The organism is Bradyrhizobium ganzhouense (assembly GCF_049949285.1).
In the GTDB taxonomy this organism is placed as follows: Bacteria; Pseudomonadota; Alphaproteobacteria; order Rhizobiales; family Xanthobacteraceae; genus Bradyrhizobium; species Bradyrhizobium ganzhouense.
On sequence record NZ_CP181318.1, the window covers coordinates 2,590,615 to 2,704,817 of the forward strand.

At 62.4% G+C, this 114,203-nt stretch carries 105 protein-coding genes and 1 pseudogene (2 of these 106 only partly in view); 66 read left to right on the forward strand and 40 right to left on the reverse strand.

Going from position 1 to position 114,203, the window contains the following annotated elements:
• The 6 genes from ACLFLU_RS11890 to ACLFLU_RS11915 form a co-directional block, all read left to right on the forward strand.
• On the forward strand, positions 1-553 hold the 3' portion of the coding sequence (locus tag ACLFLU_RS11890) for an ABC transporter permease (RefSeq protein WP_426412370.1). 335 nt of this gene lie to the left of the window's left edge; the window shows 553 of its 888 coding nt (coding positions 336-888); the start codon falls outside the window, past its left edge; the stop codon is at positions 551-553.
• Between the two features lies 1 nt (position 554).
• Complete coding sequence (locus ACLFLU_RS11895; RefSeq protein ID WP_426412371.1) at positions 555-1,544, forward strand: ABC transporter ATP-binding protein; 990 nt, start codon at positions 555-557, stop codon at positions 1,542-1,544.
• A 44-nt stretch (positions 1,545-1,588) separates the two neighbouring features.
• Entirely contained in the window at positions 1,589-2,503 is a 915-nt protein-coding gene (locus tag ACLFLU_RS11900) for an ABC transporter ATP-binding protein (protein WP_426413969.1), read from the forward strand.
• Between the two features lie 49 nt (positions 2,504-2,552).
• Entirely contained in the window at positions 2,553-3,896 is a 1,344-nt protein-coding gene (locus tag ACLFLU_RS11905) for an aspartate aminotransferase family protein (protein ID WP_426412372.1), read from the forward strand.
• Positions 3,897-3,996: 100 nt separating this feature from the next.
• Entirely contained in the window at positions 3,997-4,746 is a 750-nt protein-coding gene (locus ACLFLU_RS11910; RefSeq protein ID WP_426412373.1) for a transketolase, read from the forward strand.
• A gap of 3 nt (positions 4,747-4,749) precedes the next feature.
• Positions 4,750-5,751 carry a transketolase family protein gene (locus tag ACLFLU_RS11915; RefSeq protein WP_426412374.1) on the forward strand — a complete coding sequence of 334 codons (1,002 nt, stop codon included), beginning with the start codon at positions 4,750-4,752 and terminating at the stop codon, positions 5,749-5,751.
• 694 nt (positions 5,752-6,445) lie between these two features.
• On the opposite strand, the gene ACLFLU_RS11920 is transcribed toward ACLFLU_RS11915, so the two are convergent.
• The 8 genes from ACLFLU_RS11920 to ACLFLU_RS11955 form a co-directional block, all read right to left on the reverse strand.
• Positions 6,446-7,993: a hypothetical protein gene (locus ACLFLU_RS11920; RefSeq protein ID WP_426412375.1), complete on the reverse strand. Its 1,548-nt coding sequence runs from the start codon at positions 7,991-7,993 to the stop codon at positions 6,446-6,448.
• Between the two features lie 33 nt (positions 7,994-8,026).
• Positions 8,027-9,412 (reverse strand): patatin-like phospholipase family protein, encoded by a 1,386-nt coding sequence (locus tag ACLFLU_RS11925; RefSeq protein ID WP_426413970.1) that lies wholly within the window; start codon positions 9,410-9,412, stop codon positions 8,027-8,029.
• 38 nt (positions 9,413-9,450) lie between these two features.
• Positions 9,451-9,918, reverse strand: a complete 468-nt coding sequence (locus ACLFLU_RS11930) for a DUF992 domain-containing protein (protein ID WP_426412376.1) — start codon at positions 9,916-9,918, stop codon at positions 9,451-9,453.
• A 187-nt stretch (positions 9,919-10,105) separates the two neighbouring features.
• Positions 10,106-10,558, reverse strand: a complete 453-nt coding sequence (locus ACLFLU_RS11935) for a YMGG-like glycine zipper-containing protein (RefSeq protein WP_426412377.1) — start codon at positions 10,556-10,558, stop codon at positions 10,106-10,108.
• Positions 10,459-10,686 carry a DUF308 domain-containing protein gene (locus ACLFLU_RS11940; protein WP_426413971.1) on the reverse strand — a complete coding sequence of 76 codons (228 nt, stop codon included), beginning with the start codon at positions 10,684-10,686 and terminating at the stop codon, positions 10,459-10,461. The genes ACLFLU_RS11935 and ACLFLU_RS11940 overlap by 100 nt, the downstream gene beginning before the upstream one ends.
• Before the next feature lie 213 nt (positions 10,687-10,899).
• Entirely contained in the window at positions 10,900-11,394 is a 495-nt protein-coding gene (locus tag ACLFLU_RS11945) for a DUF992 domain-containing protein (RefSeq protein WP_426412378.1), read from the reverse strand.
• An 18-nt stretch (positions 11,395-11,412) separates the two neighbouring features.
• Positions 11,413-11,976, reverse strand: a complete 564-nt coding sequence (locus ACLFLU_RS11950; protein ID WP_426412379.1) for a hypothetical protein — start codon at positions 11,974-11,976, stop codon at positions 11,413-11,415.
• Between the two features lie 3 nt (positions 11,977-11,979).
• The gene (locus tag ACLFLU_RS11955) at positions 11,980-13,107 is read right to left on the reverse strand and encodes an AI-2E family transporter (RefSeq protein WP_426412380.1); all 1,128 of its coding nucleotides are present in this window, start codon (positions 13,105-13,107) and stop codon (positions 11,980-11,982) included.
• A 781-nt stretch (positions 13,108-13,888) separates the two neighbouring features.
• On the opposite strand from ACLFLU_RS11955, the gene ACLFLU_RS11960 reads away from it, so the two are divergent.
• Together ACLFLU_RS11960 and ACLFLU_RS11965 are read left to right on the forward strand one after the other, a co-directional pair.
• Positions 13,889-14,599 carry a Bax inhibitor-1/YccA family protein gene (locus ACLFLU_RS11960; protein WP_426412381.1) on the forward strand — a complete coding sequence of 237 codons (711 nt, stop codon included), beginning with the start codon at positions 13,889-13,891 and terminating at the stop codon, positions 14,597-14,599.
• Positions 14,600-14,639: 40 nt separating this feature from the next.
• The gene (locus ACLFLU_RS11965; protein WP_426412382.1) at positions 14,640-16,112 is read left to right on the forward strand and encodes an alpha/beta hydrolase; all 1,473 of its coding nucleotides are present in this window, start codon (positions 14,640-14,642) and stop codon (positions 16,110-16,112) included.
• 16 nt (positions 16,113-16,128) lie between these two features.
• Here the strand turns inward: ACLFLU_RS11965 and ACLFLU_RS11970 are convergent, their stop codons facing one another.
• Positions 16,129-16,764, reverse strand: a complete 636-nt coding sequence (locus ACLFLU_RS11970; RefSeq protein WP_426412383.1) for a response regulator — start codon at positions 16,762-16,764, stop codon at positions 16,129-16,131.
• Between the two features lie 499 nt (positions 16,765-17,263).
• On the opposite strand from ACLFLU_RS11970, the gene ACLFLU_RS11975 reads away from it, so the two are divergent.
• Together ACLFLU_RS11975 and ACLFLU_RS11980 are read left to right on the forward strand one after the other, a co-directional pair.
• Entirely contained in the window at positions 17,264-17,782 is a 519-nt protein-coding gene (locus tag ACLFLU_RS11975; RefSeq protein ID WP_426412384.1) for a DUF1269 domain-containing protein, read from the forward strand.
• 30 nt (positions 17,783-17,812) lie between these two features.
• Entirely contained in the window at positions 17,813-17,998 is a 186-nt protein-coding gene (locus ACLFLU_RS11980; RefSeq protein ID WP_426412385.1) for a hypothetical protein, read from the forward strand.
• Between the two features lie 216 nt (positions 17,999-18,214).
• Here the strand turns inward: ACLFLU_RS11980 and ACLFLU_RS11985 are convergent, their stop codons facing one another.
• The 5 genes from ACLFLU_RS11985 to coxB form a co-directional block, all read right to left on the reverse strand.
• Positions 18,215-18,934: a carbonic anhydrase gene (locus tag ACLFLU_RS11985; protein ID WP_426412386.1), complete on the reverse strand. Its 720-nt coding sequence runs from the start codon at positions 18,932-18,934 to the stop codon at positions 18,215-18,217.
• Between the two features lie 95 nt (positions 18,935-19,029).
• Positions 19,030-20,382 (reverse strand): amidohydrolase family protein, encoded by a 1,353-nt coding sequence (locus ACLFLU_RS11990; RefSeq protein WP_426412387.1) that lies wholly within the window; start codon positions 20,380-20,382, stop codon positions 19,030-19,032.
• A 358-nt stretch (positions 20,383-20,740) separates the two neighbouring features.
• On the reverse strand, positions 20,741-20,974 hold the full coding sequence (locus tag ACLFLU_RS11995) for a hypothetical protein (protein WP_426412388.1): 234 nt from the start codon (positions 20,972-20,974) through the stop codon (positions 20,741-20,743).
• 510 nt (positions 20,975-21,484) lie between these two features.
• Entirely contained in the window at positions 21,485-24,025 is a 2,541-nt protein-coding gene (gene ctaD / locus ACLFLU_RS12000) for a cytochrome c oxidase subunit I (RefSeq protein ID WP_426412389.1), read from the reverse strand.
• Entirely contained in the window at positions 24,022-24,594 is a 573-nt protein-coding gene (coxB, locus tag ACLFLU_RS12005) for a cytochrome c oxidase subunit II (protein ID WP_426412390.1), read from the reverse strand. The genes ctaD and coxB overlap by 4 nt, the downstream gene beginning before the upstream one ends.
• Before the next feature lie 198 nt (positions 24,595-24,792).
• Between coxB and ACLFLU_RS12010 the strand changes: the two genes are divergently transcribed.
• Positions 24,793-25,260 carry a DUF2231 domain-containing protein gene (locus ACLFLU_RS12010; RefSeq protein WP_426413972.1) on the forward strand — a complete coding sequence of 156 codons (468 nt, stop codon included), beginning with the start codon at positions 24,793-24,795 and terminating at the stop codon, positions 25,258-25,260.
• On the opposite strand, the gene ACLFLU_RS12015 is transcribed toward ACLFLU_RS12010, so the two are convergent.
• Together ACLFLU_RS12015 and ACLFLU_RS12020 are read right to left on the reverse strand one after the other, a co-directional pair.
• Positions 25,224-25,769: a CopD family protein gene (locus tag ACLFLU_RS12015; RefSeq protein WP_426412391.1), complete on the reverse strand. Its 546-nt coding sequence runs from the start codon at positions 25,767-25,769 to the stop codon at positions 25,224-25,226. The two genes, ACLFLU_RS12010 and ACLFLU_RS12015, sit on opposite strands and share 37 nt — an antisense overlap.
• Entirely contained in the window at positions 25,733-26,455 is a 723-nt protein-coding gene (locus ACLFLU_RS12020) for a cytochrome c oxidase assembly protein (RefSeq protein ID WP_426412392.1), read from the reverse strand. Before ACLFLU_RS12020 ends, ACLFLU_RS12015 begins: the two co-directional genes overlap by 37 nt.
• A 290-nt stretch (positions 26,456-26,745) precedes the next feature.
• Between ACLFLU_RS12020 and ACLFLU_RS12025 the strand changes: the two genes are divergently transcribed.
• Complete coding sequence (locus ACLFLU_RS12025) at positions 26,746-28,068, forward strand: ferredoxin reductase family protein (protein WP_426412393.1); 1,323 nt, start codon at positions 26,746-26,748, stop codon at positions 28,066-28,068.
• Between the two features lie 181 nt (positions 28,069-28,249).
• Here ACLFLU_RS12025 and ACLFLU_RS12030 read toward each other — a convergent pair whose 3' ends face one another.
• The gene (locus ACLFLU_RS12030) at positions 28,250-29,185 is read right to left on the reverse strand and encodes a helix-turn-helix transcriptional regulator (RefSeq protein WP_426412394.1); all 936 of its coding nucleotides are present in this window, start codon (positions 29,183-29,185) and stop codon (positions 28,250-28,252) included.
• Between ACLFLU_RS12030 and ACLFLU_RS12035 the strand changes: the two genes are divergently transcribed.
• A complete protein-coding gene (locus ACLFLU_RS12035; RefSeq protein WP_426412395.1) occupies positions 29,144-29,491 on the forward strand; it encodes a hypothetical protein in 348 nt (115 codons plus the stop codon). The genes ACLFLU_RS12030 and ACLFLU_RS12035 overlap by 42 nt on opposite strands.
• A 272-nt stretch (positions 29,492-29,763) precedes the next feature.
• Here the strand turns inward: ACLFLU_RS12035 and ACLFLU_RS12040 are convergent, their stop codons facing one another.
• The 5 genes from ACLFLU_RS12040 to ACLFLU_RS12060 all read right to left on the reverse strand — a co-directional run bounded on the left by ACLFLU_RS12040 (position 29,764) and on the right by ACLFLU_RS12060 (position 36,756).
• Positions 29,764-30,387 carry a response regulator gene (locus ACLFLU_RS12040; RefSeq protein WP_426412396.1) on the reverse strand — a complete coding sequence of 208 codons (624 nt, stop codon included), beginning with the start codon at positions 30,385-30,387 and terminating at the stop codon, positions 29,764-29,766.
• A 34-nt stretch (positions 30,388-30,421) separates the two neighbouring features.
• On the reverse strand, positions 30,422-31,675 hold the full coding sequence (locus ACLFLU_RS12045) for an ATP-binding protein (protein WP_426412397.1): 1,254 nt from the start codon (positions 31,673-31,675) through the stop codon (positions 30,422-30,424).
• A gap of 737 nt (positions 31,676-32,412) precedes the next feature.
• On the reverse strand, positions 32,413-33,381 hold the full coding sequence (locus ACLFLU_RS12050) for an HlyD family secretion protein (RefSeq protein ID WP_426412398.1): 969 nt from the start codon (positions 33,379-33,381) through the stop codon (positions 32,413-32,415).
• A complete protein-coding gene (locus ACLFLU_RS12055; protein WP_426412399.1) occupies positions 33,368-35,698 on the reverse strand; it encodes an ABC transporter permease in 2,331 nt (776 codons plus the stop codon). Before ACLFLU_RS12055 ends, ACLFLU_RS12050 begins: the two co-directional genes overlap by 14 nt.
• Complete coding sequence (locus ACLFLU_RS12060; RefSeq protein WP_426412400.1) at positions 35,695-36,756, reverse strand: HlyD family secretion protein; 1,062 nt, start codon at positions 36,754-36,756, stop codon at positions 35,695-35,697. Before ACLFLU_RS12060 ends, ACLFLU_RS12055 begins: the two co-directional genes overlap by 4 nt.
• 464 nt (positions 36,757-37,220) lie before the next feature.
• Between ACLFLU_RS12060 and ACLFLU_RS12065 the strand changes: the two genes are divergently transcribed.
• The 6 genes from ACLFLU_RS12065 (at position 37,221) to ACLFLU_RS12090 (ending at position 43,357) form a co-directional block, all read left to right on the forward strand.
• Positions 37,221-38,039, forward strand: a complete 819-nt coding sequence (locus ACLFLU_RS12065; RefSeq protein ID WP_426412401.1) for a 3-hydroxyacyl-CoA dehydrogenase — start codon at positions 37,221-37,223, stop codon at positions 38,037-38,039.
• Between the two features lie 23 nt (positions 38,040-38,062).
• Complete coding sequence (locus tag ACLFLU_RS12070) at positions 38,063-39,013, forward strand: 3-hydroxyacyl-CoA dehydrogenase NAD-binding domain-containing protein (RefSeq protein WP_426412402.1); 951 nt, start codon at positions 38,063-38,065, stop codon at positions 39,011-39,013.
• Between the two features lie 81 nt (positions 39,014-39,094).
• Positions 39,095-40,315 carry an acyl-CoA dehydrogenase family protein gene (locus ACLFLU_RS12075; RefSeq protein WP_426412403.1) on the forward strand — a complete coding sequence of 407 codons (1,221 nt, stop codon included), beginning with the start codon at positions 39,095-39,097 and terminating at the stop codon, positions 40,313-40,315.
• Between the two features lie 55 nt (positions 40,316-40,370).
• Positions 40,371-41,222 carry an enoyl-CoA hydratase-related protein gene (locus tag ACLFLU_RS12080; protein WP_426412404.1) on the forward strand — a complete coding sequence of 284 codons (852 nt, stop codon included), beginning with the start codon at positions 40,371-40,373 and terminating at the stop codon, positions 41,220-41,222.
• A gap of 39 nt (positions 41,223-41,261) precedes the next feature.
• Positions 41,262-42,488 carry a CaiB/BaiF CoA transferase family protein gene (locus ACLFLU_RS12085; protein ID WP_426412405.1) on the forward strand — a complete coding sequence of 409 codons (1,227 nt, stop codon included), beginning with the start codon at positions 41,262-41,264 and terminating at the stop codon, positions 42,486-42,488.
• 83 nt (positions 42,489-42,571) lie between these two features.
• The gene (locus ACLFLU_RS12090; protein WP_426412406.1) at positions 42,572-43,357 is read left to right on the forward strand and encodes an enoyl-CoA hydratase; all 786 of its coding nucleotides are present in this window, start codon (positions 42,572-42,574) and stop codon (positions 43,355-43,357) included.
• A 54-nt stretch (positions 43,358-43,411) separates the two neighbouring features.
• On the opposite strand, the gene ACLFLU_RS12095 is transcribed toward ACLFLU_RS12090, so the two are convergent.
• From ACLFLU_RS12095 to ACLFLU_RS12110, 4 genes are all read right to left on the reverse strand, one after another.
• On the reverse strand, positions 43,412-43,861 hold the full coding sequence (locus tag ACLFLU_RS12095) for a hypothetical protein (protein ID WP_426412407.1): 450 nt from the start codon (positions 43,859-43,861) through the stop codon (positions 43,412-43,414).
• 60 nt (positions 43,862-43,921) lie between these two features.
• A complete protein-coding gene (locus tag ACLFLU_RS12100) occupies positions 43,922-45,253 on the reverse strand; it encodes an NAD(P)/FAD-dependent oxidoreductase (protein ID WP_426412408.1) in 1,332 nt (443 codons plus the stop codon).
• 104 nt (positions 45,254-45,357) lie between these two features.
• Positions 45,358-46,662: a threonine/serine ThrE exporter family protein gene (locus ACLFLU_RS12105; protein WP_426412409.1), complete on the reverse strand. Its 1,305-nt coding sequence runs from the start codon at positions 46,660-46,662 to the stop codon at positions 45,358-45,360.
• On the reverse strand, positions 46,629-46,988 hold the full coding sequence (locus ACLFLU_RS12110; protein WP_426412410.1) for a hypothetical protein: 360 nt from the start codon (positions 46,986-46,988) through the stop codon (positions 46,629-46,631). The genes ACLFLU_RS12105 and ACLFLU_RS12110 overlap by 34 nt, the downstream gene beginning before the upstream one ends.
• A 290-nt stretch (positions 46,989-47,278) precedes the next feature.
• On the opposite strand from ACLFLU_RS12110, the gene ACLFLU_RS12115 reads away from it, so the two are divergent.
• The 11 genes and pseudogenes from ACLFLU_RS12115 to ACLFLU_RS12165 all read left to right on the forward strand — a co-directional run bounded on the left by ACLFLU_RS12115 (position 47,279) and on the right by ACLFLU_RS12165 (position 60,747).
• The gene (locus ACLFLU_RS12115) at positions 47,279-48,283 is read left to right on the forward strand and encodes a heme o synthase (RefSeq protein ID WP_426412411.1); all 1,005 of its coding nucleotides are present in this window, start codon (positions 47,279-47,281) and stop codon (positions 48,281-48,283) included.
• Between the two features lies 1 nt (position 48,284).
• Positions 48,285-49,160 (forward strand): ubiquinol oxidase subunit II, encoded by an 876-nt coding sequence (gene cyoA / locus ACLFLU_RS12120; protein ID WP_426412412.1) that lies wholly within the window; start codon positions 48,285-48,287, stop codon positions 49,158-49,160.
• The gene (cyoB, locus tag ACLFLU_RS12125) at positions 49,157-51,145 is read left to right on the forward strand and encodes a cytochrome o ubiquinol oxidase subunit I (protein ID WP_426412413.1); all 1,989 of its coding nucleotides are present in this window, start codon (positions 49,157-49,159) and stop codon (positions 51,143-51,145) included. Before cyoA ends, cyoB begins: the two co-directional genes overlap by 4 nt.
• A complete protein-coding gene (cyoC, locus tag ACLFLU_RS12130) occupies positions 51,142-51,774 on the forward strand; it encodes a cytochrome o ubiquinol oxidase subunit III (RefSeq protein ID WP_426412414.1) in 633 nt (210 codons plus the stop codon). Before cyoB ends, cyoC begins: the two co-directional genes overlap by 4 nt.
• Complete coding sequence (gene cyoD / locus ACLFLU_RS12135; protein WP_426412415.1) at positions 51,771-52,166, forward strand: cytochrome o ubiquinol oxidase subunit IV; 396 nt, start codon at positions 51,771-51,773, stop codon at positions 52,164-52,166. Before cyoC ends, cyoD begins: the two co-directional genes overlap by 4 nt.
• Before the next feature lie 217 nt (positions 52,167-52,383).
• Positions 52,384-53,184, forward strand: coding sequence for an acetoacetate decarboxylase family protein (locus ACLFLU_RS12140; RefSeq protein ID WP_426412416.1), 801 nt, complete (start codon positions 52,384-52,386; stop codon positions 53,182-53,184).
• Between the two features lie 131 nt (positions 53,185-53,315).
• A complete protein-coding gene (locus ACLFLU_RS12145) occupies positions 53,316-54,116 on the forward strand; it encodes an acetoacetate decarboxylase family protein (RefSeq protein WP_426412417.1) in 801 nt (266 codons plus the stop codon).
• 115 nt (positions 54,117-54,231) lie between these two features.
• A complete protein-coding gene (locus ACLFLU_RS12150) occupies positions 54,232-54,873 on the forward strand; it encodes a helix-turn-helix domain-containing protein (RefSeq protein WP_426412418.1) in 642 nt (213 codons plus the stop codon).
• A gap of 104 nt (positions 54,874-54,977) precedes the next feature.
• Positions 54,978-55,115 (forward strand): annotated as a pseudogene (locus tag ACLFLU_RS12155) (winged helix-turn-helix domain-containing protein); the annotation flags it as partial.
• Between the two features lie 126 nt (positions 55,116-55,241).
• Positions 55,242-57,722: an ATP-binding protein gene (locus tag ACLFLU_RS12160; RefSeq protein ID WP_426413973.1), complete on the forward strand. Its 2,481-nt coding sequence runs from the start codon at positions 55,242-55,244 to the stop codon at positions 57,720-57,722.
• A gap of 118 nt (positions 57,723-57,840) precedes the next feature.
• Positions 57,841-60,747: an ATP-binding protein gene (locus ACLFLU_RS12165; protein WP_426412419.1), complete on the forward strand. Its 2,907-nt coding sequence runs from the start codon at positions 57,841-57,843 to the stop codon at positions 60,745-60,747.
• On the opposite strand, the gene ACLFLU_RS12170 is transcribed toward ACLFLU_RS12165, so the two are convergent.
• On the reverse strand, positions 60,734-63,397 hold the full coding sequence (locus ACLFLU_RS12170; protein WP_426412420.1) for a LuxR C-terminal-related transcriptional regulator: 2,664 nt from the start codon (positions 63,395-63,397) through the stop codon (positions 60,734-60,736). The two genes, ACLFLU_RS12165 and ACLFLU_RS12170, sit on opposite strands and share 14 nt — an antisense overlap.
• 346 nt (positions 63,398-63,743) lie before the next feature.
• Between ACLFLU_RS12170 and ACLFLU_RS12175 the strand changes: the two genes are divergently transcribed.
• The 4 genes from ACLFLU_RS12175 (at position 63,744) to ACLFLU_RS12190 (ending at position 70,466) form a co-directional block, all read left to right on the forward strand.
• Entirely contained in the window at positions 63,744-66,608 is a 2,865-nt protein-coding gene (locus ACLFLU_RS12175; protein ID WP_426412421.1) for an ATP-binding protein, read from the forward strand.
• 115 nt (positions 66,609-66,723) lie between these two features.
• A complete protein-coding gene (locus ACLFLU_RS12180; protein WP_426412422.1) occupies positions 66,724-68,448 on the forward strand; it encodes a thiamine pyrophosphate-dependent enzyme in 1,725 nt (574 codons plus the stop codon).
• A gap of 119 nt (positions 68,449-68,567) precedes the next feature.
• On the forward strand, positions 68,568-69,104 hold the full coding sequence (locus ACLFLU_RS12185) for a hypothetical protein (RefSeq protein ID WP_426412423.1): 537 nt from the start codon (positions 68,568-68,570) through the stop codon (positions 69,102-69,104).
• Between the two features lie 210 nt (positions 69,105-69,314).
• Complete coding sequence (locus tag ACLFLU_RS12190; RefSeq protein WP_426412424.1) at positions 69,315-70,466, forward strand: OpgC domain-containing protein; 1,152 nt, start codon at positions 69,315-69,317, stop codon at positions 70,464-70,466.
• 50 nt (positions 70,467-70,516) lie between these two features.
• Here the strand turns inward: ACLFLU_RS12190 and ACLFLU_RS12195 are convergent, their stop codons facing one another.
• Positions 70,517-71,743, reverse strand: coding sequence for an AraC family transcriptional regulator (locus ACLFLU_RS12195; RefSeq protein ID WP_426412425.1), 1,227 nt, complete (start codon positions 71,741-71,743; stop codon positions 70,517-70,519).
• 240 nt (positions 71,744-71,983) lie between these two features.
• On the opposite strand from ACLFLU_RS12195, the gene ACLFLU_RS12200 reads away from it, so the two are divergent.
• The 7 genes from ACLFLU_RS12200 to ACLFLU_RS12230 all read left to right on the forward strand — a co-directional run bounded on the left by ACLFLU_RS12200 (position 71,984) and on the right by ACLFLU_RS12230 (position 80,103).
• On the forward strand, positions 71,984-73,636 hold the full coding sequence (locus tag ACLFLU_RS12200; RefSeq protein WP_426412426.1) for a fatty acid--CoA ligase: 1,653 nt from the start codon (positions 71,984-71,986) through the stop codon (positions 73,634-73,636).
• A gap of 111 nt (positions 73,637-73,747) precedes the next feature.
• Complete coding sequence (locus tag ACLFLU_RS12205; protein ID WP_426412427.1) at positions 73,748-74,158, forward strand: MaoC family dehydratase; 411 nt, start codon at positions 73,748-73,750, stop codon at positions 74,156-74,158.
• Positions 74,155-75,858 (forward strand): alpha/beta fold hydrolase, encoded by a 1,704-nt coding sequence (locus ACLFLU_RS12210; protein WP_426412428.1) that lies wholly within the window; start codon positions 74,155-74,157, stop codon positions 75,856-75,858. The genes ACLFLU_RS12205 and ACLFLU_RS12210 overlap by 4 nt, the downstream gene beginning before the upstream one ends.
• A gap of 67 nt (positions 75,859-75,925) precedes the next feature.
• A complete protein-coding gene (gene phaZ / locus ACLFLU_RS12215; protein WP_426412429.1) occupies positions 75,926-76,786 on the forward strand; it encodes a poly(3-hydroxyalkanoate) depolymerase in 861 nt (286 codons plus the stop codon).
• A 38-nt stretch (positions 76,787-76,824) separates the two neighbouring features.
• Positions 76,825-77,253: a phasin family protein gene (locus ACLFLU_RS12220; RefSeq protein ID WP_426412430.1), complete on the forward strand. Its 429-nt coding sequence runs from the start codon at positions 76,825-76,827 to the stop codon at positions 77,251-77,253.
• A 30-nt stretch (positions 77,254-77,283) separates the two neighbouring features.
• Positions 77,284-78,501, forward strand: coding sequence for an acyl-CoA dehydrogenase family protein (locus ACLFLU_RS12225; RefSeq protein ID WP_426412431.1), 1,218 nt, complete (start codon positions 77,284-77,286; stop codon positions 78,499-78,501).
• A gap of 57 nt (positions 78,502-78,558) precedes the next feature.
• Positions 78,559-80,103 carry an acetolactate synthase large subunit gene (locus ACLFLU_RS12230; RefSeq protein WP_426412432.1) on the forward strand — a complete coding sequence of 515 codons (1,545 nt, stop codon included), beginning with the start codon at positions 78,559-78,561 and terminating at the stop codon, positions 80,101-80,103.
• Positions 80,104-80,405: 302 nt separating this feature from the next.
• Here the strand turns inward: ACLFLU_RS12230 and ACLFLU_RS12235 are convergent, their stop codons facing one another.
• Positions 80,406-80,558 (reverse strand): hypothetical protein, encoded by a 153-nt coding sequence (locus ACLFLU_RS12235; RefSeq protein ID WP_234681746.1) that lies wholly within the window; start codon positions 80,556-80,558, stop codon positions 80,406-80,408.
• 322 nt (positions 80,559-80,880) lie between these two features.
• Here ACLFLU_RS12235 and ACLFLU_RS12240 point away from each other — a divergent pair, with 322 nt between their 5' ends.
• The 5 genes from ACLFLU_RS12240 (at position 80,881) to ACLFLU_RS12260 (ending at position 85,709) form a co-directional block, all read left to right on the forward strand.
• Entirely contained in the window at positions 80,881-81,840 is a 960-nt protein-coding gene (locus tag ACLFLU_RS12240) for an N-carbamoyl-D-amino-acid hydrolase (RefSeq protein WP_426412433.1), read from the forward strand.
• A 1,162-nt stretch (positions 81,841-83,002) separates the two neighbouring features.
• Entirely contained in the window at positions 83,003-83,557 is a 555-nt protein-coding gene (locus ACLFLU_RS12245; protein WP_426412434.1) for a TetR/AcrR family transcriptional regulator, read from the forward strand.
• Positions 83,558-83,623: 66 nt separating this feature from the next.
• Positions 83,624-84,817: an MFS transporter gene (locus ACLFLU_RS12250; RefSeq protein ID WP_426412435.1), complete on the forward strand. Its 1,194-nt coding sequence runs from the start codon at positions 83,624-83,626 to the stop codon at positions 84,815-84,817.
• Positions 84,818-84,954: 137 nt separating this feature from the next.
• The gene (locus tag ACLFLU_RS12255) at positions 84,955-85,374 is read left to right on the forward strand and encodes a DUF4118 domain-containing protein (protein WP_426412436.1); all 420 of its coding nucleotides are present in this window, start codon (positions 84,955-84,957) and stop codon (positions 85,372-85,374) included.
• Positions 85,375-85,511: 137 nt separating this feature from the next.
• Positions 85,512-85,709: a hypothetical protein gene (locus tag ACLFLU_RS12260; protein ID WP_426412437.1), complete on the forward strand. Its 198-nt coding sequence runs from the start codon at positions 85,512-85,514 to the stop codon at positions 85,707-85,709.
• A gap of 58 nt (positions 85,710-85,767) precedes the next feature.
• Here the strand turns inward: ACLFLU_RS12260 and ACLFLU_RS12265 are convergent, their stop codons facing one another.
• Complete coding sequence (locus ACLFLU_RS12265; RefSeq protein WP_426412438.1) at positions 85,768-86,745, reverse strand: LysR family transcriptional regulator; 978 nt, start codon at positions 86,743-86,745, stop codon at positions 85,768-85,770.
• A 119-nt stretch (positions 86,746-86,864) separates the two neighbouring features.
• Between ACLFLU_RS12265 and ACLFLU_RS12270 the strand changes: the two genes are divergently transcribed.
• The 9 genes from ACLFLU_RS12270 (at position 86,865) to ACLFLU_RS12310 (ending at position 96,090) form a co-directional block, all read left to right on the forward strand.
• Complete coding sequence (locus ACLFLU_RS12270) at positions 86,865-87,902, forward strand: class 1 fructose-bisphosphatase (protein WP_426412439.1); 1,038 nt, start codon at positions 86,865-86,867, stop codon at positions 87,900-87,902.
• A 12-nt stretch (positions 87,903-87,914) separates the two neighbouring features.
• The gene (locus ACLFLU_RS12275) at positions 87,915-88,790 is read left to right on the forward strand and encodes a phosphoribulokinase (RefSeq protein ID WP_426412440.1); all 876 of its coding nucleotides are present in this window, start codon (positions 87,915-87,917) and stop codon (positions 88,788-88,790) included.
• 13 nt (positions 88,791-88,803) lie between these two features.
• Entirely contained in the window at positions 88,804-90,825 is a 2,022-nt protein-coding gene (gene tkt, locus ACLFLU_RS12280) for a transketolase (protein WP_426412441.1), read from the forward strand.
• 14 nt (positions 90,826-90,839) lie between these two features.
• Positions 90,840-91,925 carry a class II fructose-bisphosphate aldolase gene (gene fba, locus ACLFLU_RS12285; RefSeq protein ID WP_426412442.1) on the forward strand — a complete coding sequence of 362 codons (1,086 nt, stop codon included), beginning with the start codon at positions 90,840-90,842 and terminating at the stop codon, positions 91,923-91,925.
• A gap of 31 nt (positions 91,926-91,956) precedes the next feature.
• Complete coding sequence (locus ACLFLU_RS12290) at positions 91,957-93,417, forward strand: form I ribulose bisphosphate carboxylase large subunit (protein WP_426412443.1); 1,461 nt, start codon at positions 91,957-91,959, stop codon at positions 93,415-93,417.
• 11 nt (positions 93,418-93,428) lie between these two features.
• The gene (locus ACLFLU_RS12295) at positions 93,429-93,836 is read left to right on the forward strand and encodes a ribulose bisphosphate carboxylase small subunit (protein WP_426412444.1); all 408 of its coding nucleotides are present in this window, start codon (positions 93,429-93,431) and stop codon (positions 93,834-93,836) included.
• Positions 93,837-93,933: 97 nt separating this feature from the next.
• Entirely contained in the window at positions 93,934-94,866 is a 933-nt protein-coding gene (cbbX, locus tag ACLFLU_RS12300; RefSeq protein WP_426412445.1) for a CbbX protein, read from the forward strand.
• Complete coding sequence (rpe, locus tag ACLFLU_RS12305) at positions 94,863-95,600, forward strand: ribulose-phosphate 3-epimerase (RefSeq protein ID WP_426412446.1); 738 nt, start codon at positions 94,863-94,865, stop codon at positions 95,598-95,600. The genes cbbX and rpe overlap by 4 nt, the downstream gene beginning before the upstream one ends.
• A gap of 277 nt (positions 95,601-95,877) precedes the next feature.
• Entirely contained in the window at positions 95,878-96,090 is a 213-nt protein-coding gene (locus ACLFLU_RS12310) for a hypothetical protein (protein WP_426412447.1), read from the forward strand.
• Positions 96,091-96,111: 21 nt separating this feature from the next.
• Here ACLFLU_RS12310 and ACLFLU_RS12315 read toward each other — a convergent pair whose 3' ends face one another.
• Both ACLFLU_RS12315 and ACLFLU_RS12320 read right to left on the reverse strand, forming a co-directional pair.
• The gene (locus tag ACLFLU_RS12315; RefSeq protein ID WP_426412448.1) at positions 96,112-97,479 is read right to left on the reverse strand and encodes an NAD(P)/FAD-dependent oxidoreductase; all 1,368 of its coding nucleotides are present in this window, start codon (positions 97,477-97,479) and stop codon (positions 96,112-96,114) included.
• A 41-nt stretch (positions 97,480-97,520) separates the two neighbouring features.
• Positions 97,521-98,210, reverse strand: coding sequence for a GntR family transcriptional regulator (locus tag ACLFLU_RS12320; protein ID WP_426412449.1), 690 nt, complete (start codon positions 98,208-98,210; stop codon positions 97,521-97,523).
• A 105-nt stretch (positions 98,211-98,315) separates the two neighbouring features.
• On the opposite strand from ACLFLU_RS12320, the gene ACLFLU_RS12325 reads away from it, so the two are divergent.
• The 3 genes from ACLFLU_RS12325 to ACLFLU_RS12335 all read left to right on the forward strand — a co-directional run bounded on the left by ACLFLU_RS12325 (position 98,316) and on the right by ACLFLU_RS12335 (position 101,517).
• Positions 98,316-99,203, forward strand: a complete 888-nt coding sequence (locus tag ACLFLU_RS12325) for an amino acid ABC transporter substrate-binding protein (RefSeq protein ID WP_426412450.1) — start codon at positions 98,316-98,318, stop codon at positions 99,201-99,203.
• Between the two features lie 130 nt (positions 99,204-99,333).
• The gene (locus ACLFLU_RS12330; protein ID WP_426412451.1) at positions 99,334-100,869 is read left to right on the forward strand and encodes a Do family serine endopeptidase; all 1,536 of its coding nucleotides are present in this window, start codon (positions 99,334-99,336) and stop codon (positions 100,867-100,869) included.
• A gap of 285 nt (positions 100,870-101,154) precedes the next feature.
• A complete protein-coding gene (locus ACLFLU_RS12335) occupies positions 101,155-101,517 on the forward strand; it encodes a hypothetical protein (protein WP_426412452.1) in 363 nt (120 codons plus the stop codon).
• Between the two features lie 12 nt (positions 101,518-101,529).
• Here ACLFLU_RS12335 and ACLFLU_RS12340 read toward each other — a convergent pair whose 3' ends face one another.
• Positions 101,530-101,796 (reverse strand): DUF6496 domain-containing protein, encoded by a 267-nt coding sequence (locus tag ACLFLU_RS12340; protein WP_426412453.1) that lies wholly within the window; start codon positions 101,794-101,796, stop codon positions 101,530-101,532.
• Positions 101,797-101,869: 73 nt separating this feature from the next.
• Positions 101,870-102,064: a DUF3072 domain-containing protein gene (locus ACLFLU_RS12345; RefSeq protein ID WP_426412454.1), complete on the reverse strand. Its 195-nt coding sequence runs from the start codon at positions 102,062-102,064 to the stop codon at positions 101,870-101,872.
• Positions 102,065-102,179: 115 nt separating this feature from the next.
• Between ACLFLU_RS12345 and ACLFLU_RS12350 the strand changes: the two genes are divergently transcribed.
• Together ACLFLU_RS12350 and ACLFLU_RS12355 are read left to right on the forward strand one after the other, a co-directional pair.
• A complete protein-coding gene (locus ACLFLU_RS12350; protein WP_426413974.1) occupies positions 102,180-102,398 on the forward strand; it encodes a hypothetical protein in 219 nt (72 codons plus the stop codon).
• Between the two features lie 35 nt (positions 102,399-102,433).
• Complete coding sequence (locus ACLFLU_RS12355) at positions 102,434-102,634, forward strand: hypothetical protein (protein ID WP_426412455.1); 201 nt, start codon at positions 102,434-102,436, stop codon at positions 102,632-102,634.
• 74 nt (positions 102,635-102,708) lie between these two features.
• Here the strand turns inward: ACLFLU_RS12355 and ACLFLU_RS12360 are convergent, their stop codons facing one another.
• Together ACLFLU_RS12360 and ACLFLU_RS12365 are read right to left on the reverse strand one after the other, a co-directional pair.
• Positions 102,709-102,951 carry a hypothetical protein gene (locus tag ACLFLU_RS12360; protein WP_426412456.1) on the reverse strand — a complete coding sequence of 81 codons (243 nt, stop codon included), beginning with the start codon at positions 102,949-102,951 and terminating at the stop codon, positions 102,709-102,711.
• 97 nt (positions 102,952-103,048) lie between these two features.
• A complete protein-coding gene (locus tag ACLFLU_RS12365) occupies positions 103,049-103,252 on the reverse strand; it encodes a hypothetical protein (RefSeq protein WP_426412457.1) in 204 nt (67 codons plus the stop codon).
• Between the two features lie 178 nt (positions 103,253-103,430).
• Here ACLFLU_RS12365 and ACLFLU_RS12370 point away from each other — a divergent pair, with 178 nt between their 5' ends.
• The gene (locus ACLFLU_RS12370) at positions 103,431-103,682 is read left to right on the forward strand and encodes a hypothetical protein (protein ID WP_426412458.1); all 252 of its coding nucleotides are present in this window, start codon (positions 103,431-103,433) and stop codon (positions 103,680-103,682) included.
• Here the strand turns inward: ACLFLU_RS12370 and ACLFLU_RS12375 are convergent.
• Positions 103,679-105,172, reverse strand: coding sequence for a sensor histidine kinase (locus tag ACLFLU_RS12375; RefSeq protein WP_426412459.1), 1,494 nt, complete (start codon positions 105,170-105,172; stop codon positions 103,679-103,681). The genes ACLFLU_RS12370 and ACLFLU_RS12375 overlap by 4 nt on opposite strands.
• 13 nt (positions 105,173-105,185) lie before the next feature.
• Positions 105,186-111,482 (reverse strand): HAMP domain-containing protein, encoded by a 6,297-nt coding sequence (locus ACLFLU_RS12380; RefSeq protein ID WP_426412460.1) that lies wholly within the window; start codon positions 111,480-111,482, stop codon positions 105,186-105,188.
• A gap of 409 nt (positions 111,483-111,891) precedes the next feature.
• Between ACLFLU_RS12380 and ACLFLU_RS12385 the strand changes: the two genes are divergently transcribed.
• Together ACLFLU_RS12385 and ACLFLU_RS12390 are read left to right on the forward strand one after the other, a co-directional pair.
• Positions 111,892-112,086: a hypothetical protein gene (locus tag ACLFLU_RS12385; RefSeq protein WP_426412461.1), complete on the forward strand. Its 195-nt coding sequence runs from the start codon at positions 111,892-111,894 to the stop codon at positions 112,084-112,086.
• 117 nt (positions 112,087-112,203) lie between these two features.
• Positions 112,204-112,335 carry a hypothetical protein gene (locus tag ACLFLU_RS12390; RefSeq protein WP_426412462.1) on the forward strand — a complete coding sequence of 44 codons (132 nt, stop codon included), beginning with the start codon at positions 112,204-112,206 and terminating at the stop codon, positions 112,333-112,335.
• Between the two features lie 160 nt (positions 112,336-112,495).
• Here ACLFLU_RS12390 and ACLFLU_RS12395 read toward each other — a convergent pair whose 3' ends face one another.
• Entirely contained in the window at positions 112,496-112,756 is a 261-nt protein-coding gene (locus ACLFLU_RS12395; protein WP_426412463.1) for a hypothetical protein, read from the reverse strand.
• 175 nt (positions 112,757-112,931) lie between these two features.
• Between ACLFLU_RS12395 and ACLFLU_RS12400 the strand changes: the two genes are divergently transcribed.
• The 3 genes from ACLFLU_RS12400 (at position 112,932) to ACLFLU_RS12410 (ending at position 113,741) form a co-directional block, all read left to right on the forward strand.
• A complete protein-coding gene (locus ACLFLU_RS12400) occupies positions 112,932-113,090 on the forward strand; it encodes a hypothetical protein (RefSeq protein WP_426412464.1) in 159 nt (52 codons plus the stop codon).
• A 37-nt stretch (positions 113,091-113,127) separates the two neighbouring features.
• A complete protein-coding gene (locus ACLFLU_RS12405) occupies positions 113,128-113,268 on the forward strand; it encodes a hypothetical protein (protein ID WP_426412465.1) in 141 nt (46 codons plus the stop codon).
• Positions 113,269-113,366: 98 nt separating this feature from the next.
• Positions 113,367-113,741, forward strand: a complete 375-nt coding sequence (locus tag ACLFLU_RS12410) for a PRC-barrel domain-containing protein (RefSeq protein WP_426412466.1) — start codon at positions 113,367-113,369, stop codon at positions 113,739-113,741.
• Positions 113,742-113,820: 79 nt separating this feature from the next.
• On the opposite strand, the gene ACLFLU_RS12415 is transcribed toward ACLFLU_RS12410, so the two are convergent.
• Positions 113,821-114,203, reverse strand: partial view of a winged helix-turn-helix transcriptional regulator gene (locus tag ACLFLU_RS12415; RefSeq protein WP_426412467.1) — the 3' portion only. Its footprint extends 82 nt past the window's final position; 383 of the gene's 465 nt are visible here — the last part of the coding sequence; the start codon falls outside the window, past its right edge — the gene reads right to left on this strand; the stop codon is at positions 113,821-113,823.

The following is a 114,203-nucleotide window of genomic DNA, read 5'->3' on the forward strand; positions in this document are numbered from 1 at the left end:
CTTTGGCGTGCTGTCGGGCTATGTACGCGCGATCGATTCCCTGGTCATGCGGATCATGGATGCTCTGCTGGCGTTTCCGCCGATCCTGCTGGCGATCGGGATCAATGCCGCGCTTGGTCCTCAGGTCCACAGTGTCATCATCGCGCTGTCGGTGTCTTATATCCCGCGGACCGCGCGCATTGTACGCGCCTCCGCGCTGGTGGTGCGCGAGCTTGACTACGTACAGGCGGCGCGGATCAGCGGCGCGAGCGGGCTGCGCATCGTGCTGCGCCACATCCTGCCCAACAGCGTCGGGCCACTTCTGGTGCAGCTTACCTTCGTGTTTGCCTACGCCATCCTGGCTGAGGCAGCGCTCAGCTTCCTTGGCATCGGTCCACCGCCGCCAACCCCGAGTTGGGGCAACATCATCGCGGAAGGGCGCGATTACTCGGTCGAAGCGTGGTGGATCATGCTGTTTCCGGGCCTTGGCATCAGCCTCGCCGCACTCGGCATGAACCTCCTGGGAGACGGGCTGCGCGACGTGCTCGACCCGCGGCTGAAGATCGAGGGTTGAGATGCAGCCATCCGACAAGATTCTCTCGATCGAGAACCTCACCGTTCAGTTCCGCAGCGGCGGCCGCTGGATCACCGCCGTGCAGGACGTCAACCTCGACCTGGCCGACCGCGAATGTCTTGGCATCGTCGGCGAGTCCGGCAGCGGCAAGAGCGTGACCGCGCTCACGGTGCTGGGGCTGCATCCACCGAAATCCACGCGCATCGCCTCGGGGCGTATCCGCTATCAGGGGCTCGACCTGTTGACGCTGCCGCCTCGAGCGCTTGGTCGCATCCGAGGCGCCGAGATCGCCATAATCTTTCAGGATCCGATGTCCTCACTCAATCCGGTGCTCACGATCGGCGACCAGATCGGCGAGACCTTGCGCATCCACCAGGGCCTTGGCGCCGATGATGCGCAGAAGAAGGTCGTCGAGCTCCTCGACATGGTGCGTATCCCCGATGCGCGTCGCCGCGTGGCCGAGTATCCGCACCGGCTGTCCGGCGGCATGCGACAGCGCGTGATGATCGCCATGGCAATTGCCTGCCGGCCGAAGATCCTGATTGCCGACGAGCCGACCACCGCACTCGACGTGACCGTGCAGGCGCAGATCCTCAACCTGCTGCGCGAGCTCCGCCAGGAGCTCGGCATGTCGGTGATCCTGATCTCGCATGACATGGGCGTGATCTCGGAATTCACCGACAAGATCGCGGTGATGTATGCCGGCCAGGTGGTGGAAGATGCTGTGGGTGCAGGCCTGTTCGAGCAGCCGATGCATCCCTACACCGATGGGCTCCTGCGTGCGATCCCCGACATCGATTCCGATACCGCGCGATTGGCCACGATCCCGGGTTCGATTCCCGATCCCGGCCGGCCGCCTGAAGGCTGCCGCTTCCATCCTCGCTGTCCCGAGGCGGTGCCGGCCTGCAGGCAAACCGCGCCTGCGATGATCCGCTTGTCGGAGCAGCGACAGACCCGCTGCCCGCCGCGTGCGGCCAGGAGGCCGGCATGACCGCACCGATCGTCGAGGTCACCAACGTCTCCAAGATATTCCCGATGACCAGCGCGCGCGGCCGCAACGCGCAGTCGCTGCACGCCGTCAGCGATGTCAGTTTCACCATTGCAGCCGAGGAGACGCTCGGCCTCGTCGGCGAATCCGGCTCGGGCAAGTCCACCGTCGGGCGCATGCTGGTTGGCGTCTATCCCGCCACCAGCGGGCAAATCCGATTATTCGGCCGCGACATCTGCGGCGACGCCGCCAAGGCCAATCTGAAGGCCGTTCGGCGACGCCTGCAATTCGTGTTTCAGGATCCGCAGGCCGCACTCAACCCGCGCATGGTGGTAGGCGATGCCATTGCTGAACCGCTGGATATCGCTGGGGGCTTCGACCGCCGCCGCCGGCAGGCCCGCATCGACGAGTTGCTCGACATGGTGGGGCTGCCGCGCAGCGCGGTCCGGCGTTATCCGCACGAGTTCTCCGGGGGGCAGCGCCAGCGCATTGTGATCGCCCGCGCGCTTGCGCTGCAGCCGGATTTCATCGTCTGCGACGAGGCAGTGTCCGCGCTCGACGTCTCCATGCAAGCGCAGGTGGTCAACTTGCTGATGGACCTGCAGGCGCAATTCGGCCTCAGTTATCTCTTCATCGCCCATGATCTCGCGGTGGTGCGCACCGTCTCCACGCGCGTTGCTGTGATGTATGCCGGCAGCATTGTCGAGATCGCGCCCAGGCGAGCGCTCTATGAGTCGCCTCGCCACCCCTATACGCGGGCGCTGCTCGATGCGGTGCCGCGCGTCCGCGGCGTGACCAAGCCGCGGGAAATGCTGCAGGGCGAGCCGCCCAGCCTGATCGATCCTCCGACCGGTTGTCGGTTCGCGAGCCGCTGTCCTCTGGTTGAGACACGCTGCCGTGTCGAGGCGCCGCCGGTACGCACCGTCGGGCCGGGGCACCAGGCGGCCTGTCATCTCATCTGACTTCTTCACCGACATGTTCAGTCATTCAAACCAAGGATCCAGCGCGCCCATGACCCCTAGAGCAGCAACCGACAGCGCGGCATCCGCCCATTCTGATCACTCGAGCCATTATCGCGGCGAGGAAGCCGCTCATCTCTGGTCGCTGGCCCCGGGGCACGATTCCATCGTCTGGGAGAGTGCCAGCGGCGCTCGCATCCGCGACGTGGAGGGCCGCGAGTTCATCGACTTCACCTCCGGCGTGCTGGTGGCCAATACCGGCCACTGCCACCCGAAGGTGGTCAAGGCGATCCAGGAGCAGGCCGCTCGGCTGCTGAACTGCTACGACGCGCCGCATCCGCTGCGGGCCGAGGTCGGCAAGCGGTTGCTTCGCTACGCTGGCGGCCGCTTTGATGCGGTAGCGCTGCTTTCGACCGGCGCAGAGGCCATCGACAACGCGGTCAAAATCGCCAAGGCGGCGACGAAGCGGTTCGAGATCGTGTCCTTTGCCGAGTCGTTCCACGGCAAATCCATCAGCACCTCGTCGCTGTCGGGCATGCCCGGCACGCGACGTATCGTCGGCCCCACGGTTCCCGGCTCCATCGTGGTGCCGTTCCCCAACAGCTATCGCCGTCCGTCGCAGTTCGATCCCGAACAATGGGCCGAACTGTGCATGGACATGGCGGAGGAGGTGGTCCGCATCAATTCGATCGGCCAGGTCGCCGCCATCATCGTCGAGCCCTTCCTCGGCGCGGGCGGGGCGCATGTCGCGCCGTCAGCATTCTGGCGGCGGCTGCGTGGCTTTGCTGACAGGCTTGGGGCACTCCTGATCATGGACGAGGTCCAGTCGGCTTTCGGGCGGACCGGCAACTGGTTCGCCTTCCAGGAACATGGTGTCGAGCCCGACCTGCTCGCGGTTGCCAAAGGCATTGCCAGCGGCCTGCCGATGAGCGCGGTGATCGGACGACACGATCTGTTCGATGCACTTCCGGCCGGTGTGTTGAGTTCGACCTATGGCGGCAATCCGTTGGCTTGTGCGTCCTGTCTCGCCACACTGGACGTGATCGAAAGCGAGGGCCTCGTGGCCCGCGCGCGACATCTGACCACCATCTTCCATCAGCGCTTCGCCCGCTGGGTGAAGGAGATTCCCGGCGTCGGCGACGGTCGTGGCATGGGTCTGTCGATGGGCATCGAGTTGGTCGACAACCCGATCGACAAGACGCCCGATCCCGAGCGCGCGCTGAAGGTGGTCGCGGCCGCCGCAGCCCGCGGCGTCATCGTCCTGCCGCCGTCCGGCTCCCAGTCGAACGTGGTGCGGCTCGCGCCGCCGCTGGTGATGACGGACGAGGAAGCGGAGGAGGGGCTGCAGCGGCTCGAAGCGGCGCTGCGCGAAACCGTCTCCAACCGTGTGCAGTGACGGGAGAAAAGCGATGAGCAGAATACCACCGCGAGGGTTGGCCTTGCCCGCAAACGAAGTAGAAGCGAAGGCGAAGCGCCTGCGTCGGCATGTGGTACGCATGGTGGCGCCGCTGCGCGAAGGCTATGCCGGCCAGGGGCTCGGCTGCGCGGACATCCTGGCTGCGCTGTACTTCCACGAGATGGCATACCGGCCCGACGATCTCGCCTGGCCGGACCGCGACCAATTCCTGTTGTCGCCGGCGCACTATGGCGTTGGATTGTTCGCAGCTCTCGCAGAGAGCGGCTGCATGACCATGGCGCAGATGGACGACTATGGCCGCGATGGCAGTCCGATGGAGATCATCGCCTCCGAGCGCCTGCCCGGCGTGGAAGCCACCTGCGGCTCGCTCGGCATGGGTCTCTCCGTGGCCGTGGGCAAGGCATTGACGCTGCGGCGTCGCCGTCGCCCGTCGCGGGTCTATGTGGTGATCGGTGATGGCGAACTGCAGGAGGGACAGACCTGGGAGGCGGCCATGGCGGCGGCGAGCTTCCACCTCGGCAACGTCTGCGCGATCGTCGATGTCAACAACATGCAGGTGGACGGCCGCACCGACCGCGTCATCGACATGGGCGATATCGCGGCGAAATGGGCGGCGTTCGGCTGGCGGGTCGTCACGATCGACGGTAACGCCGTGCCGCAGATTCTCGATGCGCTCGACGCGGCACGCCAGGAACGTGAACGCCCTACCGCGATTATTGCGACCACCGTTCCGGGCCACGGTGTTTCATTCCTCGCCGGCACCTACAGCCATTTCCTCAAACTGCCGCCGGAGGCTGCCGTGCGCGCCCTCGCCGAACTGGAGGCTTGATCAATGTCTACCGTCGCTTCCCGTTCAACCCCGGGCATCACGATCGCCAAGTCGGCGCCGATCTGGCGCAGCGAGACTCCGTTGAAGATGAAGGCCTATGGTCAGGCACTGGTTGCGCTTGCCCAGCGCGATCCGAACGTCGTCTGTCTCGGCGCCGATCTCACCGGACCAACCGAGACCGATCTGTTCCGTGACCAGTTTCCCGAGCGGTTCTTCAATTTCGGCGTCGCCGAGGCCAACTTGATGTGCGCCGCCTCGGGCATGGCGCGCGAGGGCGACGTTCCCTTCGTCAACACCTTCTCGGTGTTCGCAACGCGCCGTTCGCTGGATCAGGTCGTGCTGCAAATCGCCTATCCCAACGCCAATGTGAAGTTGGTCGGATTCATGCCGGGGTTGACGTCTCCCGGTGGCCCGACTCATCAAGCCATTGACGATGTCGCGATCATGCGCGCCGTGCCCAACATGATGGTGGTCGAGCCGGCCGACGGCGATCAGGTGACCGATTTGGTAGAGGCGATCGCCGCCCATCGCGGCCCCGTCTACATGCGTATCAAGCGGGGCGAGATGCCGCTGATCATTCCCGCGGACGTGCCGAAGCTGACGCTTGGCAAGCTGCAGACCATTGTCGAGGGTCGTGATGGCACCATTGTTGCGTCCGGGGTGATGGTCGCTCTCGCGATGGAAGCCGCTGCCGATCTGCGGGTGCAGGGGCTCGATGTCGGAATCGTCAATGCGCACACCGTCAAGCCACTCGACCGTGACGGCATCCTTGGTATTGCCGGGACCGGGAAGCCGCTGCTGGTCGCCGAAAATCATAGCGTGATCGGTGGTCTTGGGTCGGCGGTGGCGGAGGTGCTTGGAGAAGCCGGCATTGCCGTCCCGTTCGCGCGACTCGGCGTGTCCGACGTATTTGCTGAAGGCGGTACGGCCCAGTTCTTGTTCGACAAATACGGTCTCTCGACTGCGGCCATAGTCGATTCCTTTGTCAGACTTGCTCACCGATAAAGTCGCGGGCAGCTCTGCTTGCGGAACGTCGAATGGTCGGGGGCCATAGTCGAGGCGAGGTACGAAAGGGATCACCCGGGTGATGCTGCTTTCGGCCGAGGCATCGTGCGGAGAGGGTTGGCTGACCGATCCTCGTTAGCCTCCCTTTGGCCCGGGCGGCCCCATCGGACCAGCGGGCCCCGATGGACCTGTCGGTCCGGGTGGCCCGGCAGGTCCGGGAAGGCCGCAGTTTTGTATCACCACGTCTCGGGTGTCGGGCCCGGAGGTGACTTTAACGATACACGTCGAGGGAAACTCAGCGCCGATCCACCTAAACCCCCCAGTCGGCGTGCTCTCGACCCTTACCGTCTTGGTTGGGTTGATCTTGATCTCCACGCTGGGCTCGCGCGGGCGTCGGACCCGTCCTACGATGACCAGCTCTCCGCGCGTGATGCTGGCAGTCGTGACGAAGATTTCCGCGGATGCATCGAGCGGCCATGCGGCTATAGAACAGATAGCAGCGACCGCGGCAGTGCTGACTGGTTTCGAAAGCATGACGGACCTCCTCCCGCACTTGATCTAGATCTTCATCACGAAACTACGTCGAGGGCGACAGCGAGCGAGAGTTCGGTGAAGCGCACAGCGCCTGTGAGCAATTGCCTCATCCTTTCGCTCGCCCAGTCATAGGGGTGCGGCACGAGCTCGTGCGGCATTGTCAGGTCCGCCGTAGGAATCCGACTTCATCCCTGACTACAGTCATTGGTCCAACGGGCAATACGTCGGGATTGCTGATATCGAGCTTGAGGAAATCGATATTGCTTTTCCAGACCGTCCGGAGGAGGTCTTCGAAGACGTTGATGGTCAGTTGCTCACCGGGACAACGGCGATAGCCGAAACCGAATGGCGCAAAGCCGGCATAGTCGCAAACCGGCAGCGACTTGCCATCAGCGACACCGAAGACGGTCCCAAAGCCGCTGTTCTGCATCGCGACCTTCCGCCCGTCCTTCACATCGTAGCTCGTCTTCTCGAAGGGGCATCGAGCCATTCCGAGCCGCTGAACCCACGCCTCGTCGATCTGGGCGCTTGTCGGAGCGCTCACATAGCGCGACGGATCGAACTTGGTTGGGTTCTCCCAATGGACGGCATCGAGGCTCGTGGTGGTATGCGGGCTGATGATATAACCGGACCTTTCAAAGGCCGGTGGCGTGGTCTCCTGCAGCGCCGAAATGCTGCCGCTATTAGGCGAAATCGTCCGGAAGAGTTCCATGACGAAGCGCTCGAGGGGAGCGAACGATGAGCCGTCGACGGTGTCGTAATCCATTTGCATGGTCTTCTTGAACCATGCCTGGGTTTCCGGATCTCCGGTCGTCCTGCCCAATTTCAGCATGATGTTGTAAAGCGAATTGCCCCATTGGCTGAACGCAACGAAGTTGTGGAAGCACTCGAAGACAACATCCTTGTGGGCGAAATTGTCGTCGCCGGCGCCATTTTTGAGCCAGTACCAGGCGAATGTCTTTTCCGGATCCGGGATTTTGCCCGTCTCGATATCCGCGAGCCGAGCGTCGATCCAGCTTCGCAGGAAATCGAGGTTCTTCCGAACTGTCATGTAATTCTCGTACACGATTTGCAGGGTCGGATCTCGATAGGCGAGGACAGTGTTGAAGCTCGCACCGATCTGGCGCACCTGCGCCGGGATTGCGTCGCCCTTGATGCCAAGGTGGAGGTCCCAGTAGATGTCCCAGAAGGTGTCGAGATATGACCGCATCAGCGGCTTGCCGGCGTTGCCTGGTCCCAAGAGGCCATCGAAGAACTTTGTGACCTTGTCGCTGTACATCGGACGGTAGAGGTCTGGCGTAAGGGCGGTCATGTAGATTCGCTTGCGTCGGTTCTCGGGGCCGCGCTTGTCCAATCCCTGGAGAAAGACAGTGACGCCGTCCTGGGGAGCGGGCCTCCAGCTTTTGCTAATCAGCCCCCACATATCCGTGGGCAGCGCATTCTCTTTGGTAAGGCTCAAATCGATCATGGGCAGCAAGGACCGCTCTCCCTGGTAGACGCTCACCAGGAAGAACGGGAGAATCGCATTCTCGACGTATTCGGGATCGAATTGTTTTGAGAACTGGGTGCGCAGGCGTGCGGCGGAGGATTCGACGGCCGTCGCCGTCAAAGGCTGAGCAGTCGTGGACGGAGAGTCCGGGAAGGCAGGCTGAATCGACAATCCAGCAGCGGCCGTTGCGCCCCCGGTCAGGAATGTGCGTCTTTTCATCTGGCTGGTCTCCTGTGACGAGAAATGTGGGGTCTAACTGCCGCTTCGAAACGCCCGATAGGCTGGGCTTTCACGCAGCGCGTCGGCACCGCTCTGGGTCAAGAGGTCGATCTGATCGGGCGGCAATACGAACCGTGTCGGGATGGAGTCGAGGACACCGGCGCGCGCAGGACCGAGTCTGTCGAAACCCAGCCGGTCAATGTAGAGAACAAGGTCGCCGCAACGCCAGTTGACGCCGACGCCGAGGCGGCTGCGTTCGGTAGCCGAAAGGCTGCATCGCCAGCGCCGAACCTTGCTGGTCCATTCATTGAGTTGGGAGGAAAAAGCCGCATAGCTTAGCCTCACACTCGCATCGATCGCGGTAGAGGCGACGGCGGCGACCAGCTGGGTGCCGCTCGGCCCCTCGATCTGCTGGGTGAAATCGCCGGAGGCGCCGCGGCCGGCATCGACGACGAGGACCATGATACGGCGGACCTTCACGGCCTGTTGTTCGGACATAGGCTCGTACGGTCGCTGGGCCGCCATCAGTGCAATACTGAATCCGGACAAGCCGAGATTATCGACGAGGCCACCGTCGAGTAGCTTTACGAAGCGCATTGACCCGTCGCGGTAGCGCGCATTGGCCTCAGCAAACGATCGCAGCAGCGGCTGCGCTCGCGGATCATGGCGGGCCCGTTCGAGCAATGGCGGAGATTGTGCGCTGCAGCCGCCTGGAAACGTCTCCAGCACGATTGGCGCGAACGCAAGCGGCACGGCAGCCGACGCTGCCACCGCTTCGGCAACGCGATAGGACCTGATGTCACTGCACAGGGCATCGAAGGAGGTTCGGCCGAACACGAATGGTGTGCGATTGTAAATGTCGGAGGCGTTGATCCAGACCCGCGGCGGTCGGTCTTCGCGGAGGGCGTCAAATCGCGCGCCTTCAAACAGATTGGGATCGAGCCAGTTCGTAAACTGGCTGTCGTTGACACCACCGCCAAAAGCGCGGGCAATATTGCCAAATGAGACTCTGGTTGAGAGACCTTCCTCGGCATTTCGCAGCAGGAAGCGCTCGCGGAAATCATCCAACGCGGCACGCTTCTTGAGCCCGAAATAGGCCGCGGTGACCGCCCCTCCGGAGACGCCGGATACGAAGTCCACCCGGTCGAGGAGCGACTTCGCCTTGCTATTGGATCCGACGCGAGCGTGGTCGAGCTCGGTCAGGACTCCAAATGAGAATGCCGCCGCGCGCATGCCGCCACCCGAGAACGAGAGGGCGAGCAGAACGTCGTCGTCAAAATTTGGGACCTCTCGGCCGAAGCGGCTGTCGGCGAGCGCGTCTCCCAGAGGGATATTGCTGGGTAAATTGTAGACGGCGGCGCATCCCGCAAGCCATACGGGAAGAGCGAGCGCGAACAGTTTTCCGATCCATGTTTCCAACACTCTCACGCGTGTCTCTCCGAAACAGAAGAGCCGATCTACCTGAGCGTTAGACGTGCCACTCCCAGCGCGAGATTGACGCCAAATTGGCCTTCGACCGACAGCGGCTGCAGCGAAATCGTTCGATTGGATCCGCCGATCAGAACATTGGCGCCCAAACCAGGTCCAAACGACGCGTTTCCACTCGCGCCGACATATGTGCCTCGCAGCGCGCCATAGCCGACGTGGGAAGTTGGCGCGAAGACGCCCCAGAATAGCCGCCCGCCGCCGGTCACGCCGACGTCGAGGCCGAGCCGCCCTATAGTGCCGCTATACCTGTACTGGCGCCCGCTGTTTGAGCGAAACACGCATCTTAGAGTTTGCCGCGAGCCGACGATCAGTCCGACCCGTGGGGCGGCATCGCAGGTCAGGCCTCCAGCCCGGGCGGGCTGTACTTGTGCGAGCGCAGGTGTGGTGGTCGCAATTGCAGCCATGCACAGGAGCACGGAAACGTAGATCTTTGACATGCTGAGTCTCCAAGGTCTCAATGCCGACGGTGGCTAAAGAGCCGACCCGGCGGCTTCAATTGCGAGTTTCTTTGCGAACACGCGTTTGGAAAAGCGGGGCCTTCGCCGTCGCACCCTCGGCTCGCGCCAAGACTGTCGCACACGCGGGGCCAGAAGAAGCGGCAACACCTTCGAGGGAAATAGGCCCTTAGCGGCAATACCGGCTCGAAACGGGGTGAGATCTTCCGCTCCGTGAGCGGTACCAGCACTGTCCATGCCGCCAATAATAGCTGTGCCAACTATGCCGGCGAGCTCCGGAAATAGCACCTGCAGTTGCACCTATGGCCGCGCCACGCCGACCACCAATGGCTCCGCCGATGATCGCGCCTGACACCGCGCCTCGTCCGGCCTGCGCAAACGCATCGGTGACAGGCGTAGCTACGGCAACGCCAAGCAAGAACAACAGACCCAGATATTTCTTCATTTTCGCACGTCCCACTGTCGAGGCGTTTCGCCGTCTCTTGTGAAGTGAGCGAACCATACAGCAGGGGACCTGGAGCACTATCCCACAAAACCCTGAACTGACACGGAGGGTATATTGAGATCGGAACCGCATGACGGCTCTAGCCCCTTCGAGCCTTGTCTCCGGCAATGGCCCCATCCTCTGGTCAAGAGCGTATGAGCAATCTCGAATGCGCCGGCAGCGATGGCGGCTATTCCGATCAGCTTGACGCTGACGATGGTCGCAAACGCGACGTCACTGAGCGCGAGAACGCCGGCGGCGATCATCACAATGCCCAGGAGTACGTAGACCCAGATTGGGGGAATGATGGGGGTCACTGTGCCGGTTCTGCCGTCGCAGGCTGTCACGCCATCCTCCCGAGGCCATCCATTCTATCGGCTCGCGAGGGATGGCAGCCTTGAACAAACGGCATCGGCATCAGATGAAACCCTCAGCGACCCGACGGGACTACTCCGGAGTGGCCGGGCGACGCTGGAGCGCTACTCGACCGATCGTCGTCCGCGGGAGTCCAGCGTCAGGTTGGTAACACCTGCGGCGAGGTTCAAGCCGATCGCTCGTTCGATCGACAGTGGCTGGAGCATGATCGTTCGGCGAGACCCGCCGATAAGAACATTGGCACCCAAGCTTGGCCCCAGTGCGACATTCGCGCTGGCGCCAACATAGTTGCCGCGCAATGTGCCGGGACGGATGCGCGCGTTTCTCGCGAAGACGGCCCATGAAAGAGTTCCGGCACTGGTGACACCGAGGTCGAGGCCCAGGCGCCTGATGCGCCCCACATAGGTGTATTGACGCTGCGGGTTTATCGAACGAAACGCGCAGTTCAGCTCCTGCGCAGAACCGAGGACGAGCCCAACCCGCGGGCTGCTCATGCACAGCAAGCTGCCCACCCTGAAAGCCTTGGCATGCGCGGGTAGGGCGTTGGTGCAGACAACTGCCGTTGCGCCGATCATGGCAATGAGCCAATTGAGTTGCATTTTGACCTCCGGGTGACCTTAGGTGCGGGGACGGCGATCCCGGCGCAGCCAGAATGTTATACCGAGACCGACCAGCAAGACGGCGCCGAGCAAGAAGAAGATGATCGATTGTTGCAGCCAGGATATCGCGGGAACCGCGATGCTCATTGCAAGGCCGAGGAAGGCAATTTGGGGCGACAGGAGGCTGACGCCAGCGAGGAATGTGCCAAGCGCTAGGAGCGTAAGAAGTACGAGGCTGATCGCCGGCGTCGGCAGCAATTGCTGGACGCCGGAGAGGAGCATGATGTTCATCGTGACGAGGACAGCGATCCAGTGCAGGGCCTGGGTCCAGATCAGTTGCCATCGAGCCTCCCTGCTGTCGAACTCCGGCCATTTGCTGATGACGCAGACGACGCCGATCGCGAGGGCCAGGAACTCCCAATAGCCAACGAGAGGCTGGTGCGAAGCATTGGTATAGGCGACGCCGGCAATGGCGAGTACCAGCGCAACAACGTAAGGAAGTTGTTGCCATAGAAAAGTCGTCCCCGATGTCGTCGGGGGAGGAGCCGCTGCACTATCGAGGTGGGGGGCACTATTGCTCATGGTTCACCCATTGGCGGTTGTCGTCTGCTGACGCTCTGTCCGATCTCCGAGATAGTCCTCGACGTAGAATCTGATGATCGCGACTCGACCGACCGCGACCAAAGGCATGGCGAGTGCGATTCCCATGACGCCGAACAGTGCGCCCAGAAGAACGATTGCCACCAACGTCCATGCAGGCGGAGTTTCGATCGCCTGGCGCTGGATCAGTGGTCCTATGACATAACCTTCGACCGATTGAATCACGGTGTAAATGACGACAGCCCAGATGAGCAGAGAGGCACCAAGCGGCATTGCAACGAGGGCTATCGGAATTGCGGCGACGATAGGTCCAAGATAAGGAATGAAATTCGACAATCCGGCCTGGAGCCCGAGCACGAATGGACCGGGCAGCCCGATCAGGTAGAGCACGATCCATACACACAACGTCATCAAGGTGATGCGGATCAGTTGTCCGACGAACCATAGCCGCAGGACGTTGCCCATCTCATTCATCGTCGATCTTACGCGGTCGCGATAGGACGGTTTGACGAGGACCACCAGGCTCTCACGATAGCTTGCGGGGTCGAGCGCGAACAGGATGCCGAGGAATCCGATGACGAGCGTGCCGGTCAGAAGAGTCGACGCGCGGCCCAGGACCAGCCGAGCATGACTGAGAAAACGTCCCTGATCGGAGAGCAGCCACTGTGTAAGGTCACGTCCCCATTCGGGACCGAGCAGGTCGACGCCATATGCGAGAAGATGCCTCTGAAGAACATCGATCTGCGCGTCCATCACTTTCAGCAAGTTGCGCGTTTGCTCGGGCAGCTTGCCTGTGCCCCAGACGAAGCCAACGCCCAGCAGGCCGGAGAGAAGCAATAGAACCAACGACAGCCGCCAGGCTCGGTTGAGTGGCAGAATATGTCCCAGGGCTCTCGCGGCGGAATCCAGGAAGGCCGCAAATAGCACGCCCGCAAAGACGATCAGGAGGCTTGACGCCGTTTGCCACATCAGGAGAAGAACAACGCATGTGGCGAGTAGGGTGAGGCCCGTCGCGAGCAAGCTATGTCGCTTGAGAACTCCGTCGGGATCGGGCGAGTGATCGCGATCCGCGCGCTCGTGGAGCTGCTGTTGTCCGATGTCTGAAGCGCTCATTTGGTGGCCACGCCGATCTACAATCAGGATCGGATCTAGGTTCGGACGCGGCGGCTACCATAGTGCGGGTGTGCGCCGCCACGGTGACGCCAGTGGCGATGCTTCGTTGGGTTGGTATTGGTGTTCGGCCTGGCGGATGCACCGGTGTCCTTTGGGGCCGACGCGCCAGTTTCGGTCGATTGTGCCAGCGACGGCGTTGATTGTGCGATCGATATCAGCACTCCGCCAAGGAGGAGAGTACCGCAGATGGTCAAGATCTTCATTGTGGTCTCCAAACAAAGAAACGTGGAACAAAGTGAGTCTCCATCGACATCGCTGCAACGGCGAGCGAGCTGACGCTGACGGCGATCACAAGCAAGCCCTGAATGCCCTCGCTCGCGAGATTACCTACCTTCGCTCGGGCTCGGTCGGAGAGAATAGCACGTCCCAATTGCGCAGAGGCGCGGATGGCCCCAAGGCGAGGCGTCCAAGTGAATCAAACCCGAGCATAGAGCCGGCTATCCCGTTCGCACATCGGGGTTTTCCTGTAGAGGGCCGGGTAGAAAATCGGTAGATCCAGCCTCGCTTGGGTGCCGTCCCGGACGTGCGAGGAGGATCTGCAACGCCGGCTATTGACGAAAAGTGAAGCTGTCCGAACATCGTGTCGTTAGCCGGGTGGAAAAGTCCCTGTCCGGACGAGTAGGGTAATTAGCCTGGACCTGGCTCGGGAATCTTTCCGATGTTCCGATCAGGAGGTGAGGACTAGTCTCTCTATCCTACTCATGGAACGAGGGCGCAAGCGATGACCAACTTTGATCAGCACACGACCGCGTCCGGAGCGGGCGGCGAGCGCATCGCGATCGATGCGGGGCTTCGCGCTTATATGTTGCGGATCTATAACCATATGGCGGCCGGTGTCGGGCTGACCGCCGTTGTCGCGTGGCTAACGTACCAACTCGTCGGGCCCGCGCTTCTACAGAGCCCGGTGATGTGGGTTTTCGTGTTGGCACCCCTGGTATTGGTCTTCTTCCTTAGCTCGCGCATCAACTCGCTATCGGTGCCGACGGCGCGGTGGCTGTTCCTGGTGTACGCGGCCTTGGTTGGCGTCTCGCTCTCGACGATTTTTCACATCTACACCGAGTCCTCGATTGCCCGGGTCTTCTTCATCACCGCTGCGACGTTCGGGGCGCTGAGCTTGTTTGGTTACACGACCAGGCGCGATCTTTCCGCGGCGGGGACCTTTCTGTTCATGGGTTTGGTCGGGCTCATTATCGCCGGTCTGGTCAATCTTTTCCTACGATCCACGGCGCTCGATTGGCTGATCTCGGTCGTGGGTGTCGGTGTGTTTGCCGGGTTGACTGCCTACGATACGCAACGGATCAAGTTGATGTACCAGAGCGGGGACGATGAAACGACGACAGGGCGCAAGGCACAGATTGCAGCGCTATCGCTCTATCTCAATTTCATCAATCTATTCATGATGCTGCTGCGCCTTTCCGGCGGTCGGCGCTAGATGCGCGGCCGATGATGCCACCGCTAGGGCAGATCGGATCATGAAAGCGGGAATCCTGAAATCCGTGAAAATCGCGGGAGTGCTGCTCGGGGTCGCCGCGGCTGTGCTTCTTGGCATCCGCATCTACGATTCGCAGAGAGGTTTGCCGCTCGAGCCGTGGCATACTTACATTCCCACCGAAATGAGTGAGGGTGAGCTAAATTCAGCCAATTGGACGCAATATCTTGCGACGGAAGAGAAGATATTTGAGGACGTCAAGCGTGAGGTGTCTCAGAAGCTTGACCCCGAAGAGCGCGTGCCGGCCAATCGTTACTTCGAGGGCAGTCCTGTTTATCCGGGACACTTCGCGCAAGACTATAACCGCTCATTTGAGCTCGAGCCCAAGGGAAAACCGGTCGGCGTCGTCGTCTTGCTTCATGGCTTGACGGACTCTCCCTACAGCCAGCGCCATATCGCGCGCTTCTACCGGGATCACGGATTTCTGGCGATCGTGCCGAGGCTGCCCGGGCATGGCACTGTCCCGGCGGCCCTGACCAGTGTTGGGTGGGAAGATTGGGTTGCCGCGACCCGGTTGGCCGTGCGCGAGGCGCGCCAGCGCGTGCCGTCAGGGCCGCTGCATTTGGTCGGATTCTCGAATGGTGGCGCGCTGGCGTTGATTTACGCGCTCGATGCACTCAGCGATGAAAAGCTGGCTCGATCAGATCGACTCGTGTTGATCTCGCCGATGGTCGGGATCACGAGCTTTGCCCGCTTCGCGGGCCTTGCCGGCTTGCCGGCGATACTTCCTGCTTTCGCGAAGGCCGCATGGCTCGGCGTCGTGCCGGAATTCAACCCATTCAAATACAATTCATTTCCGGTCAATGGTGCGCGTCAGTCCCACCGCCTTACGCAGGTTCTACAGGAGCGGATCACGCGTTATTCGCGCGATGGCAAGCTCGAGGGGTTGCCGCCGGTCCTGACGTTCCAATCGCTGATCGACTTCACAGTGAGTACGCGGGCAATTGTCAACGCGCTCTACGAACATCTGCCCGCGAATGGGAGCGAGTTGGTCTTGTTTGATGTCAATCGGACGGCGAAGTTCGGTCCGTTGCTGCGAACAAGTGCCGACACCGCCCTGGCTCGCATCGTACCACCCGGCCCGCGACGATACCGGCTATCGGTAATCACCAATGCCAATGACGGCAGCGACAATGTGATCGAGCGAGTGGTAGAGGCCAATGGTACCGCCGAGACGTCGCGCTCTCTGGGCCTTGTGTACCCGCGCGGGTTCTATTCGCTGTCGCACGTTGCCTTGCCATTTCCGACCAGTGATTCGTTGTATGGGACTGAACCGGACAGCTCGGAGAATTTCGGAGAAAACCTTGGTACGTTAGCCCCGCGAGGCGAGCGCAACGTCCTGATCGCCAGCCTTGATACCCTCATGCGGGCGTCTTCCAATCCCTTTTTCCCGTATCTGATCGATCGGGTCGGCGAGGGTATTCCAGCGAACGCGAAAGGAGAACTAGATCAATAGGGGATTATCCATTGTTCTAAGGGCTGACCAGCTTCTTGCGAACAGCGTAGCGGATCAGCTCTGCCGTAGACGACATGCCGAGCTTGCGCATCGCGGCGGCGCGATGCGTCTCAACCGTCTTCACGCTGACCTTCAGGATTGTGCTGATCGACCTGTTGGTGTGGCCCTCCGCAATGAGCTGGACAATTCCCTGCTCGCGAGAGGTCAGCACCCTGTCCGGCTTGTTGCGCTTGCTGACCTGGTAATCGTGGAGAAGCGTTTCCAGCAGGGTGCTGGTGAAGTAAGGTCTGCCATCGAGCAGCGCTTCAATTGCGGAGATCAGGTGTTTTTTGGCGTCTGACTTGAAGAGCAGGCCGCGGACGCCGGCGAGGACAGCTTCGGTCAAGAAGTCCTCATTTTCATGCATTGTCAGAATAAGGACTTCGGTTTGCAGGCCGAGCGCCTTGAGTCGACGGCTGACCTCAAGTCCGTTGATCAGCGGCATCGAATAGTCAGCGATGACGATGTCCGGCCGCAATTCCGATGTCATCGTAACGGCTTCTTCGCCGTTGGTTGCTTCTCCGCTGATGGCCCAGTCGGAGCGCATCTCAACGATGGCTCGGAGCCCAGAACGCACAACCTCATGATCATCCGCGATCAAGATGCGTTTCACAGCGTCGTTCCCGTTTGCGGGCTCTCCCGACCTGTCCGGTCATCATTGGAAGTAACCGGCGGCACAATCATCCGATCATACCCGCCGCGCAAAAAAAAGTTATCCTGCAAAACCCTGATATTCGCTGGCGATCTACCCCAAAGGCAAAAAAAACGAGGTTAGCGGCGCAAGCCGGATGAATTGCGGACGACGTTAAGCGCATTCTCTTTGAACAGCAACCTGGTACAGCCGAGGGGCTTGGACGGGCGTTTTCGCAATGGGGATATCCCTCGGGGCTCGTACACGACGCGCCGGGGCGAGGCTGCTGCAATTTCCCGCCGCTGTAGCTCAGGAAGTATTCCTATGTCCCGGCTCGGGGTTTCTTCCGATAGGGGAGGTGGAAGCGGGATGCTACAATTTTTGCAGATTGGTCGTCTCCTTCAAAACTGGCAGCGGTCGGACGCGATCAATGCGTTCATTCTCGTCAAGCGTTACCAACGGCGATAAATGGGAGTTCTAGATGTCCGATCTGGTCGTGATTGTATATCCGTCTGAAGCAAAGGCAGAGGAAGTCCGCCAGCGTTTGCTGTCCCTGCAGAAAGAGTACCTGATCAGCATCAATGATGCGGTGATCGCGGTTAAGGGGGCGGATGGCAATGTGAAGCTCAACCAGCTGGTCAATACGACTGCGATCGGTGCGGCCCGTGGGAGCTTTTGGGGGTTGCTGATCGGAATGGTTTTCTTGAACCCGTTGATCGGTGTGGCGGTCGGTGCTGCGTCAGGGGCACTCGGGGGAGCATTAGCCGATTTCGGTATCAATGACGCCTTCATGAAGGAGGTTTCCGGAAAGATCGATACCGGGAGTGCAGCCTTGTTCTTGCTGATCAAGAACATGACTGCGGACAAGGTTCTGCGAGAAATCCAGGATGCAGGTGGGGTGGTCCTGAAGACGTCCCTGGACGACACCAAGGAGCAGAAGTTGCGGGATGCGCTCGCCAAGGCAGCAGCAACCCCACCCGAAATGCCGCCGGCTACCTAGGATGAGTTTGCTCAAAAGGGGGAGGCATTGTTGTCGCTGCTTCTGAAAAAGATGGCTGGTGTCGGGCTGTTGGTGATTGGCCTGTTTTTGCTGGCCACGGGGCTGACGTTTTCATACCGCGATTTGACGGTACTGGGGGCGGTGCTTCTGGTGGCGGGCGCAGCCTTGCTCGTTCTCAAAATTGTCCGGCGAAATCGATCCTTGTCGAACACATGACGGATCGTTATTGGCGGCACGGCACTGCTGGTACCGGTCCCGGAGCGGGAGATCCCACCGGGTATCGCATCGATATTGTTGCTGACCAGAACCAGGGCGTTAGCGCGGATGATGCAAGCTGAAATCGACTCGCCGGCGAGCCACCGTTTCAATCGGCATGCGATGCATGCGGATTGAAGGCATTGTTCGGAAACATGCGAACGTCGTGCTGATGACCTACACCATCGCGACTTTGCCAGTAGCCAGGTCATAGACACCGCCAACCACGCGCAACTGGTTCTTCGCAATGAGTCCTGCCAGGATCGGGCTCGCGTTCTCCAGGCGTTTGACGTTGTAGCGGACATTCGCGATTGTCGCCTGCTGGATTAGATCGGCTCCTCCTTTCTTGACCGCTGGTTCAATGCCTGGCTTCATCGCAGTAGCGAGCCCTGCGATATGGCCGGGGAGGTGATTGCCCTTCTGGAGCGCCTCCATGGTGGCTTTCACTGCGCCGCACTCGGTGTGTCCCAGCACCATGATCAGCTTGGTTCCCAGAACCGCCGAGCCGAATTCAAGGCTGCCGAGCCCCTCATTTGTCACGAAGTTGCCGGCGACGCGAACCACGAAGAGATCGCCTGGCCGTTGGTCAAAGGCCAATTCCGGAGCGACACGAGAGTCTGCGCATCCAAGGATCGAAGCGAAAGGGGTCTGCCCGATAGCGGTGTTGGCCCGATTCGCCGAGAAATCACGTTCGTTCGGCTGGTTTGCTGCGTAGCGGGCGTTGCCATCTACCAGCAGCTTTAACGCCGCGTCCGGCGTATCGGCGGCGCGCACCGGCTGAGCCTGAGCCGCAGGCGCAAGGAAAGAGCCGCCTATCAGGGAGATCCCGGCCAACGCCAGGCCGCCTTGCATTAGCCGACGCCGTCCGACGGCTGTGTTCGCACATGCATCACACATACTTCTGCTCCTCCAAGACAAAGCAACTTTTGCCTGTCAAACCGTCAATACGCGTTACGGCTCTGGACCAGAGCCAACGCGGCACCAGCCTGCGATCATTTTGGGACGATATTCTTGTAAATGACCCCGTCTTTCATGATCACGACAAACTTGTTCGCGGGGTCCGCTACGAGACGGATGTCCTCCAGCGGATTGCCGTCGACGAGCAAGACATCCGCCAGCGCTCCCTGTTCGATTACCCCCAACTTGCCCGGATAGGGATTGCGTGGTCCCGAGAGGGCGAGTAGCTCGCCGTTTGTCGAGGTTGCCATGGTCAGTGCTTCGGCCGGCGTGAACCATCGCGTCAGATCTACGATGCCCTGACCCTGATGCTCGGCGAGCGCCTTCGAAAACAGGATGTCGGTGCCGAATGCGGTCTTGATTTTGTACTTCTTGACGAAATTGTAGACTTGATTGGTGCCGTTCACGACCTGCATCATTTGTTGTTGTTGCGCTGGCGGAAGCACGGCAGCGCCGCCCAGGTCCAAGAACGGTTGCGTGCTCAACCAGATGCCTTTCTCGGCCATGAGGCGAGCCGTAGCTTCATCCATCAAGTGGCCGTGCTCGATGACCTTCACGCCTGCAGCTATCGAGCGCTGAATCGAGGCCGACGTGTAGGCATGGGTGGCCACGTAGGTGCCCCAATTTGAGGCCGCTTCGACCGCCGCTTTCAGCTCGGCTTCGGTAAACGTCGTCACGTCGAGCGGGCTAAAGGGTGACGCGACGCCTCCGCCGGCCGTCAGCTTGATTTGCGAGGCGCCCTGCATGAGCTGTTCCCGTGCTCGCTTTCGAACTTCGTCAGGGCTATCCGCAATGATGCTTCCGCCGAGTTCTTCGACACGGCTGAAGGGGCCACCGGGAGACCTGGGCAAATCGGCCATTTCACGGAAATCGCCGTGGCCTCCCGTGATCGTGATGACAGCGCCCGAAGGGTAGATGCGCGGGCCGGGGAGTACTCCCTCGTCGATGGCCCGCTTGAGGGCAAATGAGGGGCCACCCATGTCCCGAATTGTCGTAAAGCCGCGCATGAGCGTAGCGGTCGCTTCTGCGCCTGCGAGAAGGGTGCTGTAGCCCAGATCGCTAGTGAGCAGTTGAGTTGGGGTGGTCCGCACCATCATGGCATGCCAGTGCACGTCGCTGAGGCCTGGCATCAGGACGCGGCCGCCCCCCTGAATGATTTGAGTATCCGCTCGCCGATCCGCCGGGATCTGGTCTGTTGTAATACGCTCAATGATGTTGCCGCGGACCAGCACGTTCGACGGCGCAGAAAGGGATGGGCTCTTCCCGTCAAAGATGCGGACATTCTCGAAGATGGTGACTGCAGACCGCTCCTGCGCCCGCGCCACATCGAGGGACGGAGCCGAATAGGCCAAGCAGACGGCGCTTGCGCAGATCAGTTTTCGTAACATTTCTCGCCCTCATCAAGTGAGCCGCAATTCCCTAACCTCTAACCGTCCTAGCCAAGCATGGCTCATGGAAGGGTAGCGCCCTGCGAACCTCGTTCTATCCGGCGAAACCCTAGTCGTTCGCACGGGGCATTCCTATCCGAGGCTCAGGTCATCAGGGCGACGCAAGACCTGCCATCACAGAATGGCTTGCAAAACGCACGTTCTCACCGTTGCTGCACGCGGGCCGTGATCTAGCGGATGAGCCAAAGGTCCGGGCGAGAGGAAAGTTGCAAGAAAAGTTGCAAAAAAGGCTGCTCACCGCGCCCGCGCAAGTTGCCAACAGCGCGTCTCGTGATGTCGGCGGAACGCCAGCATGCGTCTATGGCTCTGAACGATGCTTCTTCGTTTCGGCGACGGCCCGAGCTAACTGAGCCAAGAGATCGTCTGCAGCGGGAAGGCTGAGTTGCACATAAACCTGTTCCAAATCCGCATGCCCAGGTAGCGCTACGTACATTATCAAATCTACGTTTTCACCGTGGGCCATCGCCGAGACATGATCCACGTGTGGGAGCAGATATGGCGAGTCGCCTTCAATCCTGATTTCAGTCGGCATCTACATCCCCTGCTATCCGTGGTTGATTTCTATCCTACTACGCGCGACACCTTCATCAAGATATAATGCCCGCAGTACGAGACCACCCGCGACGTGTCCTGGATGCGAAGACATGAATATAGAAGAACCTCATCCCATACATCAGCGGACGCGCATGAAGGCGAATTCAGGCTTGTTAGATGCATGTGGCGAGCAACAGCGCTGGACCGAAAGTAACGACGGTCGCGATGAGCGAGGTGATAAGTGTCCCGAGGACGGCCCAATGTAGAAATGCTCCGGTCGGACCGAAACTGGAATCAGCGCCTGCGCGGCCAATTTGGCGCCACATCCAGCCCAGTACGATCACATGCGCGAGGAAAGCCGCGGCAAGCCATGACCGCAACGAGCCCGCCGACCAGGCAAACGCGCAGCCGATACCGTGTATCGCGTAGAGAGTAACCAGCGCACTGCACCAGACGGTAAAACCCGCCGCCAGCCACCACAATTGCCTTGGTGGTATCGGCCGCTCGCTCACGGTCGCGCCCCCAGTATCGTCACGAGTGCGGGCAGTGCGAGGACGAGCCCCATTGCGATGGCTCCCGTAACGCACGTGTAGTCCAGCCATAATCGGGTCAGCCGCAGATCCAGCACGCGCCGCGGCGAAATGAAGCCGGCACCGAGACGCAGGGTGTTGCTGACAAGAAAGAGAAGGCCGACACCGGCATGCAAAATGACATAGCCAATCAGGGCTGCGGCCGTTGCGCCGAGCGCATGTTCGCGCGGATGAGGTACAATATCGGCAATCTGCCCGACAGCTGCGGCGATGGCTGCGAGGAGTGCCAGCACGGCAAGACCAATCCAGCCGCTCGCTCTGCTGCCAGAAGTGGCCGCTCGCAACGATCCACGTGACGCCGCAGCGGCTACCGCGAGCGCCGCGACAGCTCCGATGGCGAGTGTACGGCTTGGCTCGGGTGTGACCGCCGCGGTCCAATTCGGCGCAGAGATCCAAAGATAGAAAGTCCCGAACAGCAGCGATGTGAACAACGTGCCGTCGGCGACCAGCGTGCAGATCAACGCCAGCCACGACGGCGCGTCGGCCACCTCGGTATGCGGCGGCACGCTGACACCGCGGCCGACAGGTAACGGACCGTAGTCTCGGGCGAGACCGGCGCTCTGCCCGGCGAACACGAACAGGCCGGCGGTCACGAGCGCAAAGGCAAGCGACAACAGATAGAATTTGAACAGCATGGCCAGAACCGCAGCGGCCGTCACGAGCGCGGTGCAAAGCGGCAGATAGGTCGGGCTCGGCAACACGATCAATTGGTCCGGCACGCCGGATGTCTTATGCACGCCCAACGCCTCCTGCCATCCGTTGCGCGCGAAGCCGAGATAGCCTTCGCCGCGCGCCAGCGACAGCGCGGGATCGCCTGGCGCGGTCGGATCGGTTGGAGCTGTTGCAAAATCCGGGATCGAGGCGAACGCATATGGCGCCGGCGGGATCGGCATCGCCCATTCCAGCGTCGTCGAGCCCCAGGGGTTGCGCCGCGCGCGCTTCCCGTAACGCAGTTGGACAAACAGGTCGATGACCACCAGCGCAAAGCCGATCGTCATGACGAACCCGCCGATCGAAGATAGCAGATTGAGCCAGTTCCAGCCTTCATCGCCGGAATAAGTATAGATTCGACGGGGCATGCCGCGGAGCCCGGTCAGGTGCATCATGAAGAAAGTCATGTTGAACCCAATGAAGACCAGCCAGAACGCCGGTACCGAAAGCCGATGCACGGCGGTGCGACCGGTCAGCAATGGCATCCAGTAGTAGAACGCCGCAAGCATCGGGAAGGCAAGCGCGCCGGCCACCACATAGTGCATGTGAGCGACGACGAAATAAGTATCATGGGCTTGCCAGTCGAACGGAACCATGGCGAGCATGACTCCGGTCAGGCCGCCCATCACGAAGATGAAGAAGAAGCCGAACACATAGAGCATCGGCACGTCCCAGCGCGGCCGACCGTGCGCCAATGTAGCAAGCCAGGCGAAGACCTGCACCGCGGTCGGCACCGCGACGATCGCTGAACCCGCGGAGAAGAAGGCGAGCGCGAGGTGCGGAATGCCCACGGTAAACATGTGGTGCACCCAAATGCCAAAGCTCAGGAAGGCGAGCGCGATGATGGCAACGACGATCGCCCGATAGCCGACCAGCGGCCGGTTCGCAAAGACAGGAATGATCGTCGACAGCACACCGGCCATCGGCAGGAATATGATGTAGACATCGGGGTGGCCGAACAGCCAGAACAGATGTTGCCACAGCAACGCATCCCCACCACGCGTCGGGTCGAAGAACGGCAGACCGAAGGCGCGTTCCACCTCGAGCAGGATCGAGCCGAGGATCAGTGGCGGAAAGGCGACGATCATCATCATCGCTGTCACCAGGATGTACCAGGCGAAAATCGGCATCCGGTCGAGCGACATGCCGGGCGCGCGCATCTTCAAGATCGAGACCACGATTTCCATCGCAAGCGACAGCGCGGAGATCTCAACGAAGGTTACGCCAAGCAACCATACGTCCGAATTAATGCCGGGCGTAAAGACGTTCGAACTCAGCGGCGTGTACATGAACCAGCCGCTATTGGGGGCGACTCCGGCGACCAACGCGACCGTCAGGATCGTGCCCCCGAACAGGTAACACCAGTAGCCATAGGCAGTCAGCCGCGGGAAGGCGAAGTCTCGGGTGCCGAGAATCTTCGGCGTCAGATAAACTGCAAAGCTCTCCACCATCGGAATGGCGAACAGGAACAACATCATAGACCCATGCATGGTGAAAACCTGGTTGTAGGTGTCCGGGGCCATGAAGGTGGAGTTGGGAGTCGCAAGTTGAACCCGTGTCAGCATGCCGAGCACGCCGGCGATGGCAAAGAACACGAAAGACGTGATCATCATGCGCATGCCGATGACGGAATGGTTGACGGCAGCAAGGCGTCGAAGCCCAGGCCCGGTGGCCCAGATCGCGGAGAGCTGGCGATGCAGCCGCAATGCCGGTGTGCCCTGCGACATGGGGTCGATGGGTTTACTCATTTCTTCTCGGCCCCTTCTGCAGCGGCCGCCCGCGCAAGTGCTGCGGCGAACTCCTCCGGGCGGTCGACGATGACATCGAAGCGCATCCCTGCGTGACCGAGGCCGCAAAATTCGTTGCATTGCCCGGCGTACCGGCCGGGTTGATCGGCCTGAATGCGCAGGCGGTTCGCGTGCCCCGGCACCGCGTCGATTTTGCCGGCAAAGCGGGGAATCCAGAAGGCATGGATGACGTCCTGGCTGGAAACCAGGATGTCGATTGGCGTGCCGGCGGGCATGTGCAAGACGTTCCGCGTCTCCACTCCGCCATGATCGGGATAGTGGAACGTCCAGGTCCACTGGCGCGCTACGGCTTCTATCCGTGGCGGCGCGCGTCCCGGGAGTGGCAGAAGACTCTCGCCGGCGATCAACGCATAGGCGACAAGCGGTATCAGCACGACACCCGGCAGAACCAACCCGCCGAGCACCAACCAGCGTCCTGGCGATACACTCGCGCCCCAGCCTGGACGCGAGATCACGAGCAGAAATAGCGTCATCACCAGCGCAAAGAGAACGCTTGCGCCGGTCAGCATCACCCACCAGAGCGTGGCGATCGAAGCGCCAGCGGGTCCCGAGGGATCTAGCGTCGATAGCGGGCCCGGAAGCATTCCGAGTTGGACAGACAGCTGCATTGGACTACGATGCGGGATCGAACGATGTTGTTTCCACCGTGAAGGAAGCGAACGATGGCAGAACGAGACGATCTCACGAGCCAGCCTCACAGCGCGGTCATGCTGGATTTGCTTCGACTGGATGTTGGATCTGCGGTGGCATTGGTCGGGCACCCGATCCACGTCATGATGGTGCATTTCCCGGTCGCATTCGTGATCGCGACGCTCGGTGTCGACGTCTTCTATTGGTGGTCGGGAGATGCCTTCTGGGTGCGCGTCGGCCTTTGGTCGACGGGCATGGCTTTCTGGAGCGGCGTGGCCGCCAGCATCGTCGGCACCGGAGAATTGTTGCTGGTGCGCGGTATCCGGCTTCTTGAAGCAAGCTGGTCCCATGCCGTGGCGGCAATGACGCTCGTTGCGATCGCCGGAGCCAATTGGGGGCTGCGTCTCGTCGATACTCAATCGATCTTGCCGCATGGCCTTGCTCTCTCGGCTCTTGCATCGATCATGGTCGGCTTTGCCGGCTGGCACGGGGGCAAGCTCGTGTTTGATCATGGCGTCGGCATTCTGGTCTCGCCGAAGAATTGATGCGCCCAACGCCCGAGTCCGCCAGGCTCGAACAGGTGCGCGGCGATCTGGTTGGAATCAATGTGCGGCTTGGCCAGCACGATCCAGAGAATTGCGGCGATCAGCGCAATGTAAGCGCTCATGAGTGACAGGTAGGAAAGCCTGGTGAACTGTCCCTGGGGCAAGAACAACTGCATGAGGATCAGGCCGGCGACGACGTGCAGCATCGCCATGATTCCCACCAGCACCATCTTCAGCGAAAACCATTCCGCGAAGGTGGCCTGCAGGAAGATCAGTGCCGTTCCGCTGCCGATGGCGACAAATGCCGCAGGGGAGGCCAGCTCGACATAGACCAGCCGCGTGACGCGGTGTAGCCGGTCGAGATCCAGGCCTGCCTCGAGCGTCCGGCGTTGCCAAAACAGAAAAGGCAGTGCGATCAAGCCGCCTGACCAGAGCGCGATCGCACCTAGATGCACGAATTTCAGGAAAGTTGTCACAGGGCCGGTTCGCTCGATCTCAAGCTGGACCACGCAATCCAGACTCCTACACCCAGATAAGGCAGCATCGCGGGTACCCACATCAGGAGTCCGGCCAGTTGCTGATCCGCAAGCGGCGCCAGCCCCCAACTTGCCGTGCTCGCCAGATGTACGAGATAGAGCGGTCTGGGCGCGAAAACGATCAGCGCACCGAGAAGACCCATCTGTCCGATGGTCGCTACCAACGCAACGAGCGCTGGGCCGGATGGCGACGGCACCAGGATCGCTCGCCACAATAACCAGGCACTTCCGAGAAGCGTAATCTGCATCAGCCAGTAGGCCGGCACGCTGGCAAGGCCCCAAGTATAGAGTCCCGGCGTGTGCCAGAGCCAGAGGATGACTGCGTGTGCAACGACGAGCACGACGATTGGCAACGAGCCCGCTCGCCGTTGCGGAAAAGCCAGAGCCAGAAGCGGCGCTACCGCGGCGATCAGCAGAACATGGTGCAGGACCCGGACGGAGAATAGCGCCGACGACATCGCGCAAAGCGGCGAGACAAAGATGAGCAGCATCAGTCCGATCGCGCTGAAACCAGCTCGGGCGTCGGAAGATCGACCGCGGCCGACCACGATCGCCAGGGCAACAAGCATAGCAATTAGCAACGGATCCAGGTTCCAGCGCGTCCAGAGGTCGTCCGGAAGTGCGGCGGGGCCACAATAGGCGATCATGGAGTCCGGCATGGCACCCCGGGGAATGAGGACTCGCTGCAGCGAACAACGCCCATTCAAGATGAGAAACTTAGCAAATCGGAACGAGAGAGAAAAGCAGAGTGCTCGTCGGCGAGTCGGATATGCCGCAATGCGAGAGACCGGACACATCGTTCAAGTCGTTCGAGCCGACATCTTAACGGCGAAGGTCCGATCCGAAAATCAGTAGTTATCCTTGAACGATCGGCTGTTGTTCCCGAGGGGGTATAGGTTGGCCGTGATGGTAGAGTCCGCAGCGCGATCGCGTCGAAGGGAATGGATTCATGCAGCTTCTCTACGGTCTGCGCGGCGCCGCGTGGCTCCTTGTCTACCTGCTATTCATTCTCGCTCCCTTGTTCGCGCTTCTGGCGGGCTCGCATCCCCCGTCGCGCGATTTTTGGACGGAGCTCTCGGTCGCCTTCGGTTATTCCGGCCTTGCGATGATGGGTCTGCAGTTTGGCCTCACCGCACGCTTCCGCTACGTGACCGAGCCGTGGGGTGAAGACGTCATCTACCATTTTCATCGTCAGATATCGCTCATCGCAGCGGGGCTTGTCGTCGCGCATCCGATCATTCTCGTCGCGGTTCAGCCGCAGTTGCTTGCGCCGTCCAATATGCTCGAAGCGCCGTTGACCGCTCACTTCGCTCTCGTGTCGATTGCCTCGGTGATCGCGCTGGTCGTGACGGCCCTTTGGCGTGTCGCCTTGAAGATCTCGTACGAGAAATGGCATTTGATCCATGTCGTGCTGGCGGTTGCCGCCATTGTTGCCGGCATCGTGCACATGGTTGGGTCGAGCTTCTACCTCGTTGATCCCTGGAAACGGTCATTGTGGATCGGCCTGACGGTCTTTTGGATCGGATTGCTGTTCTACGTGCGCATCGTCAAGCCGCTCTTCATGCTGCGTCGGCCGTACCGCGTTGCGGAAGTCCGCAAGGAACGCGGTGACACCGTTACATTGGTGATGCAGCCGGACAGGCACCCTGGCTTTCGGTTCAGTCCGGGCCAATTCGGGTGGTTGACGCTGTGGGAGAGCCCGTTCGCAATTACGGCTCATCCGTTTTCATTCTCCTCGAGCGCGGAGGTGACGGATGGGTGCGTCGAGATGACGATCAGAAACCTGGGGGATTTTACCGGCAGTATACACAGGGCCCCGGCCGGTCAGCGCGTGTATCTCGATGGCCCCTACGGAGCATTCACGATCGGCAATCCGGCGGACATGCACGTGCTTGTCGCCGGCGGCATCGGTGTAACACCAATGATGAGCATGATACGCACGCTTGCCGATAGAGAGGACAAGCGTCCCGTCGTTCTGCTTTACGGTGTTCCAGACTGGGAATCGATTACCTTTCGGGAAGAACTCGAAGAGCTGAAAGCGCGGCTCGACCTGACAATCGTCTATGTGCTCTCAAAGCCGCCGGCCGATTGGACCGGCGAAACCGGCTTTATCAACGCAGAGATATTCAAGCGCCATCTGATGCCGCCATATGCCGATCATGAATATTTCATCTGTGGCCCAAACGTCATGATGGATGCGATCGAGAAGGCGCTCGGCGAGATGGGCGTACCGATGTCGAAGTATCATTCTGAACGCTACAGCTTTGTGTAGGGAGATTCCCGATGCGCCGCCTGTTTGCAGACCGGTTGGTCTTGGCCACGGGGTTGATCGTGATCCTGATGTCGGTTTTGTTCGCGCTCTTGCGCGTCGCTGGGTAAGTCAAAAAGCGCGACGCGAGTAGCGCGGCTTCAGGCTCGAGCAGCGCACTTCGACCGCGCCGCCGACGTTATGACTATCTTTGCCTGGTTCGGACCTGTGGTGCCGGATGTAGAAGATCCGGTTGAGCAGGGCGCTTATCGATGGATGGAGAACGTCCGAAGTGGGAGCTATAAGCCCTCGAGAAACTGGAATAGCCTTCATAGCCGATCCGTCGTGCGACTTCGCTGATCGACAGTTGTCCATCCTGCAGCATCAGACGCGCTTCCTCCATGCGAAGCAAATGAACATAGGCGTGCGGCGTCGCGCCAAATGCCTCGCGAAATCCTTCCGTGAGATCATTTCGGTTCAGGCCGACGCGCATCGCGAGTTGCTCGATCGTAGGAGCGTTGAATATCTCGTTTCGATAGATCGTCGCGGCCGCTTCGATCGCCGCTCTCTTGCTCTGGATCGCGGGCGGGCGACGCGTTTGCGGGACCCAGCCATTGATCTGCGCCACGACTCCGCAAATGATCTCTATCGCTTTTGCGTTCAAATAGAGATGTCTCAATGGTCCATGGTGCTTCCACGATAATATCTGGTCCGCCGCTACCATGACGTCGTGGCTTGCCGGCAATGTCAGGGCTGACTGACTGCCAGCTCCAGAATTGAATATTGGTCGATAGACAGCCGGGATGCGATCGACGTTCAGTTTGAAATGATCGACGAGATATTCGCGTTTACACGCAATCAGAACGCCACGCAGCCTGGTCCCTGCTGCCGTGTCCGAGAAGGACAAGGGTACATTGGTGATATCGATCGTTGCCGGTTTCACCGGGGCGGCATGATCGTTGATCCAGCGGTTAAATGTTCCGCTAACCGAAATCTGAATGCAAACGTAGTCCGCCCGCGCGACCTTGAGGCTAAAGGTTGTACCCGCCTCAAAATGCATCACATGGAGGAATGCGGCATCGTCAACGCGGCGATATCCATGCTCTTTGGTCTTGAAGATATTTTCGGTCGGGCCCAGCATCTCGCTGCTACGGACAAAGTCGCGTCCGCGAAGCTGGTCCTCAATGACTCTGAAATCGATATCCAGGACCCTGTCCATGCAATGGTGCCGCCTACCAATCGCCAACAGCCACTAGCTCAACCAGATTGTCCTGACATTCGTTTGCTACCTTATCGTGCTGCCCTGCACACTTCAATCGACATCGCTATCACGATTGTTGCCAGCCCTGCAGTCGGGCCGACCATGCGCTTGATCGCCGAGAAGGCCAATGGCGTCAATAGCTTGAGCCATGCGCGCGAAGACGGCATTGCCTCGGCCGGCGGCTGAGCCAGCGGCTATCCGGCTGGGACATGACGCCCTGCAGACGGCACAATCCGGTTGAGCCTGCGTTCGCCAGGCGCAAGAGCATCCGCCCCATCGCAACCTGTTGCGACAAGAGCGCTGGCGAGGTCCTTGTTGGAGCTCTGACCGTCGTCGCTATCACGTCGGAGGGCCGTCGAGTCCGGCCCCTGACCTGAACAGGACGATCCACGATGCCGGGTAAGGCATTGCAATGCCGTGCCTCAGATCGGCTCGCTCGGTTTATGCCGACCGAGCCATCAAGGGTCGATCAGTTGAGCCCGGATCGCGTACCGCACGAGACCTGCAACCGAATTGACATTCAGCTTGCGCATGGCGGCCGCCCGGTGCGTTTCCGTCGTTTTCACGCTGACATTCAGGATAGAGCTGATGCCCTTGTTGCCGTAACCCTCCGCCACCAGCTTGACCACAAGTTGTTCTCGTGGCGAGAGCATCTGAAATCCGTCTTCGGCCGGGCCATCGTTCAATTTGCTCGAAAGCCTGCCATTGAAGAACGGCTTGTGTGCCAAAAGCGAGGCAACGGCCGCGAACAGCAACTTGTTCGCATCCGATTTAGCCAGAAATGCCCGGGCCCCCGCTTCAAATGCTTGCCGCGCGAGTAAATTGGAGTTGTAAGCCGTGAAAATGAGAACTTCAGTCTGGAGTGACGACTCCCTGATCCGCCGCGCAACCTCTATTCCGGTCATGCCGGGGAGAGAGAAGTCGACGATGGCGAGATGAGGCTCAATCTTGATCGCTGCAGCCAGCGCGGTCCGTCCATCGCTCGCTTCAGCAACGACTTGCCAGTCGGCATGCTGCTCCAGGACCGCTCGAAGCCCGGATCGGACAGCCGTATGATCGTCGGCGATAAGGATCTGCTTCATGGTGTGAACTCGAGCTCATTGCGCGCCGGTCTGCCTACTTCGCCGCCGAGCCCGGTGCGCGATTTTCCTCGCTCTGCATGTTCGGTGACGGGACCTTTATTTCAGTTCTTGGCCGAGTTCTGATGCTTGTCGCGACGGTTGGCTGGTCGAGTTTTCGTCGTTTGCTGTGGTGCGGGATAATCGCGCACAACGTGGTACCGGGAAGTCGCCGTCCCGGTGCGGACCAGATCTCAAGCCTGCCTCCCATCTGCTGAAGTCTCGCTCTCATCGCGGGAATTCCAACGCCGAGCGATGCGGAGGTGCCGTCTGGCGCCCGGCCGGCGATTCCGCAGCCATTGTCGCTAATCCGCAATTCAAAATGGTTGTCTGCTATCTTGCCTGATATCTCGACCTCCGTCGCTTTGGCATGACGGAAGACGTTGGTGAGAGCCTCCTGAACGATCCGCAACAGCGAGTGCTGGCCCTTGTAAGGTAGTCTGTCGATCTCAGGTGAGATTCTGGTTTTGACTTTCAACGCGGTTCGCACACTGAATCCCCTGGCATATTGCTCGATCGAAACCTTCAATCCATCGACCAGATTGCGGGGATGCAACAGGTAGGCAAAGGCCCTTATTTCCTTGATCGCCAGATCGATGGATGTGTCGATTTCGTCGAAAAGCCGCTCTGCCATGGCGGGGTCGCCCAAGGCAGTCCGGACCCTCATCATGCCGAGACTGGCAGCGATCAGATACTGACATGTCGAATCGTGGAGATCGGATGCTATGCGCTGCTGGATGTCCTCCTGAATATGGACCAGCCTCGTGTTGTCGCGTCCATTGACGTCAGGCCCGCATTCAGTGAGGCCTCCGGATGAGTAGCTGCTCACGTCTCGATGGCTTCCGAGCAACTTGGTGACGCTGCCGGTATCGGGATCGAAAACCGGAGTAGCGATCGTCTCGAAATCGCGAAGGGACCCGCCAAACGCGAGGCGATGCCTGATGCGAACCTGACCGCCTTCGCCGAGGCAGGCACGAAAGGCTTTATAGATGGATCGAGCGTCTTCCGTGCCGAGACAGTCGGATACGGGCGTCCCGCTGATGCCGTTCGACGAAGCGCCAAGGACAGCTCTCATCGCGGGGTTTATTGTCTCGTACAGGAATGTTCTTCCGCGCAATACGCGCACGGCAAACAGATAATCTGTAGTAACCGTCCAATACCTCTGGTCGTCGCCTTGTTCGGAATCGATTGCGGGACGTTTTTGGAAATCGGTCCGAATGGATGGAGCTACTCTGGCGAGATGTTGCCTCAAGACACGTTCTCCCTGTGTTAGGGGCTCGCAACATCGCAATCCCATCTGACGAAAGTGGTCTCTCTTTTTTTCTCGTTAGTCGTCGTGGTCCAAAAGACGGTCGGCGTTGCCTCGCAATCAAATTCATAATCTGCAGCACGGTCGGATATCGAACACAACTGATGACGATTTGCACGTGCCCCGTGCGAGATTGCACTATCTCCGTGAGACTTTGCCATACAATCACGAGCGCTTTGGATTGCAACGCTCATGCCGGATTAAGCGGAAAATGTGCGAATAGAATGTGTCCGATAGCTGACAACGGTCGGGTCGATCGCTCCCGCATCTTTTAGTCTCAGCCTTTTTTTCGACATTATCAATGCTGTCGTCATCAAGGTGCTTATTTGAGATGATTTGCACGAATTGTTTTGACGTAAAGAAGATTCTGCGCGCTTGCATCAAGCAAGCCAGTCCGGTCATTTTCGCGAAACACGGGACGCGTCCGCTTTGCGGACCGGGTTCTATGAGCGCGCTCACCGAGCCATGCTGTCTAGGCCATTTGGGTCACGATCCCATCGCGCAAGCACTCATGTGCAACCAAGCTGATGAAACGCCCCGAGGAACTGCTGGGATTTCATTTTGGCGGCGGGATCGACCGGAAGAATATCGGCAGCTTGCGTCGGAGCGATTTTTTCAGAGATTGCGCTCGTTGCGGATGGTCGGAATATTTTAGTTCCGCGAGCTCAATGCACCAGGAATTAGCGGTCGATCCAGACAGTCATGCCCGGCTCGAGACTTTCCGTCGCTTGCTCCGGATCGAGGCGCAGGCGCAGCGTGTTGCGGTCGTGATCGCCGATGACGCGTTCGGCCTGCCAGGTTGCGAACACGCCTAGCGGTCGCAGCTCGGTGACGACGGCCTTGCCGGCGCCATCGGGACCATTCCGCGTCACGCTCACCGTGTTTCCCATCGCGAGATTGCCGAGATGATCCTCGCGCACGTTGAACGAGAGCCATTGCTTGCCGGCCGCTTCGATCATCAGGATCGGCTGGCCCGCGCGCACGTTCTCGCCGATCTCCGCGGCGATGACGCTGACGACGCCGTCAGCCGGCGCGCGCAGGAGCATCTTCTCGAGACGACGTTCGAGCACGGTGACAGCGGCAGCCGCGGCCTGCACCTGCGTGTCGGCGATCGCACGCTCTTCCCGGGTTGGTCCCACCACGGCCGCATCGTAGTTGGCCTGGGCTTCCGCCACGTCGGCCCGCGCGCTTGCAACGTCGTTCTCGGCCTGGTCGAGTGCCTGCTGGGATTCGAAGCTCTGGCGCGCCAGCGTGCTGGTCCTGGTAAGCTGGGCCTGCACATAGTCGAGGCGGGCGCTGGCCTTGGCGATCGCAGCTTTCAGCGAGTCGACCTGCTCGCGGCGGACGCCGGCATAGACGTTGTTGCGGTTGGCGGTTGCCGACGCCAGTGCAGCGCGCGCCTGGTCCGCCTGGGCCGTCAGCTCCACAGCAGAGAGACGCGCCAGAATATCGCCCGCGCGCACGGTGGCGCCCTTTTCGACCGCAATCGACTGGAGTTGTCCGGTCACCTCCGGCTCCACCCTCACCTCGGTCGTGCGCACGACACCGAGGAGTGCAGGCGGGGATCCGGAACGACGGACGGAATAGATCACGCCCGCGACGAGCGCGAGCGGGATCGCCACCATGGCCGCAAGCCTAGCCTTGCGCATGTCGCTGTCCTCTCTTGACGACGAATGCCGAGATCACCGCGAGTGCGAAATAGACCAGCGCCAGGCACCAGAGACCGAGCCAGTCATGCGCGACCTCCCAGATGCCGGCGCCGAGCTGGTTGATGCGGACGAGGCCGTCGATCGCGGAGTCGGCGGGGAAAATGCGGCCGAACGCAAGGGCTATATCGGGAATCGCTTCACGCGGCCATGCAAAGCCGGCCATGAAGAACTGCGGCAGGCTGGTCGCCAGCAGCAGGATGGTCGCATTCTCTGGCCGCGTGAACCAGGCTCCGACCGCCTGTCCCATAAAACTCGTCGCCAGCAGGAAGATGGTCGCGAGCGCGAAGATCTGCGGCAGATGGCCGAGCGTGGAGAAGCCGTAGATCCGCGGCAGCACGATGAGATAGAGCGCGACCGCCGGCAGGTAGATGGTCAGATGGGCGACGCCGCGGCCGAGCACTCCGGTGAACGCGCCGCCGGCGCCCGCCAGCGCCGAGCCGGTCAGCATCGCGGCGCCGATGAGCAGGGTTTGCTGGAGGATCAGCACGAACGCCGCCGGAACGACGTAGCTCGCATAACCGCCCACCGGGTTGAAGATCGGTTGCAGCAGAACGTCGGCCGGGCTCGAGCTTGCCAGCTTCGCCTTGACGAGGCTGCCATCCGAGCGTCCGCCGCGCGACACCAGCTCCGAGGTCAGGGCGCCGAGGGCGGCGGCCACGCCGCTTGCGGTCGACCTGAAGACGAAAAGGTAGGTGGCGTCTGCATAGACCGGGATGTGCGCGGTGATGCCCTTGAGGACGTCGCGCTCGGTGCCTGCCGGGATGTCGACGGCGGCAAAGGCCTCTCCGCGATCGATCGCAGTGTGCGCCTCGGCAAGCGTGCGGGCGCGAACCGCGACGCTCAATGCGCCGCTCGCATCCAGCATCTCGACCATCCGGCGGCTGAGATCGCTGAGATCATTGTCGACGACCGCGATGGGGAGCTTGCGCAGGATCTGGTTCAGATAGGGCTGCGGGTAATAGATGCCGTAAACCAGCGGCGCCAGGAACAGCACGCTGAAGGCGCTCCGCGTTCCCAGCACGCGCCGCCACTCCGCCATGAAGGCGCCGCCGAGGCCGCGCGGCGTTGGTTGGATTGCGGAGGGCTCTTCGGCGCGCGCCGTCTCGAACCAGCCGCTGCGCGTCAGGTTCGCCATGCGCAGCCAGGCCAGACCGGAAAACAGCAGCGCGAGGCCCGCGAGCGCAGCAAAGGGGACTGCGGATTCCGTCACCGGCAATCCGCGCGCCGCCTGTCCGAGCAGGACGGCCATGTACCAGCGCAGCGGCAGGATCGCGCTCCACACATGCGCAAACGCGTTCATGCCGACGGTGGGAAAGCCGACGCCGGCATAGCCGAACGCGGGCGAGGCAAACAGGCCCGCAAGTCCGAGCCCGGTCGCGAGGTCGCGGACCAGCAGTTGGAGCAGGGCGCCCAGCGACAGATAGGCAATGATCAGCAGCGAGCCGGCGGCGATCATCAGCGGCAGGTCGCCCTTGAAGGGGACTTCAAGCACGCCCTCGAGCACCAGCGGCTCGGCCAGCATGATCACGAGGAAGATGCAAAACAGCGGCGCAAGCTTGCCCGCAAGCGCTGCCACCGGATCGCCTCCGGCGCTCGCGAGCCAGGCCCGCGCGTCGCGGCGGCGGAATTCGGAGCCGACCGAATAGCCAGCAGCGAGCGTGATCACCACATGGATGATGGTCGGCAGCAGCGCGCGCAGCAGGAACTGCGCGTAGTTCTTCTGTGGATTGACCAGTGCGATGGTCTCGGCCGACAGCGTCCCGATCGAAGCCGCCGCGGGCGCGGCGCGCCTGGCGGGAGCGGCCACGGCCGCCGCGGCGGACAGCGCATCGCTCAGACCCGAGGAGGCGATGCCCGACGCCGTCAGGAACTGCTGGTTATAGAAGCCGACGACTTGCGGGCGGCGCTGCGCTTCCAGGTCGCGCTCGAAATCCGGCGGGATATGGATCGCCGAGATCGCTCTGCCCGACCGTATGTCCTGCACCGCCGTGGACAATGTCCCGGACCGGTCGACGATGTTCAGGCTCGGCGAGGCCGCGACGTATTCCACCAGCGCACGCGAGGTGTCCGACTTGTCCTCGTCGACGACAGTCACGCCGAGCCCGCGGATGACCGGCTGGCTGAAGACCGTGGTGAGCACCACGAACGCAAACAGAGGCACGCCGAAGATCAGGAGCAGCGCCACGCGATCGTGAAGCAGCCAACGGCACTCGCGTCGCGCGACCAGCAGAAATCCGGGCTTTGGTGCCGGCCTCATGGCCGCGACTTCCAGTCGAGATAGGCGCTCATTCCCGGTCGCAGCTCGGGCACCGGCTGTACCGGATAGGCGCGGATCGAAAACGTCCGCAGGTCGAAATCGCCGGTCGCGCGTGTCGCCCGCCAGCTCGCATATTCACCCTTGGTGGCGATCAGCTTGACCTCGACCGTGACGGAGCGGTCGCCCAACGCCGGAATGCGGACATCGAAGCGATCGCCGACCTTCAGGCCTTTGACGAGATCCTCGCGCAGATCGAAATGCACCCAGAGGTCGGCCAGATCGATCAAGGTGACGAGCGGGACGCCGGGCGACACGTATTCGCCTGGTTCCACATTGCGCTGATAGACCTGCGAGGCGATGGGTGCATAGACCACGAGCTGATCGATGGTCGACTGGACGCTCTGGATGTCGGCACTGGCCTTTTCGACGCTGGTCGCGGCGATGGCCCGCTCTTCCTTGGTGTAGCCGTTGACCGCCTGCTCATAGGCCGATTTGGCCTGATCGACCGCGCGCTCGCTCTCATGCAGCGAATCGGTCGCCTGGTCGAGGCGGGCCTGCGGCGCGTTGCCCTGATCGGTCAAGGTATGTGTGCGGTCGTACGTCTTCTGCGCCAGCACCAGCGCTGCCTGCGCCCGCTCCATTTCCGCTTTCCGTGCCGCGATCACCTCCGCCCGCGTTCCGACCAGAACGTTGGCAAGCTGGGCGTCCGCAACCGCCTTGGCCGCCTTCATCTGCTCATGCTTGGCCAGTGTCTCGGGATTGTCGATCTGGACGAGCACCGCGCCCGCAGCAACATTCTGGCCGCGCTCGACGGGAATCTTGCCGACCCGTCCGTCCACGCGCGCCGCGATATCGAGCCGCGTTGCATCGACCTCGCCTTGGACCAGCAAGGGTTGCGGCCGCAACAGATAGAAGACGGAAAGCCCGACGACCGCAGCCGCAACCACACCGACGATGATGGAGGGCGTGCGTGTCGGGTTGCGCGCGGCTTTCGCCTGTCCGTCACCCGGCGCGTCGGGCGTGCTTCGAATGTCCTTGTCAGAGCTCGGCACGTCCATGCCTGACTCCCTTTCTCATGGCCGGATGGCCATCCACTATATTTGGTTGCAGGCTTTGTTCAATCGCGATGCGCCGATCTTTGTGCGCAGCAATGCCGACCATGTGGCCTGTCCATTGCCCCGCGCTTGGACGTTTGGCACCCTATTTGTTGAAAGCTGCTGCTCACGCATCGCTCGTCGCCCGGATGCTCCTGCCGACATTCGACAATCGTTTACGAAATCACTGCAGGTCGAGCCGCCTGTGCGCGGAAGGCTTGCAAGGCACCGAGCAGCAGACCCGTTCCATCGATGGCATTCCTGTCCAAGATACACATCGGCGATCGCGTCATAGTCGTACCACCTGATCCGGTTTTGCGGTCGGGCCAGAATGCGGGTGCGACATGCCAAACGCCGTCACAAAATCTTCAAGCTCCACAGTTCCTCGCCTGTTCGTTCTAGAGCTGAATGCAGGCTGCATTCACGCCATGAACACCGACGGCTCCGAACGCACGACCATCGTGACCGGCTGCCACCTTCCGGACGGCATCGTCGTGGACGTCGAGGCGGATCATATCTACTGGACCAATATGGGCATCCCGAACCTCAATGACGGGTCGGTCGAGCGCGCCGACATCGACGGCAAGAACCGCAAGGTCATTGTGCCGCAAGGGGCGACCCATACGCCGAAGCAGATCATTCTCGATAAGAAGGGCGGCAAGCTCTACTGGTGCGATCGCGAGGGCATGCGCCTCATGCGCTGCAATCTCGACGGCTCGCAGCTGGAGACGCTGATCGAGTCCGGGCACGGCGATGCCGATAGCAAGGACCAGACGACATGGTGCGTCGGGCTGGCGATCGATCCGAAATTCGGACGCATCTACTGGACGCAGAAGGGCCCCGACAATGCCGGGCTCGGCCGCATCTTCCGCGCCAACGTCGAAATACCCGCCGGCCAGACCGCAGCCACAAGAACCGACATCGAGATCTTCTACGACGGTCTGCCGGAGCCGATCGACCTGGAGATCGACCACAAGAACCGGATTCTATACTGGACCGACCGCGGCGATCCTCCGCGTGGCAACACGGTGAACCGGGCGTCGATCGACAACAAGCCCGCCGAGCCGGAGATCGTCGTGACCCATCTCATGGAGGGGATCGGTATCGCGCTCGATGTCCCGAACGATCGCATGTTCGTGACCGACTTCGCCGGCTCGATCTACTCCGCGCGGCTCGATGGATCCGGCGAACGCAACTTCCTGTACGCCCAGGGCAATCTCACCGGCATTGCCTATGCCGAAGTCTAACCGACGCATTGGAGAGAATTGACATGACCGACACCAAGCCCATTCGCCGCATTGCCATCATCGGCACCGGCGTGATCGGTGCGAGCTGGAGCTCGCTATTTCTCGCCAAGGGACTTCAGGTCGTCGCGACCGATATCGCGCCGAACGCAGAAGCGGCGTTGAGGAAGTTCGTCGAGACGGCCTGGCCGTCGCTCGAGCGATTGGGCCTGTCGCCCGGAGCGTCGCAGTCGAACCTCACCTTCACGCCCGACATCGCGCAGGCGCTCGCCGGCGCCGACCTCGTCCAGGAAAACGGGCCCGAGCGGATCGAATTCAAGCAGAAGCTCTATGGCCAGCTCGACGAGCTGTTGCCGCCCGACGTGATCATCGCATCGAGCTCGTCGGGGCTCACCATGAGCGAAATCCAGAAGGGGGCCGCATCCCATCCCGAGCGCTGCGTCATCGCTCATCCGTTCAATCCGCCCCACCTGATTCCGCTGACGGAGATCGTCGGCGGGGCAAAGACCTCGGAAGCCACGATCCGGCGCGCCGCGGAATTCTACACGTCGATCGGGCAACGGACGGTGCGCCTGAACAAGGAAATGCCGGGGCATGTCGCCAACCGTCTCCAGGCCGCGCTGAGCCGCGAGGTCTATTACCTCGTCGCCGAAGGTGTGGTGAGCGCCGCCGACGTCGACACCGCTCTGAGCTGGGGTCCGGGCCTGCGCTGGGGCGTCATGGGCAGCCTGATGCTCAACCATCTCGGCGGCGGTCCGGGCGGCATCGAGCACTTCTTCCAGCAGTTCACCGGCCCGATGACGGCCTGGTGGAAGACGCTCGGCGCGCCGGTGCTGACGCCGGAGGTGCAAAAGAAGCTGATCGACAGCGTCCATGCCGAAGCCGGCTCGCGCACCATCGAGCAATTGGAGGCGGAGCGCGACGAAGTTCTGCTCGGCCTGATCGAGCTGCGCAAGAAAGCGGTCAAGCCGGGCTGACGAAATCAGCGCGCCGATCGATCACAGTCTCAACCGTCCTTCACTTTTAGGCTTCCGAGCCGCAGCGAGGAGAAATCGCAAATGCCCACCGCAACTCCAGCAAGCAAGACCGCCGCGCCGAAGCCGGCGCCTGCACCCAATGGCGACTTCTATCAGCTGGTCGACCTTCTCACCGCCGACGAGAGAGCGCTCGTCAAGAAGGTGCGGACCTATATGGAGACCAAGGTCCAGCCGGTCATCAACAAATACTGGTCCGATGATGCGTTTCCGTTCGAGCTGCTGCCGTCGTTCAAGGAGCTCGGCCTCGGCGGGCTCGGCTTCGAGGGTTATGGCTGCGCGGGTGGGAGCCAGAAGCTGTTCGGCTTTGTCGCGATGGAGCTGGCGCGCACCGATGCTTCGTTCTGCACGTTCTTCGGCGTGCACAGCGGCCTTGCCATGGGCTCGATCTATCTCGACGGCTCCGAGGAGCAGAAGCAGAAATGGCTGCCGGCGATGGCGCGCTGGGAAAAGATCGGCTGCTTCGGCCTCACCGAGCCGCTGGTCGGTTCCGGAACGAGCGGCGGTCTGACCACGACGGCCAAGCGTGAAGGCGACACCTGGATTCTCAACGGGCAGAAGCGGTGGATCGGCAACGCGCCGTGGTGCGACATTTCCATCATCTGGGCACGCGACCTCGCCGACAATCAGGTCAAGGGCTTCATCGTCGAGAACAAGACCACGCCCGGCTTCAGCGTCGAGAAGATCGAGCACAAGATCGCGCTCAAGGTGGTCCAGAACGGCCAGATCACGCTGCAGGACGTGCGGGTGCCCGAGGCGAACCGCCTCCAGGGCGGCAACTCCTTCCGCGACACCGCGCGCGTGCTGCGGATGACGCGGTACATGGTGGGCTGGGCGTCGACCGGCATCCAGATGGGCGCATACGAGGCCACCCTCAAATACGCCCAGGAGCGACTGCAATTCGGCAAGCCGATCGCCTCGTTCCAGCTGATCCAGGATCTGCTCGCCAAGATGCTGGGCAATCTGACCGCGTGCCAGTGCCTGATGCTCCGCCTGGCGACGCTCGATGACGAAGGCAAGCTCGGCGATCATCACGCTGCGCTAGCGAAGGCATTCTGCACCTCGAAATCGCGCGAGACAGTCTCCTGGGGCCGCGAGGTGCTGGGCGGCAATGGCATCGTCGCCGACTACAACGTCGCGCGCTTCTTCGCCGATGCCGAGGCGCTCTACTCCTACGAAGGCACGTATCAGATGCAGAATCTGATCGTCGGCAAGGCCATCACCGGTCACGGCGCTTTCCTCTGACCTCTCAGTGGCGCCGGCGCACCAGCGCCGGCCACCCTACCCAGGAGACATCACTATGGTTTCGGGACCTGCACCGTTCACTCCTTCGCCCGCAACAGTACCAGGCTCAGCACCCAGAGCGGCGCTGGCCCTTGCGAACGTCCAGTACGAGAAAAAGGGCCCGATCGCCTACGTCACGGTCAATCGGCCGAAGGTGCTCAACGCGCTCAATACGCCGACCTGGACCGATCTGCACGCCGCGTTCGGGGACGCAAAGGCCGACGCCTCCGTGCGCGGCGTGATCCTCACTGGTGCGGGCGACAAGGCGTTCATCGCCGGCGCCGATATCAGCGAACTCGCCCATGTCGACGCCTACGACGCGGAGGAGTCCAGCCGGTTCGGGCAGGGTGTGCTGGACCTCATCGAGAATCTCGGCAAGCCGGTGATCGCGGCGATCAACGGCTTTGCGCTCGGCGGCGGCTGCGAGACCGCGATGGCCTGCACCATCAGGATCGCAGCCGAGCATGCCAAATTCGGCCAACCCGAGGTCAAGCTCGGCCTGTTGCCCGGCGGCGGCGGAACGCAACGCCTGCCGCGCCTGGTGGGAAAGGGGCGTGCGTTGCAGCTCATCCTCACGGGCGAGACGATTTCGGCACAGGAAGCCTATCGCATCGGCCTCGTCAACGAGGTCGTTGCCGCCGCCAGCCTGATCGATCGCGCCGAGACGGTCCTGAAGCAGATCATGGCCAACGCGCCGATCGCGGTGAAGTTCTCGCTGGAGGCCGCCAACAAGGGGATGGAGACCAGCCAAAGCGAAGGCTTCGCGCTGGAAGCCTCCTTCTTCGGCATTTGCGCCGCCACTGAAGACAAGAAGGAAGGCACCGCCGCCTTCCTCGAAAAACGTTCACCGCAGTTTCGCGGACGCTGAAACAAGGCCGCCGTCGACGCGGATTCGGAAAGGACACCCATGGCAAACGACAACATTTTCTCCGGACTGAAGGTGGTGGACCTCGCGAGCTTCATCGCGGGTCCCAGCGCGGCCGTGATCTTGTCCGATTTCGGCGCCGACGTGATCAAGGTGGAGCCGCCGAGCGGCGAGCTGTGGCGGCATGCAAACCATCTCCCGCCGCAGCCGGTCGCCGACGACGCCTATCCCTGGCATCTGGCCAATCGCAACAAGCGCGGCATGGCGCTCGATCTGAAATCGCCGGGCGCGCATCAGGTTCTCGAGAAGCTGGTCAAATGGGCCGACGTTCTCATCGTCAACACCCCGCATCCGGCGCGCAAGAAGTTGAAGCTCGAATATGAAGATGTGTCGGGATGGAATCCGCGGCTGATCTATGCCGACATCACGGGTTTCGGCGACAACGGGCCGGATGCAAATCTTCCCGGCTTCGATATCACATCGTACTGGGCCCGCAGCGGGTTGCTGTCGATGACGCGCGATGCCGGTGCGCCGCCGACCTGGCCGGTGGCGGGCAGCGGCGACAACGCGACTGCCGTCGGGCTCTATTCGGCGATCGTCACCGCCCTGTATCGTCGCGAGCGAACGGGGCAGGGGGCGCATGTCACGACCTCGCTGCTTGCCGAAGGCGTGTGGTCCGCCAGCGTCTCGATCCAGGCCGCGCTCTGCGATGCAAAATTCTTCGGCCTGCATGATCGTATGCACCCGGCAAATGCCGCCATGAACGTCTATCGCGCCAAGGACGATACCTGGTTCGTCCTCATCATCACGCCCGACAAGGTGGAGGCCGTGGCGAAGGCGATCGGCCGCCCCGATCTCCTGACTGATCCGCGGTTCTCCGACCCGGCCAAGTTGATGACGAACATGACCGAGCTCACGGCGATTCTCGACCAGACCTTCTGTTCCGAGCCGATGTCTCATTGGTACGAGGTGTTCAACGGCGTTCACGTGACGTTCGGAGCGGTGCGCGGGCCGCAGGAGGTGGTCAACGATCCCCAGCTTCGGGCGAACGACATCATCGTTCCGCTCGAGGGAGCCGGCGGCAAGCTGACGTCCACGATCTCCAGCCCGCTTCAAGTGCACGGTGTCGCCAAGGTGTCGGCGAAGCGCGCCCCGAAGATCGGAGAACACAACGACGAAGTCCTTCGGCAGCTGGGATTCAGCGCGGCCGAAATCGATGGCCTGCACGCGAGCGGTACCGTTCCGAAGGCCAAAGACCAAGCGGCCTAGCGTGGCGACAGGGTCGCGGCGGCGCAAGCCGCCGCGACCTCCGCGCTTGCAGTGAAGTTTACCAAAGGGACGGGAGTTCGACCATGGATGAGATCGTCACGGAACAGGCCGCAGGCATCCTGCGCGTCCAGTTGAACCGTCCGACAAAGCGGAACGCGATGACGTCAGCCATGTATGTGGCTCTTGCCGAGATCTTCAACGCGGCGGCGAAGGACGAGAGCACGCGTGTCGTTCTCTGGCATGGCGCGGGAGATTCGTTCTGTGCCGGCAACGATATAGAGGACTTTTTGAAGAATCCGCCGGGGGCGGGAGAATCGCCGCAGTCCCGGCTGATGGACGCGCTACTCAGCTTCGACAAACCGCTGGTCGCGGCAGTCCACGGCGCTGCGATCGGTGGCGGCACCACCATGCTGACGCATTGCGATTTCATCTACGCGGGCGAGAGTGCAAAATTCCAGATGCCCTTCATCAATTTGGCGCTCGTTCCGGAGTTCGGATCGAGCTGCTCCGTGCCGGCGCGGATCGGTCACATCCGTGCGGCCGAGCTGATCTTGATGGGATCTCCCTTCGATGCCCAGCGCGCGGTGGAGCTAGGTCTGGCCACCGAAGTCGTCCCCGACAACGATCTTCGGGCAAAAGCAACCGACGCGGCCCGGAAACTGGCCGCGAAGCCGGCCTCGGCACTCCAAGCCAGCAAGAGGCTCATGAAGCAGCCATTTCGCGAGCAGATCAGGGCCGCGATGAAGGCCGAGAACGAAGAGTTCAGCGTGCAGGTTCGCTCCGAAGACGCAAGAGAGGCGTTCACGGCCTTCGTGGAAAAGCGCAAGCCCGACTTCACGCGAAACATCAAGTCCCAGACGACTGCATGACCGGCGAAAAGCCGATGGATGCGCGCGCGGGCGTTCGGCATTGCGCGGTGATGTTCAAAAATGGACCGGTCGCATTTGCTCGAATTCGTCACGGCATGCTCCGCTGAAGTCATGCAACAGATCGATCGTGCCGTCGATGGCCATTTCGCGCAGTTCGACGAAGCTCTTGTCCGGCTCCAGATAGGTGTCCAGGATTTTTCGGGTGACGTCCTCGGCATGATGGACCACAGGCCTTGAGGATATCGCCCGCATCGCGCTCATCTTGGCGTAAAGGCTGACCAGGCTGGGAATGTCGGCCTTATCGTGCTGGAGCGCATCGATGTAGCATTTGGCGGCGTCCTCGATGAAGTCCCTGTAAAGGGTCTGCCTGCGGGTCTCCTCGTGAAGGACCCACTGGGCGCGGACCTGGCTTCGCTGGCTCCGCCAATTTGCGATTCCGCTCGTCAAGCCACCAACGGCTGCTCCGGTGAGGGCGGCGAGTGCGGAGATGATGGAGGCGTCCACAGGTGCTATCTCCAACCGGCTGGTGAAGCCGGCAGTAACAATTATCGGGCCTGGCTTCGATTATGACGCGGACGACCGCGGCCCTTCGGAAATCAGCCGTGAGCTCCGTTGCCCCGACAGATACGACCAGAGCCACTGCGTCTGGACTCGAAACCTGTTCTGAAGCTGCGGCAGCGCGAGCACGTGCAACGCGGCCCATATCAGCCAGGTCGCAAAGCCGCTCATGCGCAAATGGCCGGCCTCGAGGATGGCGAAGTTCTTGCCGACCACGGCCATATTGCCTTTGTTGCGGTACCGAAACGGCCGACCGTCCTTGTGTCCCCTGACACGGTTGGCGATGACCTGCCCGACAAATCGTCCCTGCTGAATCGCTGCCTGCGCCACGCCGGGGACGGGGTGGCCGTCCTGGGTCATCGCAGCGGCATCTCCGACGACAAAGACGTTGGGCGCCTCGGGGATGTCCATGAAGGCGCCGACCAATGCGCGCCCGGCGCGATCCGTCTGTGCCCCGAGCATCTTCACGACGGGCGAGGCGCTGACGCCGGCCGTCCACAGCACGGTGGCGCTGGGAAGACGGACGCCGGCCGCGATCACGCCCTGATCGTCGACCTTCTCGACCTTGACGCCCGTCGACACCTCGACGCCGAGTTTCGCAAGCCGCTTGGCGGCCTTTTGTGACAGCGATTCCGCGAAGGTCGGCAGAACGCGCGTGCCGCCATCCAGCAAGACGATGCGGCTCTTGGCCGGGTCGATCTTGCGGAAGTTGTTGCGCAGGGTCACCGAGACCAGTTGCGCGATCGAAGCGGCAAGCTCGACGCCGGTCGGGCCAGCGCCCACCAGAATGAAGGTCATTTGGCGCGCACGTTCCTGCTCGTCGTCGGTTGCTTCCGCCAACTCAAACGCGCTCAGGATCTTGGTCCTGATCGTTTCGGCGTCGTTCAGGCTCTTGAGGCCCGGCGCGAATCGCGCGAACTCGTCGTGGCCGAAATAACTCGGATGCATTCCGGTCGCGATCACCAGGAAATCGTACAGGAGCTTTCGGCTGCCAATCTCCGGGCAGATGGCCTCGACGGTGCGAGCGCCGAGGTTGATGCCCTTGACCTCGGCCAGCAAGACGCTGAGGTTTTTCTGCTTCGCCTCGAGCTGCCGGATCGGCGCCGCGATCTCGGATGGCGCCAGAACGGCGGTGGCGACCTGGTACAGCAGCGGTTGAAAGATATGGTGATTGCGCCGGTCGAGCAGCGTGATGTCGACATCGGCCCGCTTCAACGCCCGCGCCGCCGCGATCCCGGCAAAGCCAGCGCCGACGATCAGGACGCGCTTCTTGCCCGGCGCCGCTTGTGTCGACGGCTGCTTGTCCTGCGGAAACGATTTGGTCAGAACTGTCGTCATGGGTGTACCGACTCTCTTGGGCCAGCCTGCCCGTCAGGATAGATACAGCGGAGCTGCGCACCATTCTTGGATGGCGCTGCGGTGCATTGAACGGCCGTGCGTCGTCATACGGGGGAGGGCGAAAGGCGCTCGTACAGCATGCGCGGGAGGATCAGCCCGAAGGTCATGGCCATGATGATCAGAAATGCCGTGGCGCCGTTCGCGACGATACTGGTCAGCAGAGCCGCCGGCGCGCCCGGACCGATTGAGACCAATTCGACGAGGCCCGTTGCGGTGTTGAACAGGAAGAAGCCCGGCATCAACGAGACGACGGCGGAGAAGGCGACAGCCGCGAAGGGCAGATGCAGGCGATCGACCACCGGCGTCGTGAGGACACTGACGAGTATGCAGGCGACAAGGGCCCCGCTCGGAGCGCTTCCTCCGGCGAGAGAGATCAGCGCCCAGCGGGCCGCATGCGCCAGCATGCCGACCGCGATCGGGAAGGGCAGCAGACGCCACGGCATCGAAAAGAACGCGCCGAAGGAAGCGACGGCGCATCCTGCCGCGATTGCGTCGATGATCAGGGGAACAGGCGGAGATGGTCCGGCGATCGCGAGGTTTCCGCCGGCGGCCGTGAACCCGAACAGGCCGCCGGCGCAGATCAAGAGCACGATGACGCCGGCATAGGTCAGGCGCGCGAGTCCCAGCGCGATACGCGTGCGAGCAAGGTCGATTGCGCCGTTGAGGATATGCGGACCAGGAACCAGCACCATGCAGGGACTGAAAGCGACCAGCGTTGTCGCAACCGATAGCTGGATACGGCTGGCAGCAGCAGCCACGGCTCCGGCGATAAGCGCGGCGCAAAGCGGCTGGATGAGCGGGTTATGGCTGAAGCCGGACAACCAGCGGCGGACGAGCGCTCCGATAGCTGCGCTCGCTGCGATCAACAACAGGCTCGTCGCATCGAGCGCACCGAATATCACGCCAAGCGAAGCCGCGCCGATGGCTGCGAACAAGGTGAAGCGTGGCGTGGAAGCCGGCGGCAGACGGCCAGCCGATTCCAGTGCGGATTGCGCAGTTGCGACCGGCAATGTGCCGTCGCAGACCCGATCAATCACTGTCGTGACGGCGAGTACCCTGCCCATGTCGACGCCTAGCGGCTTGGCGGGAACGATGTGTGAGACAGGCGCGCCGTCGACCTTGACGATGAGCTCGCCCCAATATGGCAGCACCTTCACCGCCACGCCGAGCACGTGCGCAAGGCGCTCGGCGGTGACAACCGTCCGCTCCGTGGTCTGCCCGTGAGCAAACAGAAGCGTAGCTGCCAGCGCGGTTATCTCCAATGCCGCCTCGCAGGCCGGCGGCTCGGGATACGGTGTGTCCCTTTTCAGATCGGTCAATTGCGTTGTGCGGTCCAGTAGCCAGAGCATCGCTCACTTCCCGTGTGACCGCTCCATCTGCCGCCGCCCGTGGTCCCCGTAAGCCTGCCCGTGCCGGACGCGAATTTTTCGTGAACCGTCACTGACGCTCGAACCGAGCCGGATCTTGCAACGTATCCCCTGAATTTCACCAGGTTGGGGTGAGTCACAATGCCGTCGGAGATATTGACGGTGAAGTTGTAGCTGGAATCGCAGGCGCCCCTCTGTGTCACGAAGACGAGATCCCAGGAGCCGTCATAGGCGGATCGCGCCTGAGCGGCCGGTGCTGCGGCCGTGAGGCAGACGGTTGCAATCATCCAGAGCGGCGACGTCTTCATCGATAGTCCTCCAGGTCGTGCGTTGCGGGTATCCGAACGATGATCTGATTTAAAAAAAGCCGGCGCATGACGCTTGTTGAAACGTGCTCAGATCGTTCTGAATTGTGCGGTCGTGACGCGCATCGTCAGGCCGAAATTCATCACGAGGTAATTTTGAGCATGATTGGCCCCAATCGAGCAGCCGCGTTCAATCGAGGCTGAGGGCGCGAATGCATATTGGCTCCACGCATTGACATCCATTCGAACCAAACATTTGAGGCAACACTCGTGAGAGAATCCGGAGCAGCGAGATGAACGTCAAATCCATCGCTGTCCAGCTTGAGGAAAGTCGGGGGCGCTTCGCATCATCGTCTCATGTGACTCGTCCGCAGGCTGGGCGTCGGCGCGCATCCGATCTCGTTGCGCTCACGAAGCCGCGGGTGATGATGCTTGCCGTCTTCACCGCGCTGGTCGGAATGAGCATCGCCCCGGCTCGACCTGATGCACTAGCCACTCTTGCCGCGGTCCTCGCCATCGCCGCCGGGGCCGGCGCCGCCGGCGTTCTCAATATGTGGTATGACGCCGATATCGATGCGGTCATGACCCGCACCGCGATGCGGCCAATTCCAAAGGGAAATATCTCCCGCTTCGCGGCGCTTGTGTTTGGTCTCGCTCTCGGCGTGCTCGCGGTGGCGGGTCTCGCGTTGGCGACGAACTTGACGGCAGCCGCATTGCTGGCCGGCACGATCCTCTTTTATGTCGTCGTGTACACGGCATGGCTGAAGCGGACGACGCCACAGAACATTGTCATCGGCGGCGCCGCAGGTGCGCTTCCGCCCGTGGTCGGATGGGCCGCGGCAACCGGACAGATCGGGTTGGAGCCGATGACGCTCTTCCTCATCATCCTCCTGTGGACGCCGCCGCATTTCTGGGCGCTGGCGCTCAACCGCACCGATGACTACGCGCGTGCGGGCGTGCCGATGCTGCCGGTTGTCGCGGGACGCACTGCGACGACGCGGCAGATCCTGATCTATAGCGGTCTTCTGGCTCTCGCCTCGGAGCTGCCCTGGGCGATCGGGTTCGCAGGCACGATGTATGGCGCGGTTGCCGCCGTCGGCGGAGCGATCTTCCTTCTGCTCGCGGCTCGCTTGAACCGGAGTACCGAGGCCGATCGCCGAACCGCTCAACGACTGTTTGTATTCTCCATCGCCTATTTGTTCGTGCTGTTCGCGGCTCTCCTGATCGACCATCGGGGCGAGCCGTCGTCATTCATGCGCGCGTCGCAGAATGGCATCGTCAACTTCAGCGAGGTCTGACATGCGCTATGGTTTACTTGCTGTCGTCCTGATCAGTGCCGCGACCCTCGGCGGCTGCGACGGGGTGCTCGATCCGAAAGGGCCGATTGCGCTGGCCGAGCGGCAAATTCTGTTCAACGCGCTCGGCATCATGCTGGCGATCGTGATCCCCGTGATCCTCGCGATACTCGGCTTTGCTTTCTGGTTTCGTGCATCGAACGAGCGTGCGCACTATCGGCCGGACTTCACATATTCCGGACGCCTGGAGTTGCTGGTCTGGTCCATCCCCGCGATGACGGTGCTCCTGGTCGGCGGCGTCGCATGGATCGGCGCGCACGACCTTGATCCGGGCAAGCCGATTAGCTCAACGGTCACGCCTGTCAACGTTCAGGTCGTCTCACTCGATTGGAAATGGCTGTTCATCTATCCAGAGCAGGGGATCGCGAGCGTCAACAAGCTGGTCGTGCCGGTTGGCACGCCGATCAGCTTCGAGCTGACCTCATCGAGCGTCATGAACAGCTTCTTCGTGCCTCAGCTCGGGAGCCAGATCTACACCATGTCCGGTATGGCGACGCGCCTCCACCTGCAGGCGGACCATCTCGGAACCTATCCAGGGATATCTGCCATGTTCAGCGGTGACGGCTTTCCCGACATGCGCTTCACGGTCGATGCAGTGACGGACGACAAATTTGCGGAGTGGATTCGCCAGGCCCGCGAAGCCGGTTCGGCGCTCGATAAGCAGGCTTACGCCGACCTGGTCAAGCCGAGCAAGGCGGTCGCGCCGTTCACCTATCGTGCCGTTGCCCCCGGTCTCTTCAGCAGCATCGTAAACGCTGACATGACTACGCAGGGCTCCTCGCTATCAGTTTGTTCAACGTCGCAGAGGGCAGAGCGATGAATCTCCTTGGTAAGCTCGATTGGAACGCGATTCCCCTCCATGAGCCGATCATCATGGGCGCAACGGGCTTCATGGTCCTCGTGGTGGTGGTCGTTCTCGGATTCATCACGGCGAAGGGGGCCTGGCTCTATCTGTGGCGTGAATGGCTCACCTCGGTCGACCACAAGCGGATCGGCGCCATGTATTGCATACTGGCGCTCGTCATGATGCTGCGCGGCTTCAGCGATGCAATCATGATCCGCTCGCAGCAGGCGCTCGCGGCCGGCGGTGCGCAAGGCTATCTGCCGCCCGAGCATTTCAATCAGATTTTCTCTGCCCACGGCACGATCATGATTTTGTTCATGGCAATGCCGTTCGTGGTGGGGCTCATGAACTTCGCGGTGCCGTTGCAGCTTGGTGTTCGCGATGTCGCATTCCCTACGCTCAACTCGGTCAGCTTCTGGCTGACTGCCTCGGGCGCGTTGTTGGTCAACATTTCGCTCGCAGTCGGCGAATTCTCAAAAGCCACCTGGTGGGGCTATCCTCCCCTGAGCGAAATGCAATATTCGCCCGGCGTCGGCGTCGACTACTATCTTTGGTCGCTGCAAATCTCCGGTATCGGCACCTTGCTGGCGGGAATAAATTTCGTCACGACAATCCTTAAACTGCGCGCGCCGGGGATGAGTTATATGCGCATGCCGGTCTTCTGCTGGACCGCGCTTGCCGCGAACCTGCTCATTGTCGCGGCGTTTCCGGTCCTGACCGCGACGCTCGCGATGCTGGCGCTCGATCGCTATCTCGGCTTTCATTTCTTCTCGCTCGAAGGCCAGGGCAATCAGATGCTGTACTCCAACCTGTTCTGGGTATGGGGGCACCCCGAAGTCTACATCCTGATCCTGCCGGCGTTCGGCGTATTCTCGGAAGTGATGGCGACCTTCTCCGGCAAGCCGTTGTTCGGCTATCGCTCCATGGTCGCTGCGACGATGACCATCTGCATCCTCTCCTTCCTGGTCTGGCTGCACCACTTCTTCACAATGGGGGCGAGCGCAAACGTCAACGGCTTCTTCGGCGTCATGAGCATGATCATCGCTTTGCCGACGGGCGCGAAGGTCTTCAATTGGCTGTTCACCATGTACGGCGGCCGGGTTCGGTTCTCGGTGCCGGTGCTGTGGTCGATTGGCTTCATGGTGACGTTCGTCATCGGCGGCATGACCGGCGTGCTCATGGCAGTGCCTCCGGCCGACTTCCAGCTGCACAACAGCGTGTTCCTGGTCGCGCACTTCCACAACGTCGCCATCGGCGGCGTCGTGTTCGGCGCGATGGCCGGGTACAATTATTGGTTCCCCAAGGCATTCGGATTCAAGCTCGACGAACGCTGGGGCAGAGCGTCGTTCTGGTGCTGGTTCGTCGGCTTCTATGTCGCCTTCATGCCGCTCTACGTGCTGGGCCTGATGGGCATGACCCGGCGCATGCAGCATTACGACAATTTGTCGTGGCAGCCGTGGTTGATAGCCGCGGCCTTCGGCACCGCTATCATCCTGGTCGGCGTCGTGTGCCAGATCGTGCAACTCGTTGTGTCGATCCGTCATCGCGAGGAGCTGCGCGACGTGACCGGTGATCCCTGGAACGGTCGTACGCTCGAATGGGCGACGGCGTCGCCGCCGCCGGCATGGAACTTTGCGTTCCAACCCAAGGTCGGCGGACTGGACGCGTTCTGGAGCAGCAAGAGCCGCGCGCAAGCGACAAAGGACGAGCCGACGCCGGCGCGCAAGTACGAGCCCATCGAAATGCCGAAGAACAGCGCCACCGGCTTTGTTACTGCCTTCTTCGCAGTCGTCATCGGCTTTGCGCTCATCTGGCACATTTGGTGGCTGGCCATCGTCGGTGTGTTCGGCGCATTCATGACGTTGATTGCCTTCTCGTTCCGCCGTCACAACGAAATCGAGGTGCCAGCCGAGGAGATCGCCCGGTTCGTACGATCCCACCAGGCAGGAGCTGCAGTATGAATATCGCCGTCGCAATCGATCAGATTCCGCAAGACGCACTGCCTAGTGCGAGTGAAGCGGGACCTGCTCCAAAAAGGATCGTGGTCACCTATGGCTTCTGGATCTTCCTGCTGAGCGACATCGTCATGTTTGCCGCGTTGTTCGCGAGCTACGCGGTGCTCGTGCACTCCACGGCAGGCGGGCCGACCGGTGCCCAGCTGTTCAATCAGACCACGGTCGCGATCGAAACGGCTTGCCTTCTCTTTTCGAGCTACACCTGCGGACTGATGTCCTTGGCCATCAATTCGCGCCGCTACCTCAGGACCTATGTAGGGGCTCTGATCACCTTGGTACTCGGAGCCATATTTCTTAGCCTCGAGATCCGCGAATTCCTGGGCATGATCGCCATCGGCGCGGGGCCGCAGCGGAGCGCGTTTCTGTCCGCATTCTTTACGCTTGTCGGATGTCACGGGCTGCACGTCACGCTCGGACTGATCTGGCTGATCGTGATGATGGTGCAGGTGGCGGTATTCGGATTCGCTGCGAGGGTGCAGCATCGGCTGCTCTGCTTCTCCTTGTTCTGGCACGCGCTCGACATCGTATGGGTCGGGGTATTCACGGTGGTTTATCTGATGGGAGTGAGTTCATGACCGAAGCTCGACACGAACGCGCACCCGGAGACAGGCCGAGCCGCGAGATGGACGCATCGGCTCCATCGGAGTTTCTCGTCTACACGATCGGCCTATTTGTGGCGGTTCTTCTCACGGCCACGTCGTTCTGGGCTGCAAACACGACGCTGCTCTGGCCGGGCGGGGTAGTCCTCGGGCTCGCTGTCCTCGCCATTGCCCAGATGGGCATTCACCTGGTGTTTTTCCTGCACATCAGCAGCGGGCCGGAAAGCACCAACAACGTGCTCGCGCTCGCCTTTGGGGTTCTCATCGTATTCGTCGTGGTCGCCGGCACGATGTGGATCGTGGCAGATATGAATACGAACATGATGATGCCGTCGGGCGCGCCGATGAGCATGAGGATGCAACATTGAGGCCCCACGCGCTGTCGAACAGCGCTGAGGCGACGTCGACGGTCAGCGTCGGATTGGGCGATGCGGAAGTTGTTCGGTTCAACCGCTTTGTGCCAACGCCGGATACGCAGAAACCACCAAGTCATTACACGTTTGTCCAAGCGTTGAGGTTGATACCAGCGCTAGCGTTCTATGTTGGAATGATACGCCTGATGCGGACTGCTGGCGGGGCGAGGACATGCTCAAGGGATTTACCGCGCCTCGGACTCCCCTTGGCATTGCTGCATTGGTCCCGTCGCCACCATGGCACTTCGCGGGAGACGTGCTGGCGGTGGAGTTCTGGAATGATCCCGATGTATCGGTCCAGATCCTTCCGATGGGTGTGGAGCTCGACGAGAAATGTCGAGGCCATTCTGTCGCAGTCTTCACGGACTATCAGTTCACCGCACAGAACGATGAGCACCTGGACCCGGCCAGATATCAATGCCGCGGATTCAGCGTTCTGCTCGACGCGATGTGGAACGGAATGCGGATCGCGTGGTGCCCATACTGCTACGTGGACAACGACGCCGCATTGATGAGAGGCTGGATTCAAGGCTATCCGAGAAAGTTCGGCGCTGTGCACCAGACCCGGACGTTTGCCGCTGCGAGCATCGCGTCGGCGCCGCTCGTCCATGATGGCAGATTTTCGGCCTGCATGTCCGCTCATGGCCGTTTGCTGGTGCAGGCCAGCGTGACCCTGCGCGAAAAAGCCGAGCGTCTTGTCGGCTTGCTCGATCGCCGGATTGTCGGACGGCGTTATTTTCCGCGGCTTTCCGCCGGCATGCACGACAAGCCGGCCGTGGATGAACTCGTTCGATGCATTTCGGATCACTTGCTGATCACAAACGTCTGGATCGGCGAGGCCGAGCTCGAATTTCCGGAAGCCTATGGCGAGGAGCTGGACATGCTGGGGCCGCTCAAGGTCGGGCGCGGATATCGGTTCTCGTTTTCCTATTCCGTCACCGATATCGAGGTTCTGGCAGATCTGACCGTCTAGCAATCGACTGATGCCAAAAGGGCATGTTCCGGATTTCGGCAGGAATCGACAAATCGACGCATTTCGATCAAATCCAGCGCGGCTGGTTCCGGTAGCCTCTGTGCCGAAGGTGCTGCACCCAGGACACGGGCATGCTCAAGGGCTTTACAGTTCCGAAGACGCCATTCGGCCAAGCCGCTCTCACTCCGCCGCCGCCCTGGCACTATGCCGGTGATGCCGTCGGAATAGAGTTCTGGGCGGACCCCGACGCGACGGCAGCCACATTGCCGCGCGGTCTTTCCCCGGACCCGGAGTCGAACGGTCACGCCGTCATGACGTTCCTGGATTGGCAGTTCACCGCCCAGGACGACGAATATCTCGAGCCGGCCCGTTATCAATATCGTGAGGCGCTTGTCCTGGTCGACGCAATGTATCGCGACGTGCCGGTCATGTGGTGTCCGTACATCTATGTCGACAATGACGCTGCGCTGGCGCGCGGCTGGACGCAGGGGTTTCCGAAGAAGATGGGAAGCATCTTTCAGACGCGCTCCTTTATGGCCTCAGGTCCGGCCGCGGCGCCGATCGCGCCCGGCAGCCGGTTTGGCGCCAGCCTCTCGGCGCATGGCCAGCGTCTTGCGGAAGCGTGCGTCACCCTGCGCAAGCCGGTCGAAGACGGACTGTCTCTGCTCAGCCGCCCAACGGTCCTGCTGAGATACTTCCCGAAACTGGCGGCCGAAGGCCGGGTCCAGCCCGCAGTCGACGAGCTGGCGATGTCGGTCACGGACAATCTCACCGTTGCCGGCGCATGGACCGGGACGGGAGAGCTCAATTTTCCGGAGACGAATGGCGAAGAGCTCCACGCGCTCGCGCCGAGGCGGATCGAGTCGGGCTTCCGCTACTCACTGTCCTACGCGATTAGCGATCTGAAGGTCCTCGAAGACCGCGGCGCGTAAGCGATCCAATTGGAAATAAAGGACTTTTTCCCGTCTTCGAGCGTTTGCCCAGAAACGGAGCATTTGCCCGCAATTAACTGTTCAGAACACTACTTAACAAGCCAAGAGACTCCCCTTGCTGCACTCTCTCGCCGACCCGGGCTGTTGGGTGATCGTCGAGGGAATGACTATGGCAGGACTTCCGGCTATTGCATCAGGATCTTCCTTTGCATCCGACCAACAGTTCAACCTGGTTGCAAGCAGCCTAGCCAGGCTGCTTGAGACGGCAAGGCGGGAGCTGGAACGCGATCGCGATGCCGCCAGGGTGTCGCTGGCCACGGCATCCCACATCCTGCAAGCGGAGATCGAGCGCTGCTCGGGCGCTAACGGCACCGCAAGGGGCGGTCTGGCGGCCTGGCAGATCCTGCGCGTGCGCGCCTACATCGACAGCAATCTGCACCGAACCATCCACATCCGGGATCTCAGTGCGGTCGCGCGCCGAAGCCCTGCGCACTTCTCCCGGAAGTTCAAGCTGGCCGTTGGCGAGTCGCCGCATGCCTTCGTGGTGAGACGGCGCCTGGAGCGAGCCTGCCACTTGATGATGACCAGCGCGGCGTCACTGAGCGAGATAGCCTTGAGCGTGGGCTTTTCCGATCAGGCCCATCTATGTAGGCTCTTCAGACACGCCTTTGGCCAAAGCCCGGCCAACTGGCGACGCGAGCTTGGAATCCCCAGCGAACCCATCTCGAGAATCGACATGGACGAGACTATCGCATGAGCGGTCAGCAGGGGACAGTTCTCAGCTTCGGCCCCTTCGAACTATCGATCGCAAACCGGCTTCTGACCAATGACGCGAAGGTCGTGCCGCTCGGCGCGCGCGCCATGGATCTCCTCATCGTCCTGGTGGAGCAGGCCAACAAGGTCGTCGGCCGGAGAACCCTGATCGAACGCGTTTGGCCGGAGAGAGGAGCCGAACAGGTCAGCCTGCGCGTCCATATCTCGGCGCTCCGCAAGGCGCTCGATCAGAGCGATCCCGGCAGGCGATACATCGCAAACGTACCCGGGCGGGGGTACAGCTTCGTCGTACCGGTCACCTCGCGCGCCGCAGACGTGCCGGAAAATCCCAAGCCGCCTCCGAAGCCCCGCGTGCCCGCGCGCCTGATGCGGATGCTTGGGCGAGAAGGCGCCGTGGCCGAGATTCAGGCGAAGCTGGCCGGACAGAAGTTTGTCACGATCATCGGGCCCGGCGGCGTCGGCAAGACCACGGTGGCGGTCGCGGTTGCCCATGAAATGGGCGGAGCTTTCGACGGCCAGGTTCTTTTCATCGACCTGAGTGCGCTCGGCGACGCGTCACTCGTCGCACCTGCCATTGCCACGTCACTCGGCATGTCGGTGCAAACAACCAACATCGTACCTGCCCTGATCGATCGTTTGCAGGAGAGGCCAACGCTCATCATTCTCGACTGTTGCGAGCATCTGATCCATGGAGCCTCGGCCGTTGCCGAAGAACTCGCTCGCCGTGTCCAGACATTGCACTTGCTCGCGACCAGCCGGGAGGCGATGCGCGTCGAGGGTGAGCATGTCTACGAGCTCGATGGGCTTCAATGCCCTCCGGAAGACGGCGACCTGTCGGCGCGGGACGCGCTGCAATACCCCTCCGTTCAATTGCTGGTCGACCGCGTGCGGGCCGTGCGCAGCGACTTCGAGCTGACGGATGCGGATGCGCCGATTGCCGCGGGAATCTGCCGCCGGCTCGATGGCATTCCCTTGGCCGTCGAACTCGCAGCATGCAGGGTCGACATATTTGGTCTTGGCAAGACCGCAAGCCTGCTCGACGAGCGACTGAACCTGTCATGGGTAGGGCGCAGGACCGCGCCGTCGAGGCACCAGACGTTGAACGCCACGCTGGAGTGGAGCTACGACCTGCTGGGCGAGGCAGAGAAGCGCATCCTGAATCGGCTCAGCGTGTTCGCCGGCGGATTTACGTTCGAAGCGGCAGTCGCAATTGTCGCCGACGAGACGGTGGATGAAGCAGATGTATCGGATTGCGTCTGGGAGCTTCGTTCGAAATCGATGATTGCGGCTCAGGGACAGGACGGGCGGCTGCGCTTGCTCGACCCGACCCGGGCCTTTGCCTTGCAACGACTGGCCAGGAGCGACGAGCAGGACCTTTTTCGCCGCCGTCACGCGCTTTATTTCACCGACCTTTTCAAGCAGGGCGCCGCGATGGACAGATCGGGCTGGTCCAGGGCGCTCGGGATCGAGGTCGATAATCTCAGAGCCGCCCTGAACTGGGCGTTTTCTGCGACGGGCGATGCGAAAATCGGCGTCGAACTTGCTGCGGCATCGGCAAGCGCCTGGATGGGTATGGCGCTGCTCACCGAATGCGTGGAATGGATGAGAAAGGCGATAAGCCATCTCGACGACATGAATTCGGGCACACGGCAGGAGATGGTGCTTCAGTCGGCCCTCGCCAGTTGCGTGATGTTCACGGGTGGCATGACCGAAAAATCATACGCGACGTGGGCCAAGGCGCTGCTTCTCGCCGAAGGCCTCAACGATGTCGACTATCAGATGGATGCCGTGCTTGTGCTGTGGGCCCACGAGTTGCGCATTCCGAACTATGCGGAAGCGATCCGGCTGGCGGACCGCGGCGGTGAGGTTTCGGAAGGAACGCGCCGGATCGGCGCCATCGCAACGGCCAATTATATGCGAGGCATCGCGTACTACCATGTAGGCCGCATTGCGGAAGCCCAAGGCCTGCTCGAATTGTCGCTGCATCGTGATGACGAGGCGGCGCGGCAATTGCTGATCAAGCGGTTTGGCTATGATCGCAAGGTCGACAATCTGGCCGGTCTTGCGACCCTGGCGTGGTTGCGTGGCTCGCCGGATCAAGCCCGCAGGTTCAATCAGATGGCTGTCGCCGAGGCGCGCCAATCCAACCGGACGGTGAACCTTTGCGGCGCGCTGACCTTTGCTGGCCTCATCGCCTATTTCACCAATCCCGATGACGGCGAAGCCGAGGCACTCGTGAACGAGCTCGTCACCCATGCCGGGAAATTCGCTCTGCACAACTACCAGGGTCTTGGTCTCGGCATGCAGGCCATCTACGAGATCAGACGGGGGGAGCAAATCAGTGCGGCCTCCGCAATGCTCTATGCGGGTCTCGAGAAGCTGTCCGCGGCCCGCTACGGAATTTTCGATTGGTTCTTGCAGGCGGAGTTCGCGATGTGCATGGCCCTCGCGGGCCGGCCGAGGGAAGGGCTTGATATCTTCGAGCGTGCGAAGATCGATCTCGGCCAAAGCCGATGGTATGGCCCGGAGCTGCATCGCATCAGGGGCGAATTGGCCGTGAGCAACGGCGAGGGATTGGCGGCTGGCAGGCGGCACTTTCAGCGGGCGTTCGAGCTTGCAAACAGGCAAGCGAGCCTGTCGTGGGCGCTCAGGGCCGCGACCAGCCTCGCCATCGCCGAACGCTCAACCGGACGACAGGGAGCTGCCTGGCGTACTTTGCAAGCCACTCACGCCAAGTTTCGGGACGATCTTGAGAGCCGCGATCTACGGCTGGCCAGGCAGGTATTGGCCGTTTCGCATTCGCACGATGGCGCCGCCAGCTCGATGCAGTGACAGGCTTGTTGCCAAAGGAGGTTTCGGATAACACTTGATGGGCTGAGGGTGCGTTTGCACAAGGCCGACGGCGAATGGTGCACCAACCAAATCGTCGACGGACTTGGCGGAATGATTCATGTCGGTCCAACACGTTGGCTCATCGAGTGTAATCCGGCTTCGGTTTGGCCCATTCGAGCTGAATGCCGCCGAGCGCTCTCTCTGCAAGGCGAGCCAGATCATTCCACTCGGTGGCAGAGCCTACGACATCCTGATCGCTCTGCTCGAAAACGCCGGTGAGGTCGTCCCCAAGTCCGAACTGATCGCGAAGGTGTGGCCTGACGTAACGGTCGAGGAGGGCAGTCTTCGCGTCCATCTGTCGGCGCTGCGCAAGGCACTGGGCGACGGCCAGTTCGGCAACAAGTACATCGCGAACGTCCAGGGCCGCGGCTATAGCTTCATTGCGCCGGTCGCGCGAGTTCCCGCAGGCCGCGATACGAGTAACGCATCTTCGGGATTGTCCAACCTGCCGCCCGCGCTGGGCCGCATGGTTGGTCGCGGCAACGTGGTCCTCGAGATCCGGCGCTGGCTCCGGACGGAACAGCGCCTGATTACAATTCTGGGTGCCGGGGGCATAGGCAAGACCACGGTTGCCCTGTCAGTCGGGCACGGGGCGCTGGCCGACTTCTCCGGGGCGGTATTCTTTGTCGATCTTGCAACGGCAAGCGACAATGAGCAGGTCATCGGCGCTGTCGCTTCCGCGGTCGGGCTCGCCCCGCAATTGGCCGATCCACGGGAGGCGTTGCTCAACTTTCTGCGCGCGCGCCGGGCGCTTGTCATTCTCGATAGTTGCGAGCATCTCATCGAGAGAACCGCGGAGATCGCCGACTATATCGTCCGGAATGCCCCCGAAATCCACATCCTCGCGACCAGCAGGGAAGTCTTGCGCGTTCCCGGCGAACGCGTATTGCGTCTTTCTCCACTGGACTGCCCGCCAGAGCAGCCGCGGCCGACCGCGTCAGACGTGCTTGCCTATCCGGCAGTACGGTTGTTCGCCGAGCGCGTCAGTGCTCGCCGCGGCAACTTTTCGCTCAGTGACGACGAAGCTCCCCTGGTTGCCGAGATTTGCCGCAAGCTCGACGGCATTGCGCTCGCCATCGAGCTCGCCGCCGGACGAGCCGCTGTCTTCGGTGTCAGGAATACCGTGGCGAGGTTGGGTTCGCGCCTCGATCTCCTGAAGTTCGGTCGCCGTACCGCGAATCCGCGACATCAGACGCTCAAGGCAACGCTGGACTGGAGCCACGATCATCTGTCCGAGGTCGAACGCGTCGTGTTGCGACGTGTCGCGATCTTCGTCGGGCACTTCTCATTGGAAGCGGCCTGCGCGGTTGCGGAGCAGGGCGGAGTTGACCGCTCCGAGATCGAGGGCGCGGTCGAAAGCCTTGTCAACAAATCGCTCATTGTGGCGTGGCCCAGCTACCGGCGGGTGCTTTACCGATTGCTTGACACCACACGCTCCTATGCCTGGGAGAAATTGGCCGAGAGCGGTGAGCATCAGTCCATGGCGGCGCGCCACGCGAGCCATCTGGGCCGATCGTTGCAAGACAACCGCGGGAATCTCTTCGATCTGGAGCCCGGACAATCTCTGGCGGACGCGACACAGCACAATCTTGGAGATGTCCGTGCCGCGCTCGAATGGAGCTTTGGTCCCGATGGAAACGATCGCGCGGCCATACGGATGGCGGCGGCCGCCTCGCAATTGCTTCTGGCCAAGTCGCTTTTCATGGAGTGCCGGGATTGGATGGAGAAGGCGATCGATCGGATTGCCGCGGACGACGACCCGCAGGACCGGATGGAGATCCACGCGTCGCTCGCCTTGTCGATGATGTTCACCGCCGGCAACAGCGAAAGGGTTCGCGATGCCTTCAATACCGCGTTGACACTCGCGGAGCAGCGCGAGGATGCCTACCAGCAGCTGCGTCTTCTCAGCGGGCTGTCGATGTATCTTCATCGTACGATCGATGCGGCGGGCAGTCTTGAAGTTGCGCGACGCGCAGAGGCCGTCGCGAGCAAGACCGGAAATCCGGAGGATGCGGCGCTTGTGGATTCAATGCTGGGAGCGGCATATTATATGCTTGCTGACCACGTTCGCGCGCCGAAATACCTCGAACGGGCCCTGCGCGGGGCACCGGCTTCCCGACGGTTCAACGCAACTCAATATCTGTTTGATCTGCGCACGACCTCGCTGTTCAACCTGACCCGATCGCACTGGTTCGCCGGCAATCTCGACAGGGCCGTCAGTCATGCCAAGAGAACCATCGAGGAAGCAGAGCGATCGGACCATCCGATCGCGCTGTGTCGAGCCCTGATTTTGACGATGCCTCTCTATTTCTGGATCGACGAGTTCGGACTGGCCGAGCAGAACCTCTCTGTGCTCGAGCTCACCGCCGAGAAATATTCACTCGAGCCATTTCGCGCTGTCGCTATGGGACTTAAGGGGCGCTATCTGGTCCGCGTCGGCCAGGCCGAGGATGGCATGTGTCATCTGCGGGACAGCCTGGAAAGGCTGCGGGTCCTGCGATACGAATTGCTTGTAACGGATTTTGTCTCCGAATTGGCCGTCGGCCTGGCCAAACAAGACCAGCGCGCGGAAGCGCTAAATCTCATTGATGGTTCGATCACCACGCAGCTTGAATCGAACAGGCCTCTTCATATTCCGGCGCTATTCCTGGCGAAAGGCTCGGTCCTTGCGTACGGGGAATCCCGGCAGCGCGATCTGGCAACCGAGTGTTTCGGGGAGGCGATGACCCTGGCTGCGCAACAATCGGCACTGTCGTTCGAACTGCGCGCGGGATTGGAGCTTGCGCGGCTGTGGATCGATCGGGGTCAAATCCGAAGAGCCCATGATCTCGTCGGAGCCGTTTACGGCCGGTTTACCGAGGGCTTCGAAACGCCGGATCTCGTGTCGGCGAGGCGAATCCTCGAGCAGACCAGCGTTCGTGCGCGGCAAGCCGGGGAAATGGGGCGAAGCTTCACTGCGTGGTGACGACGCCCAGGGTCTGTGCGCGTGAGACGGCCTGCGCACGCTTTTCCACACCGAGCTTGGTGAAAACGCTCTTGAGGTGCGACTTCACGGTCTCAGGACCGATATCGAGGCGTCGGGCGATTTCCTTGTTGGACAATCCGTCCGCGATCAGCGTGAGAATGTCCGTCTCGCGACGACTTAGTGCGCTGAGAATCCGTGCGCTCGAGCTCGGCGCCGCACGATCCTGTCGCGCCCGTTGCAGGCCCGCCGCGAGCCGGTCGACGTAAGGGATCATGTCCGCTTTGACGTGTCCGCCCTCGCGGGTCATTCGGAGGAGCTCGGAAACGACCGGACCCTCGTCCAGGACGGTCTGATAGAGGCCGGCCGCCGAACATGCGGCAAGCACGCGGCGGAAGCGGCTGACAGCTTCCGCAGCCCTTCCCGCACCGAGCTGAACTGCCGACTGGCGGATCGCAATGGAGATCAGGAACTGACGGTGCTCCATGGCTTCGGCTTCGTGCTGCAATTGTTGCAGGATAGAAATGGCCTCGTCGGGACGCGCTTGCTGGCCCAGCAGATGAGCGCGGGTCAATTTGTGGCACCATCCAATCTCCGACCAGGCGCCAGGCCTCGGTGCGGGGTATTTCCGTGCCAGGCGTTCGAGGCGATCGACGCAGGCGGCGGCTTCATCCAGCCGGTCATCGTTCAGGTAGAGCCGCGCCTGTTCAGCGATCACGCCGGCCGAGAGCCTTCCCCAATCCCGCGCGACGCCGAGATTTTCAGCTCGCTCCAGCAGGGTGCGGGCCCGCTCGAAGTTCATCCGCGCCGCGGCGACCCGGGAGATCACGAAGTAAGTGCTCCACACGCAGTCGAGCATTGTCCCCGAATTGATGAGCGGGACGCGATCGATGACCCAGGCTTCCGCCTCATCGAGCAGGCCTTGCTCGTACTTGATTCGCGCGATCAGGCTTGCAGGCAAGGCCGCGGCGACCGAATTCGGACCGACATCCTGCTCGGCGATCCGAAAGCCCTCGCGGTAATGCTCATCTGCCGCCGCGAGACGCATCTGCCGCTCTTCTGCGAGCCCGTTCAGGCAGTGTCGATACACCGAGGCGAATACGTTCCTGCGATCCTCCTCGACCGAATAGGGAATCCAGGGCGTCGCATGGAATTGCTTGAGGTTGCCCGCCTTCAGATGACTGAAGCGAACGACGTTGGAGGCGACGTTCGCGGTCCAGGGGTCGGATGAACGGTTCACGCAATCCAGCGCCAGCGGCAGCGGGCTCTCGCTGTCATCCTTCAGCGCAATGGCGACCGAGCGGATCGCCTGGCATTCGCACAGCAGGCTACCGTCCGGCAGAGGCGTTGCAGCGATATCGCCTTCGATGTCGGTTGCGAGCTTCAGGGCCTCGTCAAAACGAAGCGCGAGCGCCAATCCCCAGGCGATCGCCAGTCGGACCTCGCACTGGCCTCGCATAAGCTCGTCGGGAAACTGGCGCTGCCATTCCAGCAAGGTGAAGAGATCGCCTCTCTTGATCAAAGCCATCGCGCAATGGTTGATCCAGCCGATCGCACGGTCAGAAGCGCCGGCCGCAATCGCGTGCTGGACCGCCTCAGTCCACAATTCGTGGGAGGCATACCAAAGAGCCGCGCGTCCGTGCAGTTGAGGAACTTCAATGCCGCGGTCCGCCTCGAGCCGCTGTCGCAGATATTCGGCAAGCAGCGTGTGATAGCGAAACCAGACGCCGTCATTGTCGAGCGGCGTGAGCAGCATCTGGCGCTGCGCAAGCGATGCCAGGATCGTGCGGCTCGCGCTCAAGCCGGTTACCGCCTCGCACAGAGGACCGGAGAGCCGGTCAAGAACAGCCGTGCGCAGCATGAAGTCGACCAGTTCGACCGGAAGCCCATCCAGCATCTCGGTCAGGTAGGCGGCAATCGGGCGCTGCGAACCCGAGAGGTTGTGGACATATTCCTTCAGGCCGGCCCCGGACTGCGAAGGCATGGATGAGATAATTCGCAGCGCGGCGGGCCACCCTTCGGTCTTGCGCTGCAAGAGTTGGACGTCGGGGATTCCGAGAACCCCGGGCTTGGTGCCGTCCAGAAATGCCTTTGTCTCCTGCATGTCGAACCGCAGGGCTTCGGCATCGATCTCGATCAGCTGGTTCTGGGCGCGCAAGGTCGCGAGCGGTAGCGAAGGTTCGGTACGCGTCGTCAGCACCACATGACAGTGGGACGGTGCGTGCTTCAGAAAATACGCAACGGTCTGATGGATGCGGGGAGCGCTGACCCAGTGATAGTCCTCGAGAAACAGGTAAACATCATCCTCGATCTCCGCCAGATCGTTGATCAGGCTCGACAGGACCGCCGTCGGATCGATCAGATTGTTCTCGAGGATCAGCCCGATCGCGCCGGCGCCGACGTCCGGACAGGCCTGGTGCAGGGCCTGCGAGACGTAGAATAGAAACCGCGTGGCCTCATCGTCGTCTGTATCGATCGTCAGCCACGCGACGGCATCGCCGTTTTGCTCGAGCGCTTCGGCCCAGGTGGCCGCCAGCGAGCTCTTGCCGAAACCTGCCGGCGCCTTGATGACGCCGAGTCGCTTGGCCGGGAGATCGGACAAGATGGCGAGAAGCCGGGGGCGTGCGACCAGCCCGCCGAATCGAGCCGGCAAGATCTTGGTCGCGAGGAATGGCAGCTGTCCTCCGCGGGGCAATGTGCCCGTTCCACGTGTCGGATGGCTGGAGCGCGGTTGGATCAAGGACTCCCCCTACCGACATCGGTCCTCCCCCCATTCGGGGGATGCAAACAATGGTGAAAGTGTACGACCTCTGTTAGCGAGAGGGAAGCGCCGGGCATTGTCGGTTGCATGCAGTCTGCATGCCGGCTGCCGCGTGCTGATCCCTTCAGATCCGCGCGCGGAGCCGAAAGCAGGCTGATGTCTATCAAGAACGCACGCTTGGGTTTCTCGCGGATCATCGAACATCCAGGGAACGCACCCAAAGCCCGTGCCAATAGCCATGGCTGACGATCAGCTTCGTGGAAATCTGCTGTTTGGCCCCTTTGAGCTTTCGAGCCGGGAGAGGGTGCTTCGGCGCGACGGCGTGGCGCTGCCCCTCGGCAGCAGGGCCCTCGACATCCTGATCTACCTTACTGAACGTCCGGGTGAGGTGATCGCAAAGCAGGAGTTGATCGATCACGTCTGGCCGGACGTGACGGTCGAGGAGGGCAGCATCCGCGTCCACGTCGCCGCGATCCGCAAGGCGCTTGGTGACGGCCAATTCGGCAACCGCTACATCGCAAACATCAAGGGCCGGGGCTACTCGTTCGTCGGCACGGTGGTCCCACTCGGAAGCGCCACGGCAGGCAGGAACGGCAGGTCCCCGCACCAGGGCAGGCTTCCGGTCCGACCGATCACGATGATCGGGCGCGAGACGTTCGTCAGGGAGGTCAGCGACAAGCTCCGGGATGACCGGTTCGTGACGCTGCTCGGCCCCGGCGGCATCGGCAAGACCACCATCGCCCTGGCCGTCGGCTACGCCGTCGCCGCGGAGTTTGGCAGCGAGAGATATTTTGTCGATCTGGAGAGCCTCACCGATCCGAACCATGTTGCTGCAGCCGTCGCAGCCTCGCTGGGGCTTGCACTCAAATCGAAAGATCCCGGCCTGGAGCTGCTCGACCTGATCCGGTCGCGGAAGCTTCTCGTCATCCTCGACAGCTGCGAGCATGTGATCGATGCGGTCGCTTCGCTTGCCGAACAACTCTATCAGCAAGCCGAAACGATCCATGTTCTGGCCACGAGCCGGGAATTGTTGAAGGTCGAGGGTGAGCATTGCTGCCGGGTTCTCCCTCTCGACTTTCCGCCGGACGGCTCGGGGCAAACGGCAAATGCCGTCCTGCGCTATCCGGCAGTGCAGTTGTTCGTGCGGCGTGTGGCCACGCGATCAGGTCGCGTCGTTCTCACCAACAAGGAGGCGCCATTCGTCGCGGAGATATGCCGGAAGCTGGACGGGATTCCGTTGGCGATCGAGCTGGCCGCGGGCCAGGTTGCCGCTCTTGGCCTCAAGAACACGGCTGATCTCCTGGTGTCCCGGCTGGAATTGCTGAAGCTGAGTCATCGGACCGCAGTTGCCAGACATCGGACGCTCAAGGCGACCTTGGATTGGAGCTACGATCTGCTGTCCGACGCGGAGAGGGTCGTCTTTCGACGCATCGCTCCCTTCGTGGGGCATTTCTCCCTGGATGGCGCGCGGTCTGTCACGGGCGCGCCTGGTGTGGGCGCCGAGGACATTTTTGACGCGGTTGCCGGGCTGATCGAGAAGTCATTGATCGCGACGCGGATCGATGCCGCGCAGGCACAGTACCGGTTGCCGAACACGACCCGGGCCTACGCGCTGGCAAAGCTGGAGGAGCACGGCGAAGTCGACATGGTCTTCGGCCGGCATGCGGAATACCTCGCCGAGCATCTCGAAACGCTGAGGGGGGGTCTGTCAGGCCTGCCAGGCTCTGAAAGAGTTGCGGCCTATTCCGACCAATTGAGCAACGTCCGTGCTGCGCTCGAATGGAGTTTTGGGCCGCAGGGCGATGCCGAGATCGCAACGCGACTGGCCGCCGTTTCCACACAGGTGTTCCTGGAGCTGTCGCTGCTGATCGAATGCCAGGCATGGGCGGAACGCGCGATGGCAAGCCTGGGACATCCGCATCGCGACCCCCGCCGCGCAATGGAGATCTCTGCATCGATACCGCTGGCGATGATGCACACGGAAGGTAACGATCAACGCGTCCGGACCGCCTTTGTGAACGCGCTGGAGATTGCGATCGAGCAGGGAGATCTCCGCTACGAGCTGAGGATTCTGAGCGGACTTTTCACCTATTCGCACTGGACCATGGACATTCGGGGCGCGACCGATATCGCCGTCCGGAGCAAGACACTGGCGTTACAGACAGGGGATCACGACGACATGGCGCTGGCGGAAGCCATGCTGGCGGCCTCCGAACATCTGCAGGGCAATCACCTCGCCGCGCAACTGCATTGCGAATCGGGCCTCCGGCACCTGGCGTCCGGACCGCGTTCTCGAACGGAACTGTATCTTTTCCACTATACGAGCTTCCTGCTCGTCGGCATGGCACGCTCTCTCCTGTACAGGGGCCTGCTCGACCAATCGCTGGACTATGCAAGGCGCGCCAGAGAGGAAGGCAAAAGGTCAGGCAACCCCGCTACGTTTTGCCGATCGGTAGCGTTGGTGCTTCCTGTGTTTCTGGCCATGGCGGACCTGAGGCAATCGGAGCAGTACATCGGTGAGCTGAGTGAGCTCTCCGCCGCGCATTCCCTGATGCCGTATCGCGCCATAGCGGCCGGCCTGAAGGGTCAATGGCTGCTCCTTCAGGACAACCGCATCGAGGCGATCCAACTGCTGAAACAAGCTGTGGAACAGCTTCACGTCCAGCGTCACGAGATGCTGAATATGGATTTCACCTGCGATCTGGCTGCGGCTCTCGTGGACCTTGGTGAGCATGACGAGGCGCTGACCCTCGTGGTGAATGCAATCGCGCAACAGCAGCGCGCCGGCAAATTCCTGCACATGCCCGCCCTGTTCAGGATGAAAGGCCTCATCCTGGCCTCTCGATCCGCGGAGGATCATTCCGGCGCCGAAGCAAGCCTGCTGTCGGCGATCGACTGGGCCAAACGTCAGTCCGCCACCCTGTTCGAATTGAAGGCCGCGACGGACCTCGCCGGGCTGTTGCGCAAACAAGGGCGCTTGCCGGAAGCTTACGAATATCTCAGCGCGAGTCTTGATCGCATGCCGGCCGGAACTTCACCTGCCCGGACCCGCGCCGTGCAGATGCTCGGCCGGCTCCAGTCCGGAACCGAGGACGTCGGCTGAACGGTGCGCCATCCGCAGCCGTGCGCCGTCTGCGCAGCCGGGTTCAAGTCCTCGCATTCCGATCCAAGCCCCGACAGCGCAGTTGGGTGCACGCTGCGGCAGGAACGGTCACAGCATGGGTTATGTCATGGGCAAGCTGGTCGCGGATATCATTGTCGAGACCCTGCAAAGCGCAGGCGTCAAGCATTGTTACGGCGTCGTCGGCGACACCCTCAATCTGATCGCCCGCTCGCTCGAGAAGAGCGAGATCGAGTGGATATCGATGAGACATGAAGAGGCGGGGGCGTTCGCCGCGCAGGCGGAGGCGCAACTCGCCGATCGCCTGACGGCAGTTGCCGGCAGCTGCGGACCCGGAAGCCTGCATTTCATCAACGGGATCTTCGAGGCCAATCGCAACCGTGCGCCCGTCATCCTGATCGCAAGTCAGATCATTCGCGACGAATTGGGCTTCGATTTCATCCAGGAGGTCGACTTCAAGCAGGTCTACAGGGATTGCAGCGTCTTCTGCGACATGATCCATACTCCGGAACAGGCGCGCCGGAAGACGGTGATCGCCTGCCAAACGGCTCTGGCGAAACGTGGTGTTGCCGTTCTGATCGTGCCGGCGGATATCTCCGCCTCGACCGTGGATGACAACATTCCCTATGCGGTGCACGTGGCCAAGCCTGTCACGCGACCGAACGATGCGGATCTCGATGAGATCGCAGACATCCTCAACGCGAGCGAGAATGTCGTCCTGTATGGCGGTTCAGGCTGCCAGGGCGCACATCAGGAGATTCTCGCGGTCGCCGACAGGCTGAAGGCGCCGATTGCGCATACGTCGCGGGCGAAGGATTTTCTCGAGTTTGACAATCCCTACAACATCGGAATGACCGGGATGCTCGGCAACGAGGCCGGCTACCACGCCTTGCTGGACTGCGACGCGCTGCTGATGCTGGGCGCAGACTTTGCCTGGCGGCAATTCTATCCGGACAAGGCCAGGATCGTGCAGGTCGATATCGACCCGACCCATCTCGGACGACGTCATCCGATCACGAAGGGCGTCGTCGGCGATGTGAAGGCGACGATGGAGGCTCTGCTGCCGAAGCTGGTCGAGCGCTCCGACGCCTCGTTCCGAAGCGCGTATCTGAAGCGCTACGCGAAATATCGGGAAGCCGAGCGGGCCAAGGTTGCTGCCGGTCACGATGGCAGTATTCCCGGAAGCTATCTGACCCAGGTGATCAGTCGCCATGCGGCCAAGGATGCGCTGTTCACGGCCGACGACGGCACCCCGGCCGCCTGGGCCTATCGCCATATCGAGGCGAACGGGCAGCGCCGCATGTTCGCCAGCCTGCTTCATGGAACGATGGCCAATGGCATGCCGTCGTCCATCGGGCTCCAGAAGGCGGAACCCGGCCGGCAGGTCATATGCATGGCAGGCGACGGCGGGATTTCGATGCTGTTCGGCGACCTGATGACGGTCGTCTCACAGGAATTGCCCATCAAGATTGCCGTCTACGATAACGGCAAGCTCGGCTTTGTCGAGATCGAGCAAAAGGCCGAAGGCATGCTCGATACCTTCACGAAGTTGAAGAATCCGAACTTTGCCGGCGTAGCGCGCGCGTTGGGTCTCTGGGGGCAGACCGTTTCGAATGCGGACGAATTGGACACTGCGGTCAAGGACTGGCTGGCGCAGCCGGGACCGGCGCTTCTGCACGTGCACGTCAACCCGATGCAGCTTGTCATGCCACCATTCATGCAGGTCGAACCCGCAATCGGAATGGCGCTCTATTCCGCGCGTGCCGTCCTGCATGGTCGTGGCGGAGACGTCTGGGAGATGGTGAAGGAGAATTTCCTCTAGTCGAGGTCGCCGTCCCTCGGCAGCACTGTGGCTTCGCCGCACGACGCTGAGAGCGGCCAAGCATTGCCGTCATGGGTCGATCGAGATTGCCGAAACCGCCGGAGCCATCGGCTTTGCCCATGGCAAAGTATCTTGCGGTTGTCGGAGGCGTACTCGCCATTCTTCTGCTGATAGCCGGCTGGTCTTTGCCGGAGTTGCCGGACAGATTTTCCGATCGGCCGAACAGCACCGGCGCCGCCGCCATCCGGATTGCATCCGCGCGCCAATGGCCGGAGAAGGTCGTCCTGGATACCAGCCAGCCGACATTCTTTCCCCCATCCATCGATGTGGCGCCGGCCCGCGACCTGATCGAGCATCTGCCCGATGACAGGACGGATCAACCGGTCGTCGCCCCTCAGGCCGACGCGGCGGCGAAGCCGGATGTTCGGCCGATCATTGCCGAGCATCCGTCCGTGCGAGCCAGGCACAGGAGGTCCAGCGCAATTCGCTCGGTTCGCATGGCAAGAGTTAGCAGTCCCAATGGGCTCGAGGGACCGGCCCAGGCGTGCTGCTGGTTCGAGCCGATGGACAGGCGGGCACCATCGAGACCTGCCTCGCGCAACCACCTCGCGCGTCGTGACTCACGGACCGGATGGCATTTTCCGGAGGCGAACTGAAAATTGGGGCCGCTCTGCCAGCCTCGTCCCTTGTCGTTCTGCTGACCTCGCATCCAGCATGCGCACGATTGTACAATACGGGCAGTCATGGGGCAGCTACGCACGGCGACGACGTCGCAATGCTTTGGGGCACGCTCTAGATGCCGTAACCCGGGCGCGGCGCAGGCAATCGTCGGTGGAAGAGATGGGCAAAGCTTCGGTGCATTGACAATGAAGATTCTCGCGACGCTCCCGACCAAGGGCCGAGATCTCCGGCTCGACCTGTTCCGAGGTGTGGCAAATTGGGGAATCTTCCTCGACCATATTCCCAACAACATCGTGAACTGGGTGACGACGCGGAACTACGGCTTCAGCGATGCTGCGGATCTCTTCATCTTCATTTCCGGCTATACGGTCGCCTTCGTCTTTGCGCGGATGATGCTCGAACGCGGATTCATCATCGGCGCGACGAGGCTTCTGAAGCGGGTCTGGCAGATCTATGTCGCGCACGTCTTCCTGTTCGTGCTCTATCTCGCCGAAATCGGATATGTCGCACAGAGGTCTGGTAACTCCGGCTTCACCGACGACTTCAACATCAGGGGCTTCCTCGAAAACCCCGCGCAGTTCCTGTTCGAGGGGCTGATCCTTCGCTTCAAGCCGGTGAACATGGATGTGCTGCCGCTCTACATCGTGCTGATGGGCGTGTTCCCGCCGATACTCTGGCTGATGCTGCGCAGACCCAACATGACCCTGGCCGCTTCCGGGGTGCTCTATGTGGCGGCCAGGCACTTCGGCTGGAACCTTTCGGCCTATCCGACCGGCCTCTGGTACTTCAATCCATTCGCATGGCAGTTTCTGTTCACGTTCGGAGCCTGGTTTGCGCTTGGTGGATCGGGGCAGGCGATGCCGTTCATCCGGTCGCGTACCGCGCTGGTGCTCGGCATCGGCTATCTTCTGTTCGCCCTGGTGATGACGATGGCGGCCCGCTTTGACGAGCTGCGGTCACTGATCCCGCCGGAGATCTACGGCGCCTTCAATCCGAACGACAAGACCAACCTCGCGCCCTATCGCCTGCTGCACTTCGTCGTGTTCGCGTTCTTCGTGGTTCGTCTGCTGCCACGCGATTGGCCGGGGCTGGAATGGGCGATCTTTCGGCCCGCAATCAAATGCGGTCAGCAGTCGCTCGAAGTCTTTTGCTCCGGCATATTCCTGTCCTTCGCAGCACATGTCGTGCTCGTCGAGATTTCCGGCGCGATCTGGATGCAGGTCCTGGTCAGCATTGTCGGCATCCTGATGATGACCGCGCTGGCGTATTACCGTTCCTGGTCGAAGAACGCCGACAAGGTACCGAAGGCCAAGCCGGTTGTTGCAGTGGCAGGCTGAGAGGTGCCCCGGAGGCTGTGTCGTGCAACGATACTGGGACGGCACGCGGACTATTCTGCCCTGATGTCGCTTGGCGCCTTGTTCGTCCATCGATGGAACGCACGACGAAAGTTGGCGGCATCGCTGAATCCGAGCGCCAGCGCGATGTCGTCGTTCGAAAGCCTGGTCGTGCGGAGATACTTCACCGCAATCTGGGTCCGGAGCTCGTCCAGCAGTCCGCGATAGGAAAGACCCTGCTGGCGAAGCTTGCGGCGCAGGGAGCGGTCGTTCATGCCGAGTAGCCCGGCCGCCGCCGAGAAGGTTGGTGGGTTGGCAATATCCGCCAGCAGGAGTTCGCGAATCTTTCCGGCGATGCCGATTCGCAACGTCAAATCGTCGAGCAGGTTGTCGCATAGCGCGACGATCGCCGGATAGGTGGTCTTGTTGCCGAGAACTGCCTCCTGCTCCAGCCACGTGGAGCGGAAAACGATCTTGTTCGCGGGATTCGCGAAGCCAATGCGACATCGCAGCTCGTCTTTCGGAAAGCCGGCGTCTCCAGCATCCGGGTAGGCGAGGCAGATCTCGTCCGGAACGAACGCGGGACCCATGACGTCGCGCATCAGCGAGATGTGTATTCCGATCTGCATCTCGGTGATGAACCGATACAGTGCGGGATCCGTCGTGGCGTGCAGATGGGGCTCGATGGACCAGATGGCGGATCCGTTCTCCTCGCTGAAGCTGATCGCAGCCAAGGGCGCGGCAAGCATGTGGTACCGCATCGCGAACTGCATCGTCCTGCGAAAGTCGGGACAGCACAGGATGGCGAAGCCGTACATTCCGTAGGTGGAGATATGGATGGATGCACCGATCCGATAGGCAAGGTGCGGATCCCGCGAGAGCCGGACGGCATTCCTGCAGGCGGTCAGCAACTGCGTGAGCGAGATGCGGGCCTTCGAGGAATGCACCTCCGTCGCCGGCAGATTGACGTTCTTCAATATCTCGCTGGCCGGGTGGCCCTGGCTCATCAGCATGTCGAACAGCGCGGCAAGCTTGGTCGTTTCGTAGATTGGCTCGCGCAAGCCGACGATCGGCGATCCCTTCGCACCGTCCGAGTGCGGTCGTGAGGACGGGGAAGGATGATGTTGCCGAACTTTCTGCAATCGGGTCCGCCTTTGTACAGGAGCATCCGCGATGGGCATCATCCAGCCCGAGGTCTCGGCAAGGATAACAGCTTTTTGGATCGTCAGAAGCAATGCCGGGATTTTGCGACACGTCGGCCGCATGCCGCGCCGCCGCAAATCGCGAAATGAGCAGCTTTGTTCAAGAACGAATGCCGCGCTGGTCGTAACCTGTCCGTTCTGGACCCGGTTGATGTCCGTTTCGGACCTTCACAAACACCACGCGTCACGCGACGCTCGGTGTCCACGTCGGGTGATGGAATCGTCGTGTAAGGGACGACCGGCCGGGGCGATCCGCAGGTCATAATTGCGGACGTCGCGAGGAGCCGAGCGAGAGGCAACGTTTCGAGGGAGGCCGCCATGGTTGGAAGGCTGATCCAGGCCGCCAAATCCGCCTATCGATATCCCCTGATCCTCAAGCAGTTGTGGCATACCCCGCTGCTGCAATCGGCCGATCAGGAAATCGTTTATCGCGATCGAACGCGGCTGACCTATCGGCAGCTCGGAGAGCGCATCGCCCGACTCGCTTCCGCGCTGAAGCGGCTCGGTGTCGAGCCCGGCGATACCGTCGGCGTCCTCGACTGGGACAGCAACAGGTTTCTCGAGGCCTTCTTTGCGATCCCGATGATGGGGGCGGTGTTGCAGACGGTCAACGTGCGGCTCTCGCCCGATCAGGTCGCCTATACCATCGATCACGCCGGCGCCTCCACGCTGCTCGTCAACGACGAGTTCGTCGGCTTGCTGGAAGGCATCAGGCCGCAGCTCACGAAGATCAAGACGCTGGTCGTGATGTCGGATCGTCCTCGTCCCGAGACCGGAGGCCTGGTGTTTGCCGGCGAATACGAGAGCCTGCTCGCCGAAGCCTCGCCCGACTATGATTTTCCGGATTTCGACGAGGACACGCAGGCGACAACTTTCTACACCACGGGCACGACCGGCCTGCCCAAGGGGGTCTATTACAGCCACCGGCAGCTTGTGCTGCATTCGCTATGCGAGCTGGCGTTCTTCGGGATGGCGAGCCAGCAGGGCCGCTTCTCGCGCGACGACGTGTATATGCCGATCACGCCGATGTTCCATGTGCACGGCTGGGGCTTTCCCTGGGCTGCGACGCTTGCGGGCGTCAAGCAGGTCTATCCTGGGCGTTACGACCCCGCGATGCTCGTCAAGCTGATCAAGAGCGAGGGCGTCACGTTCACCCACGGCGTCCCGACCATCCTGCAAATGCTGCTGAACGCCGCCGCGGCGGCGAAGACGGACCTTGCCGGCCTGAAGATGGTGATCGGCGGCTCGGCGTTGCCGAAAGCGCTGGCGAAGCAGGCGCTCGCCGCGGGCATCGATATCTTTGCCGGCTACGGGATGTCCGAGACCGGCCCGATCGCCGCGGTGGCCCACGTCATGTCGCGCGACCTGAGCGGCGATCACGACCAGGAGGTGGAGTTCCGGACCAAGGCGGGCATGGCGGCCCCGCTGGTCGACCTGCGCATCGTCGACGAGGACATGAACGATGTTCCCCATGACGGCAAGTCGTCCGGAGAGATCGTGCTGCGCTCGCCCTGGCTGACGCAGGGATACTACAACAATCCCGAGGGCTCGGAGGAGCTGTGGGCCGGCGGCTACCTGCACACCAGCGACATCGCGGTGGTGAGCCCCGGCGGCTACGTCCACATCACCGACCGCCTCAAGGACGTCATCAAGACCGGCGGCGAATGGGTGTCTTCCTTGCAGATCGAGGACCTGATCACGCAATGCCCGGGCGTGAAGGAAGCGGCCGTCATCGGCGTCAAGGATGACCGCTGGGGCGAGCGTCCGCTGGCACTGGTGGTCAAGGAACCGGCGGAGACAAATGATGTCACCGATACAATCGTGAAGAGTCATCTCAAGGCGTTCGCCGACAAGGGCGTCATCTCGCGATACGGCATTCCCGAGAAGATCCTCTTCATAGACAGCATCCCCAAGACCAGCGTCGGCAAGATCAACAAGAAGGAGCTGCGCACGCGCTTCGGCGACATCTAGCCGCTCGATCCCGGTCGGCGAACAGCATCAAAGGAGGACAATTTGGGCAACCTCACCCTTGCCGGTTTGAGCGAACGAATTGGAACGGAGCTTGGCCTGTCCGAATGGGCCGTGATCGACCAGGCGCGCATCGACGCGTTCGCCTCCTGCACCGGCGACCATCAGTGGATTCATGTCGATGTCGAACGGGCGCGCCGTGAAAGTCCGTTCCGCGGTCCGATCGCGCACGGCTATCTGGCGCTGGCGATGGTGGCTCCGCTGTCGATGCAGATCGGCGTCATCCCCGTCGACGCCGCGGCCGGCCTGAACTACGGCATCGACAAGGTGCGCTTTCTCGCGCCGGTGCCGGCGGGTGCTCGGGTCAGGCTCCGCGTCGTTCTTGCCGGCGTCGAGTCGAAGGAGCGTGGCCAGGTGATCATGAAAACCCATAACACGCTGGAAGTCGAAGGGTCGGAAAAGCCGGCCCTGATCGCCGAGACGCTGGCGCTGCTGATTCCGGCGACGGAAGCGAGACAGTCATGAGTTCAGAACGCCCCGGCCCGATATCGTCGCCCGCGGAAGTATCCGAGGAGGCATCCAGGAATACGCTGGCACTCAATCCGCTCGTCGGAATCCAGGGCCAGGATCTGGTCGACAGCGCCGGCATCCTGTTCAAGGCGATCATCAACGAGCCGAAGGTCGCAACGGAACAGTGGCTGGCCTTCGTCGGCGAACTGGGCTCCATCGTCGCCGGCAAGTCCGAGCGCGCCCCGAAGGCCGGCGACAAGCGGTTCTCGGACCCGACATGGAAGGAGAGCGCGTTGCACAGCGGCCTGCTCAAGGCCTATCTGGCGTGGGGCGAGGCGGTCAATGGCCTTGTCGACAAGACCAGCCTCAGCGACATCGACAAGGCGCGCGCGCGCCTGGTCACCGAGATCCTGGTCGATGCCGTCGCGCCGACCAACGCGATGGTCACCAATCCCGCCGCGGTCCGCAAATTCGTCGACAGCGGTGGGCAGAGCCTGTGGCGTGGATTGAAGAACTATGTCGACGATCTCACCCGCAATCGCGGTATGCCGTCGATGGTGGACACCAGCGCGTTCAAGGTCGGTGAGAACCTCGCGGTCACGCCGGGCGCGGTCGTGCTGCGCAACGAACTGCTCGAGCTGATCCAGTACACGCCGATCACGGCGGCCGTCCGGAAGCGGCCACTGCTCGTGACCCCGCCGCAGATCAACAAGTACTACGCGCTCGATCTGTCTCCGGACAAGAGCCTGATCAGATTCCTGCTTGAAAGCGGCATACAGACCTTCGCCATCAGTTGGCGCAATCCGACGGAGGCGCATCGCGACTGGGGCCTGGAGACCTACGTCGCAGCGCTCGACGAGGCCGTCGACGCCGCGCGCGAGATCTCCGGCTCCGACGACATCTCCATGATGGGGTCCTGCTCCGGCGGCATCACGTCGACCGCCTATTTCGCAACGCTTGGCAGTGCGGCCGAGAAGAAGGTCAAGAACCTGGTGCTGGCGGTTTGCCTGCTCGACCCCAACTCGGCCGAGGAGAGTGCCTTCGGTTGTCTGATGACGCCGGAAACCATGCATGCGGCCAAGGAGACGTCACGGCTGCGCGGAATCGTCGACGGCCACGATCTCGCGCGGATGTTCGCCTGGATGCGGCCCAACGATTTGATCTGGAACTATTGGGTGAACAATTATCTGCTCGGCAACCAGCCGCCGGCCTTCGACATCCTGTACTGGAACGCCGATACGACGCGGCTGCCGGCGGCGCTGCATCGCGATTACCTGGACTTGTACTTCACTAATCCCTTCGTGAACGCCGGCAAGCTCGCGCTCAATGACAGGACGGTGGACATGAGCAAGGTGAAGGCCGACACCTATGTCGTCGCCGGCGTCACCGACCACATCACGCCCTGGAAGGGCGTGTACAAGACGGCCCAGATCCTGGGCGAAGGCACCACCTTCGTGCTTTCGAACAGCGGACATTTGCAAAGCCTGCTCAACCCGCCGACCAATCCAAAGGCCTCCTTCATGATCGGACCGGTTGGCACCGGTGCACCCGAGGCGTTTCAGGCTTCGGCCGAGAAGCGGAAGGGAAGCTGGTGGCTCGACTGGCGCGATTGGCTGCATGCCCGCTCGGGCGAGGAGGTGGTGGCACCTGCTTCGGCAGGCAGCGCGCGTCACCCGGCCCTTGGCGCCGCCCCGGGGACCTACGTCTTTGAATGACAATCTCACCAGCGGGGACCAGGCCGGACCGGCCACGGTCGCGAAGCCGGACGGGATCGAAGCCCGAATGATCACGATTGACGGTCAACTGCTTCAGGTCGCGATCAAGCATGGCAGCGGCCACGGGCCGCCGCTGTTGCTGTTCAACGGGATCGGCGCCAACTGGGAGCTGGCGAGGCCGTTCCTCGAAGCGCTCACGCGCACGACCACGGTCATCTTCGACGTGCCCGGCGTCGGCGGTTCGCCAAGGCCGCTGCTGCCATATCGCCCATCGACGCTGGCGCGGCTTGGGGCCGGGCTCGTTGGGGAGCTTGGCTATGCACAGGTCGATGTTGCCGGCGTGTCCTGGGGCGGCGGAATCGCGCAGCAATTCGCGCATCAATACCCAAGCCTGTGCCGGCGGCTGGTGCTTGCCGCGACGGCGCCCGGTTTCACCATGGTGCCGGCAAGCCCCTCGGTATTGTGGAAGATGGCGACGCCACGCCGCTACACCGACAAGAATTACATGAACAGGATTGCGGCGGACATCTACGGTGGCGCATTTCGCGACGACCCGTCATTGATCGGCCGGCATGCGACAGCGATGCACGGTGCGCGAAGCCTGGGCTATCTCTATCAACTTCTCGCCATGGCCGGCTGGACCAGCCTGCCATGGCTTTGGTCGCTGCCGCAGCCGACGCTCGTGCTGATGGGCAGCGACGATCCTCTCGTGCCTCCGATCAATGGTCACATCCTGGCGAGCCTGATCCCGAACGCCGAGCTTCGCATGATCGATGACGGCCACCTGTTCCTGGTGACGCGGCCCGCGGAAACAGCCGCCCTGATCGAGGCATTTCTGGCCGATGAGAGCAGGCAGATCGTGCCGTCATCCCTGCTGTCGCGAGCGGCCAGTTACGTCAAGAATCTTGTTCCGACGTCTGAGGGGTGAAGCCGCCAGTTCTAAGCACAACCACAAGGGAGGACATCATGACGGATACAGGCTCATACATCGACATGCTGAGGAAGTTCGGCAGCGATCTCGGTCTGCCGAAGCTGAACGTGGATGAGTTGCTCCAGGCACAGAAGAAGAATATCGACGCGCTCGGCGAAAGCGCGAAGTTGGCCGCGCAGGGTGCGCAGTCGGTGGCCCAGAAGCAGCGCGAGGTGCTTGAGGCGGGCCTCAGAGAGGCCGAAACACTCGCGCGCCAATACAAGCCGCTCGGCCAGATGCACGAGAACATCGCGTTGCAGACCGAATTCGCACGAAAGGTGTTCGAGATCGCGGTCGAGGGCGCGCGTGAAAGCGCATCGACCGCGAGGCAATCGACGACGGACGCGGTGAAGATCATCCAGGACCGCGTCAAGGAGAGCCTGGAGGAGATCCGCGCCAGCGTTCGCCCGAACAAGTCGGCCTGACGCCACCATCCGCGCACCAGGGAGGAGACCATGGCGAACCCGCAGGCGACAGGAACGGGACGGCCGGACTATGTGCCACCGCCGATCGACGGCGACTTCTACCGGATCGCGAACGTGCTGAGCGAAAGCGAGCGTGCTTTGCTCGGGCGCGCTCGCGCGTTCGCGGAAGGCGTCGTCGCGCCCGTGATCGAGGAGTATTGGGGGCGGGACGAATTCCCGTTCGCGATCGTTCCGAAGATGGCTGAGATCGGCATCGGCGGCGTCGGATATCAGGGCTATGGCGCGGCGGGCGGGAGCTGGCTGTTGAATGGCCTGGTCGCGATGGAACTGGCCCGGGTCGATGCCTCAGTCGCGACGTTCTGGGGCGTACACACTGGTCTGTCGGCGGGCTCGATCTATCTGTGTGGTGACGAACAGCAGAAGCAGCGCTGGCTGCCGTCGATGATGCGCTTCGAAAGCATCGGCTCATTCGGCCTGACTGAACCTTTGGTTGGCTCCGCCACATCGGGCGGCATGTTGACGACCTGCCGACGCGACGGCGACGTCTGGATCCTCAACGGCCAGAAGAAATGGATCGGAAACGCCACCTTCGCCGACATCAATGTGATCTGGGCACGCGAGGAGGGGACGAACCAGGTCAAGGGCTTTGTCGTCGGCAAGGACAATCCGGGCTTCTCGGTCGAGAAGATCAGGACCAAGATGGCGCTTCGCGTCGTGCAGAATGGGCTGATTACTTTGAAGGACTGCCGCATTTCCGAGGCGAACCGTCTCCAGAATGCCAACTCCTTCAAGGACACCGCCAAGGTTCTGCGCATGACCCGCACCGGGGTGGCATGGTTCGCGGTCGGTTGCCAGATGGGCGCCTACGAGCATGCGCTGCGCTACGCGACGGAGCGGATCCAGTTCGGACGGCCGATCGGCGGATTCCAGCTCGTGCAGGATCTCCTGGTGCGTATGCTCGGCAACGTCACGTCGACCCAGGCGATGATGCTGCGTCTCGCCCAGCTCCAGGACGAAGGCGTGATGCGCGACGAGCACGCGTCGCTGGCGAAGGCATTCTGCACCGTCAAGTGCCGCGAGACGGTCGGCTACGCACGCGAGCTGCTCGGCGGCAACGGCATCCTGCTCGAGAATCATATCGGGCGGTTCGTGGCCGATGCCGAGGCGATCTATTCCTATGAGGGCACTCGGGAGATGAACACGCTGATCGTCGGCAAGGCGATCACCGGGCTGAGCGCCTTCGTCTGACCAGACCGAAATCGAGGGGCATCATAGCAGGGGCGATCAACAGGACGGGGAACTGGCATGAATGGCGCGGAAAGTCTGTTGCGAACGCTGGTCGGATCGGGCGTCGAGGTCTGTTTCGGCAATCCCGGCACGTCGGAAATGCACTTCGTCGCCGCGCTCGACAGGGTCGAGGGCATGCGGGCCGTGCTCGGCCTGTTCGAAGGCGCGGTGACCGGCATGGCCGATGGCTATGGTCGCATGGCGGAGAAGCCGGCCGCGACCCTGCTCCATCTCGGACCGGGACTCGCGAATGGTCTTGCCAATCTGCACAACGCGCGCCGCGCAGCGACGCCGATCGTCAATGTCGTGGGTGACCACGCTACCTATCATGCGCAGTACGATGCGCCGCTCGCGTCGGACGTTCACGGATTTGCCCGGCCGGTCTCCGGCTGGGTGCACTCGTCGGCGAGCGCCAAGACCGTCGCTGCGGATGGGGCGCGGGCGGTGCAGGCCGCGCTGCAATATCCGGGTCAGATCGCAACGTTGATCCTGCCTGCTGACACGGCCTGGATGGAGGCCGATCGGCCGGCGCCAGCTTTGCCGAGGCCTACGGCGGTGACAGTTTCCGTCGAGGCGATCGACCAGGCGGCCGCGGCGCTCAAGTCAGGTCGCAGGAGCATGCTGCTGATCCGCGGAGCCGCACTCAGGGAACGCGGACTCGATGCGGCGGGTCGCATCGCCGCGACGACCGGTGCGCGGATCGCCTGCGATACCTTCGCGCCACGCTGCCAGCGCGGCGCCGGGCGCGTTGCGGTCGAGCGCATCCCGTATTTCGCCGAGCAGATCGTCGAGTTCATGAAAGGAACGGAGCAACTGATCCTGGTCGGCGCGAGCCCGCCTGTGAGCTTCTTCGCATATCCGAACAAGCCGTCCTGGTGTACGCCCGAAGACTGCAAGATCATCTATCTTGCGCATGCTCACGAGGATGGTCCGGCGGCCCTCGAGGCTCTCGCCGAATCCGTGAAGGCGGCCAGGCAGGCGTTGCATGTAGGTCCACTGAGCCGGCCCGATATTCCGGCCGGACCGCTCAATCCGCAGACGGCCGGGCAGGTCATCGCCCATTTCCTTCCCGAAGGCGCCATCATCTCCGACGAGGGCGCGACGGCAGGCGGAGGTATGCATCGATTCGCTGCGACGATCGCGCCGCACGACCATCTTGCCTTGACCGGCGGCGCGATCGGGCAGGGCATTCCGGTCGCCACCGGCGCCGCGGTGGCCTGTCCGGACAGGAAGATTGTCTGCCTCCATGGCGACGGCGGCGCGATGTACACGCTGCAGGCGCTGTGGACGCAGGCACGGGAATCGCTCGACGTCACCACGGTGATCTTTGCCAACCGGTCCTACGCGATCCTCAACATCGAGCTTGCGCGGGTCGGCGCTGGAGATCCGGGGCCGAAGGCGTTTTCGATGCTGGATCTGCACAATCCCGAGCTCGATTGGGTCAAGCTCGCGTCCGGCATGGGCGTGGAGGCGAGCCGTGCGACGTCGGTCGGGGAGCTTGCGAGCCAGTTCGCTAGCGCGATGATAAATCGCGGTCCCCGGCTGATCGAGGTCGTGCTGTAGTCGTACCGAGGGCAATCGGTTCCTCGCGGCGTTCGGTGCGCAACCTCATCTCGCCAAAGCCTTGCAGCCTCACCGATTCCTCGGGGTCGGACATCATGCGAATGTTTCCTCACAGCGCGAAGTGATGCGCGATGGTGAAAGCTGCCGTCGCGCACAGGACCAGCGTGGAAACCGCGCCGGCCACGCCGCGCGCGAGATGGGCTCGCGTCAGGTGTCTGGTCATGATCTTGCTCCATGCTCTCCATGGAAATGGCGGGGCTGCGCGTTGGTTCCGCGAGCAGCGCCGAATCGGCGAGGCCCGGCTACTTCCGCAGCAATTCCCGCAGCGCCGCCGTCGCCTCGGCGCAGCGGATGTCGTCGATCTCCCGCGACAGGCTGAGCGCGCTCGATTTCAGCTCTTCGACCTTCCAGCTCGCGGGATGCTGGCTTTCAAGTTGATTCAGTCGCTTGTTCAAATCGTCCAATCTGGACTGAAGCTGCCCGATGCTGGCGGCTCCATTCACGTTCCAAACGCGTTGTGCACGCATCGTCGTTCCCCTGGCTTGTCTCACGGCGTTGTGAGCAGGGTTCGTGGCCGCAATGGGCGTTTCTTTTGTCCGGTCTTAGATCGTCGGGAACCGTTGCAGATTGGCAACGAAAGTTCCTGGAATACCTGAGCGCACTGGCCCATCCTGAGGCACCGGCTCCAACAGGCGCGGAATCTGCATATGCGCGACCGTCGTATGCGCGAGCACGATGATGGGCCGGTTCATCCGGGAAACGAACGAGGGAGGATTCGTGGCGAGATTTGTGACTGTCGCGGCCGGCCAGTTGGGCCCGATTGGGAGGAGCGAGACAAGGACAAAGGTCGTGGCGCGGCTGATGGCGTTGATGCGCCAGGCCAAGGCCAATGGCTGCGATCTGATCGTCTATCCCGAGCTCGCACTGACCACGTTCTTTCCGCGCTGGTACTTCGAGGACCAGGCCGAGATCGACAGCTTTTTCGAGCGCGAGATGCCGGGGGCGGAGACGCAGGCTCTATTTGATCTCGCGCGCGAGAGCGGCATCGGGTTTTGCCTCGGCTATGCCGAGTTGACGGTCGAGGCTGGAATCATCCACCGCTACAACACGTCGATCCTCGTCGACAAAAGCGGCGCGATCGTTGCGAAATACCGCAAGGTCCATCTGCCGGGCCACGCCGAACACGAGCCTTGGCGCAAGTTTCAGCATCTGGAAAAGCGCTATTTCGAGCCGGGAAGCGGTTTTGGTGTGATCGAGGCCTTCGGCGGCGTGATGGGGATGGCGATCTGCAATGACCGCCGCTGGAGCGAGACCTATCGGGTCATGGGGCTGCAGGGCGTCGAGATGGTGATGATCGGCTACAACACGCCGGTGCACAATCCGCCCGCGCCCGAGCATGACGACCTCTCGCTGTTCCACAATCATCTGGTGATGCAGTCCGGCGCCTACCAAAACGGCACCTTCGTTGTGGGCGTTGCGAAAGCCGGCGTTGAAGAGGGTGTTGACCATATCGGCGGCAGCTGCATCATCGCGCCCTCCGGCGAGATCGTCGCGCGGTGCACGACCAAGGGTGACGAGCTCGCACTCGCCCGCTGCGATCTGGATCTCTGCAATTCCTACAAGCGCACGATTTTCAATTTCGACGTTCATCGCCAGCCGCAGGCTTATGGGATGATCGTCGAGCGGAAGGGCGTGGCGACCATGGCGGACGGCACGCCGGTGCCGCGGAAGGGGTGATGTTTTTGTAGCCCGGATGGAGCGAAGCTCCAACCGGGCTACGGGCCGGCGGCCTGTGTCGCCCTTTGTCAATCCCTCTTTGCGAAAACATTCCGCTTTACCGAAATTCGGAATTGGCGTATGTGTCGCCCATCCCGGCTCATCCTTGAGGGGCGATCGTACGTCGTCACCGATTGCGAGCCGGGCTTGCGGTGGACGCGGCAGCGTCGGCACGAGAGGGTGCGGGCAGGGCGGGTAGTCCCTGTGAGCCCGAAACCGCGTGTGGATGAGCGGCGCTGTCAGTTCGTCTCGCCAACATTTTCTCTGGCCATGTCGACAAGGCCGGGAAACCCTGTGGCATCAGGCGAACGCGCGTACGGCAAAACCGTGTGGTCCTGGCCGTCGTTGCTACGGCCAAGCTTGTCGCGGAGGTGCAGGGAGCCCAACCGGGTGAAGTGCATCGTCAATCTGCGAGGCGAGGGAGGCCAGAAGGAACTCGGCTCCCGGGAGAGCACGGCATAAGCCGTCAACCCATCGCGCAGGGAAGGCCGTGTGTTGGGCTTCACCTGTATGCTGCTGTGCGGTCTCCTTGCGCTACACATTCGCGCAGCGGACCGCGGGTGCCGCCGGCACCCGGCCTTCCCTGCGCCCTCTTGGACAAGTGGGTGGAGAGATCAGGCAAAGCTCAGGCGAATGAAGCCGCGAGAATGCGAAGGTGTGTCTGCGCTTCAAGTTGCGGAGGGGAAGAGCGACGCGATTGCCTCATACTCCGTCATTGCGAGCGCAGCGAAGCAATCCAGAGTCTTTCCGCGGAGGGATTCTGGATTGCTTCGCTGCGCTCGCAATGACGATGTGGGGGCAGAGTGCACACCTCCATCTCCGTCACCCTGAGGCGCGCGCTCTGCGACGCATCGCGTCGCGGAGCAAGCCTCGAAGGGCGACGGCCCGGCTGCATCCGGGCCGCTCATCCTTCGAGGCTCCCCATGGGCCGCGTTGCGTCCCATGCCTCGCGCCTCAGGATGAGGGGTTGGCAGCGCCGTCATCGCAAAGCCACCCCTCTTCCTCAATCACAACCAGGTGTCTTGATTAGGAAACGATCATTCCCTATTATCCCGCAATGCAAAAATCCGCGCGCCAGTCCCAACCCTCTCCCCAGCCACCCGGCCGCCCCCGGGAATTCGACATGGACACCGCGCTGGACGGCGCGATCCGGGTGTTTTGCGAGCGTGGCTATCATGCCACCTCGATCGGAGAGCTGACTTCTGCGATGCGTCTTGCCACCGGCAGCGTCTACAAGGCGTTTCGCGACAAGCATGCCGTATTCGTCGCCGCCTTCGAGCGCTATGTGTCGGTACGGCGGGAGCAGACCCGCGCCGCGGCGGCGCGGGGGGCGAACGGCCGCGAAAAATTGCGCAACGTGCTGCTGTCCTATGTCGAGCACTCCCAGGGCAGCGAGGGGCGCCGCGGCTGCATCGTGGTCGGCAGTGCGGTCGAGTTGTCGGCGGTCGATCCGGTGATGCGGGCGCGCGTCACGGCGCAGCTCAAGGCCAACGAAACCTTTATCGCCGGCCTCATCCGCGAGGGACAGGCCGACGGCTCGATTCCGGACCATGTCGAAGCCGACGACACCGCAAGGCTGATGATTTGCACGACGCAGGGCCTGCGCGTCGTCGGCAAGGCGCGCCTGCCGCTCGACGGCGACCGCCTGGTCGGGGTCGCGATGAAACTGCTTGCCTGAATTTTTGTCAATTAGGAAACAATCGTTCCCGATATCTGGGGACTTTGACGTGTTGGAGAGCTTGGAATGACCATGAATGCCACGATCGACGCCGCGCCCGAGCCGGATGCGGTGTCGCAACGACTGACCTTCGTGCTTGCCGCGGCCTGTGGCATGGTCGCCGCCAACATCTATTATGCCCAGCCGCTGATTGCCCCGATCAGCGCCGCGCTCGGCCTGTCGCACGCGGCCGCCGGCCTGATCGTGACCATGACGCAGATCGGCTACGGCACGGGCTTGCTGTTCATCGTGCCGCTCGGCGATCTCGTCGAGAACCGCACGCTGATCTGTACCGTCATCACGCTCGGCGCGGCGGCGCTGCTCGCGGCCGCGTTTGCGACCCATGCGGTACCGTTCCTGATCGCCGCCCTGTTCATCGGCCTCGGCTCGGTGGCGGTGCAGATCATCATTCCCTATGCCGCGCATCTTGCGCCAGAAGCCATTCGCGGCCGCGTCGTCGGCAACGTCTCGACCGGCTTGATGCTCGGCATCATGCTGGCGCGGCCGGTGTCGAGTTTCGTCACAGCGGCGCTGTCGTGGCATGCGGTGTTCTTCTGCTCGGCGGCGTTGATGATCGTGCTCGCGATCGTGCTGGGTCTCACGCTGCCGAAACGCAAGCCGGTGGCACGGATGCATTACGGCGCGCTGCTGCTGTCGATGCCGCATCTGGTGCGCACGACGCCGCTGCTGCGGCGCCGCGCGCTCTACCAGGCCGGCCTGTTCGGAGCCTTCACCCTGTTCTGGACGGTGGTGCCGCTCCAGCTCGCGAGCCAATTCGGCTTCACCCAGCGCGGCATCGCCCTGTTCGCGCTCGCCGGCGTGTCCGGCGTGTTCGCGGCGCCGATCGCAGGACGGCTCGCCGATGGCGGCCATAGCCGCATCGCCACAATCGCTGCGATGCTGTTCGTCGCGCTGGGCTTCCTGGTGACGCATGTCGGCGCGGCCGGATCGATGCTCAACCTCGCCTGCCTCGTCGCGGCCGCGATCGCGATCGATTTCGGTGTGCAGGGCAACGTCGTGCTGGGCTTCCGCGCCATCTTCGTGCTCGGGCACGAGCACCGCAGCCGGCTCAACGGGCTCTACATGGCGACGTTCTTCACCGCCGGTGCGGCCGGATCTGCGCTCGGCGCCTGGGCGTTCGCGCAAGGCGGCTGGACGCTGGCCTCGGCCATTGGCCTTGCACTGCCCGTCGCCAGCCTGATCTATTCGGCAACCGAATAGCGGTACGATTGTGCCGTGGCCGTTTACCAAGCCACGGATCGGGCGGCCCCGAGGGTGCAATTTCCGCCTCGCGAATTCCCTGCAGCTGTAGTACTTTGGTCGCAAGCGGCCTGGTTAACGGCGGCAGGGGAGGGCCTATGAGGCGTGCGGGACTGTATGGCGTACCGCGAGTACGGCCATGGTCGTGGCAGGCGTTTCTGCTCGGATTTATCGTCGTCGCAGTGTCGGCTGCGCTTCAAGGTGTCTGCGTCGCGCTCGGCGCACAGCTCTATTTCGCGGCGTTCCTGCCGAGCCTGTTCGTGCTCGGCCTTGTCGCGGGCGCACCGGCGGCGATCTTCGCCGCACTGCTCACCGTTCCGCTGGTGTGGTGGGCGTTCATGCCGCCCTTCTTCGAGGTCAGCCCGTTGACCGCTGCGGACGCGGATTCCATCAACCTGTTCTTCCTGCTTGCGGTGCTCCTGATCGGCCTCGCCGATCTCTGTCGCGCGAGCATGACGATCAACAGCCGCGGCGGATTCAAATCGACTGGCGAGAGCGCGGCAAGGAATTCGCAATAATCAGGTGCTGCACGGAGCGCGCGCGTTGCACTCGCGCAACAGTCCGGCAACCATCCGCGCAGCTGGCTCGCGCCGCTAACTTTTCGAAAAAGATTTGGCCGCAATTTCCCCCGTGGGAATACGAGGGAGCTTTCGACATGAACGGACACGCCATTTTCGAGAACGTGCGCCGCTACCGCGGCATCGCATCGCTCTATCGCCAGACCGCGGCGTTTCGGCCGGGCCAGCGCTGGTCGCTCCTGGAGCAGGCCAGCGAGTGGGAAGCCCGGGCGCTGTCGGAGCTGGAAGCCTATTTCGCTGCGCGCGCCGATTACGCTGCGCCGCTCGCGGCCTAAGCGTTAACCATCCGACGGCGACGGTCGCGATGAAGCTGATGGGCTGAGTATAGGTGGGCTATTTCCCGCCGAAATCGGGCACTTCGGGCAGATAGTTCGAGCCTTCCGAGCCGAGGAAATCGAACATCGCCTGCGCCGGCGGCAGCAGCACCTTGTCGCTACGGCGGATCACGTACCATTGCCGGACGATCGGCAGGCCCGCGACGTCAAGTACGATCAGGCGGCCTTCGGCAAGCTCATGCGCCACCGTATGCGCCGAGATGAAGGCGATGCCGAGACCTGCGATCACCGCCTGCTTGATGGTCTCGTTGCTGCTCATCTCCATGCCGATGATCGGCTCGAGATCGGACTTCTGGAAAATCCCTTCCATCAGCGTGCGCGTGCCGGAGCCCGGCTCGCGGGTGAGGAAGGTCTCGTGCACGAGATCGGTTAGGCTGAGGCCTGAATCCTTCTCCAGCCAGTGCCCCTTGCGCGCGACGATGATGTGCGGATTGCGCCCGAGCTGGCGCACGTCGACGCTGACATCGGCCGGGGGCCGGCCCATCACGGCGAAATCGAGGTCGTAGCCGTGCATGGCCTCGCGGATCTCCTCGCGATTGCCGACGGTCAGCTTGATCTCGATCTTCGGAAAACGCTTGGTGAAGGCCGCGATCGCATGCGGCACGAAATATTTCGCAGTGGAGACCGCGCCGAGATGCACGGTACCGCCGGTCTTGCCCGCAAGCAGATCGAGTGCGCCCTGGCAGTCCGTGATCGCGGCTTCGACGCGCTCGGCGAGCGCCAGGACTTCGCGGCCCGCCTCCGTCAGCAGCATGCCGTCGCCGGTCCGCTGCACCAGCGGGAGGCCGGCGAGGTCCTGGAGCTGCCGAAGCTGCTGCGTTACGGCCGGCTGGGTCAGCCCGAGTTGGGTCGAGGCCGCGGTGACGCTGCCCTTGGCCGAAAGCGCCGCAAGCGAGCGCAACTGCCGGATCGTCAGATGCCGGAGCTGGGTCGCCGCATGGCCGGGGCCATTATAAGAAAATTCTTTGGCGCTCATTATGATTAGAAATTTTCCTTATTAATCTGCCCCTGTCAATCTCATCGTGCTGGGACTGACCGCTCCGACCTCCAAAAGGGAGGAAACTGGATGCGGCGCCAGCAAGGGGATGGACGCAGATGACCGGGCAACTCAGGCTGGACGACCACCTTCAACGCCATTCCGAGACGGCGCCGCATGCGCTGGCCGTCGCCGCCGCGGTCGATGCCATCGCGGCCGCCGCAATCGAGATCGCCGACCTCATCGCAACAGGCGATCTTGCGGACGCCTCGGGCCTCACGACCGGCCGCAACAGCGACGGCGACATCCAGCGTGACCTCGACGTGCAGGCGGATGCGATCCTGCGCCGCTGCCTCGGCAGGTCGCCGATCGCAGCACTGGCGTCCGAGGAGATGCGCGAGCCTCAGATCGGGGAGCGCGCAGCCAAAATCTGTGTCGCGATCGATCCGCTCGACGGCTCCTCCAACATCGATCTCAACATGACGGTCGGTACGATCTTCTCGATCCTGCCCGCGCCGGACGATCTCGGTCTCGCCTTCCATCAGCGCGGCTCGGCGCAATTGGCGGCGGGCTTCGTCACCTACGGTCCGCAGACCTCGCTAGTGTTGACGCTCGGCGACGGTGTCGACATCTTCACCCTCGACCGCAAGGCCGGCTGCTTCCGTCTGGCGCGCAGCGCCGTGCAGATTTCCGATGCGTGTGAGGAGTTCGCGATCAACGTCTCCAACCGCCGCCATTGGGATTCACCAGTGCGCGCCTTCATCGACGAATGTCTCGCCGGCGTCGATGGGCCCGCCAACCACAATTTCAACATGCGCTGGATTGGTTCGCTGGTTGCGGAGACCTATCGCATCCTCACCCGCGGCGGCGTGTTCCTCTATCCCTCCGATGCGCGCCCCGGCTATGGCGACGGCCGTCTGCGCCTGACTTACGAGGCACACCCGATGGCGATGATCATCGAGCAGGCCGGCGGCTCGGCCTCGACCGGGCGCGAGCGCATCCTCGATCTCTCAGCGCAAAACCTGCACCAGCGCGTGCCACTGGTCATGGGCTCCAGCAACGAGGTGCGGCGTGTCGCTGAACTGCACTGCGACCCGCTGCTCGTGGCCAGCGTCTCTGCGCCGCTATTCGCGCGGCGCGGCTTCTTCCGGCTGTGAGCGAGGTGACCCATGTCCAGGAAGCATCCGATCATCTCCATCACCGGTTCCTCCGGCGCCGGCACCACTTCGGTCAAAAAGACGTTTGAACAGATATTCTTCCGCGAGAAGGTCAACGCCGTCTACATCGAAGGCGACGCGTTCCATCGTTACGACCGCGCCGAGATGCGCGTGCGCATGGCGCAGGAGGCCGAATGCGGCAACAAGCACTTCAGTCATTTCAGCCCGGACACAAATCTGTTCGAGGAGCTCGAGCGCGCATTCCGCGACTATGGCGAGACCGGCACTGCGACGACGCGGCACTACGTCCATGATGCCGAGGAGTCAGCGCTACATGGTGTCGCGCCCGGCACCTTCACCGAGTGGAAGCAGCTCCCGGAGAATTCCGACCTGCTGTTCTACGAGGGGCTGCACGGCGCCGTCGTCACCGACAGGGTCAACGTCGCGCGTTATGCCGACCTGAAGATCGGCGTCGTTCCCGTCATCAATCTCGAATGGATCCAGAAGCTGCACCGCGATCGCAGCGCGCGCGGATATTCGACCGAAGCCGTCACCGACACCATTTTGCGGCGGATGCCCGACTACATCCATTACATCTGCCCGCAGTTCACCGACACCGACATCAACTTCCAGCGCGTGCCGACGGTCGACACCTCCAATCCATTCATCGCGCGCTGGATCCCCACGCCTGACGAATCGATGGTCGTGATCCGCTTCAAGAATCCGCGCGGCATCGACTTCCCCTATCTGCTCTCGATGCTGCCGCACAGCTGGATGTCCCGCGCGAACTCCATCGTGTGTCCCGGCGCGAAGCTTGATCTCGCGATGCAGCTCATCCTGACGCCGCTCATCATGCAGCTGATCGAGCGCAAGCGCAGCTTGAAGTGAAAAGGAGGATCTGATGAACATCTCGGTTCATGCCGACGCCGACCTCACGGCGGTCGCGCACAGCGATCTCGCCAACGCCATCCGCTTCCTCGCGGTCGATGCCATCGAGACCTCGCAGTCCGGCCATCCCGGCCTGCCCATGGGCATGGCCGACGTCGCGACCGTGCTGTTCTCGCGCTTCCTCAAATTCGACTCCGCGCACCCGAACTGGCCGGACCGCGACCGCTTCGTGCTCTCGGCCGGCCACGGCTCGATGCTGCTCTATGCGCTGCTGTATCTGACCGGTGGCGATGTCAGCCTCGACGACATCAAGGCGTTTCGGCAATGGGGCTCGAAGACGCCGGGGCATCCTGAATATGGCCACACGCCGGGCGTCGAGACCACGACCGGACCGCTGGGACAGGGCATCGCCACCGCCGTGGGGATGGCGCTGGCAGAGCGTATGGCCAATGCGCGACATGGCGACGGCCTCGTCGATCACTTCACCTATGTGATCGCCGGCGACGGCTGCCTGATGGAAGGGATCAGCCAGGAGGCGATCTCGCTTGCCGGCCATCTCGGGCTCGGCCGGCTGATCGTACTGTTCGATGACAATGGCATCTCGATCGACGGACCGACGTCGCTCGCGACCTCCGATGACCAGCTCGCCCGCTTCGCTGCCTCCGGCTGGTCGGTGCGCCGCGTCGACGGGCACGATCCCGAGGCCGTTGCACAGGCGATCGCGGAGGAACGTGAGAGCGCAAAACCGTCGCTGATCGCCTGCCGCACCATCATCGGTTATGGCGCGCCGGACCGACAGGGCACCGAGAAGGCGCATGGCGCGCCACTCGGCACCGAGCAGACGGCTGCCGCGCGCAGGACGCTCGGCTGGGATTATCAGCCGTTCGTCGTGCCTGTCACGATCATGAAGGCGTGGCGGATGATCGGACAGCGCGGGCAGGTGGATCGTCTCGCCTGGCTCGACCGCTATGAAGGCGCGACGCCGGAGCAGCGTGAGCTCTTCATCGAGGGCAAGTCCGTTGCCCTGCCGAGCGCCTATGCCCAGGCGTCGGCGAAATTGCGCGAGCGCTTTGCCACCGAGCGTCCGAAGCTCGCGACGCGGCAGGCCTCGCAACAGGTGCTCGACGGCATCGCCGGGACAATTCCCGGATTTGTCGGAGGCTCTGCCGACCTGACCCATTCGAACCTGACGCATGCCAAGGCGCAGGCTCCTGTCCGACGTGATGCGTTCGCCGGCGATTACATCCACTACGGCATTCGCGAGCACGGCATGGCGGCCGCGATGAACGGCCTCGCGCTGCATGGCGGCTTCATTCCCTATGGCGGTACGTTCCTTGCCTTCTCCGACTACAGCCGCCCGGCGATCCGCCTCGCGGCCCTGATGCGGCTGCGCGTCATCCATGTGATGACCCATGACTCCATCGGCCTCGGCGAGGATGGTCCGACGCATCAGCCGGTCGAGCATCTCGCCGCGCTCCGGGTCATTCCGAACCTGCTGGTGTTCCGCCCCGCCGACGCGGTCGAGACGCTGGAAGCCTGGGATTGCGCGCTCGAATCCAAGCATCGTCCGTCGGTGCTGTGCTTGTCGCGGCAGGCGCTGCCGACCTTCCGCAGCGATGTCCGCGGCAGGAACCGCGTCGCGCGGGGCGCCTATCTCATCGTCTCGCCGGATGGCGGCCGGGACGTGACGCTGATCGCGACCGGCTCTGAGGTCTCGATCGCGCTGGACGCCGCCCGCCTGCTCGCGACAGAACACGTCCGCGCCGCCGTCGTGTCGGCGCCGTGCTTCGCCCTGTTCGAAGAGCAACTGGACGATTATCGCGCCGCGGTTCTCGGCACGGCGCCGCGCGTCGGCATCGAGGCGGCCGTCGCCGGCGATTGGCATCGCTGGATCGGTGCCGAGGGCGAGTTCGTCGGCATGCGCGGCTTCGGTGCCTCGGCACCGGCTCCGGTGCTCTATCGCGAATTCGGCATTACGCCGCAAGGCGTCGCCGAAGCCGCCCGGCGGGCGATCGCCCGCGCTGGCAAGCAATAACAGGAGGACTCTTCGTGGCCCGTATCACTCTTCGCCAATTGCTCGATCATGCCGCCAGCCAAGGCTACGCGGTCCCGGCATTCAACATCAATAACATGGAGCAGGGCATCGCGATCATGCAGGCGGCGGCTGAGGTCGATGCGCCCGTCATCATCCAGGCCTCGCGCGGTGCGCGCAGCTATGCCGGTGATCTCATGCTGTCGCACATGATCGACGCGCTCGAGCGAACCTATCCGGACATTCCGCTCTGCATGCACCAGGACCACGGCAATGACGAGGCGACCTGCGCGTCGGCCATTGCCCATGGCTTCACTTCTGTGATGATGGATGGTTCGCTCAAGGCCGATGCCAAGACGGCGGCCGACTACGACTACAACGTCGCGATCACCCGCCGCGTCGTCGATCTCGCGCATTGGGTCGGCGCTTCCGTCGAAGGAGAGCTTGGCGTGCTCGGCTCGCTCGAGCATGGTGGTGGTGAGCAGGAGGACGGCCACGGCGTCGAGGGCAAGGTCAGCCACGACCAGTTGCTGACCGATCCCGACCAGGCCGTCGACTTCGTTCGCGCCACCAAGGTCGATGCGCTCGCCATTGCAATGGGTACCTCGCACGGCGCCTACAAGTTCAGCCGCAAGCCGGATGGCGATATTTTGGCGATGCGTGTGGTCGAGGAGATCCATCGCCGGCTGCCGAACACGCACCTCGTGATGCACGGTTCCTCGTCGGTGCCGCAGCCGCTGCAAGACATGTTCAACCAGTTCGGTGGCGAGATGCCACAGACCTGGGGCGTGCCCGTCGAAGAAATCGTGCGCGGGATCAGGAGCGGCGTGCGCAAGGTCAACATCGACACGGATTGCCGGCTCGCCATGACCGCCGTGTTCCGCAAGGTCGCCGCACAGAGCCGCAACGAGTTCGATCCGCGCAAATTCCTGAAACCCGCGATGGACGCGATGCGCGAACTCTGCCGCGATCGCTTCGAGCAGTTCGGCACTGCGGGGCATGCCAGCAAGATCAAGGTCGTTCCCTTGAGCGAGATGGCACAGCGCTACCGCACCGGCGAGCTCGACCCGCGCACCGGCGCGCGCGAGCCGGTCGCCGCCTAATCATTCAGAGAGAGAAGAGCAGGAGAGAGCCATGAATGCACACGCAGGAACCGTCCGCGGCAAAGAGCGCTATCGATCGGGCACGATGGAATATGCGCGCATGGGCTATTGGGAGCCCGACTATGTGCCGAAGGACACCGACGTCATCGCGCTGTTCCGCGTCACGCCGCAAGATGGCGTGGACCCGATCGAGGCGTCGGCCGCCGTTGCCGGTGAATCCTCCACGGCGACCTGGACGGTGGTGTGGACCGACCGCCTGACCGCTGCAGAGAAGTATCGCGCAAAGTGCTATCGCGTCGATCCGGTACCCGGCACGCCCGGCTCGTATTTCGCCTACATCGCCTATGATCTCGACCTGTTCGAGCCGGGCTCGATCGCCAACCTCTCGGCGTCGATCATCGGCAACGTGTTCGGCTTCAAGCCGCTCAAGGCGCTGCGCCTGGAGGACATGCGTTTTCCGGTCGCCTATGTGAAGACGTTCCAGGGACCCGCGACCGGCATTGTTGTCGAGCGCGAGCGGCTCGACAAGTTCGGCCGGCCGCTGCTGGGCGCAACGGTCAAGCCGAAGCTCGGACTTTCGGGCCGCAACTACGGCCGCGTGGTCTACGAGGCGCTGAAGGGCGGGCTCGACTTCACCAAGGACGACGAGAACATCAACTCGCAGCCCTTCATGCATTGGCGCGACCGCTTCCTCTATTGCATGGAGGCGGTGAACCGTGCGCAGGCGGCCTCCGGCGAGGTTAAGGGCACGTATCTGAACGTCACGGCGGGCACGATGGAGGACATGTACGAGCGCGCGGAGTTCGCGAAGGAGCTCGGGTCGTGCATCGTCATGATCGATCTCGTGATCGGCTACACCGCGATCCAGTCCATGGCGAAATGGGCGCGGCGCAACGACATGATCCTGCATCTGCATCGCGCCGGGCACTCGACCTATACGCGGCAGAAGAGCCACGGCGTGTCGTTCCGCGTCATCGCCAAATGGATGCGGCTCGCGGGCGTCGACCACATCCACGCTGGCACCGTCGTCGGCAAGCTCGAAGGGGATCCCAACACCACGCGCGGCTACTACGACGTCTGCCGCGAGGATTTCAATCCGACCAGGCTTGAGCATGGCCTGTTCTTTGACCAGTCCTGGGCGAGCCTGAACAAGATGATGCCGGTGGCCTCCGGCGGCATCCATGCCGGCCAGATGCACCAGCTGCTCGATCTGTTAGGGGAGGACGTCGTGCTGCAATTCGGCGGTGGCACCATCGGCCATCCCATGGGTATCGCAGCAGGCGCGATCGCCAACCGCGTGGCGCTGGAAGCGATGATCCTCGCCCGCAACGAGGGCCGCGACTACGTCCATGAAGGGCCGGAGATCCTGGCCCGGGCGGCCGAGACGTGCACGCCGCTGAAGGCCGCGCTGGAGGTCTGGAAGGACGTCACCTTCAATTATCAATCCACCGACACGCCGGACTTCGTGCCGACCGCGCTCGAAACCGTCTAGGGAGACGCAACATGAAACTGACCCAGGGCTGCTTCTCATTCCTGCCCGATCTCACCGACGACCAGATCTATAAGCAGGTGCAGTACTGCCTCGCCAATGGCTGGGCGGTGAACATCGAGTTCACCGACGATCCGCATCCCCGCAACACTTATTGGGAGATGTGGGGCCTGCCGATGTTCGATCTCCAGGACGCCGCCGGCGTGATGATGGAGCTCGCCGAATGCCGCAGGGTCTATGGTGACCGTTACATCCGCATCAGCGGCTTCGACTCCAGCCACGGTTGGGAATCGGTGCGGATCTCCTTCCTGGTCAACCGCCCGCAGCAGGAGGCCGAGTTCGAGCTGGTGCGGCAGGAGATTGGCGGGCGTGCCATCCGGTACAGCACGGTGCGGAAGCCGGCCGCTCACGCCCCGCACTAACCGTTCCTCTCCGCGCGGAGCGCTCCCTGCTCCGTTTCCTTGGCGGACCACTGCTTCGCCGCTCCCCCGCGGCGAAGCTCTTTTCTTCGAGGTGCCCATGCTCGACGTTCCCCATGCAACGGCCGCCGAAGGTGGTGAGACCCATTTCGATCTCCGCAAGGAGGCGGAAGCTGCCGGGATCACCGACACGCTGCAACAGCTCGAGCAGGAGCTGATCGGCCTCCGCCCGGTCAAGAACCGCGTGCGCCAGATCGCTTCGCTGCTGCTGATCGAGCGTATCCGGCAGCGCGCGGGACTGGCCTCCGCGCCGCCAACCCTGCACATGTCGTTCACCGGCAATCCCGGCACTGGCAAGACCACCGTGGCGCTGCGCATGGCAAAAATCCTGCACGGCCTTGGTTTCGTGCGGCGCGGGCAGGTGATCTCGGTGACGCGCGACGATCTCGTCGGGCAATATATCGGCCACACCGCGCCGAAGACGAAGGAGATCCTGAAGAAGGCGATGGGCGGCGTTCTCTTCATCGACGAGGCCTATTATCTGCACCGGCCCGACAACGAGCGCGACTACGGCCAGGAGGCGATCGAGATCCTGCTCCAGGTGATGGAGAACCAGCGCGAGGATCTCGTGGTGATCCTGGCCGGCTATGGCGAGCGCATGACGAGCTTCTTCGCCTCCAATCCCGGCTTCCGCTCGCGTATCGCCCACCACATCGACTTCCCGGATTATGCGGAAGCCGAGTTGCTGGTCATCGCCGAGCTGATGCTGAGGGAGCGTGGCTATCGCCTCTCGGCCGCTGCGCGCGAGGCCTTCGAGAAGTACATTGCGCTGCGCCGGACCCAGCCGTTCTTCTCCAATGCGCGCTCGATCCGCAATGCGGTCGATCGCATTCGTCTGCGGCAGGCCGATCGTCTGGTGTCTGATCTCGACCGCATGCTCGATGTCGCCGACCTCGAAACCATCGATCCGGTGGATATCCTGGCGAGTCGTGTCTTCAGCGGCGGGGCCGACGCGCGGAGTGCAAAGCCATGACCAAGGAAATCGTGATCGCCCCCTCGATCCTGGCGGCGGATTTCGCGCGGCTCGGCGAGGAGATCGCAGCAATCGATGCGGCCGGCGCCGACTGGATCCATTGCGATGTCATGGACGGGCATTTCGTGCCGAACATCAGCTTCGGCGCCGATGTCATCAAGGCGATCCGGCCGGTGACGACAAAGGTCTTTGACGTGCATCTGATGATCGCGCCTGTCGATCCCTATCTGGAGGCGTTCGCGAAGGCGGGGGCCGATCTCATCACCGTCCATGCCGAGGCGGGCCCGCATCTCGACCGCTCGCTCCAGGCGATCCGTGCGCTCGGCAAGATGGCCGGCGTCAGCTTGTGCCCGGCCACGCCCGAGAGCGTGATCGAATATGTGCTCGACCGTATCGACTTGGTGCTCGTCATGACGGTCAACCCAGGCTTCGGCGGCCAGTCCTTCCTCGAATCCCAGTTCGAAAAGATCGCGCGGATTCGAAGCATGATCGGCGAGCGGCCGATCCGTCTCGAGGTCGACGGCGGCGTCACGCGCAACAATGCCGCTGCGGTTGCCGCCGCTGGCGCCGATACACTTGTGGCGGGCTCCGCCGTGTTCCGCGGCGGGAACAGTGCGGATTATGCCGCCAACATCGCGGCCATTCGCGTGGCCGCCGAAGCCGGCCGGGTTCCGAAGCGGCAGGATTATTCCGCGCAGACGACGCGGGTCGGCGAGACCGCGCGCGTCCGGTAGACTACGGGTGCGTCGCGCGACGAGGGCGCCCTGTTGCCCGAACCGATCGAACACCATTTCGGTTTGATCGGCATCAACGTCGAGCGCCGCCGCTACGCCTAAGCTCATCGCGAGTTCCACGCTCGGGTGGATCCGATAGGAACCAATGTGCGTCTGCGGGTTTCCTTGAAGTTAACCAGGATTAAGCCGGCTGCGCACGCAGCAAATGTTTTGCACAACCGCCATCGGCGTGACGCAAATCAGGGTAATAAGCGCTGTGAACGCGAGGGAGAGTCTCATGGAGAACGTACGTCGCTACCGCGCGCTGGCGTCTCTCTGTCGTCAGCAGGCAGCCTACCGGCCGCTCCAGAACTGGCAGCTCCTTGGCCAGGCCGAACATTTCGAACATCTCGCCGAGATCGCGCTCAAAGCGCATTTCGACGCGTGCAATGCGCAACGCGAAGAGGATGCCATCGCCGCAGCGGCATGGGAGACACCCGCCGCCGCGTGAGGGGATTGGGTTCGCGAGCGATCAGAGCAGCCCGCGGTTTTCGGCGCTGTCGAGTTCGTCCATGAGCACCTTGTTCTCGTAGCGCGCCAGCGAGAGCGCGCCGGCAAAGGAGGGAACTGGCGCGCCGACCACAGCGCGGGCGCAAAGGTCACCCGCCGCGCAGGCCGACATCGTCCCGTAGCCGGACAGCGCTGTGGTCAGGAACACGCCCGGCGTCTTCGCGGCTCCGATCAGCGGCCAGTTCTCCTTCGTCATCGGATAGAAACCGCCATAATGCACGCGGTCGCGGGGCAGGGCGCCGAGATATTGCTTGAGCGACGGCTGGAGCCGGCTTGCAGCCCGAAGCACGATCTCAGGGAAGTAGGGATTGAGCTCGGGTTCGCGGACGGGGTCGGACGGCGTCGCGTTGAAAGCCCAACCGAGCTTGATCCACTGCCCCTGATCGCCGCCATCGGGACGGCAATGAATGCTTCCCGGCATCGGCTTCAGCAGGCGCGCCAGCTCGGGCGCCGCGGCCAGGGCCTCGCGCTCGTCGTCCGACCAGGCGAGCGTCTGGCCGTCCAGATCAATCGCAAACGGCATCTTGCGGTCCACCGCGCGATTGCGGTCGACGAAGGCGATCTTCTGCTGAAGCACGTTCAGGATCGGTAGCCTCTCATCATGCATCGCCGCGATGTGTGCCGCAAAAGGACCGGCCGCATTGACGATGATGTCGGCCTTGATGGTCTGGCGCTCGCCATCGACGATGACGTCGACCACGAACCGGTCGGCTTTCGCGATGCCGACCACACGCGCCTGCTGAAATTGCGCGCCGAGCGGCCGCATCGCCTCCAGCATGTACTGGCCGAGCTGCTGGCCGCTGATATCACCCGCGCGGCGGATATGCAGCGCGGTGGCGATCTCCTTGTCGAAGGCCGGATAGTGTTGCTGGATCAGATCGCGGCCCAGCAGCACGTCGACACCGTCGGGCGCAGCCTGCCAGTCCGCCGACAGCGGCGGCGAATAGTTCCGGCTCGCGCCCTCATGCAGGCGGATCAGCTTCGAGGCCGACGCGCCGTAGCCAGCATATAGCTGTCGCAGCAGCTCGTCCGGCTTCTCTTCGCGCGTCACCAGAAGATAGCCGCGCCGTGTCATGTGGAAGCGGTTGCCGGTGCGGCGCGCGATGTCCTCCATCAAATCGGTGCTATGGTCGGTGAACGCCGCCATGGTCGGATGCGGCCACCAGTTGCGATAGTTCTCGCCGGATTGCGCCGATGTCAGCGTCATCGGCTGCCCTTCATCCACGATCAGAAGGCGCGAGCGCTTGTGCTCGACGGCGAGATAATAGGCGGTGGCAAGGCCGGCGATGCCGGCGCCAATGACCAGGATTTCGACGTCGTTCGCTTTCAAGCGTGCTCTCCTTCAACGCGATCGGACGATCGATCGCCGGATCAATCGGCTTCTTTCCGCGACGCATGACGTTGCGCCGACCGCAGCGTCTTCTGCGTCTGCACGATGTGCTCGCGCAGCAGGCGCACCGCCTTTTCGACCTCGCCGTCACGGCAGAATTCCAGCAATTGGTAGTGCTCTTGCTGCGGTCTGTCCTTGCCGGTGGCACGCGACACCAGCGCGCGCGTGAAGCGGCCGACATGACCGTAATTGGCTTCGATCATCGCAAGCAGGCGCGGACGATTGCAGGGGGCGTAGAGCGATTTATGGAAGCGCCAGTTGAACGCGCCCCATTTTTCCGGATCGGGCTCTTCGTCATAGGAGCGGAGGATCGCCCTTGCGTCGTCGAGATCGATGTCGCCCATCGCCGGAATGGCAAGACGCAGCGCGTGGCATTCGAGCGCGATGCGAATCTCGAGCAGCTCCACGACTTCATCGACGGAGAGATCGGAGACGACCGCTCCGCGATTGGGCAGGAAGGTCACGAAACCTTCTGCCTCGAGCTGTCGCAGCGCTTCGCGCACGGGAATGCGACTGGTTCCGAATTTTTCGGCGAGCTCGTCCTGCCGGAGCTGAATGCCGGGCGCCAGCTCACCAGCGCTAATGGCGCGGCGTAGCGCCTCGCGCACGGCGTCCGGCGTCGAGCCATGAACGCCGCCACTCCGTTGCTTTGCCACTTCACTCGATTTCATGCGGCATCCCGTCGTTGTTGTCAGGATTGTATAAAATCAGTTTGTAGATTATGCAATACTATGTATAAAATATCGAATGATTGTATCCATCAGAGGAGTAGGGCCGTGAAGGGGCTGTTGTATTCGCTCATGTTTCTGGCCGCGGTTGCTGTCCCGGCTCAAGCCCAATCGCCCTCGGGGACGCTGGCAAAGATCAAGGCGGCTGGCGAAATCCGGCTCGGCCATCGCGATGTCTCGGTCCCTTTCTCCTATCTCGACGACAACCAGAAGCCGGTTGGCTTCGCGATGGATCTCTGTGCGCGGATCGTCGATGCGGTGAAGGACGAACTGAAGCTGCCCTCGCTTCAAACGAAACTTCAGCCGATTCAGCTCAGCACCCAGATTCCACTGATCGAGAACGGCACGATCGACATCGTTTGTGGTCCTGCCACCAACACGCTGGAGCGCCGGAAGGTGGTGGCCTTCAGCAACACCATCTTCGTGTCGAGCATTCGCGCGGTGGTTCGCAAGGATGGTCCGATCAAGACGTTCGAAGACTTGAAGGACAAGCCCGTTGCGCTGACCGCCGGATCGACGTCGATTGCCTTGCTGCTGGCGCGCGCCCAGGAGAAGAAGTTCGAGGTCAAGCAGGTGCTGTCGCCCGACCACGCCGCATCCTTCCTCGCGCTGACGACCGGACGCAGCGAGGCCTTTGTCATGGACGATATTCTGCTTGCCGGTCTGATCGCCAGCAGCCAAGTACCGGGCGATTGGCGGATCATCGATGACGCCTTGCGCACCGAGCCTTATGGCTTGATCATTCGCAAGGACGATCCGGAGTTCAAGGCGCTGGTCGACAAGACGCTCGTCGCGATGATGAAGAGCGGTCAGTTTGCGGAACTGTACGCCAAATGGTTCACGAAACCCATTCCGCCCAAGAACGTGAACCTGAACTTTCCGATGCCGGCGCCGCTAACGGACGCGATCGCCAATCCAAACGACAAGGGCGTGTGATCGCGCAAGGAATGCGGCCGCCGGCCGCAGCATCTTTGCCAAGATTTAATCGCGTGGACGGGACACCGTAAGGTGCGAGCGCCCATGTTGGATGCAAGGCGACAACCTTCACCAACATGGACATTTCGACATGAACGACCGCGTCAATTCCGACACCACTACGTCCCGCAAGATTCTGAAGCCTAGCCGGCTGGCGTTGCTCGGCACTGTGGCCGCGCTGGGCGTCGCCGTGCTGGCCGCCTCTCCCGGATCGTCGCCGCTCAGCTTGAACTCCCTGATTTCGCCTGCGCAGGCCGCTGAGAGCGCCGTGACGCCGCCGGGCTTCGGCGACCTCGTCAGCAAGGTCAAGCCCGCCGTCATCTCGGTGCGGGTCAAGATCGACCAGGACAACGACAAGAGCGCGATGCTGCAACAGAACCGGATGGATCAGGACGAGGATTCCCCGTTCGACCAGTTCTCGCGGCAGTTCGGCTTCCGCGGCCCGGGTGGCATGAACGGCATGCCGCGCCAGCGCCACCAGGTGATCACGGGCGAGGGCTCCGGCTTCTTCATCTCGGCCGACGGCTATGCCGTGACCAACAACCATGTCGTCGACCACGCCGAGTCCGTGCAGGTGACGATGGATGACGGCACGATCTACACCGCGAAGGTGGTCGGCACCGATCCGAAGACCGACCTCGCGCTGATCAAGGTCGACGGCAAGAAGGACTTCCCGTTCGTGAAATTCTCCGACCAGAAGCCGCGGATCGGCGACTGGGTGGTCGCGGTCGGCAATCCCTTCGGCCTCGGTGGTACCGTGACGGCCGGCATCGTCTCGGCCAGCGGCCGCGACATCGGCAACGGTCCCTATGACGACTACATCCAGATCGATGCGCCGATCAACAAGGGCAATTCCGGCGGTCCGGCCTTCGACATGAACGGCAATGTGATCGGCGTGAACACCGCGATCTTCTCGCCCTCGGGCGGCTCGGTCGGCATCGGCTTCGATATTCCGTCCTCGACCGCCAAGCTCGTGGTCGCGCAGCTGAAGGACAAGGGTGCCGTCACCCGCGGCTGGCTCGGTGTGCAGGTGCAGCCGGTGACCGCGGAGATTGCCGACAGCCTCGGCCTGAAGGAGGCGCGCGGTGCAATCGTCGATAACCCGCAGGATGGCAGCCCGGCGGCGAAGGCCGGCATCGAGGCGGGCGACGTCATCACCGCCGTCAATGGCACCACGATCAAGGACTCCCGCGATCTCGCCCGCACTATCGCCACGCTGGCGCCGGGCACGTCCGTGAAGCTCGATGTCGTCCACAAGGGCGATAACAAGACGGTGTCGCTCGCGCTCGGCGAGCTGCCGAACGAAAAGCAGGCCAAAGCTGACGACGGCAAGACGCAGCAGGCCCCTGGCACGCCGCGCCTCGGCCTCAGCCTGGCGCCGGCCGGCGACGTCCAGGGCGCAGGCCAGAAGGGCGTCGTGGTCACCGAGGTCGACCCGCAGGGACCGGCGGCGCAACGCGGCATCCAGACCGGCGACGTCATCCTCAATGTCGGCGGCAAGGCGGTCGCCAATGTCGGCGATGTCCGCTCCGAGCTGGCGCAGGCCAAATCGTCCGGCAAGAACAGCGTGCTGCTGCAGGTGAAGAGCGCGGAGGCGACCCGTTTCGTGGCGGTGCCGCTCGCCTGATCTATTTCCTCTCATGGCCTCGACGGCAAATTCAAAAGGCGGCCTGCGGGCCGCCTTTTTCGTGCGCGCCTGTCGAGATACCCACAGGCCGCCGATAACATTCTCGTTAACGGCAGCAATGATGACGGGTTCGTCCGAAAAAGCCGCGTTCGCTCGTCAGACTTTGGAATCGCGTATTGTGCTCTGGCGGCAATGACGGCGCCGAGGCAAATTGCAGGAGTGGAACTTCGAACGTCCGGCTGCTTTGTGGAACCGGCCGGTGGTTCGCATTTGATCGGTGCCGACATGGATCGATTGAAGCTCTCGCTGAGACTTGCGCTGCTCGCGGCGCCGCTCGTGCTGTCGACCGGAAGTGCCTTGGGGCGCGATGACGGCCGCTTCACCGATTCTCCGCTAAAGCCCTGGTTCGACAGCTTGCGCAGCCATCTCGGTCCGTGCTGTTCGGATGCCGACGGTGTTGCCGTGGCCGATCCTGACTGGGACTCGCACAATGGGCACTACCGGGTCCGTCTTGATGGGGAGTGGGTCGAGGTCCCCGACGAAGCCGTGATCACCGAGCCGAACCGCGCCGGCCGCACCATGGTCTGGCCGGTCAAGACGGCGTTCGGTGTTTCGATCCGCTGCTTCATGCCGGGTAGCATGACCTGACGCCGGTCGGCGTCACCGCTTCGCGGATTTGCGCTTCGAGCTCTTCTTCGCGCTTTTCTTCTTGGACGTCTTCCGCTTCGACGCCTTCTTCGGCACCTTCTTGCCCTTCGCGCGCGCTTCCGACAAGCCGATTGCGATCGCCTGCTTGCGGCTCTTCACGCGTCCGCCGCGACCGCCGGGCCCGCTCTTTGCAGTCCCCTTCTTGTAACGCCGCATCTCGCGCTCGACATCACTGGCAGCGCTGCGTGAGTAGCGGCGCTTCTTTGCCTTGCGTGCCATCAACTCTCTCCCTTTGGCCTCGGAAGAGAACAGGAGTGTTGACGCAGCGTTCCAAGGCCACTGGCCGCGCGCCTCAGAAGGAGTTCGCGAGTTCGATCTCCGCTTCAAGCACCTGGATGCGGCGCGCGGCTTCGGTAGAGGACAGACCGCGATCGTATTGCGCGGGCTGGTAGGCCTCTTCGCTCAGCCGCTTCAGCCGCAGCCCCTGCGCCCGGGTCATCTGCTCCATGAGAAAAGCCTTGGCGTCGTATTTACCCTGAACCTGCATGTCCGCTCTCCATTCCGAATTCGTGGCTTGACTATATGTTCTTATTTTGTTCTAACAAGCCATGGACAACAGAATTAATGAAATTCGACGCAAAATCAGCGCCTTGAGGCTGGAGATGGCCGATGTCGAGGCGACCGTACGCGATCTCGTTAATCGCGATCGTGACTGCACCGAACGGGCCCAGGCGCAGATGGGCCTGCGCCGGAAAATCAATCTGCTGATCGGCGAATGGAAGGCCGCTGGCGGTGGCGGGGTTTTGCCCGACATCCGCGACCGGGTACGTCTTGGTCCGCTGAAGAGCCGCCTTAACATCACTGACATCCGACGCAGCTAAAGCGGTCGCGCAAAGCGACATGCCGGAGCTTGTCGATGCCGGATGCCGAAATGGCCGCCCTGCTGCGGGCGGTCCTCGATGAAGTCTGTGCCGACCTTGCGCCGTCCGAAATGGCGATGCGCGAACGAATTGCCGCACGACTGAGTGATCGTGTTCGATCGGGGCAATGTTCGGTCGACGATTTGAGGCGGGCGGGCAGGGATGCTCTGATCCGCGCGCCGACCATGTGGCCTTGAGAGGATGTTCAGGGCACCCAAGCAAAAGGCCCCGCTTTCGCGGGGCCTCAGCTCTGTCGAGCTTACTCCCGAGCTTACTTGGTGTTGCTCGGGGCGCTCTTGTTGTTCGTCATGGCGCCGCCCTGGTCGGAGCCGGTGCCAGAGCTGTTCTGACCGGAAGCGTCGCTGCCCTTGGACTTCGTGTTGGCGCCTGTCGTTTGCGAGGACGAGGTCGATGAATCATGCTTGGCCTTGTGCGACTTGGCCTGCGCGGCAATGGGTGCGGCGGCGAGGCCGATCGCTAACATCACGGCGAGAGCGAGCTTGGTCGTGTTCATGCGCGGGAACTCCCTGAGTTGAATTTGACGCAGGCAGCCAACCGCCATTCGCCGCGGGAGTTCCGAAAAATACATGGCATTGCGCTTCACGCGCGCTTCAAGATTCCTTGTCCTCGTTGAGGATGAACACGACGCCCGTCAGCGCGGCACCGATGGCAAACGTCGTCACCATCGTGCCGACAAAGACGAAGGCTGCCGCACGGCCGCCGTGGTTTAGCAATTCTGCGACCGCAGGATTGGCCAGGATCAGTGCGAGCGTGAAGGCCAGACCGAGTGCCGCGCCCATCGTCGCATGCGTCATCAGTTTGATGATGCCGGTGGGAGAGATCAGACTTGGCGACCTATTTGGCGACTTTTTTGCGCGCATGGAACTGCCGATCGATCTGGCATGCCAACGCGCGTCGTAGTCGCGGGTTCCATCGCGCATAAAGGAATTGTCATGAGCCGCTTCATCCGACGTTCATGCCGATCTTGCGAGGATGAACGGCATCAACACGGGAACATTCGCTATGGGTAAGGTGGTCTTTCTCTATCGCTCGCTGGCCTACCGCAACGCAGCGGCCGACATTTTGCGCAAGGCGCGCAAGCTGCCGCGGGGTGCAGAGCGCAGCGCCGCCCGCCGCTATGCAACGGCGTTGCGCGATCTTGCGAAAACGGAAGCTTGGCTCGAAGGGCGTGTCGCCGATGAACCGCGGCCGATGTTACGGCTGAAGGTCGCTGCGTCGCGCTAACCCGACGCGCGCTGAAGTTCGGGAGAAGTGCTGGCCCCTAACTTGTCCTGCGCCGCCGATGTTGCCGCGCTCTTGCGCGTCAACGGCACATCGAGACGGCACAGCAGGCCCTCTGAACGCCAATCGAACAGCGCCTGTCCGCCGAGCTGGGACTCGACACTGGCCAGCAGGCTTCTTGTGCCGAAACCACGCGACTTCGGCGTCCTGACCAACGGCCCTCCGGTCTCCTCCCAGGTCAAGATGAGGAGATCGTTCTCGGCCTGCCAGCCGATCGCGAGCCGCCCCGAGCGGGTCGAGAGCGCGCCATACTTGGCCGAATTGGTGAAGAGCTCGTGCAGCGCCAGCGCCAGCGTCTGGGCGGTCGCCGGCAGCAATTGCACCTCGGGACCCGCAAGCTTGATCTGTCCGCCGAGCGAGTAGGGCGCAAGCTCTTCCTCGATCAGCTTGGAGAGCTCGGCGCCCTGCCAGCTCGACAGCGACAGGATGGTGTGCACGCGCGCGAGCGCATTGATGCGTCCCTCGACGGCATTGACGTAAGCCTTGACCCCGTCGGCGCGGGTAAGGCGCACGATCGACTGTGCCAGCGCCAGCGCATTCTTGGCGCGGTGATCGACTTCGCGTGCCAGCAGGTTCTGCCGTTCCTCGGCGCGCTTGCGTTCGGTGATATCGACGGTGACGCCGCTCACCCGCACCACGCGACCGCCCGGATCCACCGTTGCGGCCGCTGTGCCGACGCACCAGCGCACATCGCCACCGGGTCGGCAGACGCGAAACTCTCCTTCATAGGCGTGCGCACCGGTATTGAACGCGGCAATCGCCTGGCCGAACCGGTCGATGTCATCCGGGTGCAGCAGCGCCTGGATATTGGCCGAGGTGACGTTGAAGGTCTCCGGCGTCACGCCAAAAATGCGGTACTGGCCTTCGTCCCACATCCAGTCGCCATTGACCCAATCCCAGTCCCAGGATCCCATCTTGCCGGCGGCGATTGCCAAGCTGCGCCGCTCTTCGCTTTCGCGCAGCTTTGCGGTGGAGTTCTCGAGCTCGGCCGTGCGGGCCCGGACGCGATCCTCGAGATCCTGGTTCAGTCGTTCGAGCTCGCGTGTCTTGCGATAGAGCTCGGCAAACACCTTGACCTTGGCACGCAGCACTTCCGGCACGACGGGCACCGGAACGTAATCGACCGCACCCATCTCGTAGCCGCGCAACCGGTCGATGTCGCTGACCTGGATGGCCGAGATGAAGATCATCGCGGTCTTCTGGAAGCGCGGATGTTCGCGGATCATCGCCGCGAGCTCGAAACCGTCGAGCTCAGGCATGCAGACGTCGACCAGGATCACCGCGATCTCGGTCTTGAGCAGAACCTCCAGCGCCTCGCGGCCAGACGAGGCGATCACGAGGTTCTCGCGGAGTTCCTTCAAGATCACTTCGTAGGCGAGCAGCTTGGCCGGCTGGTCGTCGACGAGGAGAATGTTGACCTTTTCGTGGTCCATTCGCGGGTCCCGTTCAGCGGTGCAGCCACATGCGGATCGCAAGCAGCAATTGATCGGTGTTGACGGGTTTAGCGAGGTAATCGGACGCACCGGCTTCCAGGCATTTCTCGCGATCGCCCTTCATCGCCTTCGCTGTCAGCGCGATGATCGGCAGGCGCAAGAAGGCGGGGTTCTCCCGGATCACGCCGATGGTTTGATAGCCATCCATCTGCGGCATCATGATGTCCATCAGCACGATGGCGATTTCCGGGTTGGATTCGACCAGCGTCACGGCCTCGCGGCCGGTGGTCGCCGTCAGCACCTTCATGCCGCGCCGTTCCAGCACGCTCGACAACGCGAAGATGTTGCGGGCGTCGTCGTCGACGAGCAGCGCGGTCTTGCCGATCAGATCCTCGTCGGAACTGTTGAGCTTCTCCAGCATGCGCTGCTTCTCGACCGGAAGTTCCGTGATCACGCGATGCAGAAACAGCGCGGTCTCGTCGAGCAGGCGTTCCGGCGATTCCACGCCCTTGACCACGATGCTGCGCGCCATGGTGTGAAGTTCCGCATCCTCTTCCGCAGAGAGCTCGCGGCCGGTGAACACCACCACGGGAACGTTCGACAGAGCGTCGTCGCGCCGGATCTGATCCAGCACCTCGAAGCCGCTCATGTCGGGCAGCCTGAGGTCGAGGACCACGCAGTCGCAGGGCGCTTCGCGCAGGGTCGAGAGCGCACCGGCACCGGTGTCGGTGGTCACGATCTCGATATCATCGTGATGCAGCAGCTCGCGGATCGACAGCTGCTCGGCTTCGTTGTCCTCGACGATCAACAGCCGCTTGCGGCGCGGTCGCGCATATTCCTTGATCTGCGTCAGCGCGGCGGCAACGCCTTCGGTCGTCGTCGGCTTGTTGACGAAGGAAAAGGCGCCGCGGGCCAGCGCATGCTGCCGGTCCTCGTCGAGCGTGATGATCTGCACGGGAATGTGGCGCGTCAGCGGGTTGTGCTTGAGCTGGCTCAGCACCGTCCAGCCGAGCATGTCGGGCAGGAACACGTCGAGCGAGACGGCGCGCGGCTGATACTGTTTTGCGAGTTCGAGCGCCTCTGCGCCGCGCGCGGCGACCAGGACCTTGAAACCCTTGTCGCGCGCGAGGTCGACCAGGATGCGGGCATAATGCGGATCGTCCTCGACGATCAGCAGGATGCTGTCGCCGGGGTCGAGATTGAGGCGGTCGTCAGGCAGCTGCTCGATGACGCGTTGCTGTTCCGGTGCGGCGGGCTGCAGTGCCGGCGGCTGGTTGTATTGCTGCGGCGCTGGTGTAGCGCGCGGCGCGAGCGTCGGGCCGGAATATTTCAGCGGCAGATACAGCGTGAAGGTCGAGCCCCTGCCCGGGGCGCTGCGCAGGTGGATTTCTCCGCCGAGCAGGCTCGCGAGTTCGCGGCTGATGGCAAGGCCAAGACCGGTGCCGCCGTATTTGCGGCTGGTGCCGGCGTCCGCCTGCTGGAATGCCTCGAAGATCAGCTTCTGCTTCTCCAGGGGAATACCGATGCCGGTATCGGAGACCTCGAAGGCGATTACGGCCGGCGCGGAGTTCAGCACTGGATGATCCGTGCCCCAACCGCCGAGCGCGCCAGCGACCTGCAGCCGCACTTCGCCTTCACCGGTGAACTTGAACGCGTTGGAGAGCAGGTTCTTCAGCACCTGTTGCAGGCGCTTGGAGTCGGTGACGATGCTGCGTGCAAGGTTCGGATCGACGTCGATCCTGAACGACAGATTGCGGTTCTCCGCCTCATGCCGGAACGGCCGTCCGACCGTCTCGAGCAGGTTGGCGGTGAGGATTTCCTCGGCATCAACCGTCACCGTGCCGGACTCGATCTTGGAGAGATCGAGAATGTCGCTGATGAGATTCAGGAGGTCGGTGCCGGCGCCGTGGATGGTGCGGGCGAATTCGACCTGCTTGGCGGAAAGATTGCCGTCCGGATTGTCGGTAAGCTGCTGGCCGAGAATCAAGATCGAGTTCAGCGGCGTGCGCAGCTCGTGGCTCATATTGGCCAGGAATTCAGACTTGTACTTCGAGGTCAGCGCGAGCTCGGTTGCCTTTTCCTCGAGCGCGCGGCGGGCCTGCTCGATTTCCTGGTTCTTGCGCTCGACCTCGACGTTACGTTCGGCGAGCTGTTGCGCCTTCTGCTCGAGCTGGTCGTTGGTCTGCTGCAATTCGCGCTGCTGGGTCTGGAGCTCGCCGGCCAGTTGCTGCGACTGCTTGAGCAGGCCTTCGGTCTGCATCGTCGCTTCGATCGAATTGAGCACGATGCCGATGGAGTCGGTGAGCTGCTCCAGGAACGTCATCTGCGAGGTCGTGAACAAGGTGAGCGAGGCGAGCTCGATCACCGCCTTGACCTGACCCTCGAACAGCACCGGCAGCACCACGAGGTTCTTCGGGGCGACGCGGAGCAGTGCCGAGTTGATCGGCACCACGTCGGCGGGAATGTCGGAGACCACGCGCGGGCGCCGGTCGATCGCACACTGGCCGATCAGGCCGTCGCCGAACGGAAGCACGCGCTGATAGGGATAGACGCCGTCGCCGGCATAGGAGGCGAGCAGCAGGAGTTGGGGATTGTCCTCGTTCTCGACCTGGTAGATCACGCCGGTGTGCGCGTTGACGAGCGGCGACAGCTCGGTCAGCAGCAGGCGGCCGACGGTCGTGAGATCGCGCTGGCCCTGAAGCATGTTGGTGAATTTGGCGAGGTTGGTCTTCAGCCAGTCCTGCTCGGTGTTCACGTCCGTCGTCAGACGGAGGTTCGTGATCATCGTGTTGATGTTATCTTTCAGCTCGGCCACTTCGCCGCGGGCATCGACCTGGATCGATCGCGTCAGATCGCCCTTGGTCACGGCGGTCGCCACTTCCGCGATCGCGCGCACCTGCGAGGTGAGGTTGGCCGCCAGCAGGTTGACGTTGCCGGTGAGGTCTTTCCAGGTGCCGGCCGCACCGGGCACGTCGGCCTGACCACCCAGCCGTCCTTCGACGCCGACCTCGCGCGCCACCGATGTCACCTGGTCAGCGAAGGTCGCGAGCGTCTCCGTCATGTTGTTGATGGTGTCGGCAAGTGCTGCGACCTCGCCCTTCGACTTCACGGTGAGATTTTGTTTCAAATCACCGTTCGCAACAGCGGTCACCACCTTGACGATGCCGCGGACCTGCTCGGTGAGGTTCGCCGCCATGAAGTTGACGGTGTCGGTGAGGTCCTTCCAGGTGCCGGCCACACCGGGCACCTGGGCCTGACCGCCGAGCTCGCCTTCGGTGCCGACTTCGCGCGCGACGCGGGTGACTTCGCCGGCAAATGCGTTGAGCTGGTCCACCATGGTGTTGATGGTGTTTTTCAGCTCGAGGATTTCGCCCTTCACGTCCACGGTGATCTTGCGGGACAAGTCGCCGCGCGCCACCGCCGTTGTCACTTCGGCGATGTTGCGGACCTGCGTGGTGAGGTTTGCCGCGAGCAGGTTGACGTTGTCAGTGAGGTCCTTCCAGGTGCCGCCGACGCCGGGCACGACGGCCTGACCGCCGAGCCGGCCTTCGGTGCCGACCTCGCGCGCCACGCGCGTCACTTCGGCCGCGAAGGAGCGGAGCTGCTCGACCATCGTGTTCAGGGTGTCCTTGAGCAGCAGGATTTCGCCGCGCACGTCCACCGTGATCTTCTTCGACAAATCGCCGCCGGCGATCGCGGTCGCGACCTCGGCGATGTTGCGGACCTGGGCCGTCAGGTTCGAGGCCATGAAGTTGACGTTGTCGGTGAGGTCCTTCCAGGTGCCGGCGACGCCGGACACTTCGGCCTGGCCGCCGAGCTTGCCTTCGGTGCCGACTTCGCGCGCGACACGCGTCACTTCGCCGGCGAAGGCGTTGAGCTGGTCCACCATGGTGTTGATGGTGTTCTTGAGCTCGAGGATTTCGCCCTTCACGTCCACGGTGATTTTGCGGGACAAGTCGCCGCGCGCCACTGCGGTCGTCACCTCGGCGATATTGCGGACCTGAGCGGTGAGGTTGCCCGCCATCGAGTTGACGGAGTCGGTGAGGTCCTTCCAGGTGCCGGCGACGCCGGGCACGTTGGCCTGACCGCCGAGCCGGCCTTCGGTGCCGACCTCGCGCGCGACGCGCGTCACCTCGCCCGCGAAGCGGTTGAGCTGGTCGACCATCGTGTTCAGCGTGTCCTTCAGCTGAAGGATCTCGCCGCGGACGTCCACCGTGATCTTGCGCGACAGGTCGCCGCCGGCGATCGCGGTCGCGACCTCGGCGATGTTGCGGACCTGGGCGGTCAGGTTGCCCGCCATCGAGTTGACGGAGTCGGTCAAATCCTTCCAGGTGCCGGCGACGCCTGGCACGTCGGCCTGGCCGCCGAGCTTGCCGTCGGTGCCGACCTCGCGCGCGACGCGCGTGACTTCGCCGGCGAAGGCGTTGAGCTGGTCGACCATGGTGTTGAGCGTTTCCTTCAGCTGAAGGATTTCGCCCGAGACGTTCACCGTGATCTTCTTCGACAAGTCGCCCTTGGCGACCGCGGTCGCGACTTCGGCGATGTTGCGGACCTGGCCGGTCAGGTTCGACGCCATCGAGTTGACGGAGTCGGTCAAGTCTTTCCAGGTGCCGCCGACGCCGCGCACGACGGCCTGGCCGCCGAGCTTGCCTTCGGTGCCGACCTCGCGCGCGACGCGCGTGACTTCGCCCGCGAAGGCGTTGAGCTGGTCCACCATGGTGTTGATGGTGTCTTTCAGCTCGAGGATTTCGCCGCGGACGTCCACGGTGATCTTTTTCGACAAGTCGCCGCCGGCGACCGCCGTCGTCACCTCGGCGATGTTGCGAACCTGCGCGGTCAGGTTCGACGCCATCGAGTTGACGCTTTCGGTGAGATCCTTCCAGGTGCCGGCGACGCCCAGCACGTTGGCCTGGCCGCCGAGCCGGCCTTCGGTGCCGACCTCGCGCGCGACGCGCGTCACTTCGCCGGCAAAGGCGTTGAGCTGGTCCACGCAAGTATTGAGCGTTTCCTTGAGCTGAAGGATTTCGCCCGACACGTTCACGGTGATCTTCTTGGAGAGGTCTCCGCCCGCGATGGCGGTGGCGACGTCGGCGATGTTGCGGACCTGCGCGGTCAGGTTCGACGCCATGAAGTTGACGTTGTCGGTGAGGTCCTTCCAGGTGCCGGCCACGCCGGGCACCTGGGCCTGGCCGCCGAGCTTGCCTTCGGTGCCGACTTCGCGCGCGACGCGCGTCACTTCGGAGGCGAAGGAGTTGAGCTGGTCCACCATCGTGTTGATGGTGTCCTTGAGCTCCAGAATTTCGCCGCGCACGTCCACTGTGATCTTGCGGGACAAGTCGCCGCGCGCCACGGCGGTCGTCACGTTGGCGATGTTACGAACCTGTGCGGTGAGGTTGCCGCACATCGCGTTGACGGAGTCGGTGAGGTCCTTCCAGGTGCCGGCGACGCCGGGCACGATGGCCTGGCCGCCGAGCTTGCCGTCGGTGCCGACCTCGCGCGCGACGCGCGTCACTTCGGAGGCGAAGGAGCGCAACTGGTCCACCATCGTGTTGATGGCTTCCTTGAGCTGAAGGATTTCGCCGCGGACGTCGACGGTGATCTTCTTGGACAAGTCGCCGTTGGCCACCGCAATCGTCACCTCGGCGATGTTGCGAACCTGGTTGGTCAGGTTGTTCGCCATCGAGTTGACGCTCTCGGTCAGATCCTTCCAGACGCCGGTCACTTCCGGCACCTGGGCCTGGCCGCCGAGCTTGCCCTCGGTGCCGACCTCGCGCGCGACGCGCGTCACCTCGGAGGTGAAGACGCCGAGCTGCTTGATCATCGTGTTGACGATGGTCGCCGATTGCAGGAATTCGCCGCGGAGCGGGCGGCCCTCGACGTCGAGCTTGACGGTCTCCAGCAGGTCGCCTTGGGCCACGGCCGCGACCGCGCGGGTCACCTCGCGCGTCGGCCACAACAGATCGTCGATCAGCGTATTGACGGAGCCTTCCATGTCGGCCCAGGAGCCGGAGGCGAGGCCGAACTTCACGCGTTGGCGGGTCTTGCCCTCGCGTCCCACCACCTGGCCGACCAGCTCGAGCTGCTGCGCCATGCGCTGGTTGGCGGCGATGATTTCGTTAAAAGTATCGGCAATCTTGCCGTCGATGCCGAGATAGTCGCCGCTCATGCGCACGGAGAAGTCGCCGCTGCGCATGGCCTGTAGCGCGAGTAGCAATTCCGGCCGGGAATCCGGCTCCGATGTACCGTTGGGTTTGGGTTTTGTGACGCGACGACCGGAGCGTGATGCCGTTCCGGGATCGATGTCGCTCATACTGATTCCCCTGCAGGCGTCGGCCGAATCCACAGCGAGACGCATTGATCAGACTAGATCGTCAGCCGAATCGCAAATCAAGCGCCAAGGTTGTTGCGCGTGAAAATGGAACCTGCTCTGCTCAGCCCGGCCCAAACAACGGCAACCGGTCCGAATGGTTCCATCCGGTTCCAAGGAAATTTGAGATTATTTCTCGTGCCTTGCCGGATTGGCCCGCATGCATCGCGGGCTGGAAGTCGCCTCGACCGCGCCACGCGGTCATTGCGCCGGTCAGATCGTCCGGAAGACGCGGGCTGTTACTTGTCCGCCATGAGGCGCGTGGCGTCAGGCAGCGCTCGAAAGTTCCGGCGGAGGTTAAGATCCTGTTAGGGCGGTTGCGGGACCGGGGATCCGTGCCCAAGTCTTGTTGATGAAACAGTCTGACATCTTCAGGGACAACGCCGAGAACTGCTTGCAATTGGCCGAGCGTTCGGAAGGGCAACCCGCTTATAATCGCTATTCGCGCATGGCGGATGCCTGGACGGCCTTGGCGAAAGAGCAGGACTGGCTCGATGGCGAAATTCCGCCCGTTACCACCCGCATCCGTCAAAAGCTGGACGCGTAGCCGCTCCCGTTTTCGTGAGTCCGCGTGTGAGACCGCTCACGGAACGCAGGCGACCAATCAACAATAACAGGAATAGTCGATCGCGTTGATTTTTTGATTCCAGAAGGAGGCTTTGCGATGGCCCCACGTCTTGCACTTCTCTCATTCATTCTCGCCTTCGGCGTCTCGGTCGCGTTTGCCACTGCAACGACGGTCCGGCAGGTGCATCAGGAAAATGCGTCTGTCACGATGCATGCGGCGCACGGCTAGCGCCGCGCCCAGTGGTTAACTAAGCGAGGAACGAATCCCCGCGCGATGAGTCGACAGATTGCTTCCGGCTGTCATGCCCCCGGTGCGCCGGAAGCAATCTCCAAGGACGGCCCTGGCACCCCACTGTGCCGGGGTCGTTTTGCTTGTAAGAGGCTGGGAATCAATCCTCGGCGCCGCCTTCGGGCTTCGTCGGTGTGTGCCCTTCGGGACCGCGGCCGAATACACCGAATTCGCTTGATTTGATCCCTGCCGACGAGTCGATGCTCGTCTCGATGCCCGCGGCCGCGAGCCCGAACTTGAGGAGCTCGCGAACCGCCGCAGCGCGTGTCGGCATGCGGTTCTTGAACCGGAAATCATCAACTGCGGACAGCTCTTCCGGCGAGAGCATGACCTGAAGGCGCTCGGCGCGAAGATCATTCATGGTCGATCACGCAAAGTGAGTAATTTGAGTATTTTGCTAAACGAACGAACTTGACGCGGGTTCCGCAGGAGTCCGAAAAAACGTCAAATGAGCAGGATAGTCAAACAAAATCAATTGTTTACGCCTTGAAACGATTTCCCTCCAAGCGCATTTTAGAGGCGAAGGGAGACGTGCCATGACGGACAAGGTCAGGTTGCCCCGCAAGCTTTCCGAAGAGCCCGAAGCACCGAAGCCGGTGCGTCCGAGCCACCAGAAGGTCATCGATCAAGTCGAGCGCTGGGCCAACAGCCCGGGCCTGCAACCCCCGAGGATGGACGATGCGAAGACGGTCTGAACCACACACATTCGAACAGCGATTGGAAGCGCGGAGATTGCGGCTCGAGCATGAGCTCGCGAGCCTGCCAGACGGCAAGCAGCGTGAGGTGGTTGCGGCGCGCATCGAGCAGCTTCAGGCCGCGGCCGAGATGTTCGATTTCCTGTCGCCGCGCGAACAATCCACGTCTCTGCACTAGGTACGCCTTGTCTCGCGGCACTCCGGCTCACGGCGCGTTTTGGAACGATCATCTCCAGGCTCGGTTGGTCCATACAATTGGCGGAGTGGAGAATTGAGATGTTGAATCAAGGCGAACTGGACCGCCCTGAAATGGGCCGTCTGATCGGCAGTGATAAGGTCGAGGGAACGTCGGTCTACGGCGCCGACCGCAACAAGATCGGTTCGATCGAACGCGTGATGATCGACAAGACGAGTGGCAGGGTGTCCTACGCCGTGCTGGGCTTCGGTGGCTTTCTCGGCGTCGGCAATGATCACTATCCCTTGCCCTGGCAGTCGCTGAAATACGACACCGAGCTTGGCGGCTATGTCACAGGGATCACCGCCAGGGAGTTCGAAGGCGCGCCGAAATATGGCGAGCGGAGCGATTGGAATTGGGGTGACGACGCCGCCATGCGCGGCATCAACGCCTATTACGGCGTTCCCTTCGCGTAGGTTTTGCGCAGCCGGAGACGATCGAGGAGCAGGGCTCTTCTCATCGTCGCCCTGGCTTTCGCCAGAATGAGACCGGGGCTCACCCCACGGCTTCCCTTCGCCCAGGCCCCCCATGCACATGCACCTGCTTCGCATGCAGCGGCTCGCCGCATTCCGAGCACACCATCACCGGGTCGAACAGCTTGCCGCAGGGCTTGTGCTCGTGCAGCAGCGGGCGGCCGCGCTCGTCGCCCATGTGGGTGTCGCCCCAATGCACCATCGCCATGATGATCGGATAGAGGTCGAGCCCCTTTTGCGCGAGGATGTATTCGTAGCGCTTCGGCGCTTCGGAATAGGGGACGCGACGCAGGATGCCGAAGCGGACCAGCTTCTTCAACCGCTCCGAGAGAAGATGCCGCGTGATCTGGAGCGAGGACTGAAACGCTTCGAACCGGCGTACGCGTAGAAAACATTCGCGCAGGA

Bases quoted from the DNA above. Each gene is read 5' to 3' on its own strand.
- ACLFLU_RS11895 (WP_426412371.1), top strand. From the start codon at position 555: ATGCAGCCATCCGACAAGATTCTCTCGATCGAGAACCTCACCGTTCAG.
- ACLFLU_RS11900 (WP_426413969.1), top strand. From the start codon at position 1,589: ATGACCAGCGCGCGCGGCCGCAACGCGCAGTCGCTGCACGCCGTCAGC.
- ACLFLU_RS11905 (WP_426412372.1), top strand. From the start codon at position 2,553: ATGACCCCTAGAGCAGCAACCGACAGCGCGGCATCCGCCCATTCTGAT.
- ACLFLU_RS11910 (WP_426412373.1), top strand. From the start codon at position 3,997: ATGGTGGCGCCGCTGCGCGAAGGCTATGCCGGCCAGGGGCTCGGCTGC.
- ACLFLU_RS11915 (WP_426412374.1), top strand. From the start codon at position 4,750: ATGTCTACCGTCGCTTCCCGTTCAACCCCGGGCATCACGATCGCCAAG.
- ACLFLU_RS11920 (WP_426412375.1), bottom strand. From the start codon at position 7,993: ATGAAAAGACGCACATTCCTGACCGGGGGCGCAACGGCCGCTGCTGGA.
- ACLFLU_RS11930 (WP_426412376.1), bottom strand. From the start codon at position 9,918: ATGTCAAAGATCTACGTTTCCGTGCTCCTGTGCATGGCTGCAATTGCG.
- ACLFLU_RS11935 (WP_426412377.1), bottom strand. From the start codon at position 10,558: ATGGGGCCATTGCCGGAGACAAGGCTCGAAGGGGCTAGAGCCGTCATG.
- ACLFLU_RS11940 (WP_426413971.1), bottom strand. From the start codon at position 10,686: ATGATCGCCGCCGGCGTTCTCGCGCTCAGTGACGTCGCGTTTGCGACC.
- ACLFLU_RS11945 (WP_426412378.1), bottom strand. From the start codon at position 11,394: ATGCAACTCAATTGGCTCATTGCCATGATCGGCGCAACGGCAGTTGTC.
- ACLFLU_RS11950 (WP_426412379.1), bottom strand. From the start codon at position 11,976: ATGAGCAATAGTGCCCCCCACCTCGATAGTGCAGCGGCTCCTCCCCCG.
- ACLFLU_RS11955 (WP_426412380.1), bottom strand. From the start codon at position 13,107: ATGAGCGCTTCAGACATCGGACAACAGCAGCTCCACGAGCGCGCGGAT.
- ACLFLU_RS11960 (WP_426412381.1), top strand. From the start codon at position 13,889: ATGACCAACTTTGATCAGCACACGACCGCGTCCGGAGCGGGCGGCGAG.
- ACLFLU_RS11965 (WP_426412382.1), top strand. From the start codon at position 14,640: ATGAAAGCGGGAATCCTGAAATCCGTGAAAATCGCGGGAGTGCTGCTC.
- ACLFLU_RS11975 (WP_426412384.1), top strand. From the start codon at position 17,264: ATGTCCGATCTGGTCGTGATTGTATATCCGTCTGAAGCAAAGGCAGAG.
- ACLFLU_RS11985 (WP_426412386.1), bottom strand. From the start codon at position 18,934: ATGTGTGATGCATGTGCGAACACAGCCGTCGGACGGCGTCGGCTAATG.
- ACLFLU_RS11990 (WP_426412387.1), bottom strand. From the start codon at position 20,382: ATGTTACGAAAACTGATCTGCGCAAGCGCCGTCTGCTTGGCCTATTCG.
- ACLFLU_RS11995 (WP_426412388.1), bottom strand. From the start codon at position 20,974: ATGCCGACTGAAATCAGGATTGAAGGCGACTCGCCATATCTGCTCCCA.
- ctaD (WP_426412389.1), bottom strand. From the start codon at position 24,025: ATGAGTAAACCCATCGACCCCATGTCGCAGGGCACACCGGCATTGCGG.
- coxB (WP_426412390.1), bottom strand. From the start codon at position 24,594: ATGCTGACCGGCGCAAGCGTTCTCTTTGCGCTGGTGATGACGCTATTT.
- ACLFLU_RS12010 (WP_426413972.1), top strand. From the start codon at position 24,793: ATGCTGGATTTGCTTCGACTGGATGTTGGATCTGCGGTGGCATTGGTC.
- ACLFLU_RS12020 (WP_426412392.1), bottom strand. From the start codon at position 26,455: ATGCCGGACTCCATGATCGCCTATTGTGGCCCCGCCGCACTTCCGGAC.
- ACLFLU_RS12025 (WP_426412393.1), top strand. From the start codon at position 26,746: ATGCAGCTTCTCTACGGTCTGCGCGGCGCCGCGTGGCTCCTTGTCTAC.
- ACLFLU_RS12035 (WP_426412395.1), top strand. From the start codon at position 29,144: ATGCTCTTTGGTCTTGAAGATATTTTCGGTCGGGCCCAGCATCTCGCT.
- ACLFLU_RS12030 (WP_426412394.1), bottom strand. From the start codon at position 29,185: ATGCTGGGCCCGACCGAAAATATCTTCAAGACCAAAGAGCATGGATAT.
- ACLFLU_RS12040 (WP_426412396.1), bottom strand. From the start codon at position 30,387: ATGAAGCAGATCCTTATCGCCGACGATCATACGGCTGTCCGATCCGGG.
- ACLFLU_RS12050 (WP_426412398.1), bottom strand. From the start codon at position 33,381: ATGCGCAAGGCTAGGCTTGCGGCCATGGTGGCGATCCCGCTCGCGCTC.
- ACLFLU_RS12055 (WP_426412399.1), bottom strand. From the start codon at position 35,698: ATGAGGCCGGCACCAAAGCCCGGATTTCTGCTGGTCGCGCGACGCGAG.
- ACLFLU_RS12060 (WP_426412400.1), bottom strand. From the start codon at position 36,756: ATGGACGTGCCGAGCTCTGACAAGGACATTCGAAGCACGCCCGACGCG.
- ACLFLU_RS12065 (WP_426412401.1), top strand. From the start codon at position 37,221: ATGAACACCGACGGCTCCGAACGCACGACCATCGTGACCGGCTGCCAC.
- ACLFLU_RS12070 (WP_426412402.1), top strand. From the start codon at position 38,063: ATGACCGACACCAAGCCCATTCGCCGCATTGCCATCATCGGCACCGGC.
- ACLFLU_RS12075 (WP_426412403.1), top strand. From the start codon at position 39,095: ATGCCCACCGCAACTCCAGCAAGCAAGACCGCCGCGCCGAAGCCGGCG.
- ACLFLU_RS12080 (WP_426412404.1), top strand. From the start codon at position 40,371: ATGGTTTCGGGACCTGCACCGTTCACTCCTTCGCCCGCAACAGTACCA.
- ACLFLU_RS12085 (WP_426412405.1), top strand. From the start codon at position 41,262: ATGGCAAACGACAACATTTTCTCCGGACTGAAGGTGGTGGACCTCGCG.
- ACLFLU_RS12090 (WP_426412406.1), top strand. From the start codon at position 42,572: ATGGATGAGATCGTCACGGAACAGGCCGCAGGCATCCTGCGCGTCCAG.
- ACLFLU_RS12100 (WP_426412408.1), bottom strand. From the start codon at position 45,253: ATGACGACAGTTCTGACCAAATCGTTTCCGCAGGACAAGCAGCCGTCG.
- ACLFLU_RS12105 (WP_426412409.1), bottom strand. From the start codon at position 46,662: ATGCTCTGGCTACTGGACCGCACAACGCAATTGACCGATCTGAAAAGG.
- ACLFLU_RS12110 (WP_426412410.1), bottom strand. From the start codon at position 46,988: ATGAAGACGTCGCCGCTCTGGATGATTGCAACCGTCTGCCTCACGGCC.
- ACLFLU_RS12115 (WP_426412411.1), top strand. From the start codon at position 47,279: ATGAACGTCAAATCCATCGCTGTCCAGCTTGAGGAAAGTCGGGGGCGC.
- cyoA (WP_426412412.1), top strand. From the start codon at position 48,285: ATGCGCTATGGTTTACTTGCTGTCGTCCTGATCAGTGCCGCGACCCTC.
- cyoB (WP_426412413.1), top strand. From the start codon at position 49,157: ATGAATCTCCTTGGTAAGCTCGATTGGAACGCGATTCCCCTCCATGAG.
- cyoC (WP_426412414.1), top strand. From the start codon at position 51,142: ATGAATATCGCCGTCGCAATCGATCAGATTCCGCAAGACGCACTGCCT.
- cyoD (WP_426412415.1), top strand. From the start codon at position 51,771: ATGACCGAAGCTCGACACGAACGCGCACCCGGAGACAGGCCGAGCCGC.
- ACLFLU_RS12140 (WP_426412416.1), top strand. From the start codon at position 52,384: ATGCTCAAGGGATTTACCGCGCCTCGGACTCCCCTTGGCATTGCTGCA.
- ACLFLU_RS12145 (WP_426412417.1), top strand. From the start codon at position 53,316: ATGCTCAAGGGCTTTACAGTTCCGAAGACGCCATTCGGCCAAGCCGCT.
- ACLFLU_RS12165 (WP_426412419.1), top strand. From the start codon at position 57,841: ATGTCGGTCCAACACGTTGGCTCATCGAGTGTAATCCGGCTTCGGTTT.
- ACLFLU_RS12175 (WP_426412421.1), top strand. From the start codon at position 63,744: ATGGCTGACGATCAGCTTCGTGGAAATCTGCTGTTTGGCCCCTTTGAG.
- ACLFLU_RS12180 (WP_426412422.1), top strand. From the start codon at position 66,724: ATGGGTTATGTCATGGGCAAGCTGGTCGCGGATATCATTGTCGAGACC.
- ACLFLU_RS12185 (WP_426412423.1), top strand. From the start codon at position 68,568: ATGGCAAAGTATCTTGCGGTTGTCGGAGGCGTACTCGCCATTCTTCTG.
- ACLFLU_RS12190 (WP_426412424.1), top strand. From the start codon at position 69,315: ATGAAGATTCTCGCGACGCTCCCGACCAAGGGCCGAGATCTCCGGCTC.
- ACLFLU_RS12200 (WP_426412426.1), top strand. From the start codon at position 71,984: ATGGTTGGAAGGCTGATCCAGGCCGCCAAATCCGCCTATCGATATCCC.
- ACLFLU_RS12210 (WP_426412428.1), top strand. From the start codon at position 74,155: ATGAGTTCAGAACGCCCCGGCCCGATATCGTCGCCCGCGGAAGTATCC.
- phaZ (WP_426412429.1), top strand. From the start codon at position 75,926: ATGATCACGATTGACGGTCAACTGCTTCAGGTCGCGATCAAGCATGGC.
- ACLFLU_RS12220 (WP_426412430.1), top strand. From the start codon at position 76,825: ATGACGGATACAGGCTCATACATCGACATGCTGAGGAAGTTCGGCAGC.
- ACLFLU_RS12225 (WP_426412431.1), top strand. From the start codon at position 77,284: ATGGCGAACCCGCAGGCGACAGGAACGGGACGGCCGGACTATGTGCCA.
- ACLFLU_RS12230 (WP_426412432.1), top strand. From the start codon at position 78,559: ATGAATGGCGCGGAAAGTCTGTTGCGAACGCTGGTCGGATCGGGCGTC.
- ACLFLU_RS12245 (WP_426412434.1), top strand. From the start codon at position 83,003: ATGGACACCGCGCTGGACGGCGCGATCCGGGTGTTTTGCGAGCGTGGC.
- ACLFLU_RS12250 (WP_426412435.1), top strand. From the start codon at position 83,624: ATGACCATGAATGCCACGATCGACGCCGCGCCCGAGCCGGATGCGGTG.
- ACLFLU_RS12255 (WP_426412436.1), top strand. From the start codon at position 84,955: ATGAGGCGTGCGGGACTGTATGGCGTACCGCGAGTACGGCCATGGTCG.
- ACLFLU_RS12260 (WP_426412437.1), top strand. From the start codon at position 85,512: ATGAACGGACACGCCATTTTCGAGAACGTGCGCCGCTACCGCGGCATC.
- ACLFLU_RS12265 (WP_426412438.1), bottom strand. From the start codon at position 86,745: ATGAGCGCCAAAGAATTTTCTTATAATGGCCCCGGCCATGCGGCGACC.
- ACLFLU_RS12270 (WP_426412439.1), top strand. From the start codon at position 86,865: ATGACCGGGCAACTCAGGCTGGACGACCACCTTCAACGCCATTCCGAG.
- ACLFLU_RS12275 (WP_426412440.1), top strand. From the start codon at position 87,915: ATGTCCAGGAAGCATCCGATCATCTCCATCACCGGTTCCTCCGGCGCC.
- tkt (WP_426412441.1), top strand. From the start codon at position 88,804: ATGAACATCTCGGTTCATGCCGACGCCGACCTCACGGCGGTCGCGCAC.
- ACLFLU_RS12290 (WP_426412443.1), top strand. From the start codon at position 91,957: ATGAATGCACACGCAGGAACCGTCCGCGGCAAAGAGCGCTATCGATCG.
- ACLFLU_RS12295 (WP_426412444.1), top strand. From the start codon at position 93,429: ATGAAACTGACCCAGGGCTGCTTCTCATTCCTGCCCGATCTCACCGAC.
- cbbX (WP_426412445.1), top strand. From the start codon at position 93,934: ATGCTCGACGTTCCCCATGCAACGGCCGCCGAAGGTGGTGAGACCCAT.
- rpe (WP_426412446.1), top strand. From the start codon at position 94,863: ATGACCAAGGAAATCGTGATCGCCCCCTCGATCCTGGCGGCGGATTTC.
- ACLFLU_RS12310 (WP_426412447.1), top strand. From the start codon at position 95,878: ATGGAGAACGTACGTCGCTACCGCGCGCTGGCGTCTCTCTGTCGTCAG.
- ACLFLU_RS12320 (WP_426412449.1), bottom strand. From the start codon at position 98,210: ATGAAATCGAGTGAAGTGGCAAAGCAACGGAGTGGCGGCGTTCATGGC.
- ACLFLU_RS12330 (WP_426412451.1), top strand. From the start codon at position 99,334: ATGAACGACCGCGTCAATTCCGACACCACTACGTCCCGCAAGATTCTG.
- ACLFLU_RS12335 (WP_426412452.1), top strand. From the start codon at position 101,155: ATGGATCGATTGAAGCTCTCGCTGAGACTTGCGCTGCTCGCGGCGCCG.
- ACLFLU_RS12340 (WP_426412453.1), bottom strand. From the start codon at position 101,796: ATGGCACGCAAGGCAAAGAAGCGCCGCTACTCACGCAGCGCTGCCAGT.
- ACLFLU_RS12345 (WP_426412454.1), bottom strand. From the start codon at position 102,064: ATGCAGGTTCAGGGTAAATACGACGCCAAGGCTTTTCTCATGGAGCAG.
- ACLFLU_RS12350 (WP_426413974.1), top strand. From the start codon at position 102,180: ATGGCCGATGTCGAGGCGACCGTACGCGATCTCGTTAATCGCGATCGT.
- ACLFLU_RS12355 (WP_426412455.1), top strand. From the start codon at position 102,434: ATGCCGGATGCCGAAATGGCCGCCCTGCTGCGGGCGGTCCTCGATGAA.
- ACLFLU_RS12360 (WP_426412456.1), bottom strand. From the start codon at position 102,951: ATGAACACGACCAAGCTCGCTCTCGCCGTGATGTTAGCGATCGGCCTC.
- ACLFLU_RS12365 (WP_426412457.1), bottom strand. From the start codon at position 103,252: ATGACGCATGCGACGATGGGCGCGGCACTCGGTCTGGCCTTCACGCTC.
- ACLFLU_RS12370 (WP_426412458.1), top strand. From the start codon at position 103,431: ATGAACGGCATCAACACGGGAACATTCGCTATGGGTAAGGTGGTCTTT.
- ACLFLU_RS12375 (WP_426412459.1), bottom strand. From the start codon at position 105,172: ATGGACCACGAAAAGGTCAACATTCTCCTCGTCGACGACCAGCCGGCC.
- ACLFLU_RS12380 (WP_426412460.1), bottom strand. From the start codon at position 111,482: ATGAGCGACATCGATCCCGGAACGGCATCACGCTCCGGTCGTCGCGTC.
- ACLFLU_RS12385 (WP_426412461.1), top strand. From the start codon at position 111,892: ATGAAACAGTCTGACATCTTCAGGGACAACGCCGAGAACTGCTTGCAA.
- ACLFLU_RS12390 (WP_426412462.1), top strand. From the start codon at position 112,204: ATGGCCCCACGTCTTGCACTTCTCTCATTCATTCTCGCCTTCGGCGTC.
- ACLFLU_RS12395 (WP_426412463.1), bottom strand. From the start codon at position 112,756: ATGAATGATCTTCGCGCCGAGCGCCTTCAGGTCATGCTCTCGCCGGAA.
- ACLFLU_RS12400 (WP_426412464.1), top strand. From the start codon at position 112,932: ATGACGGACAAGGTCAGGTTGCCCCGCAAGCTTTCCGAAGAGCCCGAA.
- ACLFLU_RS12410 (WP_426412466.1), top strand. From the start codon at position 113,367: ATGTTGAATCAAGGCGAACTGGACCGCCCTGAAATGGGCCGTCTGATC.